Source organism: Hafnia sp. CBA7124 (genome assembly GCF_002355555.1).
Taxonomy (GTDB): Bacteria; Pseudomonadota; Gammaproteobacteria; order Enterobacterales; family Enterobacteriaceae; genus Hafnia; species Hafnia alvei.
On sequence record NZ_AP017469.1, the window covers coordinates 1,727,182 to 1,842,524 of the forward strand.

94 protein-coding genes, 4 tRNA genes, 3 pseudogenes and 1 riboswitch (1 of these 102 running past the window's edge) are annotated in these 115,343 nt (G+C 48.4%); of the genes and pseudogenes, 66 read left to right on the forward strand and 35 right to left on the reverse strand.

Annotated elements, in window-relative coordinates; translation table 11 throughout:
- Positions 1-143: 143 nt before the first annotated feature.
- From tssB to CPY98_RS08020, 24 genes are all read left to right on the forward strand, one after another.
- Positions 144-644, forward strand: a complete 501-nt coding sequence (gene tssB / locus CPY98_RS07905) for a type VI secretion system contractile sheath small subunit (RefSeq protein ID WP_025802730.1) — start codon at positions 144-146, stop codon at positions 642-644.
- Positions 645-669: 25 nt separating this feature from the next.
- Positions 670-2,223, forward strand: a complete 1,554-nt coding sequence (tssC, locus tag CPY98_RS07910) for a type VI secretion system contractile sheath large subunit (protein WP_038502127.1) — start codon at positions 670-672, stop codon at positions 2,221-2,223.
- Positions 2,224-2,241: 18 nt separating this feature from the next.
- Entirely contained in the window at positions 2,242-3,591 is a 1,350-nt protein-coding gene (tssK, locus tag CPY98_RS07915) for a type VI secretion system baseplate subunit TssK (protein ID WP_096387169.1), read from the forward strand.
- Entirely contained in the window at positions 3,588-4,247 is a 660-nt protein-coding gene (tssL, locus tag CPY98_RS07920; RefSeq protein WP_096387171.1) for a type VI secretion system protein TssL, short form, read from the forward strand. The genes tssK and tssL overlap by 4 nt, the downstream gene beginning before the upstream one ends.
- Positions 4,248-4,259: 12 nt before the next feature.
- A complete protein-coding gene (locus CPY98_RS07925; RefSeq protein ID WP_096387174.1) occupies positions 4,260-5,969 on the forward strand; it encodes an OmpA family protein in 1,710 nt (569 codons plus the stop codon).
- Between the two features lie 87 nt (positions 5,970-6,056).
- Positions 6,057-6,548, forward strand: a complete 492-nt coding sequence (locus CPY98_RS07930) for an Hcp family type VI secretion system effector (RefSeq protein WP_025802740.1) — start codon at positions 6,057-6,059, stop codon at positions 6,546-6,548.
- Positions 6,549-6,755: 207 nt separating this feature from the next.
- Positions 6,756-9,506 carry a type VI secretion system ATPase TssH gene (gene tssH / locus CPY98_RS07935; protein WP_096387177.1) on the forward strand — a complete coding sequence of 917 codons (2,751 nt, stop codon included), beginning with the start codon at positions 6,756-6,758 and terminating at the stop codon, positions 9,504-9,506.
- Complete coding sequence (locus tag CPY98_RS07940; protein ID WP_096387180.1) at positions 9,500-12,010, forward strand: type VI secretion system Vgr family protein; 2,511 nt, start codon at positions 9,500-9,502, stop codon at positions 12,008-12,010. The genes tssH and CPY98_RS07940 overlap by 7 nt, the downstream gene beginning before the upstream one ends.
- Before the next feature lie 272 nt (positions 12,011-12,282).
- Positions 12,283-13,017, forward strand: coding sequence for a hypothetical protein (locus CPY98_RS07945; protein ID WP_231899448.1), 735 nt, complete (start codon positions 12,283-12,285; stop codon positions 13,015-13,017).
- Positions 13,018-13,071: 54 nt separating this feature from the next.
- A complete protein-coding gene (locus CPY98_RS07950) occupies positions 13,072-13,875 on the forward strand; it encodes a hypothetical protein (RefSeq protein ID WP_096388729.1) in 804 nt (267 codons plus the stop codon).
- A gap of 123 nt (positions 13,876-13,998) precedes the next feature.
- A complete protein-coding gene (locus tag CPY98_RS07955; protein ID WP_231899449.1) occupies positions 13,999-14,733 on the forward strand; it encodes a hypothetical protein in 735 nt (244 codons plus the stop codon).
- A gap of 126 nt (positions 14,734-14,859) precedes the next feature.
- Positions 14,860-15,567 carry a hypothetical protein gene (locus CPY98_RS07960; RefSeq protein ID WP_231899450.1) on the forward strand — a complete coding sequence of 236 codons (708 nt, stop codon included), beginning with the start codon at positions 14,860-14,862 and terminating at the stop codon, positions 15,565-15,567.
- A gap of 124 nt (positions 15,568-15,691) precedes the next feature.
- Entirely contained in the window at positions 15,692-16,378 is a 687-nt protein-coding gene (locus tag CPY98_RS07965) for a hypothetical protein (RefSeq protein ID WP_231899451.1), read from the forward strand.
- Positions 16,379-16,421: 43 nt separating this feature from the next.
- A complete protein-coding gene (locus tag CPY98_RS07970; RefSeq protein WP_096387192.1) occupies positions 16,422-17,195 on the forward strand; it encodes a hypothetical protein in 774 nt (257 codons plus the stop codon).
- A gap of 154 nt (positions 17,196-17,349) precedes the next feature.
- Entirely contained in the window at positions 17,350-19,335 is a 1,986-nt protein-coding gene (locus CPY98_RS07975; RefSeq protein WP_096387195.1) for a hypothetical protein, read from the forward strand.
- Positions 19,336-19,340: 5 nt separating this feature from the next.
- On the forward strand, positions 19,341-19,601 hold the full coding sequence (locus tag CPY98_RS07980; RefSeq protein WP_096387198.1) for a PAAR domain-containing protein: 261 nt from the start codon (positions 19,341-19,343) through the stop codon (positions 19,599-19,601).
- Positions 19,601-21,049, forward strand: a complete 1,449-nt coding sequence (locus CPY98_RS07985; protein ID WP_096387201.1) for a hypothetical protein — start codon at positions 19,601-19,603, stop codon at positions 21,047-21,049. Before CPY98_RS07980 ends, CPY98_RS07985 begins: the two co-directional genes overlap by 1 nt.
- A gap of 22 nt (positions 21,050-21,071) precedes the next feature.
- On the forward strand, positions 21,072-24,416 hold the full coding sequence (locus CPY98_RS07990; protein ID WP_096387204.1) for an ImcF-related family protein: 3,345 nt from the start codon (positions 21,072-21,074) through the stop codon (positions 24,414-24,416).
- Positions 24,416-26,008 (forward strand): type VI secretion system protein TssA, encoded by a 1,593-nt coding sequence (gene tssA, locus CPY98_RS07995; protein WP_061554280.1) that lies wholly within the window; start codon positions 24,416-24,418, stop codon positions 26,006-26,008. The genes CPY98_RS07990 and tssA overlap by 1 nt, the downstream gene beginning before the upstream one ends.
- A 77-nt stretch (positions 26,009-26,085) precedes the next feature.
- Entirely contained in the window at positions 26,086-27,849 is a 1,764-nt protein-coding gene (gene tssF, locus CPY98_RS08000; RefSeq protein ID WP_096387207.1) for a type VI secretion system baseplate subunit TssF, read from the forward strand.
- Positions 27,813-28,898 carry a type VI secretion system baseplate subunit TssG gene (gene tssG / locus CPY98_RS08005; RefSeq protein ID WP_096387210.1) on the forward strand — a complete coding sequence of 362 codons (1,086 nt, stop codon included), beginning with the start codon at positions 27,813-27,815 and terminating at the stop codon, positions 28,896-28,898. The genes tssF and tssG overlap by 37 nt, the downstream gene beginning before the upstream one ends.
- Positions 28,879-29,427 (forward strand): type VI secretion system lipoprotein TssJ, encoded by a 549-nt coding sequence (tssJ, locus tag CPY98_RS08010; protein WP_096387213.1) that lies wholly within the window; start codon positions 28,879-28,881, stop codon positions 29,425-29,427. The genes tssG and tssJ overlap by 20 nt, the downstream gene beginning before the upstream one ends.
- A 3-nt stretch (positions 29,428-29,430) precedes the next feature.
- Positions 29,431-29,868, forward strand: coding sequence for a type VI secretion system baseplate subunit TssE (gene tssE / locus CPY98_RS08015; protein ID WP_043492680.1), 438 nt, complete (start codon positions 29,431-29,433; stop codon positions 29,866-29,868).
- A gap of 33 nt (positions 29,869-29,901) precedes the next feature.
- The gene (locus CPY98_RS08020) at positions 29,902-31,269 is read left to right on the forward strand and encodes a VasL domain-containing protein (RefSeq protein WP_096387216.1); all 1,368 of its coding nucleotides are present in this window, start codon (positions 29,902-29,904) and stop codon (positions 31,267-31,269) included.
- Positions 31,270-31,306: 37 nt separating this feature from the next.
- On the opposite strand, the gene CPY98_RS08025 is transcribed toward CPY98_RS08020, so the two are convergent.
- Together CPY98_RS08025 and CPY98_RS08030 are read right to left on the reverse strand one after the other, a co-directional pair.
- Positions 31,307-33,688 (reverse strand): DUF3772 domain-containing protein, encoded by a 2,382-nt coding sequence (locus CPY98_RS08025; protein WP_043492689.1) that lies wholly within the window; start codon positions 33,686-33,688, stop codon positions 31,307-31,309.
- Between the two features lie 159 nt (positions 33,689-33,847).
- Complete coding sequence (locus CPY98_RS08030) at positions 33,848-35,338, reverse strand: efflux transporter outer membrane subunit (RefSeq protein ID WP_096387219.1); 1,491 nt, start codon at positions 35,336-35,338, stop codon at positions 33,848-33,850.
- A gap of 373 nt (positions 35,339-35,711) precedes the next feature.
- On the opposite strand from CPY98_RS08030, the gene amyA reads away from it, so the two are divergent.
- On the forward strand, positions 35,712-37,193 hold the full coding sequence (amyA, locus tag CPY98_RS08035; protein WP_043492691.1) for an alpha-amylase: 1,482 nt from the start codon (positions 35,712-35,714) through the stop codon (positions 37,191-37,193).
- A gap of 9 nt (positions 37,194-37,202) precedes the next feature.
- Here the strand turns inward: amyA and CPY98_RS08040 are convergent, their stop codons facing one another.
- From CPY98_RS08040 to CPY98_RS08060, 5 genes are all read right to left on the reverse strand, one after another.
- The gene (locus CPY98_RS08040; protein ID WP_096387222.1) at positions 37,203-38,183 is read right to left on the reverse strand and encodes a spore coat U domain-containing protein; all 981 of its coding nucleotides are present in this window, start codon (positions 38,181-38,183) and stop codon (positions 37,203-37,205) included.
- 1 nt (position 38,184) lies between these two features.
- Complete coding sequence (locus CPY98_RS08045) at positions 38,185-40,545, reverse strand: fimbria/pilus outer membrane usher protein (protein ID WP_043492796.1); 2,361 nt, start codon at positions 40,543-40,545, stop codon at positions 38,185-38,187.
- A gap of 68 nt (positions 40,546-40,613) precedes the next feature.
- Complete coding sequence (locus CPY98_RS08050; RefSeq protein WP_051874119.1) at positions 40,614-41,375, reverse strand: molecular chaperone; 762 nt, start codon at positions 41,373-41,375, stop codon at positions 40,614-40,616.
- Between the two features lie 15 nt (positions 41,376-41,390).
- Complete coding sequence (locus tag CPY98_RS08055) at positions 41,391-41,849, reverse strand: spore coat U domain-containing protein (RefSeq protein ID WP_231899452.1); 459 nt, start codon at positions 41,847-41,849, stop codon at positions 41,391-41,393.
- 84 nt (positions 41,850-41,933) lie between these two features.
- The gene (locus tag CPY98_RS08060; RefSeq protein WP_025801660.1) at positions 41,934-42,503 is read right to left on the reverse strand and encodes a spore coat protein U domain-containing protein; all 570 of its coding nucleotides are present in this window, start codon (positions 42,501-42,503) and stop codon (positions 41,934-41,936) included.
- Positions 42,504-43,116: 613 nt separating this feature from the next.
- Between CPY98_RS08060 and CPY98_RS08065 the strand changes: the two genes are divergently transcribed.
- From CPY98_RS08065 to CPY98_RS20985, 6 genes and pseudogenes are all read left to right on the forward strand, one after another.
- Positions 43,117-43,782: a gamma-glutamylcyclotransferase gene (locus tag CPY98_RS08065; RefSeq protein WP_096387225.1), complete on the forward strand. Its 666-nt coding sequence runs from the start codon at positions 43,117-43,119 to the stop codon at positions 43,780-43,782.
- A 114-nt stretch (positions 43,783-43,896) separates the two neighbouring features.
- Positions 43,897-43,972 (forward strand) — tRNA-Lys (locus CPY98_RS08070).
- A gap of 268 nt (positions 43,973-44,240) precedes the next feature.
- Positions 44,241-44,426: a hypothetical protein gene (locus tag CPY98_RS20840; RefSeq protein ID WP_157743841.1), complete on the forward strand. Its 186-nt coding sequence runs from the start codon at positions 44,241-44,243 to the stop codon at positions 44,424-44,426.
- Between the two features lie 92 nt (positions 44,427-44,518).
- A complete protein-coding gene (locus CPY98_RS08080) occupies positions 44,519-45,727 on the forward strand; it encodes a PAAR domain-containing protein (protein WP_096387230.1) in 1,209 nt (402 codons plus the stop codon).
- Positions 45,724-46,161 (forward strand): hypothetical protein, encoded by a 438-nt coding sequence (locus tag CPY98_RS08085; RefSeq protein ID WP_096387232.1) that lies wholly within the window; start codon positions 45,724-45,726, stop codon positions 46,159-46,161. Before CPY98_RS08080 ends, CPY98_RS08085 begins: the two co-directional genes overlap by 4 nt.
- 33 nt (positions 46,162-46,194) lie before the next feature.
- A pseudogene (locus CPY98_RS20985) lies at positions 46,195-46,436 on the forward strand (hypothetical protein); the annotation flags it as partial.
- Between the two features lie 252 nt (positions 46,437-46,688).
- Here CPY98_RS20985 and CPY98_RS08095 read toward each other — a convergent pair.
- From CPY98_RS08095 to CPY98_RS08110, 4 genes are all read right to left on the reverse strand, one after another.
- Positions 46,689-47,135: a VOC family protein gene (locus CPY98_RS08095; protein WP_096387235.1), complete on the reverse strand. Its 447-nt coding sequence runs from the start codon at positions 47,133-47,135 to the stop codon at positions 46,689-46,691.
- Positions 47,136-47,828: 693 nt separating this feature from the next.
- On the reverse strand, positions 47,829-48,089 hold the full coding sequence (locus CPY98_RS08100) for a DUF2545 family protein (protein ID WP_025801664.1): 261 nt from the start codon (positions 48,087-48,089) through the stop codon (positions 47,829-47,831).
- Between the two features lie 116 nt (positions 48,090-48,205).
- Positions 48,206-48,550 carry a GlpM family protein gene (locus CPY98_RS08105; protein WP_096387238.1) on the reverse strand — a complete coding sequence of 115 codons (345 nt, stop codon included), beginning with the start codon at positions 48,548-48,550 and terminating at the stop codon, positions 48,206-48,208.
- 128 nt (positions 48,551-48,678) lie between these two features.
- Positions 48,679-48,903 carry a DUF2594 family protein gene (locus CPY98_RS08110; protein WP_004094789.1) on the reverse strand — a complete coding sequence of 75 codons (225 nt, stop codon included), beginning with the start codon at positions 48,901-48,903 and terminating at the stop codon, positions 48,679-48,681.
- Between the two features lie 609 nt (positions 48,904-49,512).
- Between CPY98_RS08110 and uvrY the strand changes: the two genes are divergently transcribed.
- The 6 genes from uvrY (at position 49,513) to CPY98_RS08140 (ending at position 53,057) form a co-directional block, all read left to right on the forward strand.
- The gene (gene uvrY, locus CPY98_RS08115; RefSeq protein ID WP_025801666.1) at positions 49,513-50,169 is read left to right on the forward strand and encodes a UvrY/SirA/GacA family response regulator transcription factor; all 657 of its coding nucleotides are present in this window, start codon (positions 49,513-49,515) and stop codon (positions 50,167-50,169) included.
- Positions 50,162-51,994 (forward strand): excinuclease ABC subunit UvrC, encoded by a 1,833-nt coding sequence (gene uvrC, locus CPY98_RS08120; RefSeq protein WP_096387241.1) that lies wholly within the window; start codon positions 50,162-50,164, stop codon positions 51,992-51,994. The genes uvrY and uvrC overlap by 8 nt, the downstream gene beginning before the upstream one ends.
- Before the next feature lie 57 nt (positions 51,995-52,051).
- Positions 52,052-52,600, forward strand: coding sequence for a CDP-diacylglycerol--glycerol-3-phosphate 3-phosphatidyltransferase (pgsA, locus tag CPY98_RS08125; protein ID WP_025801668.1), 549 nt, complete (start codon positions 52,052-52,054; stop codon positions 52,598-52,600).
- Between the two features lie 158 nt (positions 52,601-52,758).
- A tRNA-Gly gene (locus CPY98_RS08130) sits at positions 52,759-52,834 on the forward strand.
- A gap of 52 nt (positions 52,835-52,886) precedes the next feature.
- Positions 52,887-52,960 (forward strand) — tRNA-Cys (locus tag CPY98_RS08135).
- 10 nt (positions 52,961-52,970) lie between these two features.
- Positions 52,971-53,057: transfer RNA gene (locus tag CPY98_RS08140), tRNA-Leu, on the forward strand.
- A gap of 123 nt (positions 53,058-53,180) precedes the next feature.
- Here CPY98_RS08140 and CPY98_RS08145 read toward each other — a convergent pair.
- Positions 53,181-53,666: pseudogene (locus tag CPY98_RS08145) on the reverse strand (integrase); the annotation flags it as partial.
- Positions 53,667-54,946: 1,280 nt separating this feature from the next.
- Entirely contained in the window at positions 54,947-55,228 is a 282-nt protein-coding gene (locus CPY98_RS08155; protein WP_096387246.1) for a DUF1883 domain-containing protein, read from the reverse strand.
- 703 nt (positions 55,229-55,931) lie between these two features.
- Between CPY98_RS08155 and CPY98_RS08160 the strand changes: the two genes are divergently transcribed.
- Positions 55,932-56,444 carry a DUF1440 domain-containing protein gene (locus tag CPY98_RS08160; RefSeq protein ID WP_043492712.1) on the forward strand — a complete coding sequence of 171 codons (513 nt, stop codon included), beginning with the start codon at positions 55,932-55,934 and terminating at the stop codon, positions 56,442-56,444.
- 137 nt (positions 56,445-56,581) lie between these two features.
- Here the strand turns inward: CPY98_RS08160 and CPY98_RS08165 are convergent, their stop codons facing one another.
- The 3 genes and pseudogenes from CPY98_RS08165 to CPY98_RS08175 all read right to left on the reverse strand — a co-directional run bounded on the left by CPY98_RS08165 (position 56,582) and on the right by CPY98_RS08175 (position 58,522).
- Complete coding sequence (locus tag CPY98_RS08165; RefSeq protein ID WP_043492716.1) at positions 56,582-57,052, reverse strand: helix-turn-helix domain-containing protein; 471 nt, start codon at positions 57,050-57,052, stop codon at positions 56,582-56,584.
- Between the two features lie 158 nt (positions 57,053-57,210).
- Positions 57,211-57,509 (reverse strand): annotated as a pseudogene (locus tag CPY98_RS08170) (IS3 family transposase); the annotation flags it as partial.
- A gap of 476 nt (positions 57,510-57,985) precedes the next feature.
- On the reverse strand, positions 57,986-58,522 hold the full coding sequence (locus CPY98_RS08175) for a cytochrome b (RefSeq protein WP_025801672.1): 537 nt from the start codon (positions 58,520-58,522) through the stop codon (positions 57,986-57,988).
- 130 nt (positions 58,523-58,652) lie between these two features.
- On the opposite strand from CPY98_RS08175, the gene CPY98_RS21090 reads away from it, so the two are divergent.
- Both CPY98_RS21090 and CPY98_RS08190 read left to right on the forward strand, forming a co-directional pair.
- Positions 58,653-58,871: a hypothetical protein gene (locus CPY98_RS21090; protein WP_369828317.1), complete on the forward strand. Its 219-nt coding sequence runs from the start codon at positions 58,653-58,655 to the stop codon at positions 58,869-58,871.
- A 606-nt stretch (positions 58,872-59,477) separates the two neighbouring features.
- Positions 59,478-64,238, forward strand: a complete 4,761-nt coding sequence (locus tag CPY98_RS08190) for a DEAD/DEAH box helicase (RefSeq protein ID WP_096387249.1) — start codon at positions 59,478-59,480, stop codon at positions 64,236-64,238.
- Between the two features lie 287 nt (positions 64,239-64,525).
- Here the strand turns inward: CPY98_RS08190 and CPY98_RS08195 are convergent, their stop codons facing one another.
- Entirely contained in the window at positions 64,526-65,545 is a 1,020-nt protein-coding gene (locus CPY98_RS08195) for an SMEK domain-containing protein (RefSeq protein WP_096387252.1), read from the reverse strand.
- Between the two features lie 745 nt (positions 65,546-66,290).
- Here CPY98_RS08195 and CPY98_RS08200 point away from each other — a divergent pair.
- Positions 66,291-66,575 carry a YciI family protein gene (locus tag CPY98_RS08200; protein WP_046360861.1) on the forward strand — a complete coding sequence of 95 codons (285 nt, stop codon included), beginning with the start codon at positions 66,291-66,293 and terminating at the stop codon, positions 66,573-66,575.
- 50 nt (positions 66,576-66,625) lie between these two features.
- Here the strand turns inward: CPY98_RS08200 and rcnR are convergent, their stop codons facing one another.
- Positions 66,626-66,898, reverse strand: coding sequence for a Ni(II)/Co(II)-binding transcriptional repressor RcnR (rcnR, locus tag CPY98_RS08205; RefSeq protein ID WP_040047185.1), 273 nt, complete (start codon positions 66,896-66,898; stop codon positions 66,626-66,628).
- Positions 66,899-67,018: 120 nt separating this feature from the next.
- Here rcnR and CPY98_RS08210 point away from each other — a divergent pair, with 120 nt between their 5' ends.
- The 5 genes from CPY98_RS08210 to brnQ all read left to right on the forward strand — a co-directional run bounded on the left by CPY98_RS08210 (position 67,019) and on the right by brnQ (position 76,362).
- Positions 67,019-67,864 (forward strand): nickel/cobalt efflux protein RcnA, encoded by an 846-nt coding sequence (locus CPY98_RS08210; RefSeq protein WP_096387255.1) that lies wholly within the window; start codon positions 67,019-67,021, stop codon positions 67,862-67,864.
- Positions 67,865-68,387: 523 nt separating this feature from the next.
- Complete coding sequence (gene nrfB / locus CPY98_RS08215; protein ID WP_046449987.1) at positions 68,388-70,610, forward strand: cyclic di-3',5'-guanylate-activated glycosyltransferase NrfB; 2,223 nt, start codon at positions 68,388-68,390, stop codon at positions 70,608-70,610.
- Positions 70,607-73,582: a tetratricopeptide repeat protein gene (locus tag CPY98_RS08220; RefSeq protein ID WP_096387258.1), complete on the forward strand. Its 2,976-nt coding sequence runs from the start codon at positions 70,607-70,609 to the stop codon at positions 73,580-73,582. The genes nrfB and CPY98_RS08220 overlap by 4 nt, the downstream gene beginning before the upstream one ends.
- Positions 73,582-74,481, forward strand: a complete 900-nt coding sequence (locus tag CPY98_RS08225; protein WP_172863838.1) for a DUF4434 domain-containing protein — start codon at positions 73,582-73,584, stop codon at positions 74,479-74,481. Before CPY98_RS08220 ends, CPY98_RS08225 begins: the two co-directional genes overlap by 1 nt.
- A 591-nt stretch (positions 74,482-75,072) precedes the next feature.
- Positions 75,073-76,362: a branched-chain amino acid transport system II carrier protein gene (gene brnQ, locus CPY98_RS08230; RefSeq protein ID WP_046360857.1), complete on the forward strand. Its 1,290-nt coding sequence runs from the start codon at positions 75,073-75,075 to the stop codon at positions 76,360-76,362.
- 61 nt (positions 76,363-76,423) lie between these two features.
- Here brnQ and CPY98_RS08235 read toward each other — a convergent pair whose 3' ends face one another.
- Complete coding sequence (locus tag CPY98_RS08235) at positions 76,424-77,608, reverse strand: multidrug efflux MFS transporter (protein ID WP_096387261.1); 1,185 nt, start codon at positions 77,606-77,608, stop codon at positions 76,424-76,426.
- Between the two features lie 274 nt (positions 77,609-77,882).
- On the opposite strand from CPY98_RS08235, the gene CPY98_RS08240 reads away from it, so the two are divergent.
- Together CPY98_RS08240 and CPY98_RS08245 are read left to right on the forward strand one after the other, a co-directional pair.
- Complete coding sequence (locus tag CPY98_RS08240) at positions 77,883-78,455, forward strand: hydrolase (RefSeq protein WP_043492756.1); 573 nt, start codon at positions 77,883-77,885, stop codon at positions 78,453-78,455.
- 74 nt (positions 78,456-78,529) lie between these two features.
- Positions 78,530-79,234 carry a DUF2461 domain-containing protein gene (locus CPY98_RS08245; RefSeq protein WP_096387264.1) on the forward strand — a complete coding sequence of 235 codons (705 nt, stop codon included), beginning with the start codon at positions 78,530-78,532 and terminating at the stop codon, positions 79,232-79,234.
- A gap of 7 nt (positions 79,235-79,241) precedes the next feature.
- Here the strand turns inward: CPY98_RS08245 and CPY98_RS08250 are convergent, their stop codons facing one another.
- The 3 genes from CPY98_RS08250 to ftsI all read right to left on the reverse strand — a co-directional run bounded on the left by CPY98_RS08250 (position 79,242) and on the right by ftsI (position 84,859).
- Positions 79,242-80,606 (reverse strand): GGDEF domain-containing protein, encoded by a 1,365-nt coding sequence (locus tag CPY98_RS08250; protein WP_051874123.1) that lies wholly within the window; start codon positions 80,604-80,606, stop codon positions 79,242-79,244.
- Between the two features lie 509 nt (positions 80,607-81,115).
- On the reverse strand, positions 81,116-82,723 hold the full coding sequence (locus CPY98_RS08255) for a phosphoethanolamine transferase (RefSeq protein WP_096387268.1): 1,608 nt from the start codon (positions 82,721-82,723) through the stop codon (positions 81,116-81,118).
- A 363-nt stretch (positions 82,724-83,086) separates the two neighbouring features.
- Entirely contained in the window at positions 83,087-84,859 is a 1,773-nt protein-coding gene (gene ftsI / locus CPY98_RS08260) for a peptidoglycan glycosyltransferase FtsI (RefSeq protein WP_096387271.1), read from the reverse strand.
- A 379-nt stretch (positions 84,860-85,238) separates the two neighbouring features.
- Here ftsI and CPY98_RS08265 point away from each other — a divergent pair, with 379 nt between their 5' ends.
- The gene (locus CPY98_RS08265; protein WP_072008163.1) at positions 85,239-85,742 is read left to right on the forward strand and encodes a DUF2501 domain-containing protein; all 504 of its coding nucleotides are present in this window, start codon (positions 85,239-85,241) and stop codon (positions 85,740-85,742) included.
- 59 nt (positions 85,743-85,801) lie between these two features.
- On the opposite strand, the gene CPY98_RS08270 is transcribed toward CPY98_RS08265, so the two are convergent.
- From CPY98_RS08270 to CPY98_RS08285, 4 genes are all read right to left on the reverse strand, one after another.
- On the reverse strand, positions 85,802-86,707 hold the full coding sequence (locus tag CPY98_RS08270; RefSeq protein ID WP_096387274.1) for an alpha/beta hydrolase: 906 nt from the start codon (positions 86,705-86,707) through the stop codon (positions 85,802-85,804).
- 85 nt (positions 86,708-86,792) lie between these two features.
- Positions 86,793-87,065 (reverse strand): GNAT family N-acetyltransferase, encoded by a 273-nt coding sequence (locus CPY98_RS08275; RefSeq protein ID WP_025801688.1) that lies wholly within the window; start codon positions 87,063-87,065, stop codon positions 86,793-86,795.
- A 10-nt stretch (positions 87,066-87,075) separates the two neighbouring features.
- The gene (locus CPY98_RS08280; protein WP_046360852.1) at positions 87,076-87,306 is read right to left on the reverse strand and encodes a (4Fe-4S)-binding protein; all 231 of its coding nucleotides are present in this window, start codon (positions 87,304-87,306) and stop codon (positions 87,076-87,078) included.
- A gap of 160 nt (positions 87,307-87,466) precedes the next feature.
- Positions 87,467-87,886 (reverse strand): universal stress protein, encoded by a 420-nt coding sequence (locus tag CPY98_RS08285; protein ID WP_096387277.1) that lies wholly within the window; start codon positions 87,884-87,886, stop codon positions 87,467-87,469.
- Positions 87,887-88,993: 1,107 nt separating this feature from the next.
- Here CPY98_RS08285 and flhD point away from each other — a divergent pair.
- From flhD to cheZ, 12 genes are all read left to right on the forward strand, one after another.
- Positions 88,994-89,344, forward strand: a complete 351-nt coding sequence (gene flhD, locus CPY98_RS08290) for a flagellar transcriptional regulator FlhD (RefSeq protein WP_025801692.1) — start codon at positions 88,994-88,996, stop codon at positions 89,342-89,344.
- 2 nt (positions 89,345-89,346) lie between these two features.
- Positions 89,347-89,928 carry a flagellar transcriptional regulator FlhC gene (gene flhC / locus CPY98_RS08295; RefSeq protein ID WP_025801693.1) on the forward strand — a complete coding sequence of 194 codons (582 nt, stop codon included), beginning with the start codon at positions 89,347-89,349 and terminating at the stop codon, positions 89,926-89,928.
- 183 nt (positions 89,929-90,111) lie between these two features.
- Complete coding sequence (gene motA, locus CPY98_RS08300; protein ID WP_025801694.1) at positions 90,112-91,005, forward strand: flagellar motor stator protein MotA; 894 nt, start codon at positions 90,112-90,114, stop codon at positions 91,003-91,005.
- Entirely contained in the window at positions 91,002-91,991 is a 990-nt protein-coding gene (gene motB, locus CPY98_RS08305) for a flagellar motor protein MotB (protein WP_025801695.1), read from the forward strand. Before motA ends, motB begins: the two co-directional genes overlap by 4 nt.
- Positions 91,992-92,000: 9 nt before the next feature.
- A complete protein-coding gene (gene cheA, locus CPY98_RS08310) occupies positions 92,001-94,046 on the forward strand; it encodes a chemotaxis protein CheA (protein WP_096387280.1) in 2,046 nt (681 codons plus the stop codon).
- Positions 94,047-94,123: 77 nt separating this feature from the next.
- Positions 94,124-94,618, forward strand: coding sequence for a chemotaxis protein CheW (gene cheW, locus CPY98_RS08315; protein WP_025801697.1), 495 nt, complete (start codon positions 94,124-94,126; stop codon positions 94,616-94,618).
- A 241-nt stretch (positions 94,619-94,859) separates the two neighbouring features.
- Positions 94,860-96,524: a methyl-accepting chemotaxis protein gene (gene tsr / locus CPY98_RS08320; protein ID WP_096387283.1), complete on the forward strand. Its 1,665-nt coding sequence runs from the start codon at positions 94,860-94,862 to the stop codon at positions 96,522-96,524.
- Between the two features lie 253 nt (positions 96,525-96,777).
- Positions 96,778-98,409 (forward strand): methyl-accepting chemotaxis protein, encoded by a 1,632-nt coding sequence (locus CPY98_RS08325; RefSeq protein WP_040046956.1) that lies wholly within the window; start codon positions 96,778-96,780, stop codon positions 98,407-98,409.
- Between the two features lie 67 nt (positions 98,410-98,476).
- Entirely contained in the window at positions 98,477-99,352 is an 876-nt protein-coding gene (gene cheR / locus CPY98_RS08330) for a protein-glutamate O-methyltransferase CheR (protein WP_096387286.1), read from the forward strand.
- Positions 99,349-100,401 carry a chemotaxis response regulator protein-glutamate methylesterase gene (locus CPY98_RS08335; RefSeq protein ID WP_025801701.1) on the forward strand — a complete coding sequence of 351 codons (1,053 nt, stop codon included), beginning with the start codon at positions 99,349-99,351 and terminating at the stop codon, positions 100,399-100,401. Before cheR ends, CPY98_RS08335 begins: the two co-directional genes overlap by 4 nt.
- 35 nt (positions 100,402-100,436) lie before the next feature.
- On the forward strand, positions 100,437-100,826 hold the full coding sequence (cheY, locus tag CPY98_RS08340) for a chemotaxis response regulator CheY (RefSeq protein WP_025801702.1): 390 nt from the start codon (positions 100,437-100,439) through the stop codon (positions 100,824-100,826).
- A gap of 9 nt (positions 100,827-100,835) precedes the next feature.
- Positions 100,836-101,480, forward strand: coding sequence for a protein phosphatase CheZ (gene cheZ, locus CPY98_RS08345; protein WP_025801703.1), 645 nt, complete (start codon positions 100,836-100,838; stop codon positions 101,478-101,480).
- Between the two features lie 89 nt (positions 101,481-101,569).
- Here cheZ and CPY98_RS08350 read toward each other — a convergent pair whose 3' ends face one another.
- Complete coding sequence (locus CPY98_RS08350) at positions 101,570-102,004, reverse strand: Rrf2 family transcriptional regulator (RefSeq protein WP_025801704.1); 435 nt, start codon at positions 102,002-102,004, stop codon at positions 101,570-101,572.
- A gap of 534 nt (positions 102,005-102,538) precedes the next feature.
- Between CPY98_RS08350 and phoH the strand changes: the two genes are divergently transcribed.
- A complete protein-coding gene (phoH, locus tag CPY98_RS08355) occupies positions 102,539-103,327 on the forward strand; it encodes a phosphate starvation-inducible protein PhoH (protein WP_025801705.1) in 789 nt (262 codons plus the stop codon).
- A gap of 152 nt (positions 103,328-103,479) precedes the next feature.
- A complete protein-coding gene (locus tag CPY98_RS08360) occupies positions 103,480-104,322 on the forward strand; it encodes a DMT family transporter (protein ID WP_025801706.1) in 843 nt (280 codons plus the stop codon).
- Between the two features lie 72 nt (positions 104,323-104,394).
- Here the strand turns inward: CPY98_RS08360 and chaA are convergent, their stop codons facing one another.
- Positions 104,395-105,504 (reverse strand): sodium-potassium/proton antiporter ChaA, encoded by a 1,110-nt coding sequence (chaA, locus tag CPY98_RS08365; RefSeq protein ID WP_025801707.1) that lies wholly within the window; start codon positions 105,502-105,504, stop codon positions 104,395-104,397.
- Positions 105,505-105,795: 291 nt separating this feature from the next.
- On the opposite strand from chaA, the gene CPY98_RS08370 reads away from it, so the two are divergent.
- Positions 105,796-106,368: a DedA family protein gene (locus CPY98_RS08370; protein WP_025801708.1), complete on the forward strand. Its 573-nt coding sequence runs from the start codon at positions 105,796-105,798 to the stop codon at positions 106,366-106,368.
- A gap of 47 nt (positions 106,369-106,415) precedes the next feature.
- Here CPY98_RS08370 and CPY98_RS08375 read toward each other — a convergent pair whose 3' ends face one another.
- The 7 genes from CPY98_RS08375 to CPY98_RS08405 form a co-directional block, all read right to left on the reverse strand.
- The gene (locus CPY98_RS08375; protein WP_369828299.1) at positions 106,416-107,417 is read right to left on the reverse strand and encodes a FecCD family ABC transporter permease; all 1,002 of its coding nucleotides are present in this window, start codon (positions 107,415-107,417) and stop codon (positions 106,416-106,418) included.
- A gap of 90 nt (positions 107,418-107,507) precedes the next feature.
- Entirely contained in the window at positions 107,508-108,005 is a 498-nt protein-coding gene (gene hutX / locus CPY98_RS08380; protein ID WP_096387289.1) for a heme utilization cystosolic carrier protein HutX, read from the reverse strand.
- Positions 108,006-108,050: 45 nt separating this feature from the next.
- Complete coding sequence (locus CPY98_RS08385; protein ID WP_046450059.1) at positions 108,051-108,887, reverse strand: hemin ABC transporter substrate-binding protein; 837 nt, start codon at positions 108,885-108,887, stop codon at positions 108,051-108,053.
- Between the two features lie 2 nt (positions 108,888-108,889).
- Complete coding sequence (locus CPY98_RS08390) at positions 108,890-111,043, reverse strand: TonB-dependent siderophore receptor (protein ID WP_096387292.1); 2,154 nt, start codon at positions 111,041-111,043, stop codon at positions 108,890-108,892.
- Positions 111,044-111,342: 299 nt separating this feature from the next.
- Positions 111,343-111,690: a nitrous oxide-stimulated promoter family protein gene (locus tag CPY98_RS08395; protein ID WP_096387295.1), complete on the reverse strand. Its 348-nt coding sequence runs from the start codon at positions 111,688-111,690 to the stop codon at positions 111,343-111,345.
- Between the two features lie 89 nt (positions 111,691-111,779).
- A complete protein-coding gene (locus tag CPY98_RS08400; RefSeq protein ID WP_043492841.1) occupies positions 111,780-112,301 on the reverse strand; it encodes a DedA family protein in 522 nt (173 codons plus the stop codon).
- Positions 112,302-112,323: 22 nt separating this feature from the next.
- Entirely contained in the window at positions 112,324-113,790 is a 1,467-nt protein-coding gene (locus CPY98_RS08405) for an MFS transporter (protein WP_046450058.1), read from the reverse strand.
- A 119-nt stretch (positions 113,791-113,909) separates the two neighbouring features.
- On the opposite strand from CPY98_RS08405, the gene CPY98_RS08410 reads away from it, so the two are divergent.
- The gene (locus CPY98_RS08410) at positions 113,910-114,482 is read left to right on the forward strand and encodes a TetR/AcrR family transcriptional regulator (RefSeq protein WP_046449975.1); all 573 of its coding nucleotides are present in this window, start codon (positions 113,910-113,912) and stop codon (positions 114,480-114,482) included.
- A gap of 200 nt (positions 114,483-114,682) precedes the next feature.
- Positions 114,683-114,867: riboswitch (M-box (ykoK) riboswitch) on the forward strand.
- 57 nt (positions 114,868-114,924) lie between these two features.
- Positions 114,925-115,343: the 5' portion of a magnesium transporter gene (locus CPY98_RS08415; RefSeq protein ID WP_025801717.1), read on the forward strand. It continues 595 nt past the right edge of the window; 419 of the gene's 1,014 nt are visible here — the first part of the coding sequence; the start codon lies at positions 114,925-114,927; its stop codon lies beyond the right edge, outside the window.

Consider the following 115,343-nt stretch of genomic DNA (forward strand, 5'->3'; position numbering starts at 1 on the left):
GCTAAATATCGCCAATCGATGAACGTTTTGACTACGCCGTTTATTCGCAATTAATCCACCTGTTCACGGTGACTTAATTTAAGGCAGGGAATGTTTGTCACGACTGGCAGTTATCCTTAATTTTCAGTTGTAAGGGACAGTAAATGGCTTCATCAAGTTTCCAAAATGAAGTACCCAAGGCTCGCGTCAATATCAAATTGGATTTACATACCGGTGGAGCACAGAAGAAAGTTGAACTGCCGCTGAAATTACTGGTAATGGGCGACTACAGCAACGGTAAAGAACAACGTCCACTTTCCGAACGCAGCAAAATCGATATTAATAAAAATAACTTCAATAGCGTATTGGGTGAATTCCAGCCAAGTATAAAAATGGCAGTGCCAGATACCTTGGCCGGTGATGGTACGGATACTGCGGTATCTCTGACTTTCAACGATATGAAAGATTTCGAACCTGAACAGGTAGCTCGCCAGATCCCTCAGCTACGTGCTCTGCTCGCCATGCGTAACCTACTACGCGATCTCAAATCAAACCTGCTCGACAACGCAACGTTCCGCCGTGAACTCGAAAATATTCTCAAAGACGACGCTTTGAGCGATGAACTGCGCGCGGAATTGGCGGCATTAGCGCCACAAGACTGTTAATCACCGGGTTGGATAAGAGAAGGAAATGCTGATGTCTGTACAGGAAAAAAATGCGCAGGGTAATGCTACCGCTGTGCTTGAAAATGAAGCGCCTATCATGCAGGGCGTTTATGCATCGCTGTTTGAAAAAATTAATCTCAGCCCAGTTTCATCGCTGACCGGCATTGAAATCTTCCAAAATAACGAAGGACTGGCAGAAACCTCCGCCGACGAGCGTGTTACCGCCGCCGTGAGCGTGTTTTTGGATCTGCTGAAGCAGTCGGCGCAAAAAGTCGAAAAACTGGATAAAACCTTGCTAGATGGCCACATTGCCGCATTGGATGCTCAGATTAGCAGCCAGTTAGATGCCGTGATGCACCATCCTGATTTCCAGCGCGTGGAATCCACGTGGCGCGGCGTTAAGTCACTGATTGACCAAACTGATTTCCGCCAAAACGTCCGCATTGAGCTGCTGGACGTGAGCAAAGATCATCTGGCTCAGGATTTTGAAGACGCGCCAGAAATTGCCCAAAGCGGCCTGTATTCCCATACCTACATTCAAGAATACGACACCCCAGGCGGTGAGCCAATTGCAGCCACTATTTCCAACTATGAGTTTGGCCGTGGCCCGCAGGATATTGCTTTGCTGCGTAATATCTCCAAAGTGGCTGCTGCCGCGCATATGCCGTTCATTGGTTCTGTTGGGCCAGCGTTCTTTGGCAAAGACACTATGGAAGAAGTGGCTGCTATCAAAGATATCGGCAACTACTTTGACCGTGCAGAGTACCTGAAGTGGAAATCTTTCCGTGAGAGCGACGATGCACGCTACATCGGTTTAACCATGCCGCGCGTATTAGGCCGCTTGCCATATGGTCCAGACACCATCCCAGTGCGTAGTTTTAACTACGTGGAAGAGGTGAAGGGGCCAGATCACGAGAAATACCTGTGGACCAACGCCTCGTTTGCGTTCGCCGCCAACATGGTGAAAAGCTTCATCAACAACGGTTGGTGTGTGCAAATTCGTGGCCCACAGGCTGGTGGTGCCGTTACCGATCTGCCGATCCATCTCTACGATTTGGGCACCGGTAACCAGGTGAAAATCCCGTCTGAAGTGATGATCCCTGAAACCCGCGAGTTTGAATTCGCTAACTTGGGCTTCATCCCGCTGTCGTACTACAAAAACCGCGACTACGCGTGCTTCTTCTCGGCGAACTCCACCCAGAAACCGGCGCTGTATGAAACCCACGACGCCACGGCGAACAGCCGCATCAACGCCCGTCTGCCGTACATCTTCTTGTTATCGCGTATTGCGCATTATCTGAAACTGATCCAGCGCGAAAATATCGGCACCACCAAAGACCGCCGTTTGCTGGAGCTGGAGCTAAATAACTGGATCCGTGGGCTGGTCACAGAAATGACCGATCCGGCTGATGACTTACAGGCGTCACATCCGCTGCGCGATGCCAAAGTGACCGTTGAAGACATCGAAGATAACCCTGGTTTCTTCCGCGTGAAGCTGTTTGCGGTTCCGCATTTCCAAGTTGAAGGAATGGATGTGAACCTGTCTCTGGTTTCGCAGATGCCGAAAGCCAAAGCCTAATCGGAACCGAGCGCAAAGATGAAAATTGACCGTCCGTTATGGGCTGCTGGGACATTGTTGTCTCCGCAGCAGTTCCAACAGCAGGCGCGCTGGGAGGCTTACACCAATGAGTGTATTGCTCATCTGGCGCTGGTTCACCCTTGGGGGATCTTAGCTGCTGAGTTTGACAAGGACGCATTACGGCTGGGCAAACTGAAAGCGGATCGCATTAGCGTCCGCTTTCAGGACGGTACGTTGCTCGACAGTGAGCGGGCAGATCTGTTGCCACCTGCGCTGGATTTAGCGCAGGTGTTACCTGCTGATGCGCAAAGCGCCACGCTGTTGCTGGCGCTGCCGTTGGAACATGCCAATGGCGGTAACTGCCTACCGACGGATGCCAAAGCCGATCGTCCCATTCGCTATCGTCAGGATTGGGCATCAGTGCAGGACATTTTTGGTAACGATACCGAGTCCATGGCGGTGGCGCGTTATGCGCTTACGCTGCGTCTAGACGGTGATGAAAACGGTGATTACCTAACGTGTCCCGCCGTGCGCTTAGTGCGCGACGTGCAGGGTGTTTGGGGCGTCGATCCGCAGTTCGTTCCGCCGTTGCTTCAGTTCGGTGCGCACGCCGCGCTGGTCAGCTATTTGGATCGTTTATTGACCCAGTTGCATGCCAAACGCACGCGCCTGATGGGGATGCGTCGTGAAAGCAACCAGCGGATGGCCGATTTTGCCGTTGCCGATGTGTCGCTGTTTTGGCTGCTGAATGCGCTGAACAGCTATCAACCGGTGCTGAATGATTTCCTCACCCATCCCGCGTTGCATCCCGAGCTGGTTTATCGCGAATTAGTGAAGCTGGCCGGTGCGTTGCTCACTTTTTCGTTAGAGCACGATATGGATGCCATTCCAGCTTATGACCACGCGCGTTTAAGCTCGGTATTTCCGCCGTTGTTCAGCCTGATTAGCACATTGTTAGAAGCCAGTTTGCCGTCACGCGTGATCGCCCTCGAACTGGAAAAGGTTCGTCCAAACCAGTGGCAGGCCGCATTAAACGACGCTCGCCTGCGCGAAGAGGCGGATTTCTATCTTTCGGTGCGCTCTGCGTTACCGGCTCATCTGCTGCAAACCCAGTTCCCACTGCTGTGCAAAGTGGGCGCGCCGGATGACGTCAATAATCTGATCAACGTTGCCCTCAACGGCGTTCCGCTGATTCCACTCAGCCATGTCCCTGCCGCCATTCCGCTACGTCTGGAAAATCAGTATTTCGCTTTGGATCTCAAACATCCAACGGCGACGGCGATGTTGGCCTCTGGCGTGTGTGCGTTTTACGTTCCGGGAACCTTATCGGATGTGCAACTTGAACTGTATGCGGTGCTGAGAGCATGAGTAAAAAGAGTGTGATTGATATCGACGATCTGCTGCAAGACACGTGGCTGCTGGTGGTCCAACTGCGTCAAGGGGTTCCGGTCGAGCATGGCCAAACCCTTTGGCAGCACTGCACGAAAAATATCGAACGTACCGAACAGACTTTGAAAGAAGCGGGCATGCATCAGAGTGCTATCGATCATATTCGTTACGCCCAGTGTGCTTTGCTGGATGAAACGGTGTTAGGGCGTCCCCAAGACGATGGCTACTCTGCCTGGCACGCGATGCCGTTGCAGGCCCACTTCTTTCAAACCCTACAGGCCGGTGAGCTGCTTTATCAACGCATGCGCGAAGTGCTGCGTGAGCCCGCGCCAAATATGGTCGTGCTGACCTGTTTTCATCGTGTGCTGATGCTGGGGTTTCGCGGCGTCTATGGCGAAAACGATACGCCGGAGCGCCAACAGCTGGTGGCTGAACTTAGCCAGCGCGTAGCGCCGTTGGACGTTGATCAAAGCGCACCGCTGCTGATAAACGCCGCGGCTTCGCGACGTTATCGCTGGCTGCATTCGCGTTGGGTTCATGTTGTCGCTGCGGTAGTGATTCTGGCCGGTGTTTGGTGGGGCTTTCACAGCTATCTCACAACGCTGGTTACCACGCTGCTACCCGCCAAGCCATAAAGGGACGATGACATGAGTACCACCTACAAGCGCGCCCTATGGGCATGGGGCGGATTGCTCGCGCTGTTACTGTGTCTAGTTTGGCTGCCGCTGACGCTGTTGGGGCAAATTATCGCCATCGTGGTGGTTTTGCTGGTGGTGGCTATCGGTTGGCGGCGCGCAGGGCGTGTGAATGCCCATGTGATGGAGGCCACCGCTGATTTACCGCCTGAGCATTTCCGTCATCCGGTGGTGGTGGTGTGCGGCGACGGTGTTGATGCGCTGTTTGGTCCAGCCAACGTAAGAGAAACCCCGCAGGGCTGTTATCTGCGCTTACCGCCAGAGCTTCGCTTGGTGGATTTTGTTGATTCTATGCTGGCGCAGCGCGCCGGTTGGAGTGAGCAAATCAGCATCTTGCGGGTGATTAACCCACAGCAGCAAAGCGATGCCGCCGTGCTCGCTGGGCAAATGCGTGAGTTCTGTTATCAGGTATCACGCGTCAGCAAGTTGTGTGGCCGAGACACGCCGGTGCTGTTCACCAGCTATTTGGCGATCGCCAACACGCATCAGCCCGATGAACTGTGGTTTGAGTGGCTGGCAGGGCAGGCGGAAAGCAGCATTGGCATTGGCCGTTCGGCCCCGCGCGCGCTGGCTGACTGGCTTGCGGCGAATCGTAGCGATGAAGGTGACACGCTGCGCGCTGAACGTTTCCAGTGTGCGGTCACGGTCAAAAGCTGGCGTGAATGGATGGCTGAATTTGTGTTGCCGCACTGTCAGCGTCAGGAGCATTCGGCTCCGGCCTGTCGACCGGTGGCGATTGCACTATCGCCGGTTGCGGCGCTGCCTGCATCGGCGGGTAATCACTCGCTGTGGCAGCAGTGGTTGGCAAGTAAAACCACGCTTGGCGATGGGGCGAATAGCGAAACAGTAAACGCTGAAACGAGCGCTGTGCTGGCTTTTCCCGATCGCTTACTCCGCCTGTTGCCTCAGCAGTCGGGGTTTACGCCACTGCGCCGGACGCAGGCATGGGGCATTGGGCTATTTACGCTGGCAGCGGTTGCGGCGCTAGGCAGCTCCGCGTGGCATAACCGCCAGCTTTTGCGGCAGGTAAGTGACGATATCCAGCGCTACAACGCGATTCGCATGACCGACTACGTGGCGAAAAAACACGCGGTTGACGTGCTGATCCAAGATGAAGTGCTGTTGGATAACAACTATCGACAGGGTGTTCCGCTGCGCATGGGGTTAGGGCTGTATCCGGGGGAGCGTTTGCGCCAGCCGTTATTGGCCACGATTGCGACCTATCTGCCACCGCCGCCGGAAAAGGTACAGGAAAAAGCCAAGGTGGTGATCCCCAAAGCGGTGCGCTTAGACAGCCTGTCGCTGTTTGATACCAACAGCGCGAAGCTAAAAGCCGGCTCCACCAAGGTGTTGGTGAGTGCGCTAGTCGACATCAAAGCGCAGCCGGGCTGGCTGATTGTAATCGCCGGGCATACCGATTCCACCGGCAATCCGCAGCGCAATGTCACGCTCTCCCAAGCACGCGCCGAAGCGGTACGCGATTGGATGCGCAGCATGGGGGATATTCCGATGACCTGTTTCGCGGTGCAGGGATATGGCGCAAGCCAGCCCATCGCCAGCAATGAAACCGACGTTGGCCGAGCGGCCAATCGACGGGTAGATATTCGTCTGGTGCCAGAGGCGGGAGCCTGCAAGCTGCCCGCCAAGGCATCAGATTTTTAACCAGCCGCCAGCGTGGCGGCTTACAACAGCGTACTTATCAGTACCCCAAGTGCCGATAAGTACCTCCCCAGTAACAAGGAGTTTTACATGGCAATTCCAGCATATCTGTGGCTGAAAGACGACGGCGGCGCAGACATTAAAGGTTCAGTAGACGTACAAAAACGTGAAGGCAGCATCGAAATGGTCGCGCTGGAACACTCTCTGTACATCCCTACCGACAACAACACCGGCAAACTGACCGGTACTCGTATCCATACTCCTTTGGTATTCACCAAAGAAGTGGACGCATCTAGCCCTTATCTCTACAAAGCCGTGACTTCTGGCCAGACCCTGAAGTCTGCCGAAATCAAATGGTACAAGATCGATGACGCGGGTCAAGAAGTGGAATACTTCAACACCAAGCTCGAAAACGTCAAAGTCGTGAAAGTCGCGCCAAAAATGTGGGATATCAAAGACCCATCGAAAGAAAAACACAACCATCTGGAAGAGATTGAGTTCCGTTACGAGAAGATCACTTGGACCTTCAAAGACGGCAACATCATTCATTCTGACTCTTGGAATGAGCGCGCTTCAGCGTAATACCTCAGGCAGGCGAGAAATCGTCTGCCTTTTCGTTTTTCTGCTCAGCGCCAAAACGGCCTTGTTCGGACGCTGAGCACAACAACGAACGGATTTAAAACAATTTAATTTGATGACCTTATGGGCCTTGGCTTCCAAGTATGGAAAACGGCTATGGGCGGTAGCGTGCCTAATAAGGCAATGGGCATAAACGGGAGAGAGAATGTAATGGGAAATAATTCAGCAAGCTTACTGCGTCGGTTAAATCCATATTGTGCTCAGGCGCTTGCCGCCGCCGCCACCTTATGCCAAACCCGCGCCCATGCGGAAATCACGGTAGAACACTGGCTGCTCAAGCTGTTAGAGCAGGGAGAAGGTGACATTACGGTGATCGCTCGCCGCTACGAATGGGACATGGACGGCCTATGGCAGGGGTTGCTGAATCATTTAGAAAGTCTTCCGCATACCATTCAGGGAAAACCGCAGCTCTCCGACAAGCTCCAACAACTGATCAAAAATGCGTGGCTAGATGCATCGTTGCAGGAAAACACCGACGCCGTGCGTTCCTCTCATCTGCTCGCCGCGCTGATTAATAAGCCTAATTTACTGGCGACGGACGCCGTTTGGCCGCTGTTAAGTATCAGCACCACGCAGCTTTCCCGTCTGCTACCGCTGCTAGATGCCCAGTCGGAAGAACGCCCTGAGCTGCAAACTGGATTGCAGCACTCGCAGCATCATTCTGAACATTATTCTGAACCGCAGCCGACGCCGAATGCCGAATCAGCCTCGGGTCAACCCAACGCCAGCGGCGTTTCGCCGATGCAGGAAGCGCATCTGGCGGTGCTCAATAAGTTCACCCTCGACGTCACCGAAAAAGCGCGTTCGGGCGGTATAGACCCGGTATTTGGGCGCGATATGGAAATTCGCCAGATGGTTGATATTCTTTCCCGCCGCCGCAAAAATAACCCGATTCTGGTGGGCGAACCCGGCGTGGGTAAAACCGCGCTGGTGGAAGGCTTAGCGCTACGTATTGCCGAAGGCAATGTGCCAGACAGTTTAAAAACCGTAAGCGTACGCACGTTGGATCTCGGTCTGCTACAAGCGGGCGCAGGCGTGAAAGGTGAATTCGAACAACGGCTGAAAAATGTGATTGAAGCGGTACAGCAAGCGCCCGAACCGGTGCTGCTGTTTATTGACGAAGCGCACACCATTATCGGCGCGGGCAATCAGGCCGGTGGCGCAGATGCCGCTAATCTACTGAAACCGGCGCTGGCACGCGGTGAACTGCGCACCATTGCGGCTACCACCTGGTCTGAATACAAACAGTATTTCGAACGCGACGCCGCGCTAGAACGCCGTTTCCAGATGGTCAAAGTGGACGAGCCAGACGATGAGATGGCGTGCCTGATGCTGCGTGGTTTAAAAGAGCGCTACGCCACCCATCACGGCGTGCATATTCAAGATGCGGCGGTGAAAGCGGCGGTCACGCTGTCGCGCCGCTACATCACCGGACGACAACTGCCGGACAAAGGCGTCGATTTACTGGATACCGCCAGCGCCCGCGTACGTATGAGCTTGGATACCGTGCCAGAGCAGCTCACCCAGATTAACGCCCAGTTAGCGTCGCTGGAGATGGAAAAACTGGCTATCGAGCAAGATTTGGTGCTCAGCAGCGGCGCTGATAGCGAACGACTTGGCACGATTGAAAAACTGAGCGCTGAATTGCTCAGCCAACAGGCGCAGCTCGATGCCCAATATCAGCAAGAGCGTGAGCTTACCCAAACGCTGCTGGAAGTACGCCAAGACCTCAGTCGCCAGTCCGAACGCGCTGCTATTCAGCAGCAACTGAGCGAGATTCAGGGCAGTCAGCCGCTGCTTTCTCTCGACGTTGACGTGCGCACCGTGGCGAACGTGATCGCCGACTGGACGGGCGTGCCGCTGGGCAGCCTGTTGAAAGATGAACAAACTAGCCTGCTTCAATTAGAAGATCAGCTGGGCGAACGCGTCATTGGCCAACCGGCCGCGTTAGGCGCGCTGGCGCAGCGGTTGCGCGCCGCTAAAACGGGTTTAACCTCGGAGAACGGCCCTCTCGGCGTATTCCTGCTGGTTGGCCCGAGCGGCGTGGGTAAAACCGAGAGCGCATTGGCGCTGGCCGATGACCTGTTCGGCGGCGAAAAATCGCTGATCACGATTAATATGTCCGAGTATCAAGAGGCGCACACCGTTTCCCAGCTTAAGGGCTCACCTCCGGGCTACGTGGGTTATGGTCAGGGCGGGATTTTGACCGAAGCGGTGCGCAAGCGACCATACAGCGTGGTGCTGCTTGACGAAGTTGAGAAGGCGCATCGCGACGTTTTAAATCTGTTCTATCAGGTATTCGACCGCGGCTTTATGCGCGACGGCGAAGGGCGCGAGATCGACTTCCGTAATACCGTGATTTTAATGACCGCCAACTTGGGCAGCGATGAGCTGATGGCGCTGTTAGAACAACAGCCACAGGCCTCGGACGGCATGCTGCAAGAGCTGCTGCGCCCGATTCTGCGCGATCATTTCCAGCCGGCCTTACTCGCCCGTTTCCAGACTTTGATTTATCGCCCGCTAGACGCCGTGGCGCTCCGCCGCATTGTGGCCATCAAATTAGGGCAGGTGGCGAAGCGTCTTCAGCGTCATTACGGGCTGACTTGCCACATCGAAGAGAGCCTGATGGACACGCTGGTCGAGGCCTGCCTGCTACCGGATACCGGCGCGCGCAACATTGACAGCTTGCTTAACCAGCAGATCTTACCGGTGCTTTCTCAGCAGCTATTACAGCGTTTAGCGAAGCAGCGAAAACCGAACCGCCTGACATTGGGTTATAGCGACGAAGACGGTATTACGCTGGATTTTGGTGATGAAGAGAGCGGTGATGAGCTGGACGATAACGAAAAGAACGCTGAATCAGACGGCGCGATAACCGCCGAAGCGAGGGTGACATGTTAAATACTGCGGCTCAACTGATGTTTGACCACAGCCACCATGTGCTGAAGGTCTGGGACAACACGGCTCCGCTGGACGTGTTGGCGTTTACCGGCGAAGAGCATCTCAGCCAGCCTTATCGCTACACCATTGAATTCACCAGCTCGGCCAAAGACATCCAGCCCGCGCAGATGCTGATGCAGGACGCAACCTTCACTCTGAACGCCACGCCGAATGCGCTGGCCTCTTTAGGTGCCGCGTTGTCGATGACGCCGCCGGTTATGCAGGCGCTGCGCACGGTGCACGGGGTGATCCAGCGCTTCAAGCGCCTGTCTACTTCACGCGATGAAAGCCGCTATGAAGTCACTTTGGTTCCGCGCTTGGCGCTGCTGGCGAAAAGCCATCAGCACGCGATTTACCAAAACCTCTCGGTGCCGGAGATCGTGGAAAAGATCCTGCGCGATCGCCACGGTTTCAAAGGGCAAGATTTTCTGTTCACGCTGGCGCACACCTATCCAAAGCGTGAACTGGTGATGCAGTACGGCGAAAACGATCTGCAATTTATCAGCCGCCTGCTGGCAGAAATTGGTATCTGGTTCCGCTTTACCGCCGACCCTAAACTCAATATCGACGTCGTGGAATTCTATGACGATCAACAGCATTACCAATTTGGCACCAGCCTGCCGCTGCGTAATCCGTCGGGCATGAATGACGTCGGCGTTGAATCGGTGTGGGGCTTAACCAGCGCTCATCAGGTGGTCGAAAACCGCGTCACCACCCGAGACTACAACTATCGCCAAGCCCAATCGTGGATGGACGGCGACGTTGACGTTACCCGAGGCGACAAAACCACCTACGGCGAAGCCTATCACTACGCGGATAATTATCTGGCGGCGGGCGACAAAAATAGCCCACAGTCTGAGTCAGAGAGCGGTGCGTTCTATGCGCGCCTGCGTCATGAACGCTATCTGAATCAGCAAACCTTGCTGCACGGTTTCACCACTTCGGCGGCGCTGTCGCCGGGGCAAGAGCTCAAAGTGGATGGCGATGCCCCCGAGGCGTTCCGCCAAGGTGCGGTGATCGTGGCTATCAGCAGCAAAGCGCGCCGCGACCAAAGCTACGAAGTTGAATTCACCGCCATCCCGTATTCTGAAAATATTTGTTTCCGCCCAGAACCCAGCGCCAAGCCGGTGATGGCGGGCACCATTCCGGCTCGCGTCACCAGCACCGTGGTGAATGACACCTACAGCCACATCGATAAAGATGGCCGCTACCGCGTGTCGTTTGATTTTGACCGCGACGAATGGCAGGCCGGATGTGAAAGCCTATGGGTACGCCAAGCGCGGCCGTATGCCGGTGACACCTACGGCCTACACGCACCGCTGCTGGCGGGCACCGAAGTGGCGATTGCGTTCGAAGAGGGCAACCCCGACCGACCGTACATTGCCTACGCGCTGCACGACTCCAAACACGGCGACCACGTCACGCTGCAAAACTACAAACGCAACGTGTTGCGCACCCCCGCCAACAACAAACTGCGCCTCGACGACGAACGCGGCAAAGAGCACATCAAACTCAGCACCGAATACGGCGGCAAAACCCAGCTCAACCTCGGCCATTTGGTCGACAGCCAAAAACAGCAACGCGGCGAAGGCTTCGAACTGCGCACCGACGACTGGGGCGCGATAAGGGCGGGCAAGGGGATTTTCATCAGCGCCGACGGCCAGCCAAAGGCGGGTGGGAAGGTGTTGGAGATGGGGGCGGCGCAAGCCTTACTTTCAGGGGCGCTCATTGAGATGCAAACGCTATCTGAAAGCGCTCGTCAAGCTCAGGCCTTAGCAGCCAGTATTGAAGAGCAGAAAAAAAGTCTCGAACAAAAATTGGATTCATTGCAGAAAGCGGTATTGTTAGGAAGCGCACCCGATGGCATTGCCTTAGTGAGCAGCAATAATGTTCAGTTGGCATCCGAAAAAAATATTACGCTCACCGCGAGTAAACAGGTGGATATTGGGGCAATTAAAAATTTCACATTAGCTGCTGGAGAAGTGATGAGTTTCTTCTCTCGTCTAGGTGCCAAGTTATTTTCAGCTAAAGGAAACATTGATATTCAAGCCCAAGGCGGAGAAATCACCACGTGGTCTACGCAGGATACCAATATAAGCAGTGGGAAACGGATGGTTCTTTCCGCACAAGATGAATTGATCTTAGTCTGCGGCGGTGGCTACATCAAATTGAAGGGCGGAAACGTTGAGATTGGTGGACCTGGAAAGTTATTGGTGAAAAACAGTGGCATTCAGAAACGGGGATCTGAAAGCATGAAAAGCGTCATGCACTCTTTTTCTCCTGAAAGTTTCAATGAACGATTTGTGGTTACCCATCCCATATCTGGGAAACCATTGGTCGATCAGAATTATGAAATTCATTTGCCTGACGGCAATATTGTCAGTGGAACAACGGATGCTGAAGGTCGTTCCTCAATGCTTGAATCTGAAGCTATTGATGGGCTAAAAATAGTGATTAAAAAATAGCAAAACACTTTATTTTCTAAATATGAATGGCATCAACGAGTGAAATCAAATACGGCTGTAGTTCGTGATGAAAGCCATATGTTTCATATGGCTTTCATGGAAAGGTCGTTTGTGGTCAGATAAACGTAGTCTGTCATTCGTCGCCTGATATAGCCTTTTATTAGTGATTGGGATTGGATGCAAAATAAGGGATGTGATAACAAATGAATATATCCCAGAAAATGATTTTATTGCTGTGCTGCTTCGCCTCTGGAACGCTCTTAAGTGGATGTATGACCAGCGGTGCGGCGTTTGGGTTAGGTGCGGGAGCTGTGCATGAAACTGAAACGGTAGAAAAAGATCCCAATCAGCCGCCGCCGGTGTATGGCCCACCGCAGATTATTTACCGCATTGATAGCGACCGCTATTTTACGCTAGAAAATTATGTGAGCTGTGAAAAAGGAGAGACTTTCTATAATAATAAAAAGAAAGATATTCATGTAAAAATATCCCCAGCCTCAGGATATCTGTTTAAAGGACGTTTGTATTGGGTATCTACACGTGATGATTATCTTGCCTTTCCTACGACTCATAATACTAATGCAGCAGTATGCATGGGGTCAGATAAGGGATGTAAGAATGTGATTACAATTACCACAGATGGCGGAAAAACACTTAATGCGATAATCTATGGGGGTTATACCTCCAATCCGACTGAGGATACTAAAGATTACGATATAATTGTTACTGATAATGGTTTCTATACCCTCTATTACTGGAATGGTGTTCGGCAAAAAAATAATGGATATGTCGATAAATGGAATTTTAGGCCTCAAAATAAAATAGCAGGTGTTTCTGGCCCTTTCGAACAAGGCACGGGTTGGATAGATAACGAAAATGTATTTCGTAATAAAGGCGATGTGAATCCAGAACTTATCAAAGAAATACCGGTTAAAGATATATCATTAATTAAACAACCTACGATGCAATGTAATAGGTCATTAATTCCACAGCAAAAATTAAATTAGAGTAGTGTTAATGTAATGGGGTAATTATCATTAAAAATGAAAGTTGAGATAAAAATGAATATACCCCAGAAAATGATTTTATTGCTGTGCTGCTTCGCCGCTGGAACGCTCTTAAGCGGATGTATGACCGGCGGTGCGGCATTTGGGTTAGGTGCGGGAGCGGTGCATGAAACTGAAACGGTAGAAGATGATCCCAATCAGCCGCCGCCGGTGTATGGCCCACCGCAGATAATTTACCGCATTGATAGCGACCGCTATTTTACGCTAGAAAATTATGTGAGCTGTGAGGATGGGGAAACTTATTACAATAATAAAAAGAAAAATATCCATGTATTAATATCTCACGCGTCAGGGTACCTGTTTAAAGGACGTTTGTATTGGGCCTCTACCCGTGATGATTATCTCGCCTTTCCGACGACGGATGATACTAATAATGCAGCATGCATGGGGGCAGATAAGGGTTGTATGAATGTGATTACCGTTACCACAGATGGTGGGGAAACGCTTAATGCGATAACCTATGGGAGTTATACCTCCGATCCAACAAGAAAGACAAAAAAATATGATCTAATCGTCACAGATAGCGGTTTTTATACTATCTATTATTGGGATGATGTTCGAGAAGAAAACAATGGATATGTCGATAAATGGAATTTTAGGCCTCAAAATAAAATAGCAGGTGTTTCTGGCCCTTTCGGACAAGGCACGGGTTGGATAGATAACAAAAATGTATTTCGTAATAAAGGCGATGTGAACCCAGAACTTATCAAAGAAATACCGGTTAAAGATATATCATTAATTAAACAACCTACGATGCAATGTAATAGGTCATTAATTCCACAGCAAAAATTAAATTAGAGTAGTGTTAATGTAATGGGGTAATTATCACTAAAAATGAAAGTTGAGATAAAAATGAATATATCCCAAAAAATAGTTTTATTACTGTGCTGTTTCGCTTCTGGAGCGCTCTTAAGCGGATGTATGACCGGTGGTGCGGCATTTGGGTTAGGTGCGGGAGCGGTGCATGAAACTGAAACGGTAGAAGATGATCCCAATCAGCCGCCGCCGGTGTATGGCCCACCGCAGATAATTTACCGCATTGATAGCGACCGCTATTTTACGCTAGAAAATTATGTGAGCTGTGAGGATGGGGAAACTTATTACAATAATAAAAAGAAAAATATCCATGTATTAATATCTCACGCGTCAGGGTACCTGTTCAAAGGACGTTTGTATTGGGCCTCTACCCGTGATGATTATCTCCCCTTTCCGACGACAGATGATACTAATAATGCAGCATGTATGGGGTCAGATAAGGGGTGTAAGAATGTGATTACCGTCACTACAGATGGTGGGAAAACACTTAATGCGATAATCTATGGGGGTTATACCTCAAATCCGACTGAGGATACTAAAGATTACGATATAATTGTTACTGATAATGGTTTCTATACCCTCTATTACTGGAATGGTGTTCGGCAAAAAAATAATGGATATGTCGATAAATGGAATTTTAGGCCTCAAAATAAAATAGCAGGTGTTTCTGGCCCTTTCGAACAAGGCACGGGTTGGATAGATAACGAAAATGTATTTCGTAATAAAGGCGATGTGAACCCAGAACTTATCAAAGAAATACCGGTTAAAGATATATCATTAATTAAACAACCTACGATGCAATGTAATAGGTCACTCATCCCACAGCAAAAATTAAATTAAAATAGTGTTTATATAATAATGGGATAATCATAATTAAAAATGAAAGTTGAGATAAAAATGAATATATCCCAAAAAATAGTTTTATTACTGTGCTGTTTCGCCTCTGGAACGCTCTTAAGCGGATGTATGACCGGCGGTGCGGCATTTGGGTTAGGTGCGGGAGCGGTGCATGAAACTGAAACGGTAGAAAAAGATACCAATCAGCCGCCGCCGGTGTATGGCCCACCGCAGATTATCTACCGCATTGATAGCGACCGCTATTTTACGCTAGAAAATTATGTGAGCTGTGAGGATGGGGAAACTTATTACAATAATAAAAAGAAAAATATCCATGTATTAATATCTCACGCGTCAGGGTACCTGTTCAAAGGACGTTTGTATTGGGCCTCTACCCGTGATGATTATCTCGCCTTTCCGACGACGGATGATACTAATAATGCAGCATGCATGGGGTCAGATAAGGGATGTATGAACGTGATTACGCTGACAGTAGACGGTGGTAAAACGTTGGAGGCTGTATCCTATGGCTTTTATTCATCGGATCCAACGGAGATCACTAAAAACTACGATATGATTGTGACGGATAAGGGTTTTTATATGATTAATTATCGGCTGCCAGATAGGAAACGCCCTGATACAGATCGATGGGTATTCGATTTATCCAGTCCTGTTGGTGTCCTAGGGCCTGATGGAAAAAACGATTTAATTGATGCTAATATAAAAGTACCGGAATACGGGGTTTACAGTTTTGATCTCTCTGATTTCATTTCTCCCTCTGGGCAAACAGAGATGCAGTGCAATAGGGCATTAATCTCACAACAAAAGTTAAAATAGAGTAATATTTATTTGATAGGAATGATCATTATTAAACATGGGAGTTGAGGTAAAAATGAATATACCCCAGAAAATGATTTTATTGCTGTGCTGCTTCGCCTCTGGAACGCTCTTAAGCGGATGTATGACCGGCGGTGCGGCATTTGGGTTAGGTGCGGGAGCGGTGCATGAAACTGAAACGGTAGAAGATGATCCCAATCAGCCGCCGCCGGTGTATGGCCCACCGCAGATTATTTACCGCATTGATAGCGACCGCTATTTTACGCTAGAAAATTATGTGAGCTGTGAGGATGGGGAAACTTATTACAATAATAAAAAGAAAAATATCCATGTATTAATATCTCACGCGTCAGGGTACCTGTTCAAAGGACGTTTGTATTGGGCCTCTACCCGTGATGATTATCTCGCCTTTCCGACGACGGATGATACTAATAATGCAGCATGTATGGGGTCAGATAAGGGATGTAAGAATGTGATTACAATTACCACAGATGGCGGAAAAACACTTAATGCTACTACCTATGGAATTTACAGCCAAGACCCGACAGGTATTACAAAAGATTATGATATGTTGGTGACAAATTCTGGATTTTATATAATTGATTTTAGCGGTGAAACAAGATTTGATAACATGGCAACGACTTGGAAGTGGACATTTGACCCAGATGAAGAGTCTACTAAAAAATATGGTTATCCAGGTGCAACGGGCCCAGATTCGCAGGATGGATTGCCTATGGATGATATTTCTAAAGTAAAACAAGTTCGTATGCAATGCAACAAGTCATTAATCCCAAAACAAAAGTTAAATTAGAAGAGTATTTATTTGATAGGGATAATTCAAAGTGAGAGTTGAGATGAATATATCCCAAAAAATGATTTTATTGCTGTGCGGTTTCGCCTCTGGAACGCTCTTAAGTGGATGTATGACCGGTGGTGCGGCGTTTGGGTTAGGTGCGGGAGCGGTGCATGAAACTGAAACGGTAGAAAAAGATCCCAATCAGCCGCCGCCGGTGTATGGCCCACCGCAGATAATTTACCGCATTGATAGCGACCGCTATTTTACGCTAGAAAATTATGTGAGCTGTGAAAAAGGAGAGACTTTCTATAATAATAAAAAGAAAGATATTCATGTAAAAATATCCCCAGCCTCAGGATATCTGTTTAAAGGACGTTTGTATTGGGTCTCTACCCGTGATGATTATCTTGCTTTTCCTACTACTCATAATACTAAAGCAGCAGTATGTATGGGGTCAGATAAGGGATGTAAGAATGTGATTACGCTGACAGTAGACGGTGGTAAAACGTTGGAGGCTGTATCATATGATTTTTATTCATCAGATCCAACAAAGATCACGAAAAACTACGATATGATTGTGACGGATAAAGGTTTTTATATGATCTATTATCGATTAGAGGGGCGAAAATATCCTGTTACTGATCGATGGGTGTTTGATCCTGTTGGACCAGTAAGTGTTTTAGGCCCTGATGGAAAAAATGATTTAATTGATGCTAATATAAAAGTACCGGAATACGGGTTTTACAGTTTTGACCTTTCTGATTTCATTTCTCCTTCTGGGCAAACTGAGATGCAGTGCAATAGAGCATTAATTCCGAAACAACCTAAATAACATGCTGAATCTACTCAGAGAGTTCTCTGGATAGATAGTTAAGACTATATATAATAGCATCTGTAAATACTCTCCTAATCTGATAGTTTCTTAGTAATTAAACTACCATTACACAATTTAATAAATGTCTATTTAATTTTTATAGGAAATAATAATGGCGACGCGTAAAGTTAAAATGAGCACTAATCCTAACGGTGAGCCTTATGCGCATTCAACAACATCCAGCCAAAATATAAATGTTAATGCTGAAGTGCAACCGCCATTGCAGCTTCCGGGGATTATTATCTTTGTACACGGTGTTAACTCTGAGGGGGAATGGTATGAATCTGCAGAAAGATACTTATGTGATGGATTAAATGAGAGGTTAGGGCTAAATGAAAAATCTGAGTATAAACTTAAATCAACTTCAGTTCCCCAAGCTCATTGGGAAACCGAACAATATATAGATATTATTTCTGGAGAGACAAAAACTCGGAGAAAATGGACTGTTCCTTCAAGACAAGTTAAAGAGGGAAATGAAGGCCGTTCTCCTGTGATTCGTTTTTATTGGGGCTACAGTACGGGGCATAAAAACGCGGAAAATAAAGAGGAGTACGCGATTCCGCTCAAAAACAAGCAGGGTGACAACTATTATGATTTAACCGAAGATGAGCGGAAAACGAAGGGGCCTTTTTATTGGGGCGGTGGGCCATTCCAAAATGGTTGCAATCAATTAGTGAGCCTGTGGAGTGATACTGGGTTTGATAACTGGCCTTCGATATTAGGCATTCCTATTCCCTTTAGTACCCAATTATTGAATGGGGAGCGCGACCGTCTGTTAACCAAAGCACCACCGAGAAAATACTACGCACATGCGGCCGGGCGTTTGGCCAAGCTGATTAAGACCATCCGCGATACGCACAAAGAAGACACCGTGACGATAGTGTCCCATAGTCAAGGCACTATGATTGCGCTAGCTGCTTCGGCAATAGAGGCTCCTGATGCGCTGTTTGTTATGAATTCCCCCTATGCCCTTGATAATGTTTTACTCAATTATATTACCTATCCACAAGCTGAAATTATTAGCGCGAAGGCCAGAGAGCAAACGCTGGTCAATATTGTTAATAAAATTGCGAAAAATAAAGACCGTTTAGCGAAGCAAAATAGCGGAAAACTGCTGGCTGGAGCCACCTGCGATCGCAATAGTTGGTCGCCGACGGGGACCACGGTCAATGGTTTTCAAGAACGAGATAATCATGGGAACACGTATATTTATTGTAATCCACACGACAGGGTGATGGGGTCATCGCCGCTGCGCAGCATTGGTTGGCAGGGTGTACCTAACGTTGATGGGAAAGCCCACAGCCTGTTCAAGAATGCCGGAGACACCCTATTTGTTCGCATGCTAGCGCGTAATACGCCCTGCGGGGGGAAACCGAACCCTATGACTCCTTTTAGCCACTTAGATAGTGATCCTTTCTGGGATAGCACCACCACATTTATGCAAAAGAAAACGTGGCCCGACCCAGCCCCGGGACAAACTCTTTGGGTTAATGGTCCAGAAGTTCCCTTCCCGATTAAATCTGACGAGATGAATAAATTTGATGAAGATTATCGAAGTAGGAAAAAACAGACAGGCGAAATTGGCTTCGGCTATGGGCAGATCGATGTAAAAAAAGGAGTGCCGATAGATGCAGATTACCGTTATTACATTTCTCTTTATGGCTATTTCGATCGAAAAATGCAGCGTAAACCGCCTTCAGGCTATTACCAGCCAGGACCTGGGTCTAAAGAAGATCGTGTCTCTTACGAAAAACAGTCATATGAAGAGATGATTGATGATGTGAAGCATTATGTTCTTCGCCCAACCGATCACAGTACCTTGCCGCAGCACGAGAAATTTTTAAAACAGGTCGTGGCCTATGATTTACCCATCGGGTTTTGCTGGCACTCTTGGGATAAACAATCGCTGGCGGCGCTGCGCAAGCAGGCTGACTGGCTAGAGAGTGATGAGTACTTCCAAACTGGAAAGATGGATCTCCCAGATATGCCCAGTATCATCCTAAAAGATATTGCTACCGATCTGGCTGAGAAAAAAACCGAGGCGCTGGCCCAAATTCACGAAATTAATGCAGAAGCCGATAAACTCAGACGCAGCTAGAGGCAATGATGAAAAAAGTGGTGGTAATAGGCGATCCCATTTCTCACGGCGGTAGCGTTATTTCTGCATCGTCGAGTATCGATATTAATGGGAAGAGAGCAGCGTTGCTCGGTGATACGGTTAACTGCGCCAAGCATGGAACAAATCGAATCAAGCAGTGCGATATGTCCTACGACGAAGAGGGTAAAGGCATTGTGGTCGATGGTTGCCAAACGGAATGTGGTGCGCAGGTAATCGCAACATTAAGCGATATGGAGATTGAATAATGGCATGGTCAGTGCCGAATAAACGCCCTCCTGTGCAGGAGAAAATAGCCTCAGCGTGGATTTGCGTATTAATCCTCTTATTATGCTTGTTGGCGACTAGCGGCTGGCTGGTGCTGGCTAAAATGGAAAGCTGGAGTACATTTTTACACAGCGCGCAGGCAATACAGATAAGTGGGATTGGATTTGGCGTAGCGATGCTGGCACTCACGGTATATCTGATGCCGATCGAATGGAATAATGCAATTTATGCCAACTGGATGAACTGGCGTGCTGAGAAGATGCTGCGTTGGCAGGAAAGTAGACGGAAATCGGCTTATTTAGGCGCGTCGGCGATACTCAGTTCAGATACTCAGTTGGTTGATAAAGTCGCCGGATTAGAACTCTCTTCAGCAGAATATGTTATGCCGCCGTTACTCTTTGCTGAACGTAATATCCCGCCTGGTTGTGAACGATTTCAGGCAATATATGAAGCATTGTTAATCATGATGCGCTCAGAACTGTTGAAAAACTCTCTCCCGCTCAATGTGTATATTCAAACTGCGTCACAAAATGAGGCTTTATCTTTATTTGAATTGGCTGAGATTTGGCAACGAATGGGGATCCCAGCCTATAACGATATCTGTTATTGCTCTGGGATGGACTATAACGCGTTGATGAATAAAGTGAGTAAATCAACCGAGGCGTCTTTACTCATAAGTATTTCTTTTTATAGCAAGGACTCATTGCAACCAATTCCAGAGCTGGGTAGTGCGTTACTATTTTCACCTCGCTTCACCGATGATTCATCGGCTTTACGAATATTTGGCGCAATGCCGTGCCATCTGTCAACGTTAAAAACAGACTTTGAACAAATGGCGTGTGTTCAACAACGGCCAGCATCGAGTATTAAAACACTCATTTTCAACGGTATTGAAAAAAGAGCAGCAGCGATGCTCGCCGTACAGCTTGCTGATTCAGGTGTCAGCTTGCATCAAGACAGTAAAAATCTTGGCATGGCTGATTTCGCATCATATTGCGCTGATTACCAAGGTCTAGCCCCAAGCTTCATGCTGGCGTCGGCGCACCAACTCGCTTCCCTTGATTATGGTAATCAGTGGCTGCTATTTAAATCGGATGGGGGAATTTATTTACAAACAGTTGGGAAAAATACCGCCGATAGTTATTCAGACGATAGTTATCCTAATGACAGTTATCCAGACGATAGTGCGCGGGCTTCATATACCTCAATAAATCATTTTCCATTCTCATTTATTTCGTTATCTGCATTTATTGTTAGCGTTGCTGTCTTTATATTAAATTCTGCAAATAATAATTCCACTGATAGCGCGAAGATATTTATTGTATTGGCTATTGTCTTTTCTGGTTTATTCTCTTTGCTTTTATTTGTTCGCCAAATATCCATTGAACGGATTTGGCGGGCGCGTTTTGTTAAGGCATGCCACGAATGATTATTATAGAGCAGAGTTTACAATGAAAAATAAGATGTCTGGGCTGTCAGTTAAAGCGATTTTAATCATACTCATATTAACCGTTGCGATTGCCTTTTCTTGGATGATTTTTAGTAATGAGCATGGCGAAGGTGATAAATATGATTTTATCATTGCTGCTTTAAGCGTTTTTTTGTCCATTATTGTTATTTTATTGGTGTACTCCATATTTCAAAGCAAGACGAAAGTCACAGCCAAACGTTATGAGAAAAATGGCGAAAATAAACACACTGAGGTTAACGGCCTTAGCTCGGTAACCACCCACCTCCGCGCCCGCCACGGCCTCCTATGGCGCAATAAAATTCGCATCCTGCTAGTCGTTGGCGAGAACGCGGCGGCGGAAGCTATCGCGCCGGGGTTAACTACCCAGCAATGGCTGGAGGGGCAGGGCACATTATTGCTGTGGGGCGGTGGTGTGCAGGCGGAGCCGGATGAGGCGTGGCTGTTGGGGCTGCGTAAGCTGCGCCGTCGCCGTCCGTTAGATGGCGTGGTGTGGGTGATGAATGAGCAGCAGAGCACACAGGCTGGCGTTATCGATCAGGGCTGTCGCCAGCTGCAAAAACGGGGGCAGATTTTAAAGCAGCAGGCACCGGTTTATCTGTGGCAGGTGTGTGACAGCGCGTGGCAGCAGGACGACCGTATTACCCAGCCGGTGGGGTGTTTGTTCCCCGAGAAAAACTCGCCGGAGAAATTGGTGGCCAGTTTGCAGAAGCTGGTCGCGCCGCTGCGTCAGCGCGGTATGACGCAGGTATTGTTGAAAAACAGCCATAACTTTTTATTACGTCTGGCAAATCGTTTAGAGCGTAAGGGCATCGCTCATTGGCAGCAGGCGTTAACGCCGATGCTGCGCGAATATGCATCGGCGCTGTCGCTGCGTGGGCTGATGTTTAGTTTGCCGCTGGCGGCCAAATCTGGCGTTGCTCAGCATGGCTGGCTGCCGGATGCGGCGTGGCAGGGCGTGTTGAACGATCGCGCAGTGCGCGGTCGTCGGGTGGGGTTCTCTTGGGAACAGAGCGCTTATTATGCCGTGATGGCGCTGGCGCTGCTGTGGTTCGCGGGCAGTATCCTGTCGTTTTTCACCAACCGTTCACAGATTGCCACGGTGCGCGATCAGGTTGATTTGCTGAATAAATCCAATGCTAAACCGATGGAACAGCTGGTTGCGCTACAGCTGTTTGGTAATACGCTCGGCCAGCTGCAGTATCGGGCCGCGCATACGGTGCCGTGGTATCAACAGTTTGGCTTAAGCCAAAATGACGCGCTAGAAAGCGCGCTGTGGCCGCATTACGACGCGGCGAATCTGCGGTTGATTCGCGGGCAGGCCGCCGACGAGCTACATCGTAACCTCAGTGAAATGGCCGCGCTGCCGCCCGATAGTCCTAAGCGCGCCAAGCTGGCACGCGTCGGATATGACAGCCTGAAAGCCTATCTGATGATGGCGAATCCAGACAAAGCCGATGCCGAATTTCTTACCCGCGTGCTGAGCGCCAATGAGCCAACGCGCACCGGCGTTGCCCCCGGCCTGTGGCAGGGAATGGCGCCAAGCCTGTGGACGTTCTATGCCGAAAATCTGCCCGCTCATCCGGAGTGGCGCATTAAGCCTGATACCGCACTGGTGGCGCAGGTTCGGCAGGTGTTGCTCAATCAGATTGGGCAGCGTAACGCCGAAGCCACGCTGTATCAGAATATGTTGCAGTCCGTCGCGCAAAACTACGCGGATATGGGGCTGGCGCAGATGGTGGGTGATACCGATGCGCAGTCGCTGTTTACCACTGAGCAGGTGGTGCCGGGGATGTTTACCCGTCAGGCGTGGGACGGTCAGGTGCAGAAAGCCATCGATGATGCGGTATCGTCGCGCCGTGAAGAGATCGACTGGGTGCTGAGCGATAACAAACATCCCGCCTCGGCGGATGTGTCTCCTGACGCGCTCAAAGCGCGCCTCACCGAGCGCTATTTCACCGATTTTAGCGGTGCGTGGTTAGATTTCTTAAACAGCCTGCACTGGAAGAAAGCACAGAATTTATCTGATGTGACCGACCAACTTACCCTGATGAGCGATGTGCGCCAGTCGCCTCTGATCGCTTTGTTAAATACGTTGGCCTATCAGGGACAAACCGGACAGCGCGGCGAAGCGCTATCGGATTCGTTAATGAAATCGGCGCAAAATCTGCTGCATAAAGAGAAAGCGCCGGTGATCGATCAGCGCGTCAGCGGGCCGACAGGGCCGCTGGATAGCACCTTCGGGCCTTTGCTCTCGCTGATGGGCAAGGGCGCCACCACGAACGGCGTGATGAATGCCGATAGTTCGCTGAGCCTGCAAACCTTTTTAACTCGCGTCACGCGGGTGCGGTTGAAGCTACAACAGGTGGCGAACGCGTCCGATCCGCAGCAGATGACGCAGCAAATGGCACAGACGGTGTTTCAAGGTAAAACGGTCGATCTGACAGAAACGCAGGATTACGGCAGCCTGATGGCGGCCAGTCTGGGCGAAGAGTGGAGCGGCTTTGGTCGAGAAATGTTTGTGCAGCCGCTGACTCAGGCGTGGCAAACGGTGCTGCAACCTTCTGCCGCCAGCTTAAATACCCAGTGGCAAACCTCGATTGTGGCGAACTGGAACAGCGCTTTTGCTGGGCGCTATCCGTTTGCTAGCAGTGGCAACGACGCTTCGCTGCCGATGCTCGGTCAGTTTATTCGCGCTAATTCAGGGCGAATTGAACAGTTCCTTACGCGCCAGCTAGCGGGCGTACTGCACAAAGAGGGCAATACGTGGGTGCCGGATCAAATCAACAGTCAGGGGCTTCAGTTTAATCCTGAGTTCTTGCGGGCCATCAATCAGCTAAGCCAGCTGGCAGACGTGCTGTTCACCGACGGTAGCCAAGGCGTGCACTTTGAGCTGCGCGCTCAGCCTGCGCGCAACGTGGTAGAAACCAATCTGGCGATCGACGGCCAACGCCTGCGCTATTTCAACCAGATGGAAAGCTGGCAGAGCTTTAACTGGCCGGGTGCTACCTACCAGCCGGGCGTGATGCTGACGTGGACCAGCGTTAACGGCGGCGCTCGCCTGTTCGGCGACTATCAGGGCACTTGGGGGCTAATCCATTGGCTAGAAAAAGCCAAAGTCACCAAGCTGGACGAAAGCAGCTACCGCTTAGCGCTGGATACACCGGACGGCCTCACGCTGTCGTGGATCCTGCGCACCCAACTGGGCAGCGGCCCGCTAGCGCTGCTGAAACTGCGCGGGTTTAGCCTGCCGAGCAAAATTTTTGTGGTGAACGCGGGCGCGTCAGACGCGATGGTCAGTAATAACAGCGCGTTGGGGGATGAATAATGCTACAGGGATTAATCGCAGCCAGCATGAACGGGCGCGATGCTTTGGCATTGGCGGGCGAGCAGGTGGCGCTGTGGGACAAATGGCTGTTACCGATTAGCGCCGATGCGCCAGCGGGGGAAGATCCGGGCTACGACGATGATTTTCAGCGCATGCGTGAAGAGGTTAACCGCCTGTCGGGGGCTGACACCGATCTTATCTGTCAGTTAGCCGAAAAGCTGCTGACCACCGCGTGCAAAGACGTGCGGGTGGCGACCTATTACCTTTGGGCGCGCCTGCATCGCGATGGAGAAACCGGGCTTGCCGATGGCTTAACGCTGCTGGCGGGCGTGGTGTCTCGCTTTAGCGATACGGTGCTGCCGCTGCGTGCGCATAGCCGCAAGGTGGCAATGGAATGGCTGACCAGCAGCAAAGTGCTGGATAGCCTGTCGCGTTATCCCGAAGTGGTGAAAGCCGACGTGGAGCGCACGGTGGCCGCGTTGGCGCTGTTGGACAGCGCAATGCAGGTGTGGCCAGAGGAGGAGCGTCCTTCGCTCGGCGGACTTTATTCGGCGCTGGATGCACGTTTAGCGCAGGCGGGCGGTCTAGATGCGGTGGTGCCGCAGAACAGCGCGCCAGCGGGGCAAAAGGAAGAAGCCGGTTCAACAATGGGCTTACCCACGCTCAAGCAGATCCAATCAGGACGTGATTTGCTCGATCAGGCACGCGAGCTGGCGCGTTACCTGCGCGATCAGCCGCAGGGCTGGCTGTCGAGCAGTCGGCTGATGAAAAGCCTGCGTTGGGATACGGTGCATCAGTTGCCGCCGCAGGATGCCTCGGGCAATACGCGCTTAACGCCGCCGCGGGCGGACAATCGCGCCCAGCTTAAACGCCTGTATATGCAACAAAGTTGGAATGAGCTGCTGGAACAGGTTGAGCGTATGTATGCCGAAGGCGTGAATCATTTTTGGCTCGATTTGCAATGGTATGCCTGCCAAAGCCTGAGCAAGCAAGGCCATCCTTATGACGCGTGGGCCGATATCGTGAAGCGCGACTTGGGCATGTTTTTAGAACGTCTGCCGGGGTTGGAAGAGATGACCTACAACGACGGCACGCCGTTTGCCGACGAGGTGACGCGCGACTGGATTGCTCAGCATGTGAGCGGCAATCAAGAGCAGTGGGCTGCGCCACCGGCGTCGACTCAGCCGCAGGGCGATGACGACGTGCTAGCGCTGGAAGGTGAAGCGCTGGCGCAGGCCGACAGCGATGGCGTTGAAGCCGCGCTGACGTGGCTAAGCACCCGCTCGGGCATTCATACCCCGCGCAATCGCTGGCTGCTGCGGCTGCTGATGGCGCGCATTGCCGAGCAGTACGGCAAAAATGAGATGGCGCTGCATCTGTTGACCGAACTGGATATCAATCCGTCCCAGCTGACGCTGGCGGAGTGGGAGCCTGCGCTGAGTTTCGAAGTAAAAGCTCGCCTGCTGAAACTGCTGCGCTTGAAATCGCAGCGTAACGATAGCGATAAAGCGGCGCTGGCGCGGCGTATGGAAACCTTGTTAGCCGGACTGGTGAACATCGATCCGGTGAGAGCCGCCGTGCTGTGTGGCTGATGCTGCCGCAGATTATTGCCTGATTTTGGTTTTACCTCCCCCGATTTTTTAACCTTTCTCATGAGAACACAATTCGCATGGATGACTTAACTCTGCGCTATTTTGAAGCAGAAATGCGCTATCTGCGTGAAGCAGGTAAAGAATTTGCCGAAGCGCATCCTGACCGCGCGGCCATGCTTAATCTGGATAAGGTGGGCGCACGCGATCCCTACGTGGAACGTCTGTTTGAAGGTTTTGCCTTCTTAATGGGGCGACTGCGTGAAAAGCTGGATGACGATCTGCCTGAGCTCACCGAAGGATTAGTGAGTCTGCTGTGGCCGCATTATTTGCGCACCATCCCGTCGCTTTCCATCGTGGAGCTTTCGCCGGACTGGTCGCAGATGAAACACAGCGAGCGCGTGGCTGGTGGTTTTGAAGTGATGTCTCAGCCGGTGGGACAGCAGAAAACTCGCTGTCGCTATAGCACCACGCAGGATCTCGATCTGCTGCCGTTGAATTTGTCTAAGGTGGGGTTGAGCACTGAGCCGGACGGTCGTTCAGTGATCCGTTTCCGCTTTGAATGCAGCGAGCTGGCCGACTGGGCGCAAATCGACCTTAGCCGCCTGCCGCTGTATTTGAACGCGGATAGTCCGGTGGCGAGCGCCCTGCATCAGGCGTTAACGCTGCAAACGCAGGCCATGTATCTGCGCTTACCAGAACGGCCTGACCGCCAGCGCATAGACGGTTATTTTTCGCCGTTGGGATTTGGCGAGCAGGACGGTCTGTGGCCGAAAGGGGAAAGCGCTTTTAGCGGCTATCAGCTGCTGTTGGAGTTTTTCACCTTCCGGCAGAAATTCATGTTTGTCGGTTTGAACGGGCTGGAGCAGCTTGAACTGCCCGCCGCACTGCCGTGGTTTGAAATTGAGGTGGTGCTGAGCGAGCTGTGGCCATACGACATGCCGTTTGACGCTGAAAATCTGCGTTTGCACTGTGTTCCCGTGATTAATCTTTTCCCGCTCGAGGCCGATCCGTTGCGCCTGTCGCCGTTGGAAACCGACTATCTACTGCGCCCGATGCGCTTGCAGGATGGGCATACCGAGATCTATTCGGTCGACAGCGTGGTCTCTTCGAAACATACCGGACACCAAACCTACGTGCCTTTCAGTAGCTTCCGGCACAAAGGCGGCATGATGCGTTACGACGCGCCGGAACGCTATTTCCATACGCGGGTGAAACGCGGTGCTTCTGGGCTGCACGATACGTGGCTGATCCTCGGCGGCGAAGCGTTCGACAGCGATAAGCTGTTGGACGAAGAAAACTTGTCGCTGAGCCTGACCGGTACTAACGGCCAGCTGCCGCGTAAGGCGCTGCAAAGCACGCTGTTGGATACCGTGGTGCAGTCGACACAAACCAAACTGTCGGTGCGTAATTTATGCGCGCCAACCATGCCGTGCTATCCACCGACGCGTGACCGTTTCCACTGGCGAGTATTAAGCCACCTGGGTTCGAATTTCCTGCCGATGATGGATAACGCCGAAGTGTTGCGCGGTACGCTTTCGCTGTATGACTGGACGGGCGACGAGCTTAACCGCCGTCGCTTAGCGGCGATTGTTGACGTGAAACATCATCTGATCCAGCGTTTTGAGAAGGGCTTTTTGCTGCGCGGCGTGGACATTGAAGTCACGCTGGATAGCAACGGTTTTTCCGGCGAGGGGGATATCAGCCTGTTTGGTGAAATGCTCAGCCGCTTCTTTGCGCTGTATGCCGATATTCATCTGTTTAACCAGCTTACGTTGATACTGCAACCTTCAGGGAAATGTCTGCAATGGAAAGAGAATCACAGTCAGCGCATTCCGGGCTAATAGCGGCGCTGCAAGGGCGCATGTCGGAGGTTAACGTCTATCGCTTTTGCCAACTGCTGGAGCGGGTGGCACCGGAAAGACCGGCATTGGGAAGTACCTCCAGCCCGCATGACGATCCGGTGCGTTTTCGTCCTCATCCCGGTATGGGATTTCCCGTTAGTGAGCTGAAATCACTGGAAAGTGACGAGTTTCACCCAGAGCGCCCACCGACGGTACGCACCACGTTTCTAGGGTTATACGGCGTTGATTCACCGCTGCCGACCTCATACCTCGACGATATTGCACAAAGGCGGGAAGGGCATGAGGCGCTGGAAGCGTTTCTGGATATTTTTAACCACCGTATCTTTACCCAGTTTTATCGTATTTGGCGTAAGTATTCCTATCCGGCCACCTTTCAAAGCGGCGGAACGGATGAAACCTCGCAGTGCTTATTGGGGCTGATTGGTTTAGGGATCCCCGGCACCTCTTCGCATATTGCCACGCCGGTATCACGTTTTTTGGCGTTGCTGAGCGTGATGCGTTTACCCACGCGCACCGCCGAAGGGGTGATGGCGTTAGTGAGGTTGTTGGCACCGAACACCACGGCGGTGGTCACGCCGCACGATCGCCAGCAAATTGTGCTCAAACAGCCTGCCGGACTGGGGCAAACACAGCGGGTTAATTTGTCGCAACGTGCCGTATTGGGGGCGACGGGAACGGATGTGAATACCCAACTGTTGCTCACGCTGCACACCACCGATTTGACCGAGGCAAAAGGCTGGCTGCCGGGTGGCCAACTGCATACCGATCTGATGGTTTTACTGCGCGTTTATCTGGGATGGCGCTGCAATGCGCGGCTAAAACTGGTGCTACCGACCGCCATGTTGCCGCCGCCGGTATTAGGTAAAACGCCGGTTCAGCTCGGTTTAACCGGCCTGCTTGGCCTGCATGCCGCAGCTCCTGCGGCCTTAGCGTTACCCAACGAGATCACGGTTAACTTGGGGCATTATCAAGGATTACAGCCGAATACGGCGAACAGAGAGGTTAAGCATGTCAATTTTCGCTTCTAAGCCCCGTACATTAAAGGCGACAGCGGTGGCGTTGTCCGCGCTGTTGCTGGCGGGCTGTGGCCTGACGCAGAGCGTGGCAGACGGCACGGCATCGGTGACTAAATCGATATTTTATAAGCAGATCAAAACGCTGCATCTGGATTTTAGCGCCCGCGAGGCGCTTAACACCGACGCCAACGACATGAGCGCGCTGTCGGTGCCTACGCTGGTGCGGGTTTATCAACTGCGCGATAGCAAAGCGTTCGAACAGCTGGATTATCAGAGCCTGTTGGTGGACGGCGATGCGAGCCTGAAAGCGGATTTGCTCAGCGAACGCGAAGTGGTGGTGAAACCCGGCACCGGTGCGTCGCTGAATATGCCGATGGAAAAAGAAGCCAAGTTTGTGGCGGTCGTTGGGCTATTCCGTATGCCTGATATGCAGAAAAATAGCTGGCGGTTGGTTATCGAGCGCGAAGATTTGCTGCCCGATGATCCACGAACTATCGAGCTGAGAAATAACGCGCTTAGCCTTAAACCGGTGAAGGACTAGGCCATGACGTCTCAAAATCCTTCATTGTATGAAATGCTGACGCTGAACTTTGGCGGTGAGCTGGATTTGCAGCGGGTGAGTGAGCGCGAACAGGTGATTTTATCGGTGCTCGATAATATGCAGCGCATCCTGAATAGCCGCGCGGGCACCTTGGCGCATCTGCCCGACTATGGCTTGCCCGACATGAGCCAAATCCTGCAAGGCATGCCGGGATCGGCGCATGGGCTGCTGTCGCTGCTTTCGGCGACGTTATTAAAGTATGAACCACGCCTTGAAAGCCTGTCGATTACGTTGCTCCCCCAAACGCGCAGCGGCCATCTGGAATACACCCTTGAGGCTCAGCTCAAAGAGCTGGGTCTGGTGCGCTTCGGCACGGAGTTTGCGCCTGAGGGAAAAGTGTTGGTACGCCATCTTAAACAGCAACAGTTTGTTTCCGCTTAGTTTTTCTTTCTTTTTACGGAGCTTCACCTACGCATGGCTTCTTTCTCCGAACAACATTTACGTACCGGCGGCGATCCGCGCACGCTGAGCGAATTTACCGCCCTGCGCGATGAGCTGAGTAAACTCACGCACCCCGCGCGTCCTGACGTCGATTGGCAAAAAGTGGAACAGCTGTGTTTGGGGCTCTTTCGCCAAAACGGGGTTGAGCTGCAAACTACCGCGTATTACACGCTGGCACGCGCGCATCGTGCAGGATTGGCAGGCATTGAAGAGGGGCTGGTGCTCGTCGATGGTTTGCTGACGCATCAGTGGCCGGTATTTTGGCCTGCGCAAACGCACGCGCGTATGGAAATTCTTGGCTGGCTTGCCACTCGCCTACAGCAGTTGCTGCGCGGCTATGTGTTTAAATACGGTGACTTGCCGATTATTTATCGCACCGAAACGCTGCTGGAGCATTTGGGCGAAGTGCTGGCGCGTCTGGAGCTCAAGCATCTGAGCCAGCTCGATGGTTTGTATCATCTAATGCATAACACCGCGCTTCGGCTGGAAAGTCTGGATGGCGATAATGCGATTCAGGGCGGCAGCACGCTGGCTGCTCGCCCGTCGATGTCGATAGCCGGGCCTGAAATGCAGGATGATTCACCGCTGGTGTATGTGGTTCAAGCCGAAGCAAAGCCGGTGATCATGCGGGTGGAAAACACCACGACCGGCATTCAGAAAAGCCATTGGGTTGGTTTTGCGGCTGGATTAATTTGTATGGCGTTGGTGGGCAGCGCAGGGCTGTGGGGTTGGAATTCGTGGCATCAGGAGCCGGTGCGCAATGTGCTGTTAGCCACGGTAGAACCGTTGCCGCAGCCGTTGTCGTCGGAGCAGATGAATACGCTGCGAATCGAGAAAGCGGACAAGCTACCTTCTTTAACGAATGAGATGGTGGCGGCCACGCAAAAGCAGTTGGAGACTATCAATAGTTTACCCGCACTTTGGTCGCTGAACTACGCCTCTCAGTTGGTTAAGCAGGCGCAAACGCTGTGGCCGCAGACGCCAGCGGTCGATCAGCTGGCCGCCGGTTGGTTGCTCAATTTGAATGCGCAGGCAGCGGCCAGCGATACGTTGGGCGATTGGCATATGGCGCAAAGCCGTCTGCAACTGCTCGCCAATAAGCTCAATGGATTAGACGAGCAGCGCGGGAAATATATGACCGTTTCTGAGCTGAAATCGTCTATTTTTGCCATTCAACAGCCGTTGGTGAAATCACCGCCGCTGGAAGAACTGCTGCGCCAACTGTCTGAACAGCAGAACGCCGGAAAAGTTTCTCCGGCGCTGGTTCGGCAGATCGACAGCCGTTTTAAGCAGCTACAAAGTCGTTATATGCTGCTGATGATGGAACCGAGATCGTTATAAGCTTAACTGGCTACGTCTTCAGACGTAGCCAGTGGTTTTACTCTTCTGCTAGCGCCGCTGGCGCTCTTTCAATCACCATCGTCTGGCTCTGACTCAGACTGATGCCCGCCGCTCTTAGCCTTTTCAAAATCTCATACAGTAAATCACTCTTGGTACCGCTCACCACGCGAGGACTCGCCACATAGCCCGTGACGCTGAGCACAATACCGTTTGGCCCTAACTCCTTGAAACTCACCGACGGTGCAGGAGCGGGCTGTATGGCAACATGCTGGTGATAGGCGTCGAGCAGGAGAGCGCGTGTTTGCTCAGGATCGATATCCAATGGGAAGGTGAGCGCAATCGTCACCACGCCCTGCGCATTGCCCATGGTGGCATTGCGGACGTTTTGCGAAATCAACTGGGAATTGGGCACAATCACGGTGGAACGATCGCTGAGCTGGATTTCAGTCGCACGGACGTTGATGCGGCGAATATCGCCCTCAACGCCGCTGATGCTGATTAAATCGCCAACTTTGACCGGACGCTCGGTCAGCAAAATCAAACCGGAGATAAAGTTTTTCACAATCTCTTGCAGACCAAAACCGATCCCAACCGAGAGGGCGCTGACGATCCACGCCAGCTTGTTCCACTCAATGCCGAGGGTGGAGAGCGTGAGTAAGATAATCAGCACGTAGCCGACGTTGGTGAACAACGTCACCAACGAGGCACGCATGCCGCGATCCATCATGGTTTTTGGTAGGAAGTCGTTATCCAGCCAACGGCGCGCGGTGCGCAGAATGTACCAGCCAATGACCAAACACAGCACGGCATTCAGGGCGTGCGCAGGAATAATGGTGAAGCCGCCTAACCCTTTACCGCGCCAGATTTCGATCACTTTTTGTAGCAGGGCGAGCGGGGTGGTTGAGCCATAGGTTCCGCTCAGCAGCGCGATAACCGCAAACAGCACCAACACAGTTTTGCCCACCGCGGCAAATAGCGTCGCGGCCAAAGAGAGATGCCGGTCGCTGAGGCTGAGCGTGCTTTTGAGTATTTTTCCTGAGTGATTGCTGGGCGTAAATACGCTTTCGCAGAGGTCGGTCATCAGGTGTATCAGTAGATATAAACAGGCTAAAACCAGCCATACCCAGATCAGCTCATAGGTGAGGAAACGCGCCAGCAGAATGTAGCCTGTGAGCAGAGAGATAATAATGGCAAACGAGGTGGCACTGATCGCCAGATGGATAAATCCAGCCAGCGCCGAGCGCGCGCTAACCTGATCGTTATTGGTGTTTCGCCCATGGCGCAGTCGGGTAACGCGCACTGCCATGAAAATCGCAATCAGTGCCACCAACAGTGACAATAACCCGCTGCAAAAAACCGTGGCGGCGATGCTGGCACCGACCAAATTATTGAGCTGTTCAAGAATGCTGAAAATGAAAACGGCGGTGGCAATAAGCGTTGGGAAAGGCGCTAAGGCTTTGGCGGCGTTATCGGAGATGTTTGGCAGTCGCCAAGAAGGATGGCGATTGGAAAGTAATGCATTGCCCAGTCCGGCAATCAGGCTGGAGAACACGGTGAGCCGCCCCAGCGTTTGCGCAAATTCGACCAACATCGGCGAGGTGTCGGGCAGGCGAATGAAGAGATAGCACAGAAAATGGGCGCTGGTGCCGAGCATGACGGCGGTGAGCACGGTGGTGGTGAAGGCGAGAACGCTGCGGCGTAGGCGTCCTTCGGGTAGCCAACGTTGCATCATGGCGCTGACGGGTTTATCTAGCACGATATGGCTGAAGACACCAAAGGCTAGCGCGAGCAAGAGATAAAACACCGATCCGGCTTTCCAACCGGGTTGCCAAGCGTTGTCCCACGCGTCGCTGAGTTGTTGATTAAAATCGTTGAATTTATCCAGATCGTGATTCTGGGAATAGAGTACTGGCGACCAAAAACTTTGTCCCAGAATGGTGCCTGAGTTAAGGGCAATTTGAGATTTTAACGCTGAGCGGCGCAGGTTATTAATTTGGGTCGAGAGATTCGCCGCGTTGGTTTTTACCGCATTAATTTGCTCAATTTGTTTATCTAGCTGGGTTTTGGTGCGGTTCAGCGTAATTCTTTGCTGGGTAACTTCCGGAGTTTCATCGGCGGCTTTGGGGCCGAGTACGTCGAGCTGCGCCTGTATCTGCGCGATTTCTGGCGTGAGTGCGGCGGCCTTGGCATCGGCCTCTTCAGCCAGCTGTAGCGTCTCGCTGTTGAGCTGGCCGAGTAATTTTTCATGCTGGGCGTTGGCGACCTGCTGCTTGATGGTGTCGAGTTTTTTCTGCAACACGCCGCTATCGACTTGCGTACTCGCTGTGACCTGCTGCGTGCTGTTGCTTGCGGCATGGCTCATGAGCGGCGTTGCTAGCAACATAACTAACAGCGCGTAGGTTTTTAGCATTTTCAGCATGTAAAAGAGATCTCGGTTGAGCATTAATCGGCTAAATATTCGTTAATTATAGAAAAAAAGGTAGGCGTTTTGTGAATCATTTTGTGAACTTGGTTACATGCAGGAGAGGTGCGAGGAGAAATATGGGCAGCCAAGAGAAACCATGCCGCCCATATTGACTTATGACTTGCTCGATGTTCCGCTTGCTCGGTATCCACCGCCGAGTGATTTGGTAAGGTTGATATCGGCATCGATCCAACGGCCGTGCAGCTCGATCAGCTTGGATTGTTCCGCTAACAAAGGAAGCTTAGCTTTTGCCACGTTAACGCCGCTGATTAAACCTGCTTGGAAGCGCATTTGGGTGAGCGACCAGATTTTTTGATCGCCGTCCACCACTTCGGTTTGATGCGCGCTTTGATCCGAAATTGTTTGGAGCTGGGTAATGCCTTTCGTGACTTCTGTGACGGCATTCACTACCGCTTTGTTGTAGCTGGCGATATTCAAGTTGCTGTTGCTTTGTACAATGCTGAGATTGGCGTTAAGGCGTCCACCATCAAAAATAGGTAGCGTTAAGCCCAATATGCCGCCCATTTGCTGCGCGGAGCCACGGAACAGATCGCTGAGGTGTAGCGCATCGTTCTGCAAGAATCCCATTAGGTTGATTTCCGGATAGAACGCGGCTTTGGCGGCATCAACTTGGCTCAGTGACGCGTCGATATACCAGTGTGCGGCTTGCAAATCGGGGCGGCGGGCCAGCAATTCATAGCTGAGATTTTGCGGTAGGGTGCTAATGACGTCGGGTAACGGAACCGTTTTGAGCGCAGGTAACGGCGTTTTCAGCCCGACAAGCGCCTGTAAGTTCGCCCGTAACAAGAGCAGATTGCCACGCGATGCGTCGATTTGCTCATCGATTTTGGTGAATTGCGTTTCCGTTTCAGTTTGTTCGAGCGAAGAGATAATGCCTTCGTTGTAAAGTTTGCGATCCGTGTCGGCAATGATCGCCTCTTGAGCTTTGACCTCAATCAGGATGTCCTGCAATGCCTTAACGGTTTGAATATCCCAATAGATTTGGGTTACGGCGGAGGAAACCAGCAGTTCACTTTCAGCCAGTTCCGCCTGTCGTGCTTTGTAAACGCCGAGCGCTGATTCTACCTGCGCGCGGTTTTTTCCCCATAAATCCAGATCGTAGCTGGCCTGCAAACCGAAAGTGCCGTTGGTATACCATGGCCCTGTCGTTCCTGCGGCGGGATCGTCAAGCGCAAACGGCCCCATCACACCTTCAGCCGACATTTTTTGGCGCTCCACGTCGGCACCGAAATTCACAATAGGTAAATCATCGGCGCGCGCCCGATCGGTTTGCGCTTTAGCAATTTCAACGCGTTGGCGAACCACGGCAAGGCTAGGCGAATCGGCAAGTGCTTGCTCAACCAGATGGTTGAGCTGAGGGTTGTGATAATTTTGCCACCAGTGGTTTCCCGGCCATGCGCGGAGTGCGCCTGCGGGGGCATCGTTGATGTGTATTTGGCTAAGATCGGTTTGCGGTAGCGGTGTTTTATCTGAATGAATCATCGCACAGCCGCCGATCGCGAAAGATAACGCGATAAGTAAACTGGAGCGTAATAGTTTTTTGTTAGGAATAATAGAATGATTTTTTTTATTTGTTTTATTCATGTGTTTACTTGAATTGATAATAATGGATGATGATTTCATTACCCATATTGAAATGGAGTCATTAGTCAGCGAACACTAAAGGCTTTTCTTATTTTTGTTTTATGCAGTTGTGCGGATATTGGTTATTTTCTCTAAAAACTAAATGTAGTTTTTATAATTAATTTGAATTAATAATCCATATGATTTTTTTCATATTCATTATGAATGGCTGTTTCTTTTATTTAATGAGTTAACTCCATTGTTAATACATTTATAACGTTGGTAGAACATCACGCCATTAGGCATATAAAATGCGTTTTCTTTGAATATTTTTGGTTGTGTGCTGATTTTTCATCCATGCTTAGAGTTCGGCCTTTTTTAGGGATGACTCACGATGACAAAAACCACACTGTTTCAGTTCTTTCACTGGTATTACCCCGACGGCGGGAAATTGTGGCCAGAAGTGGCTGATAAGGCGGAGTATCTCTCGACGCTGGGAATAAGCCACGTTTGGCTTCCTCCCGCGTACAAAGGAGCCAGCGGCGGCTACTCTGTGGGGTATGACTCTTACGATCTCTTCGATCTCGGGGAGTTCGACCAGAAAGGGAGCGTGCCAACCAAATACGGTGATAGAGCGGGATTAGAACATGCGGCGCAGTGTTTGCAATCGCATGGGCTACAGGTGCTGTTTGACGCGGTGCTAAACCACAAATTGGGTGCGGATGAGAAAGAGCGTGTGCATGTGCGCCGCGTTGAAGAGCACGACCGCAATGATATCGACGATAGCGCTTTTGAAGCATTAGCTTACACCCGCTTCGTGTTTCCGGGACGGCAGGGGAAATACTCTGAGTTTGTTTGGGATTATCGCTGCTTTAGCGGCGTTGATTACATTGAAGAACCGAATGAAAACGGCATTTTTAAAATCATGAATGATTTCGGCGAAGATGGCTGGAACGACGATGTTGATAAAGAAAATGGTAATTATGATTATCTGATGGGCGCCGATATTGAATTTCGTAATGAGGCGGTTAATGAGGAATTAAAATTCTGGGGGCGTTGGTTATTGGATTCCGTGCCCTGCGATGGATTTCGCTTGGATGCGGTGAAGCATATTCCCGCATGGTTTTATTCCCAATGGCTAGATCATCTGCGTGAGCATTCTGGCCGTGAGTTGTTTACCGTGGCGGAATATTGGTCGCCGGAGGTTTCAGCGTTACAGAACTATCTGCATGAAACAGAAAACAAACTGATGCTGTTTGATTCCGTGCTGCATACCAAATTTCATCATGCGTCTAAATCGGGCAGTGATTACGATCTTTCGACGCTGTTTGCTGACACGTTGGTAGCAAGTGCCCCTGAGAATACGGTCACGCTGGTGGCGAACCATGATACTCAGCCGTTGCAGTCGCTGGAAGCGCCGGTGGAACCGTGGTTTAAACCATTGGCTTACGCGTTAATCCTGCTGCGCGAACAGGGCGTGCCCTGCGTTTTCTATCCCGATCTGTTTGGTGCGACCTATACCGATAAAGGTGATGACGGCCAAGACTATGAAATCATCATGCCCGTTATTCCTGAGCTTGAAAAATTGATTGAGGCTCGTCAGCGTTTTGCCAACGGTGCACAGCATGATTATTTTGATGCACCACAGTGTGTGGCCTTTGTGCGTGATGGTACCGAGGAAGCATCGGGCTGCGTGGTGATCATGACCAACGGTGATGTGGCGTCTAAGCACGTACAGCTGGCAGAAGGTTTGGCTGGGCGGCGGTTCTATGATTTCCTCGGTAATCATAGCGATGTAGTGACCACTGGCGATGATGCCAGCGCTGAGTTCCCCGTGTCGGCGGGGAGCGTCAGCGTTTGGGTTCTAGAACAGTAAACGAAAGCCTTAAAAAGCGACGTCGACGACCAGCGTATCGTTGTAAACGCCTGCGGGTGGCGTGTTCTGGGTGGGAAATATTTTAGCCGTATAGCTATAGGTTTTCGTCATGGTGTCAGGGCTGGTGGTGGTGGCAGCAGTGCTGCTCCAGCGCTGGCTGCCGACCGATCCCCAGCGGTTATTGCTGGTTGACTGATAGATATCGTAGCTGAGTAGATTTGCTGCGCCATTAAGCATGTTGCGTACGCCACCGCTGGCATTTTGCCCATCACTGATCCCCACGGTATAGGTTGCGCTCTTGGTGCAAACCAAGGTGATAGTCCCAGATTGAGTGCTAAAGCTACCTGCCACTGGCGCACTGCCGAAGTTGATATCGGGCGCGGTAATGGTGGCGCAGTCGTTTGTCACATTTAGGGTTACTGGAATGACTAAGGTGTCGCTACCGGTGTCGTTATTCAGGCAAAGTACCAACGCTCCGGCGGTACAAATATCCCAAGTGACGGTGAGCGTGATACTCGTTGCATAGGAACCCGCGGCCACGGATTGGGCAACAGTGCTCAGTGTGAAGGGTAATGAGTACTGTTTATTAGTTAATAACCCCAAGAACGTTGAGCTAGGAATAGATTGCGTACCGTTGACGCTAATCTCGGTGGCTGATGTGCAAATTGGGGTAATACACATCAATCTGAGTGGGATTGTATCCGTCGTGCTGCTGGTTAGGATCGCGCGGGAGCCGCTGGTTGTCGTAGCACTGGTATAAGCGACGACGATGGAGCCTGGGGCCGCAATGGCGAGCACGATAGGGCAGCTTATTTGGATATTGAATGTTTGAGACTGGGGTGTGGAGCTCATGACGACAGAGCTGACAGTGCCATAGTTGACGATGATGGGTTTCGTCAGCGTGCAGTCGTGGGTGGTCGCGGCGCTGGCTGAAAATGAGAGAAATCCCCCTCCGAGCAGAATAATAATGACGGCAATAATAGCTCTCATCTTAGTTGTTCTCCGCAGTAGCACTCAGTTGGCAGATAAAGGGACCATAGGTGCTTAACTTTTGTGAATGATTTTCAGGCAGGCTGAAATTGACGATGCAGTTTTGCCCATTGGGCGTGCGTACGTGCAGCGTGTTTTGATGTTCTAAATTTTCCAAATAGGCCAATCCGTCCCAGCCGACGTAGGCATCCGCTTTTCCCTGCTGCGATACGGTGCTCGACAGAGGGATAGCGGCTCCGGTTTGATCGTGCAAGATCACGCTGGCAGCACGGCGTTCGCGCACTGGGAAATGCACCACATAACCACTGTTGCGGCGCACAGAAATACGTTGTTCCGTGGTATCGGCGTAAATATCAGCAGGCAAACTTAGGGTATCAATGCTGAATTTAGACGGATAAAACGAGGAGACACCCGGCACCAGCATGTATCCTTGACGGTTTGTGGTGCCTTTGGGTTGGTTTTCAAAATTAACCCCAATATTGGGGTAGCCATCGGTACTGACGATCACAAAGGAATCGTTGATCTGATTAGCCGTCAGCAGCGTGTTGTCCATATAAACCAACGCTCCCATCATTTCTCCCCACTGGGTATAACGGTCAGATGGGCCGTAAACGCCGCCTTGTAGCTGAATATGCTCATTACGCCAGCCGAGCGTGGCCTGCTGATAGTTACTTTGTTGTGACTGATTGGCGTAGGCCAGATTCCACTTAAACCCGCCGTCGCTTGGCATTGCGTGGTCATAGTTGACGGTTTGTTGATTCTCGCCTGTAGCACTGCGCTGGGTTGTCACACTGACGTTATCGAACGCGTTGAACGGAATTTGAATCGATAGCGCTAATGCCCAATCTTGCTGCGAAGGATCGCGGCTGGCTGACACGTAAACGGTGCTGTTGCCCCACAGGCTTTTATTCCACGACAGGTTGAGCAGTCGGGTACGATCACCCGCGAAGCTTTGGATATCGAAATAGGCCAGACCAAAGCTGCCGAGTTGGTCTAGCGAAACTGCCGCCGAGTATTGGTCGCTACTTTTGCTTAGTGAATAAGAGGACTGGTTGGAATTGCTCTGTGGTACGTCGTACAGCGCGAGGTTACCAAAATTTTTATCGCGGCGGCTGTGCTGGGTGCCAACGTTGAAACGCGAATTGCTGTATTGATATCCCCAGTCATATTGATTTCCGCCTTTGCCATACAGGGTGCTGGTGGTTACCGAGGTATTGAGTACGCCAAAATAACCCAGTTTAATCACAGTACCGAGCCCGCCGAGTGCTAACTCTGGTGCGCCTTCGGCGTGAGATTCCAGCGTGAGGTAATCGTTGATTCCGTAACGATAGGAACCGCTGGCGGCAGCGCTTCCATAGGAGAAATCTTTTTCGCCGTAATCACGGCGTATTGCGCCAAGCGATAGTGTTGCGTCTGAAAGTCCGGGCTTCAGTAAGGTACTGGCGACATAAAAAGGCTGGGTGGTGGAGACGCGACGTCCCAGCGCATCGGTGGTGACTAAAACTGCCTCTCCCGCGCCGTTGACATACGGCAGGTTGGTGAGGGTGAACGGACCCGGCTCAAGGTTCGTGCTGGCCGATTGGTAGCCGTTAATAAAGAGGTCGGCGGTGGTCGGCACTGCCGTTTGTCCATTAAAGGCGGGAAGCGGATAGGTAATGATGTCGGGGCGTACGGAGAAATCGCGACCGACTGTAACGCCGCCTAAACGCACACTGTCACTCCAACTAAGTGCACCGGTGATTAAATCTCCCACTTGCCAACTGAAAGCGTGCGCTTCGTTCACGCCGCTTAGCGTAGTGTCGTAACGCCGAAACCCATCGTTGTTGTCGCCGCTGTTACCGCCAAAGCTTTTGCGCAATATGCCGGTGCTAGAGAGCGTTGCCTCAGGAGTGAAAATACGAAATTCGTTCCACGCTGACGAAAGGGTGGATTCGCCCTGAGTATGGCTGGTGTATACGTCATAGTTAAATAGCGCACCGCGACCGGCAACGGCTTGGGTTTGTTGGTTTGGGGTACCGGTGAATATCGATTGATTAGGCAGCCAGCTCGTCGGAATGTCGAGCAGTAGGCGCTGGCCTTCGCTGTCATAGTGCGTTTCGATTTCTGTATCAGCGGTTAAATCTGTTTCTGGCGAGGAAAACTTATCCGCAGGCAAACCAAGACCAATGAGCTCCGACGATTGGATGTAAAAATGACCGTTGCGTTGGATGACTGGAATGAGTTTGCCAGTATCGAAACGGTTAATGACCAAGGCTAAACGAAAATGTTGATCCTGATTGACAATATTTGCGGTGGGAGGCGGTGGCAGCTCACTGTTGCCCGGTTCGCCAAGTGCGATACCGGGCAAACTTAATGTGACCATAAGCTGCACAGCGTGGCTGCGCCAAATCCTGATGGCTTTCACGGCGGTATCTTAACGGGCTGGGGCGACTATTGCGCTGGGCCTGACTGCCAGATCTTGCTGTCGCTATTCACTTCAGCTTTTAGCGTTTCGCCATGAGTCACACCTGTTGGTAATGCCCAAGTCCGATAGGATCCGGCGAGAACGTAACCTAATAGCCCATCGGCTATCGTTCTGCCGTTAATCGATACTTTGCTCAGGCGTGCATGAACGTTACCACGGTTGGTGACCTCAATGGCTGGATGGCCATTATTAGTGGTCATTTTCCAACTAAGTTGGCTTTGGCTAAGATGCACCGGTTCTGCCGCATTGCGCTGGAAATTAACGCCGTCGCCATAAACAAATAAAGGCAGCGAATAGCGCATTAAAAGTGACACGCCGGCCTGAGACCCCGCGGAATGTTCTGCTGCTGGAACTTCATCTATCAAAATACGGAACGCTTGTTCTTGCCCAGCAGGCGTAGGGGATTGGCGGATTAGCCTGATTAATTGTTTTTTTCCTGCCCCGATATTCACAATGGGAGGGCTTGCAACAACGTCTTGTTGGCTCCGATAATTTTCTTCTCCAGCAACCTGTTTCCAGCCAAGAACTCTAATTTGCATCGTTGCGGCTGTAGAGCCTTTATTTTCTAGCCATAGCTCAGTGGCATTATCGTTGGCACCTAAGGCGGGATCGATCGGCCAGATCAGCATATTTGTGGCAGCGTTGGCATTTATTGTCGCGACGGCGCCTAATAACGTGCTACCTAGAATAATGCAAAGATGACGTGTGGAGCGATGCAGGTTGCTCATTATTATCTCCTTGATTTACCAAGTGAGCGTCACCGTTAATGTATCGGTGTAGCTCCCTGAAGGGCTAAAGCCGTTAAGTTGTAATACGCCGTAAATCGGCAAAATAATGTTGTTATTAGAGCTGGAAATATTGAGCGGAACGTTTTGGTTCACGATGATTTCATTGGTATGCGCCGCATCGGTATAAATACGATAGGGTAGTTGCAGGCTATTTCCGCTTTGCATCACATTGCGCACCGTTGTGAAATTAGAGCCCCCATTAATCGCCATATTTAGCGTTACGCCGGGAGTGCATGCCAGCGTTAGCGAGGTATTTTGGACAAAAGTACCGTTAACACCGCCGGTACCCGTGCCGGGATAGGTACCGAAACTCAGGGTTCCAAACAGGCTTCCTGTGCCTAGAACAGCGCATCCTGCCACGATGGTTGCCTGCGCTTTGAACTGCGCGGTGATGATGGCGTTGGCGCTCCCCACAATGAGCCCCCACAGCAAAACCACCGCTAAAAGCGACTGAAGCGCTACCTTTAATGCGCACCACTCCCGCGTTTTCACGGTAAATTAATAAGTAATGGTAATGTTTAAAGTATCGGCATAAGCACCTGCTAATACGTTAGTACTGTTCGCCACCCCAACGATTTTCCCCCAAAGTGCATAGCTGTTAGTGTTTCCACTCGTGCTTACTGCGGTTAATACTGCGCCGTTGGCTAACGCCGTGGTCATGGCTGATGTGCCATAAACGCTATAGGCGATACCTTGGGTGGTGGCGGTTGGGCTGATCAAATATCGCCCAGGAGTGCCTACGGTGCCATAGACCGTGGTAGGGGCTGCGTTAAGGCTGCTGGTGAGTGCGACGGTATAGCTGGCACCTGCCGTGCATTGCACGTTGAATGTATTGCCGCCGGTGCCTCCACCGGTAAATGTGGCAGACAACGTGTCAAAGGTAGCGACAGATGTTCCAAAGTTCAAAGAGCCGAAGTTAACACCTGTTTGAGCAGGTGAGCCGTTCACTAAACAACCGTTGGTAAGTGTTAACGTTACGGCAACGGTACCTGTTGTGGTAACTGCCATAGCCGGTGCTGAAAATAAGCCAGCGCTAGCTGCGATTGCGAAAATAAACCGTAGCTTCATCGTCCATCCCTCATGGTAAGTAGACAGCTAAACAGCAATTAATTTTCGACTGGTGAAATGCGCAAAGAAAGCAAAAACTTCAATAATTCTTATATTTCAGGCTTATATTACAAATGTAGCCTAAGTGATAAAAAATCACCACTACTATGTGACAAAACATAATTTGCTGTTATTCAGGGATAAATTGGCGGAAATGAGAAGTATTCTTATTTTGTGCTCGTGAGTATCAAAAGCGGAAAAATAAGGAGTAAAGATTCGTTAACGAAAAAGGGAATAAAACTAGCCAGCGAGGATTTTTGTATTATCAATAAAAATTGATAATTTGCAGAAATATTTTCTGGGGAGTAGCATTGTTATACACATTAGTGGTCATGCCTGATGGGCAAATAGATTATGCAATCCTTTCATGCTTTTCTTAAAAACAAATCTCAATTCATGGCAGCGTTTTGGTCGATAATGATTATTATCTGCGAAACCTCCATTGCGCTATACATCATTCGAAATATTTGATTACCGCACAACCGCCATATGGCGCATGATGACAGTTGAGTTAAAACGATCTATAGATTAGTTTAAATTCACTGTCGTTGTTTTCTGCGCGGGGGAGGTTAGCGTGTTAACTCGAAAACTATTAGAGTCGCAAGACTATGCCAAAACCTACTCGGCCTTAGAAAACCTGTTCTGGACACCAGCACAGCTGGATGCGTCTTTGAATCAGGTGCTTGAGACCTGCCCTGAAGGGCAGGGGATTTGGGTTTTTGGCTATGGTTCACTGATTTGGAATCCGTTGCTTGAATTTACCGAAGCGCAGCCCGCATTCTTAAAAGGCTGGCAACGTGATTTCAATATTCGTCTACTCGCCGGGCGTGGTTCTGAATGTACTCCGGGACGTATGCTGGGGTTAAAGCCGGGAGGTGAGACGCGGGGGCTAGCATTTCGCTTATCGGATGAAAATGCGCGTAGCGAACTGCAGTTGCTTTGGACTCGTGAGATGCTCGCGGGAGTTTATACACCGCAGTGGTGTTCGCTGGCTCTTGAGGATGGCCGAGAGATTAAAGGCATTACCTTTATCACCGACCCTGAGCATCCGCTCTATGAGTCTTGTTCGGCGCTAAATACTGTGGCGGCTCTGATCTCTCAGGCGACTGGTGTATTAGGCACCAACGCAGAGTATTTATTCTCTTTAGACTCTGCGCTAGAACAGCATCGTATGCCCGATCACAACATCACACAGCTGGCGCGCTGTGTGCGTCAAATTCAGCAAACAAAGTCACAGTGATCATCGATGTTTATTTCTTAATCGTTTCGTAAACTTAGGCGGACAGGAGATGCCCGCCTAGGGATTGTGTGATAATTGACGCATGCGTCACAGAAGAGAATAATCATTCCCGTTGGGTCGTTAGCTCAGTTGGTAGAGCAGTTGACTCTTAATCAATTGGTCGGCGGTTCGAACCCGCCACGACCCACCAACAAATTCAAAGGCTTGCATAAAAATTGCGAGCCTTTTGTTTTTTCAGGGATACTCTGGGGATACCTTGGCAAAAATCAGCTCTAAAGATTTCTCCATAAAAGCCCACCTTATTCGGTTCGCTTCTAATTGCGTATCTCGCTCGGTTGATGAAATTCCTTTCAATGAAATGCGTTGCAGCACTCAGGTCTATATCGACTTCGGACGACACCGGTGGAATAAAATTGCGCAATATGCGCGAGGTTTCGGATGCTTGGGATTGTTTAGTCATGGGAAAAGGGTGGCGCCAAGGCGCTCCAACGGCAATATGTGATAATTGGCAGGAAAATCATACAACAAATTCATATGTTTTTAATCCTTTATCTAAATTGATTGGCGTTAACACAAAACACGCAATGTTATTAATTATAAAAATAACACACGGTTATTGGTTAATATTTGCTAATAATTTTTAACTAATTGCCTAGGTGATTCTCACTAAGATAGATCTGGTTAGCAAAGTTTTTTGATCATGGAAGAGTTTTACTTAAAATTCAAAGGGTGATTTATGGGAAATAGAACAACTATTAATGGGAAGGGATTGGGGCTAAATGGTGATAAAACATCTACGGGAGCTACCTGTGTTTCTAGTTATATTGGTTTTACAGAAAATGAGAAATTACCATTGCATGTAGGGGATAAAACTTCGCCGTGTCCTAAATGTGGCAAAATTGGTGAAATAGTTACTGGTGATTCTGCCCTGGTTTTTTTTGATTTAATCTCAGCAGTTGATGGCTCGATCATTGCTTGTAATTGCCCCCTTGGGTCAAATTTTTTAATTGTACCAACCGGAGAATTCCTTGAACCTGTTGCGGAAAATGGCTTTTGGAATGGTTATACTATTGGCTTTACAAATAGTAATAGCATTACTCCAGAACAATATGCACAAGCTGCTCACCAGCATACAGAACAAGAAGATAAATCACCAGCAACCTGTGCCTGCAATCGTGATATCACAGCGGATGAATTTAGCAAAATAGCAACGGGTTTGACAGCCGATGAGATGCAAATATATTTAGATTCAATTAATCTTTGGCTACCATGGTTTGGGATAAATACATGTCGAGAAAAAACACATTTTTTAGCACAAGTATGCGGTGAAACGAATGCATTTAGGTATATGTCTGAAATTGGTGGGGTACAAGCCACATATGCTCCATGGTATGGGCGTGGCTTACTTCAGTTGACAGGGAAAAATAATTATCTGGCTTATGATGAGTTTTCAGATGATATGATCATATCTCATGAAAATAAACTTTTAAGTCTTCCTCATTCACTCATATCAGCACTGTGGTATTTTTGTAACAAAACAAGTTGTTTAGGTCACGCTGCAGAAGATGATTATAATACTGTCACATGTATTATAAATGGTGGATGCAATGGATATAATAATAGACTTGGTTATTTTAATAAAATAGCCACAGTATTGAAATCTGAACATCTTAATAAATTATGTGTAGATGGTGAGTTTCTTTTTGAAAATAGCTCTATTTATAATAACAAAACATATACCTTATCTTGGGCATTGTGGCATGATGCAAGCACAAAATTTCAAGGAACAAACAAAGAAAGCAATGAAGCTAAAAAAGGATATGAAAGGGCTAAAGTTCTATGGGGGGATGATTTGTCTCGAAAAAATGAAACAACAAAACTTTATGGGATCTATAGAAATCATATCGGCGCATTCATTAGACATAAATTAGGAGATCCATCATGAAGCTCTCCCTTTCTTTTTTTATGCTTATAATTATTCCAATTAGCTCATTTTCCGCAGACTTTAACCGAGACATCCGTTGCCTCAGTGCTAATGCAAAAAATGGTGGGAAAATAAATTTAATGTATGTTGATGTTTCTTACGATAAGGATAACTGGTCTTCAAACTATGTGAAATATGAAAAATCCAGCAAACCGATAACCCTCATTCCAGTTAATATTAAAGCAGTAGATGATGGAACTAAATCCAATGAAATAACCATCAGATGGAAGGAGTTAGTTGATGGTAAGTATATTGGTGAGTATTCAATGGTTTCTCAGGGTGTATATGTAGAAGCATTTACATACCAAGACCAAAAAGGGAATTTATTTTCATTTCAAGATAATCCCAAGCTACTCTCTGCTGATGGAGAAACGTGTAATTGGAAAAATAAATAGCTAGTAAATGAAAAAAACGAGCCTGTCCTTAATTTTGTAAAAGGCGCACGAGTAACGGCAGAAGATGCAGCACCAGTAGTTCTTTGCCTCTTGGAATCCCAAATGTAAAAACAGCAATAGATAAGGCCATTGAGAAAAAACGTTGTTCTGTTGCACTTTCTGATGTGGTCGTAACACAGTTCAATCATTCATTCTTGATTGGTAAGTTTGGTTTTATTGTTGAAGGCACTGAGATCATTGATCGCGCACAGCCTGGTTGTGAAAACGTCAGCTGATCGTAAAATTAACTTTGGAAGTTTGGTGTAGAACATCGCGTTAAGCATTTTCTGCTGTTATTAGATAATGGGGCTAAGAGCTCAATTAAGCTTAAGCGAGCTGTCGAACAAAAATATCCAGATTAAAAAAATTCAAAGGCTTGCGGTAACTCGCAGGCCTTTTTCATTAGATCGTTCAGAGTGTATTTCTATCTATAGACCCATTCATCCACTATCACATTATAGTGGCGACGATGAGCCAAAGCATGGCTGTTATATCTTTTGCGCAATATCCCAGATAAAGCCAAAGGGATCTTTCACGCGTGCTTTTAAATCACCCCAGAACATTTCAGTTGGCTTACTCAGCACACTGGCGCCAGCTTGTTTCATAGCTTCTACCAACGCCACTGTGTCATCAACGTACATATAGAAAATGAACGGTGTTGGTGAACCTGATGTTTGTGGGCTGCTTAAGTCAGAGTCCCAGCCTTCCTTATTTATCGTAAAGTTGGTTCCACGATAGCGAATGCGTGCGAATAACATTTGTCCATTATCGTCTTCCAGTTCTGCAATAGCCACCATCCCCATCGAATTGGTGTAGAAATCAACTGCAGAACTAACATTGGGAACGTTAAGCGCAGTGGTTAACCAAGTTAGCCCCATGCCTTCCCATGGATGGGTGCGATCTTCAACATTATTGAACCAGGTGAGTTTATCCATTTTTGTTTCCTTCAAAAATTAGTTGTTTAAATATTTATATGTATGAGTTCACATGTAGAAAAGTTATTTTCTGCAGTCGCTGCATTTTATCGGGAATTAAAAACAAATACTGTATATAAAAACATGTTAACGGTTAATTTATGTTGCTAGATTTGTCTGGTTTTTTTTAAAAGTTGTTATGTGAATGCTTGTTAGAAAATAGAGATAAAATTTATATCAATTATTCAGATAATTAAGCTCAATAACTAAGTATAAGAATGCATCAATAGAAATCATCATCCTTTGTTCATAGAGTGTTTAGCCAAGTGTCTATATAGTGCGTTGGCGTTCAAATAAAGAGCTAACGCCGCAAAGTGCGAGTGCCGGAGATAAGCGCCGGAATTGAACGTAATTTATTGATGTTATGGTCATGAGTGCAAGCAGTGAATCCATTAGCGCACTAATTACTAAGTGCGATAGCAATAATTGCTAATTATAACTCACGGTATTATGACATAGTGATTTTGCCCCGTTAAAGAGCTAACACCGCCGAGAGCGAGTGCCGGAGATAAGCGCCGGGATGGGGCATAAGTTCACAAAAGAGGCCACCGCAAGGTGGCCTTGTTATTTGTATCTTCTTCTATGTATTGTCATCACATGTCACAAATCTAAAATCGCCCTTTGCCGAAAGGCTCTTCTAGCTGAGATATCTTTTCATTGCTTCTGCTCGCGTACTGCATAACTGGTGGTGAACACGATAAGTGCGCCTGCAATTGGCGATAATAAGGTGGCTATTCCTGCAGTTAGTTCAGCCCCATCGGAGATATAAAATGCAGCAAAGTAAAGAGCAGCGGCAAGGATCACCATGCCTAAGCAACTGAATATCGCGTATATCCCGCCTCTGCGGGAATATGCAAATAAACTAACGGTAAGAATGGCGAGTGACAGAATGACAAATCCGTAGAGAGGCTCCATCGTCAAGCTCCTTTAGCTAAGTTTAATTAACATAATGGCTCCTAACTCGCATCAAAACATTAACCTTAGTCATAAGATACTTGATTTTATTGACGATAAAAAACTAGTGAAGGTGTTTATCCAACGCCATAAAATTTGTTCCACAACGTTACTAAGGCCCAAGCAGAGGCAACCCAGCAGAATACGGCGATTATGAGAGAGAATGAGAGACGCAGATGTGCTATCAGAAAATAGAGGGACAGAAGGTAGATAAAGTAGGGAATGATGGCCCATATCCCAAAGATGATGGTTGAACGAAGTGCTTCAATAGAACGCTCTGTACCAACAATGTAGTGGGCGATCAGCGCAAAGGTAGGAAAAAGAGGGATCAAGCCAGCAATATAATAGTTTTTACTTCTAGCCAAAATAGCAATCAGCAAAACAACGAATGCACCTAGTAATGCTTTGAACAACAATCCCATTGTTAGTCACGCTCATACTTATATATTTAAGCAGTATCATTGCATAATAAAGCAAGGCGGAGAACTATTCAGGGACAAAACAGTACAAGATTTGGCTTACAGCAGGGTGCAAGCCAAATCTAAGCAGATTATTGACGGTAAGCGTGTTTAATCTGGCAAATAGCGTGCTTGAAAGACTCTGACTGAGAGGCATCTTCGAGCTGAGCCGCAAATTTTTCCATGTTAATAATCACTTTACCCGCATCGGCTTGGCCCATGGCTTTTAACATGAAGGTCAGAGTGGCTTTTAAGCACGCGACTTCATTGGCCAGAGTTTCGATAGTGGATTCGGTTGAGAAATCTACGTTGCTCATATTGTACCTTTAATGGAATGTTTTGCCCTTGATGAAGTTAAATGGATCAATGCATGGGAAGAGCTGCTCATCAAGGACGGATTTTTTTAAGCTGCAGAGTATACCACAGGTTAAAAACTTTGAGGATGCATGAGAGCGATCGCTTTTATCAAAGCGGGGTTTTAACTTTTACTCGCAGGGGAGAGTTAAATAGTTTCAAACGGTTAATGTTTGTTCGGCGTGGGTGAAATATATTCAAATTGTTATTGTTCTTAATAGTTTTCATTATTAAAACGATATTTTCTGTTAGGTCAAAGAGTATGTTTTAGCAAAAAAACTATTAACTTCACGACTTGTTTACGTTTAATTATACAAAGATGTTGTTAATGTTGAGTTATTATTAACTTATTGATTTTAATGGATATCAAAGAGCCGTGTTTTTGTATCTATTCACTGACTAAGCCGCTTTTTGTGCATGACTAGGGTTGAGAAATAGAACCTTGTATCTTTAGGAAGATAAAATCAGTATTAAGTGATTAAACTATTCATTCTTGCTTAAAAAAACAGTATTATCGAAGCTTACTGGCAATAAAAACATGTCATTAATTCCTTCTTTGGGGAGACTTTTCTTTGATCAGCGTTCTTCTTGTTGATGACCACGAACTGGTGCGCGCAGGGATTCGACGCATTCTTGAAGATATCAAAGGGATCAAAGTTGTTGGTGAAGCACAATGTGGCGAAGATGCTGTCAAATGGTGCCGCAGTAACAGCGCAGATATCGTATTAATGGACATGAATATGCCAGGCATTGGCGGACTTGAGGCAACGCGTAAAATATTGCGTTATAACCCTGACGTCAAAGTTATTATGCTGACTATTCATACGGAAAATCCGTTGCCGGCGAAGGTTATGCAGGCTGGCGCATTTGGATACTTAAGCAAAGGTGCCGCGCCGCAAGAGGTGGTGAACGCCATACGAGCCGTTCATTCTGGACAACGTTATATTGCGTCTGATATCGCACAGCAGATGGCGTTGAGCCAATTGACGCCGCAGACAGATTCGCCGTTTGGGTGCTTATCTGAACGCGAACTCCAAATTATGCTGATGCTCACTAAAGGCAGCAAAGTAACGGAGATTTCTGAACAGCTCAATTTGAGCCCGAAAACGGTAAATAGCTACCGCTATCGTATGTTTAGCAAACTCAATATTAACGGTGATGTCGAGTTGACTCATTTAGCAATTCGCCATGGATTGTGCAATGCAGAGAACCTGTTAAACAGTGACTGAACGTTTTGATTCTGTAGAGTTTCTAAAAACGGTGACCAACCAGCCCGGCGTCTATCGTATGTATGACGCCACTGAGACGGTTATCTATGTCGGTAAGGCCAAAGATCTCAAAAAACGTCTATCGAGCTATTTTCGCCAAAACGTGGGAAGTCGCAAGACGGAAACGTTAGTTAAAAATATCGCCCAGATAGATGTTACCGTGACCCATACGGAAACAGAGGCTTTGCTGCTTGAACACAATTATATAAAGCTCTATCAGCCGCGCTATAACGTATTGTTGCGCGATGATAAATCCTATCCCCTTATTTTCCTCAGCGCTGACAATCATCCTCGGTTATCCATTCACCGTGGAGCAAAGCATGCGAAAGGGGAGTATTTCGGCCCGTTCCCGAACTCCTATGCTGTGCGTGAAACTCTCGCACTTTTGCAGAAGCTTTTTCCTATTCGACAGTGCGAAAATAGCGTTTATCGCAACCGTTCGCGTCCTTGCCTGCAATACCAAATTGGTCGTTGCCTTGGCCCATGCGTTAAAGGTTTGGTGAGCGATGAGGAATATGAGCAGCAGGTAAATTACGTTCGCTTATTTTTGTCTGGCAAAGATAGCCAAGTGCTCGATTCACTCGTCGTTCGAATGGAAGAGGCGAGTAAAGCGCTTAAGTTTGAAGAGGCCGCGCGGATCCGGGATCAAATTCAAGCCGTAAGACGCGTTACTGAGAAACAGTTTGTTTCTGGCAACAGTGATGATCTTGATGTTATTGGCGTTGCGTTTGACTCAGGTATGGCATGTGTACACGTACTCTTTATCCGACAGGGTAAAATATTAGGCAGCCGTAGTTATTTCCCTAAAGTGCCTAGAGGGACTGAACTGAGCGAAGTCGTGCAAACCTTCGTGGGGCAGTTTTATTTGCAAGGCAGCCAAATACGTACGCTACCGGGTGAGATTTTGCTTGATTTCACGCTGCCTGAAAAAGATATTTTGTCTGACTCTATTTCAGAACTCGCTGGTCGTAAGGTGAATATTCAAACACGACCACGAGGCGATCGCGCTCGCTACCTAAAATTAGCGAAAACAAATGCGCAGACGGCATTGATCACCAAACTTTCTCAACAGTCGACTATTCATCAGCGGCTAACGGAGCTCGAGAAAGTGCTGCACCTGTCTGACATTCGCCGTATGGAGTGTTTTGATATCAGCCATACCATGGGTGAAGAAACCGTTGCCTCTTGTGTGGTTTTCGATCAACACGGGCCGGTGCGTTCTGAGTATCGACGCTACAATATTACCGGTATTACGCCGGGTGATGACTATGCGGCGATGAATCAGGTGTTGCGCAGACGCTATGGCAAGGCACTTGAAGAAGATAAAATTCCAGACGTTATCTTTATCGACGGCGGTAAAGGTCAGTTAGGGCAGGCGAAAAACGTTTTTGCCGAACTTGATGTGCCTTGGGATAAAAATCGTCCTTTATTGCTGGGTATCGCGAAGGGCAGCGATCGTAAAGCAGGTCTCGAAACGCTGTTTTTACAACCGGAGGGCGAAGGTTTCTCATTGCCTCCCGACTCCCCGGCACTGCACCTGATACAGCATATTCGCGATGATTCTCACAATCATGCGATTACAGGCCATCGTAAGAAACGTGCAAAAGTGCGCAATACCAGCTCTCTCGAAACTATAGAAGGTGTTGGGCCAAAACGTCGTCAAACGCTTTTGAAGTACATGGGTGGTCTACAGCCTTTGATGAATGCAAGCGTGGAAGAAATTGCAAAAGTGCCAGGTATTTCACAGGCTTTGGCAGAAAAGATCCACAATGCATTGAAACACTAGGGGCATTGTAGCAACATACAAATAATATCCACATATGGAAGATAGTTACCTCACGCTATGCGATTAAATATACCGACCTTACTCACTCTGTTTCGCGTTGTCCTGATCCCATTTTTTGTTGTGGCGTTTTACCTTCCGTTTACCTGGGCTTCATTTGCCTGCGCATTGATTTTTGTGTTTGCTGCGGTAACGGATTGGTTTGACGGTTTCCTCGCCCGCCGGTGGAAGCAGACAACGCGCTTTGGTGCATTCCTTGATCCGGTTGCTGATAAAGTGATGGTGGCAACGGCGTTGGTGCTGGTATGCGAGCATTATCACGTCTGGTGGATCACTTTGCCTGCTGCAACGATGATCGCGCGCGAAATCATTATTTCGGCGCTACGTGAGTGGATGGCTGAAATTGGCAAACGCAGCAGCGTAGCAGTTTCTTGGATCGGCAAGGTAAAAACCTCTGCACAAATGCTAGCCTTAGTGGGGCTGTTATGGCGTCCTGATACCTATGTGATCATTGCGGGCGTCATCGCGTTGTACATTGCGGCAGTACTGACATTCTGGTCAATGTTCCAATATTTGAACGCTGCACGGAATGATTTGCTCGAACCGTGATCGAAATGCGTTAAAAATCAGCAAACAGTCGTTGTGAGATAAAAATGATGTTGACGCGGTTCGTGAGATAAGTAGAATGCATCGCATCAGACGGCAACGACGAAAAGCCAGAAGATACAAGCAGCTAAGTTAGTGAGGTTTACTAGCTAAAATGCTAAGCGGGAATAGCTCAGTTGGTAGAGCACGACCTTGCCAAGGTCGGGGTCGCGAGTTCGAGTCTCGTTTCCCGCTCCAAATTTAAAAGCTGGCACGAAAGTGCGGGTTTAGTTAGAAAGCTAAAGATTTTGGCGCGTTAGCAAAGCGGTTATGTAGCGGATTGCAAATCCGTCTAGTCCGGTTCGACTCCGGAACGCGCCTCCAAATTTCCTTAGCCCGGGTGGTGGAATCGGTAGACACAAGGGATTTAAAATCCCTCGGCTGTAAGGCTGTACGAGTTCAAGTCTCGTCCCGGGTACCAAGGAAATTTACTAGAATAATCAAAGCAATAAAGCAGTGTCGTGGCCGCCGAGAGGCGGTTTTTTTGTATCTAAAACCCGCCTTTCACCATTGTTTCGCCATTGGCTTTCGCCATTAACTGCCGTTACTTCTGCCCACCAACGACCGGAACGACTGCTATTTTTCTGTCATAGCGTGCAGTTTGCGTCGCATTTTTATGACCTGAAATCGCCTGCTTATCACTTAACGTTCCCTCCAGATCTGAAATCCCTTTTGCCTTCATCCAATGTGCATTGAAGCTATCCCGGGTATAACGTGAACCAGATTGCTGGTGGAGCACAAAAATACTCACCATGCCTGAGGATAGAGGCAATTTGCCTGCTAGATCGATTGCAGCTCTTAAGCGGTCGGTCCATGCCTTGATTTGTGATACGGCTGTCTTGCTCTGCTGGATTAGAATTCCTCGGTCTATGAGTTGGCCTTTCTTCATTTCTAATATGTCACCTTGCCGTGCACAGCATAGATAAGCTAACTCCATCGCAACCTTGACAATATCTGGAGCCACGCAATAAAGCGCTGCATACTCTTCATCAGTTATGTATCTAGTTCGCGCCTGCTCTTTAAAACGTTCATGGCGTTAGCCAAGCAGCATAGTTGCTCAGATGGCCATGTTGGGAAGCTGCTACAAAAAGATGAAGGTATTGGTGAAGATTTGCTGATGGCATTGGATGTTCGCAAGAAATGGACCGTTAGGTGCGAAATGATAGAGAACCAAAAAGGTTTTTTAATAGCTTTACGTACGTAAAAACGCTGATATTCTGATAAGAGTGGTCAGTTCGTAACACAGCTTACAAAATCAAACTTCGCTCAGGCGGGGTTTTTGATTAATGGAACTTCGGAACGGTTTATTATAGCCAATATCAGAATGAATTTGGCAGGATGTCTGCCAAAGTTCGTAACTAAATTTCTAATGGTTTGAATATATCCTCGATTAAATAATTCCTATTGATGATTCACTATAAAGAATTAAGAGTCTTATTATGGTGGGCCATCGCTTTCAACATAGATAGTTTAAGGCCACCACAAGTGATTTCAAGTTAATCGTGTATTTAAACGGTTTGTGCATATACGCCTTAATGCTCTATTAGCTAGTGGAATTCTATTTTCTAGAATTTTAGTAGCAGAACGACAGCACTTCTTGTGATTCAAAAGGCATAAACCAAAGACAGTAAAGGTAAGCAACGTAAAGCAAATAAGTAACAAAACAGTGATTTTAACTATAAAAAACTTCATTTTAGGTTGAATTATCCTGATATGTTATATTGTATCATATCAATGATATGAGAATAATCCCATCATGTATAGCTTTTACTGCTCTACTTTTTATAATTGTTACAAATCTAGTGTTACAGCAGCATTTTGTAACAAGAATAAAATGATCTCACTATGCATTGTTTAGGAGTTAGTATTTTTTCTATTAGAATCACATAAGTAACGATGAGTTATAGTTCTTGTTTGAAAGTGTTTAGTTTTTAAGTTGTATAATGGGATTCTAAAATTTTCCAGAATACGTTATAGATGAGAAAGATTATCCCAATTATTTTGATGCTAGTAATTTTTTTCTCTGGTATCAGCATGTGGTTTGTTATGCTTGCTCAAATGCCTAATTCACCTATCCAAATTTATTACAATAGCTCGAAGAGTAAGTTACTAAAAAGAGACTATGTTGGCTTACATCAAATAAGAAGAATAATAAGACATGTACAAGAAATAACTTAGATGTGATATTCTTGTGAATAATGTATCTAAATTTCCTAACGTTTTTTCATAATAATATATGTTTATTATCGTTATTCATTTCTGAGTATGAGCTTCCTTATGGAAGCTCTGGTCATGTATTGCTTTCAAATCTCAATCTGAAATTTGATTATCATCACGTGGTATGACAGTCAAACCAATTGTTGGAAGTGATCGCCCAGTTAAATGGGGTTCAATAACGATATTCCAAATTCCTTCATAGGGTACTTCGATTATTGCAGGAAAGTAGGAAAAAAAACCGCCATGGTAATTTGGCCAACTATCCTGGCTAAAGCGATCGTAGTACTTATCATTGATTAGCAGAACCTTAGCTGGTTCTGAACAGACAACTTTCACGTAGCTATTCGAGGTTAGATATAGTTGTTTATGCTTCATCCAATGGGACTCCATGTCCAAAAAAAATCCACTGCTCCGATTTGATGCAGTGGAAGACCTATCAATTAAAGTCTCAAGTTAAGGGAAACTAAGCGACACAAGGTCATATACCTATAAATAGGTATTTCCGTTTGTGCAACACTTAAAATATCAAATTTATTGGACTATTGATCTGCGTCATTAATGGATGTTGAATATTTGTAAAGTATTGTATTTAATTACAATATACTTTCTAAATATCATTGCTACTGCTTAGTTCATTGTCTTTATGCTGAATGTTCAAAGCTGCTTGCACTAACAAAAGAGTTGAGGTTTTTTCATAGATTAGTATTATTTAACAATTAAGTTGTAGTGGCTTTCTGAGTTGGTTTCTTCGTTGCTTGCTCTATCATCAGATTTCAGCATATTACTCAGCGATGAAGGGATAAGCTAGAGCGGGTTGTATGCTGTCCAATCGCATGATCATCTCCATGTAGCATCGGTAACAGGTGGGTATCTTTCAACAACTGGAGATAGCTAAGCTGAATGGGGCTCTCGGGTTAACCGTAATATCTAGGTGGTAGATTTAGCCACCCAGTAGCATTGTAAGCGAAATACATAATAGAAGATTTTTCTTAAAATTAACCTTACTTAACTAAAGTATATGCTTTGTTAATCTTTTCGATGTTAAATAATCATTACAAGGATTAACAGAGGATTTAGTATGTCAATTAAACTTCTTGAGACAACACCAAAACAAAATCGTCATTATTTTATAGCCTTAGCCATAGGGGTTATAACGGGGATCATTTCGGCATTTGTTAAGTCTGGAACGGAGGATATTCTTCCTCCTCGAACCCCCGATCGTATTGCTCCTCCTGTACAGATGCTGACTGATATGGGCATTGATTGGCACTCACTTGTTTATAGTTATTCTGATCAACTGGTGTACTGGGGTGGGAATTTTGTACATATTGTTTTTTCTATTGCCGCGACTGTTTTTTATTGCGTAGTTGCCGAAATATTTCCTAGAATTACGATGCTTCAGGGTATTGTTTTTGGTATTCTTTTTGCTGTTATCTGTCACGGGATTATGCTTCCAATACTTGGGCTATCACCAGCGGTTATTCATCTGCCTGCAGACGAAATCATATCTGAGGTCCTAGGAACCTGCTTATGGATATGGTCTGTTGAATTACTACGCATTGCGCTTAGAGAAAAAATGGTAAAAATCTAAGCCTAAGATTTAAACTTAGATAAGTAGTTTAGCTGGCCACAATCCTATGTGGCCTTTTTCGTATATAGCGCCCACTAAATAGACATCCATATAATGAGGTTTTCTATTTGAGGTAAGTTACAGATGCACACTCTTGATTATCTTTTCAATAGGCGCTGGAGTCGTTTTTGCTTCCACTGAATGATCCAATTTCGCAGTAAAAAAACGCGAATCCCCTTAACCACAATGAATGCCAACCATATGCCTACAGGCCATATAAACCAGAATGTGTTATGTGGAGTGACGAGATTTATAACTACTAACACACCGCAGACGATCAGCGCAGAAACAAGTGAACGGAAAAATTTTTGCTCTTCCTCAACTCGCTCTCTAGCAGCATTGATTTTGTCATCTGCAGCTTGGCTCGTTTCAGTCAACGGCTGAGATTCGTTTGCTAGCTCAGAAATATTAATTTCAAAAGCTGCCGCGAGGGCACTGAGTGTCTCTAAGCTTGCATTATCTCCATTTTCTAATCTCTGAATGGTTCTAACGCTTAATGCGCAGATTTCCGCTAACTGTTCTTGAGACCATCCGCGAGCAAGACGGAACCTTTTAATGCTGTTAGTCATTTTAGCCACCATGATTGTTTTAAACACATATCTAGTTTGACCAATGCTGTTCTTTTTAACACGACTGTGGCCTGACACTCACCTGACAATAACCCGACAGCGCAGATTTAACGATTGGCTCTGTTGTTTGATCCTACCCACGTAATGTGGACACAGCTCTAAGCGAGGTTCTGGTTTTCAAATTGTTCCGGGCTGGGACCGCCACACTCGCTATGGCTGTAATCACACTCGATATAACTAAACACCGTCGTCCGCATTATTTCCCAGCCGGCAAAGCGTTCTCCGTGGATACATTCCACTTTCAGCGAATGAAAGAAGCTTTCCACATAGGCATTATCATTACAGCAACCTTTCGCGTTCATACTTCCCCGCAGATTGTGCCGTTTCAGCAGAGCCTAGTAATCCATCGTCCGCCACGGTCCGTGTGAACAATCACATTTTCCAGACGTTTTCGCCTGCCTGCTCCGCCAGTTGCCGTTTGAGGCGGGCAATCTCAACAGACATTTCCTGCTCACGTTCGGAAGAGGAATGTGCATTTATCAGCTTGCTGCGCTAGGTATAAAGCTGTGATTCATAAAGACAGAGTTCACGGGCAATACGTTCCGCGAGTTTCAGGGCTTACTGGCGGAATTCAGGTGTGTGTTGCTTACGGGGCTTTTTGCTGGTTGATACTGGTTTTGTCATGAATAACCTCTTACTTGAGAGTTTACTCACTTAGTCGCGTGTCCACTATTAGCGGGTAGGATCAATTTTAGGCACCTGTCGGTATGTGTATAAGCCGTGTTAATGATGATACGTTCGTCGCCAGAGAAATGGCGGTTATACAGCGATGATAAAACTCGCCGAGCGGAAGTAACACGATGCAGAAATAGTTGGAAGGGGCACAGCAGTAGATTGAGGTGCTGTGCCACTAATGATAGCTCTTGCCGTTTGTTACTGAGCCTTTTTATTCGGCATCATCCTCAAGAGCGTGTTGTCTTTTTGTATGTAGTGGTGAAATAACGCCGCAGCGGCATGAAATGCTATTAAGAAATAGCCAGCATTGGCGAGTATTTCATGGATATCTTTTATTGTTGTTTTTACTCCGCCATCAGCTGTCACAAAAGGCGAAATGGTAAAACCTAGCAAGCTCCATGATTTGCCACCATAGGCCATTAAAGCAATGCCGAGCATGGGTAAAGCAAGGAAGATTGCATAGAGCGCAATATGCATGAGCTTAGCTGTGTACATTTGCCAACGTGGTGGTTGTGGAACAATATTCGGATCTTTGTATTTATGCTTCAGCCCCAAACGAAAGAACATAAGTAGCCATACGAACACACCTGCGTTGTAATGAGTTGCTCTCATAGCAAGATAGGCATTTGAATCCTTGGGGAACCAGCCACGCAGCTCCATAGCGGCATAAGTAACAGCAATTAAGACTAGTGTGAGCCAGTGGAGTCGTATTTGTAGCTTAGAGAATTTTGTCATTGTCATACCCTTTGAAGCTAAGAGTGCAAAGTTTACAAGTTAAAACTTAACAATTCCTTAATAAGGTTGTGGTTATAGTTATGAGGTGTTGGCAGACGACTATCCAAATCACTTAGATCTACTGGGATTGATGAGGTACTACAGTAACTTAGCATCCTCACAATTAGAAATACCCGCAAATGACACTCGAGACATCGTCAAACACGTATTGTCATGTTTAGATAAGATTTGGCAGACGGCTAATCGGTATCAAAAGGCGGGATCATGCTTGGGGAATTTTGCGATAAGGGCGTGTCACAGCTTAATCTGTATGATGTGTTGGGGCCAAAGCCAAACAGTGAGGCGCTGATGAAGGTTCTCGATGAGATAAACAATAAGGGTAGGGGCAAGATTTTGTTTACAGGGCAAGGGATCATGAGGACTGGCAGATTAAACGAAGTAAGCTTTCGCCAGCCCACACAAAGCGGTTTTCAGAGTTGCCCATAGCGTTTGCTAAGTAAGCGCCCAGTTCTGCATCGGGATACAGAAAGGTGTTAGTCCGCTAAGAGCGAGGTGCGGACATTGGCCTTATAGGATACCTGAACCGTTCACTGAGAATTCTCTAAAAGTGAATGGATTAGTTAAGCGGATACTTACAAAGGGCCAGCCAGTTCCACACAACGCGGTTTTGACTGAGTACGGCAAGTGCGGATGCTGTGCAGGTTTCTAGGATGTTGGAAGCCATACGCTACGCAAGAGCAAGGGGCAGTCCAACTATAGGGCAGGATCGTCTACCGGGGTGGGGTCAGTCCAAAAATGGCTCTGAGGTGTCTGTTAGACCCGTGTCGATTCATGCAACTATATAGGGCATGCTACTAAAAAAAGTAGGATCTATTTCTCCAGTAGTGAATTGAATATCGTCTGAGTTTGTTTTTGAATGAACACAGCACAACTAAACTTTAAGGTTAATTTTTTGATGAAATCGCATGAAGATAGATTGACCGAACAGGAAAATGAATGGTTTTACGCCCTAATGCAAGATCGTGCGGATAATGCTAACACCCTGGAAAAACCATCAATGCGTGGTGTCCAGCGCAGCGTTGTGGACAAGTATTCCGACCAGGCGCATTTCATCTACGAGCTTTTGCAAAACGCAGATGATGTCAGAGCAACATCGGTGCGCTTCCGCCTTGATCAAGATGGGCTTTACTTCATCCATAATGGATCTATTCACTTCTCGGTATCTGATCCGCACTGCGAAGATGAAGACTCTGACAGCGGTGCTTTAGGACATATCAATTCAATCACCTCCATCGCTAACTCAAGTAAGACTGAGGCTTCTATAGGTAAGTTCGGCGTAGGATTTAAAGCTGTCTTTCAATACACGCAAACTCCGCACATATACGACCCTGGGATTCGTTTTAAGATCGAACGTTTCATCGTGCCACAGATGCTGAATGCTGACCTTGATTGGCGCAACGCTTCAGATACCGTTTTTTTCTTTCCGTTTGACCATAAAGAAAAAACGCCTATGGAGAGCTACAACGAAATTTTTGAAAAATTGAAATCGCTTGAATTTCCAGTCTTATTCCTTTCGACGTTAAAATCGGTATCCTTTACCGTAGGTGAAACTACCGGCAGATATACTAAAAAAATTGTAGAGGAGCTGGAGCAGGAAGAAATTCTGGCACAAAAACTGGTGCTGACATTAGAAGTGGGTGACAGTAAGGCTATTCATCAATTACTCCTGTTTACACACAATCACGCGAACAGAAATGCCTGCACCATCGGGTATGCTATTGGAGAAGACGGGAAACTCGAGCCTGTTGAACATCCAGCGTTCTGTTTTTTTCCGACCAAAGAAATAACTCATCTGAAATTTATCCTTCACGCGCCATTTCTGTTAACGGATAGTCGTGAAGGTATCAAAGCAGGGGAAAAGCATAACCAGCAACTGATTCAGCAGCTGGCACAACTTACAGCGCATAGTTTACCCATTATTCGTGATAAAAACCTTCTCGATGATGGTATCTTTGACATTATTCCCTATGACGAAAGTAAGTTCAGTGAACTGGACGACCGGAGAAAAATTTCGTTCAAACCGTTCTATTCTGCTATCAAAGCCAAACTCCAGACCGACACGTTACTCCCCGCAGCCAATGCTAACTACGCGCCAAAACACTGTTCCTATTGGGCAGCAGACAGCGAACTGGTTGAATTATTCTCCGACAGACAACTGGCGCAATTGACGGGTACAGAAAACGCGAGCTGGATTTTTCGTAGTCGTGGCAAGAAAGACGTACAAAATGTAAATAAGACTCTGGCCGATTACATAGACGGCGGCGATGCCAGGGTATGGTCAATAAGAGAACCTAATCTGATTGTATCGAGTCTTGATCCTGAAGCTACCCTTAAGAAAATTACCGCTGACTTCATCGCCAGCCAGTCAACAGAATGGTTGCACAGATTTTATATATACCTTGCTGGACGTGATTCTTACCAAAAATTTGTGAAAGATAAGCCTATCTTCCTTGACCAACAAGGCCAGGCAATCCCGGCCTTTGACGCCAATAATCAACTCATCCTGTTTCTAGCAGACGACGATATTGATGGCTACAAAACCGTCAACACCGAATTACTGTCCGACGAGAGCACTCGTGAGTTCATTGAAAAATTTGGAATCAAGAAGCCAAGCCTGCGCGATGAAATCTACAACAAGATCCTCCCGGCCTACAACAGCACTTGCTGTCCCATTGACTCCAACGCCCATTTCGGCCGATTTTTCCGTTACTTCAAAGAGTGCAAAAATGAAGAAGTTGCAGAATTTATTAAGCTAATTAAGGACAAAGCGTTTCTTCTCTATACAACGGTTGGGACAAATAACTTTTCTCACGGCAAAGCCGATGACATATACATGCCGACTGATGATTTGCAAACCTGGTTCGCGACCAAACCAGAAACACCGTTTCTGTTTTTGGACAAATACCACGAGATGTTTAGCGAAAAAGAATATCCTGCACTCAAGGACTTTTTCAAAAAGCTGGGAATTGCGGAACGCCCTAAAATAATCACCGAAGAGCGCTATATTGAGTGGCAGGTTTTGCGCGATCGACACTTATCCTTAGAGGGGCATTCGCACAAGCTGTATGAAAAAAACCTTGATGGCTGCCAGCAGATCATCGCAAATATTGACTTGCCACGTTCACTCCTGCTGTGGAAATTACTTCCACAATTCATTCACCAGCTTAGCGGCAAGCATGTATGGTTTTATTATACAAATCGAAGCGAATCTTACGAATCCGCAGAGCAAGAACAATTGCGTACAGCCCGATGGATCGTTGATAAGTTTGGAGCATGGGTTTCAGCCAAAGAGATCACGATTCAAACGCTTGCAGAGCAATACGACACAGTCAGTTTAGAAGCAAAGATGCTCATCAACTTTTTGCACATTCGCGATGAGATACATTTAAGCGCCGAGGAAGCCAGAAAGATTAGACTGGCGGATGCAATTGAACACTCCGGTTTGTCAGAGGACGAGATTCGCATAGCGATTGAAGATGCTAAGCGAAAAAAGCAAGATTCATCCCAACCCATAGTGGAGCCCGGTGACAAAGATCAGCCAGCGGCCGACTCACCATTCATCCGTGATATTGCTCGACGCCGTCCATCTGTTCAGGACTCTTATTCGGACGGCCCGCAGAAAGACGATTCTGCGACAGCAGATCGTCAAAGCGATGAGGGCATCGACACAGACGATTACACGCCAAAAACGGTTGACTACGGCAAAAAAATTGACCAAGCCAAAGACCGCTATGCCAGTGAAATTGACCGTCTGGAGCATGAGCAAACGTTATATGACAAGGCTAACGAATTACCTCGTTACAGTTATGGCTGGTTTCTGGCTTTGTTGGAACTTGAATGCTTAGCAACCAGAACAAAGAATGCTGACAGTAAGACTATTTCTATTGGGTTTGGCAAGGTTGAGCACGATGAGCAATCATTCAGAACCATTGTACTGAAAGAACCCAGTCGCTTCATTCCGCAATCTATTGAAGAACTTTCCGGCATACGTGTGGATCTCGATTTTGGTAATGGGCGTACAGGAAAATTACGTATCGAGTCGTTTACGGCCAGAGAATTTTCATTGCTCGGTAAACTGGAATCTGCCGATGATTTACAAGGAACGGTGTTGGACGAGGTGGTGGAAGCACGTATTGAAGTCCAGAATCCATCGTTCCTGCAGCAGGTGTTGCTGGAACGATTCCAGGAATTGAGATTAAACGAAACGTTTGCGATGAAAACGGGCCTGACACCTGACATTGAGTTTGTGTTTGGTCCACCAGGAACAGGTAAGACGACTCATCTCGCAGAAAAAGTGCTGATACCAAGAATGAAGGGTAGCGGGAAGGAAAACGTGCTTGTCCTTGCGCCAACCAACAAGGCTGCAGACGTGTTGACGACCCGTGTCATGGAGGCGATGGTTGAGGATACCTCATATCAGGAGTGGTTGGTGCGTTTCGGATCATCTGTTGATGCGCGTATTGAAAACGCTGGAGTATGGCGGGACAGAACATTCAACATCGGCGCATTGGATCGCTCTATAACGATCACCACCATTGCTCGCTTCGCCTATGATGGATTTACTGGTGAGTATGGTAAAAAACTTTATGAAATGGATTGGGATACAGTCGTCATTGACGAAGCGTCAATGATTTCGTTAGCCAACATCATCTATCCACTTTATTGCACCCGCCCACGAAAGTTCATTATCGCTGGAGATCCTTTCCAGATCGGGCCGATTGTTGCTGTAGAAGAATGGAAAGATGAGAACATTTACACGCTGGTCGGTCTCAATAAGCGAGGTTCTTTTGCGCAGCCGTCGACAGAGCCTCATGATTACCCGATAGTCAATCTGGATACACAGTATCGAAGTATTCCTGCAATTGGTGAAGTTTATAGCCGTTTCACTTATGACGGGATCTTGCAACATCACCGCACAGCAGAATCTCCCTGTTCGTTTAATTTCTGCGGATTTGATGCTATGCCCATAAATCTCATCAAATTTCCGGTCAGTAAATATGAAAGTATTTACCGTGCAAAACGAATGGAGAGCGGAACACCTTATCAGACTTATTCAGCATTGTTCACTTTCGAATTTGTTCGCTGGCTGTCAGGGAAGATACACAGAAAAAATTCAGAGATAATCCGTATAGGAGTCATCGCTCCTTATCGCGCTCAAGCTAATCTACTGAGTAAGTTGAATGATTCATGGCTTACCAAACCTGATACTGTAAATGTTCAAGTCGGTACGATTCACGGCTTCCAGGGGGATGAATGCAATATTATTATTGCGGTGCTTAATCCACCGCCAAACATTTCAAGTGACTCCCGGATGTTCCTGAACAAACAGAATATTCTTAATGTAGCGATCAGCCGCGCACGCGATAACTTGTTCATTGTTATGCCTGATGCTGAAACAGAGAATATTGGAAATTTACGCAAAGTTACTGAGATTGAGAAGCTGGTGAAAGCAAGTGGTGCGTACTACGAATATGGATCGAATGAAATTGAGAAGATGATTTGGGGCAATGCAAGATATCTTGAAGAGAATACATTCTCGACCGGCCATCAGATGGTGAACGTTTATCGGAAGCCTGAACGTTACTACGAGGTACGTAGTGATGATTCTGCGATTGATATTCAGATTCATGAAAAACAAAGCGGAAGTAAGTCATAGATACCTTAATCTGGAAACGTAGCAACCTCACCCGATAATATGATGTTTACCGGGTGAGGAATTTCTATTTCTGACCTTCTAAATAGAGCTGACTCCTAATCATTGACTGAGATTGTATCTTATCTATCCTTTTGTCTTACTGCTTTTTGTCCGCTCATGGCAGGGAGCAGACAGACTTGCTGGACTAGAAGGTCTGCTTTGAGCTAACATCGGTCATTAACGTTGGAGTTAAGTGACGGCTTTGGCGCAAACCAAAGACGTCCCTCTTGAACGACTTGTTAGGAGTTTTACTCAAAATCAGAAAAGTCCAATGTTACTAACACATTCTCGAGATTGATTCCTTTTGCCTCTATAAATTCGCTAAATTCCAATGAGAAATAGTCGCTTTTAGCCTGTCGAGGAAGCCTTATTTGGAAAGTTGCACTTTGCCATTGATCATCGGGCTCCTGCCTCCAGCCCAAGCCAGCCTCATCCAGGAGCCTCAACTCCCCTTCCATGTCGGGGAACGTGCAAATTCTTTCGAGGTAGTCTTGATTAATATACTTTTCTGTATCCTTCCAGTTACCACGAGAATATATGACTGAAAAAAACTGCCGCGTTATTCTTGGTAGTTTCTTGAGAGTATTAATTAGAAGCATAATGTCATTTAAAACTTCTTCTTCTGTGAGATCGAACGGCTCACTCTTTGTTGAGTTAAAATGATAATATGCAGATATGCCATTGAATCGCTCTTTGGGGATTTTCTCAATGAATTTATCTATGCTAGTTTGATACTTTCCGTTTTCGTCAGGTATTTCCAACTCAATAGTGACTCTTGCAACTTCTTTTGAAATGAGCTCGCTTAGTCTTTGGAGCTTGTCAAGTTCTAAGTGCATGACTTTATTCAGAACGTCATTCACATCCCAAATGTCATTCTCTGTAAATTCAAATGGCTTGGATAATTCTGCATCTATGGTGTATGAACCTTGCTTGTTTTGTAGAGTTAGTATCCTTATTTTTTTGTATGATGTGGTGTATGATGATGCTTTCCCAAGCGTTTCATTTACTTTCGCAGAAGTCTTGTCTCCTGTAATTTGAAACGCGATCTCTTTTGCCTTGTCACCCAAGTCAAGCCCGGGACTATTCATTCTTTCTTGGTTTAAATTTTTTAGATTCAAATCTAGTGTGATATTAAGAATATCTTTATAAAAATCTTCGAGATGGATATGAATGTCTGTCAGGCCTAGCTTTGCACGGTTCTTTATTTTATCTGTGATTGATGTCAATTCATCTATTATCTGACCAATGAAGTAACCTCTTGTAATCATAAAATTAATTCCATATTTTAATTTATTTAGGAGAGTCTGTATGGCTCTCGGTGCCTAAAATTTGTATATTGTACTGACACACTTTCTCTGGTTTTACCTGTGCCTGTGCCTGTGCCTGTGCCTGTGCCTGTGGATTTGGACTTGCTGAAAGTGTGTCTATTTCATGATGAAAGAAAATAATACTTTATATTCAACCAGATGTACAAGCAACGTCTGCTTCTGGCACAGGGCTGACCGTCAAGAAAGTGTGTTCAGGGATGCAGCATGCAAAACCTTTTGGGGCTAGCCGAAAGGAAAGGGAAGCAGATGAGTAATATTGGCCATGTGCTACTTTTATTAAATTGATTTTAAAAGATGATTTCTACCAGCCTATTGGTGATAAAAGTATTTATATATATGAAATACTTAAAAATTTAGAGTGATTTAAAAACTGCCGGCTGTAAGGCTGTACGAGCTCAAGTCTCGTCCCTAGTACCAAGAGAATTTACTCGAATAATCAAATCTATAAAGCAGTGGCGTGGCCGCCGAAAGGTGGTTTTTTTGTGTCTAAAATTCGCCTTGCCTGATCACTCCTAATATATTTTTATTGTGCTGTCGCAGAATGATAAAAATGACGCTAGATCTTTGATACCACCAAATAACACCATCAGCTTTCATGACATGTATCAATCCACACTATTACCGGTGCGTTACGCTAGCGACTGCAAGCAATATTGTTCATGTGATTCATTGAGTTGGAGGTAGCGTGTTTATTGTTTCTTTATCGTACGTAAAACCCCTTGTCGACGTGGAAGCGTGTCTGAACGAACATCGACAGTTTTTAGATGCCTGTTATTCGAAAGGGTATTTTATTGCGTCAGGGCCGAAAGAGCCAAGAACGGGCGGAGTGATTCTGGCAAAGGGAATGACTCGAACTGAGTTAGAAACTCTGATCGAGGAGGATCCTTTTCATCGCGCAGGGGTTGCGCTGTATGAGATAACTGAGTTTATGCCAGTCAAACACGCGCAGGGATTTGAGCGTTATATCTGATCATCAAGAGAGCTTTCTTAGAGCGAAGGCTCAATTTATTTGATCTGGCGTTATTTGATATAGGAATCCAGTACTTTTAACACAACGTCGAGATCTTCTTGGCGCTGTCCCTCGTTGTCCTGATGCACAATATGTTCAGTCAGGTGGCCTTTAATCACCTCGCGCATCAATCCATTCACCGCACCGCGAATAGCAGCAATCTGCTGTAATACGGCTGAGCATTCATGGGGTTCGTCGAGCATTTTATTGAGCGCTGCAACTTGCCCTTGAAGCTTGCTGGTTCTGGCTTTCAGCTTTTTTTTATCTCTAATCGTATGTGACACAGCAACACCTTCACAACATTCTTAAGTGCTCAATATAGCACTTCATTTATACTGGGGGGTAGTATTTTATACTGGGGGGTAGTATGCTTTTTTGCACCCGTAATAGTAAGAATTATTATCATGAACGATTTTACGTCACTGTTTCAGCAAGGTAATGCGTGGTTTTTTATCCCTAGCGCGATCCTTTTGGGGGCGTTACACGGATTAGAGCCTGGCCACTCAAAAACGATGATGGCTGCATTTATTATTGCCATTAAAGGTACGGTTCGGCAGGCTGTTATGCTCGGGCTCGCGGCAACGCTCTCTCATACCACTATTGTTTGGTTGATCGCATTTGGTGGGATGTATGTGAGCCAGAAGTTTACCGCGCAGTCTGTTGAACCTTGGCTTCAGTTGATATCAGCCATTATCATTTTAGCCACCGCCGTTTGGATGTTTTGGCGAACGTGGAAAGGTGAAAAAAATTGGTTGGCAAATACAGAGTCTGGCGATCAGCATGACCATGACCATGACCATGACCATGACCATGACCATGACCACGACCACGACCATCAATTTGATGGTTTGCTGCAAGGAAGCAAAGAGTACCAAGATGCTCACGCCTTGGCCCATGCCAATGATATCAAAAAGCGGTTTGCAAATAGCTCGGTGACTAATGGGCAAATTCTGCTATTTGGTCTGACGGGCGGGTTAATTCCATGCCCTGCGGCTATTACCGTACTTCTTATCTGTATCCAACTGAAAGCACTGACGCTGGGCGCCACGATGGTCGTCTGTTTCAGTATTGGCCTTGCACTGACATTAGTTGTCGTTGGTGTCGGCGCTGCAGTGGGGGTGAAACAAGTACAAAAGCGGTGGCATGGATTTAACTCGCTCGCACAAAAGGCGCCTTATTTATCGAGTGCTCTTATTGGCTTAGTTGGCGTGTATATGGCGATACATGGTTGGGTGGGGATCTTAAAATAACCCCCAGATATGCCACGCTGAAGATTACCTCAAGTCTATTATTTTGATTAAGCCCTGATGGAAGTTAGGGCTTTTTGCTGTAGGAAATACGCTCGTTGATATATCTCTGTCGTTCTCTGTTGCAGGGGATAAGTTATTGTGCTGTATTAAAAAACCAATAACTGTGGAAAATTCCTAAATTTACTTTATTGATATTTTATAGTAGTTTGCAGCTAGATATATAGCGGGTAATCGAGACACTGCTATGTGTAGCTCACATCTTTTCCTCCAAATTATTCATCCCTGTTGCAGCGGCTGCGAGTAGACACGTTGTGCAACCAGCAAAGAGTTGGTGGTAATCAGGGGGAGCGCTGCATTGTGCCCGCCATCTGGCGGTTTTTTTATACCTAGGATTTGCCGAATCTAAAAATTTTATCTGTTGAGTGAGCAAAACGCATAAGAACCGCCTATAGATCAACGATACGCCCACGTCACCTGCTCAGTTACGGCTCTGCACCACTTTGAAATCACTTTGGGGTTTTTAATGGATTGGATGGTTGATGCATTTACCACATATCTTTATGGCATAAAGATTATTGCGATAACCTTAGCAATACTGATGCTTATCAGCGGTGTTGATGATCTTTTTATCGACGTTGTTTACTGGTCCAGACGTATTTGGCGAAGCTTAACGACCTACAAAAAGCATAAGCATCTCAGCCACAAAGAACTCTATAAGCCTGACGAAAAACCGCTGGCGATCATGGTCCCCGCGTGGAACGAGACCGGCGTAATAGGCAATATGGCAGAGCTAGCCGCTACAACGCTGGATTATGAGAACTACCATATTTTTGTCGGCACCTATCCAAATGACCCTGACACCCAGCGCGATGTCGACGAAGTTTGCGCCCGTTTTCCCAATATTCATAAAGTTGTCTGTGCAAGGCCAGGCCCAACCAGCAAAGCCGACTGCCTGAACAACGTACTCGATGCAATCCTTCAGTTTGAGCAGAGTGCCAATTTTAAGTTTTCAGGATTTATTCTGCATGATGCTGAAGATGTTATTTCGCCGATGGAGCTAAGGTTGTTCAACTATCTGGTTGAACGCAAAGATTTGATTCAAATCCCTGTTTACCCCTTCGAACGCCCTTGGACCAGTTTTACTAGCCTGACCTATCTGGATGAATTTGCCGAACAGCACGGCAAAGATGTGCCTGTGCGTGAAGTTATCGCCGGGCAGGTGCCGAGCGCTGGCGTTGGAACCTGTTTTAGCCGTCGTGCGGTAATGGCGTTGTTAGCCGATGGTGATGGTATTGCTTTTGATGTGCAGAGTTTGACCGAGGACTATGACATCGGCTTTCGTTTAAAAGAGAAGGGGATGAAGGAGATTTTTGTTCGCTTCCCTGTTTTACCTGACGGGGTTAAGCCGCATTCGACGCCTTTCGGCCAGCGCGCCAGATCGGCAAATGTTATCTGCGTGCGTGAATATTTCCCCGACACATACTCAACGGCAGTCAGGCAAAAATCACGTTGGATTATCGGTATCGTTTTTCAAGGGTTCAAAACGCATCATTGGAGCAGCAGCCCGATGATGAATTACTTCCTGTGGCGCGATAGAAAAGGGGCAATTAATAACTTCCTCAGCTTCTTCGCCATGTTGGTGATGATTCAGCTGACCCTGCTGGCGCTTTATCAACGATTTTGGCCTGATGCGTGGCATTTTTTGTCGATTTTCACCGGCGACGTATGGCTGTACACCCTGCTGTGGATCAACTTTGGCCTGATGGTAAACCGCATGTTCCAACGAGTTGTTTTCGTGACGGTTTATTATGGGCTGCGCCAAGGCTTGATGTCGATTCTGCGGCTGTTCTGGGGCAACTTGATCAACTTCATGGCGAACTGGCGTGCATTAAAACAGGTCATTCAGCATGGCGATCCGCGCCGAGTGGCTTGGGATAAAACAACCCATGACTTCCCCAGCGTGGGGCAAAACCGTGCGTTGCGTCTGTTAGGTTCGATTCTAATTGAGCAGGGTGCTGTTACGCAGGAACAGCTTGAAGACGCGTTGGTCAACCGTATTCCCGGTTTAAAACTGGGTAATACGTTGGTACATCGCGGCATCATCACGCCAATGCAGTTGGCTCAAGCTTTAGCTGTCCAAAATGATGTTACGGCGGAGTCTATCGATGAGCGCAAAATTGATCCGGCCTTGATCGCAAAAGTGCCAGCCTCTGTGGCTTTGCACTATGCGGCGCTACCGATACGCGAAGAAAACGGGAAAATGATCTTCGCCAGCGAAAGTGCCATAGATCCTGTCTCGCTGGCGGCGCTGGCGCGCAAAGTCGGCAAGCGGGTCAGCTACGTTATTGCACCAAGTGGGCAGGTGGTGGTGGGGCTGCGCCATTGGTATGCCCGTCTGCGAGGCAAAGACTATTACGCCATGCTTGAAAGAGCGGTGGCTGAGAAGTGGCTAACTCAGGAACAGAGCGAGTCAATTTGGGCGAGCTTTGTTTCGCGCCAATTGTTGTTTGCGGAAATCTTGGCATCGCTAGGGAGCATTGATGGCGCTTCGCTTAAGGCACTGTTGCTTCGACACGAACGCAGCGTTTTGCCGCTTGGCGAGTTTTTAGTGACCGAAAATGTGGTGAGTCAAGAAACACTAAATCGCGCGCTCGAAATACAAAAAGAATTGCAGCCAACGCTGGCCTCGTTGCTGGCGCAGGCCGGATTAAGTCAGGAACAAATTCAGATGTTGGAGGCCGCATGATTAAGCGTTGTCACCTCAGCGTACTCATCGCCTCAGTTTTGATGAGTACGGTTGCTTTTGCGGCGGCAGAATCAGGGAGTTCAGAGGATCTTGGTATCAGCGATCGCCAATACTTTATGGTTTATCCGCATCTGGAGAAAGCGATGCGGGCGCTCAAAGATGGGCGTGAAAGTGTGGCTATCAGCGAATTCGAACGGGCCCAGAAACAAGCACCGGAAAGTGCGCGCTTAGCCCTTTATCTCTCTGAAGCTTACCGCCACTTTGGGCATGACGATCAGGCGAAAGCAGTATTAGACCGGCAGTTGAAAAGAACTCCAAGTAGTGCACCGGGGTATATCGAGTTAAAAGCGGCACTCGCGGCAGTTCCGGGAAAAACTTGGACAATCAATACGCTGGCTGATTTAAAACGTTATCAAGCTGATTGCGACAGCGCTCCCACTATCTACTGCCGCAGCGATGTTGGGCAGCACGCACTGCGTCTGGGTCAGCTTGATATCGCTAAAGCGCAGCTTAACGATGCAAAATTCAACGCCACGCCAGAAGGGCATACGCTGGCGGATGCCATTATGCAAAGGGCGATCTTCCTGAAAAAATGGGATGACGTGGACGACAGCTTCGAACGATTACGTACGCAAGGTAAGCTGACATACGAACAGTCAAATCAGTGGTTTGGCATTTTGCTGGCACAGCATAGCGACGATAAATTGGTCGCATTGCAGGGGATCAATGTGATGAACGCTCCCTTGCAGCAGCTACATTATGCACAGTCACTGGCGCTGCGTAATGAAAATGCTCGCCTTAGTACCTATCTGCAAACGCGTACGCCGCGTTTTGTACAGCAGGATCAAGAACGCGGCTGGCTCTATTTACTGGCGAAATACAGTCAGAATCCAAGTGAAACATTAGCTAGCTATCCCATTGATTTTGCTGAAAACAAAGCGTATATCGCACAAACGCTGATTCCCGACCGTATTGCTCAGCACGATCTTGCCGGAGCAAAACGTCTATTGGCTGGATATTCCCGCGATCAGCTGTTAGAACAGCGGTTGCAACTGAGCGAAGCGGAAAATGATACCGCGCAAATAGTGCAGCTTGCGCGACAGATGTATCAGCGATCGCCGCAGGATCTCACATTACTCGACCGACTTAGCTATCAACTGGTTAAGACCGGACAGAAGGCAGAAGCTAGCCGCTTGTTACTGGCGCGCTATCCATATCAAAACGCGGGCGCAACGGGACAAAACCTGACTAGCCGCTTGATGGTTCTGTTGAAAGAGGATCCTCGCTTGCTGACGGCAAAAGACATTGAACGATTGTCAGTTCCGTTGCCAACGCCACAGCAGCGTATGCAGCAAGCATCGGTATTCAACACTGAGGAACAGTGCCCGATTGTGCGTCGTTTGTTGGGGGATATGTCACCAGACTATGGCGCTACGGCATGGTATCAGTTAGCGAACTGCTATCGCACTGATTCGCCTGGACTTGCGCTGTTCGCGTATCAACAAGCCGATCGGCGTCAATCGAATACTTTCAGCAAGCGCTCGCTCGCCTACCAAGCCTATGCGGTTCAAGATTTCCAAGCCGCAACGCGCGCTTGGTCTGCGGTTCCGGTCGCTGATATGAGCGCTGAGGACACGATGGCGGCGGCAAATAGTGCGCTGGCAGCCCACGATATTCGTGCGTTAACGGGGTGGCTTAGCGAAGCGAAGAAGCATCAGCAAGATAAAACGGCGGAATATTGGTGGCTGCACTCTCATAGCCAAAATGATCCATCCGGCGCTCTGGCAGACTTGAATCGTTCCATTGAAATTAAACCGATGGCATCAGCGTTGGCCGACCGTGCGGCACTGTATCGTCAGCAAAATCAGCTTAATCTGGCGTTGGCTGATTTGCATCAGGCTATCGCCATAGAGCCTGATAATACGGCTAACCATGCAGCGCTGGGTTATGCGTTATGGGATGCGGATCACATAGCGCTATCCCGCGATGAGCTGAAACTGGCTGAACAACATACGCCAGACGATCCCGCGTTGATTCAGCAACTGGCCTATGTGAATCAACGTTTGGATGACATCCCGCAGGCGCAAAGTTATACCGAACGCGTGGTGGACGATATCGACCGAGGCTATGCACCGCAGGGCCTAAGTGAGCAAGATGCTGAACGCCGGTTTAATTTCCGCCGCATGCATGAAGATACTGGTCGTCGCTGGACATTTAGCGTTGATACGTCGATGGGACTTTCGGGCAAAAATAGCATTCCAAACAGCAGCGTATTAGGCAGCTCGACCCAGCCGTATGCGGCGCGTAGAAGTTACGGGCAGATGGAGGCGGAATACCGCGTCGGGCGCAACCAAATTGTGGATGGTGATTTGCTCTCTGTTTACAGTCGCGTATTTGCCGGTAGCGGAAGTGAGGGCAATTTCTTACCCACCAAGGCACCGATGATGGGGCTTGGGGTTAGATGGAAGCCGCTGCGCGAGCAGGTATTTTATTTAGCCGCGGAACAGCAAATTCCGCTGGATAGGCATGAAAGCGAAGCAGACATGCTGCTGCGTGCCAGCGCATCCTTCCTCAACGGGGGCAAGTACAGTGATGAATGGTACCCTAACGGCAACGGCTGGATAGCACAAAATCTCTATCTGGACGCAGCTCACTACGTGAAACAGGACAGTCAAAGCTACACCGCTGATTACCGGCTGAGCTGGCACCAAAAAATCCCTAATATCCCCAGTGCGCAAACGTTGGAGCCTTACGGGCATCTGCAATATAACGCCACTCAGAATGGTGCTTACTCTGATGCTAAGCTCGGCGGTATCGGCGTGCGTTGGAATATGTGGTCAGGCGAAAATCATTATGATGCCTACCCGCACAAAATCAGCGTTGGCATTGAATTCCAACATTTATTTAGTGGGAAGAACCAATTCGTGGAATCTAAAAATGGTGCCTTTGTGACCTTTGGAGGGCGCTGGTAATGACAATAATTTCTCGCTGGTGCGTCTTGTTACTCTTGATGATGGCACCTTGGGCTCACGCGATGAACGCCATGATTTACCAACCGCAGCTTAGAGATATGAGCGTAGACAAAGCCCAGTGGCAAACGCTGATGGATAAGTTACACGACGCGGGTTTTGATACGCTAGTGCTGCAGTGGAGTGAATATGGTAGCGCCTTTAGCCAAGGGGCAGAGCAGCAGTGGCTGATGGATCGCGCACGCATTGCACACGATCGTGGATTGCAAATCGTGGTGGGCCTGTATGCCGATCCTGAGTTTTTCACTCGTCAAAACCAACCCACGAAGGCATTAGGCAACTATCTAAACCGCCAGCGTACACAGGACGTTGCCGTTGCTCAGCGCTGGGTAGACAAGTTTGGTAGCCAAAACATTGCAGGGTGGTATCTGACCCCAGAACTGGACGATTTACGCTGGCGTGATGAAACAAGCCGCCAGGTTGCCGTGAAATGGCTGACTGAAACGAAGCGGTCGTTGCTTGCTGTCGCCAATAAACCGGTCAGTATTAGTAGTTTCTTTGCCGGTAATATGACGCCAGACACCTACCGCGATACGGTGGCTGATTTTGCAGCGGCTGGGGTGAAAATCTGGGTTCAGGATGGGGCGGGAGTCGATAAGCTCAGCTTACGCGAACGTTCACTGTATCTCAATGCGACGGTGGGGTGTGATGAAACATCGCCAGCGGCGGGGGAAGTTTTTGAAATCTTCCGCCAAATTAAAGGTGATAAAGCCTTTCGTGCACAGCCCGCATCGACGCAAGAAATTAGCTCGGTGTTGCATCAAACTTCAGCGTGTGGGAAAGATAAGCTAATATTCTCGCTGCGCTATTTACCGGCGGCTGAGGGTATTTTGGCTTATTGAGTCAGTAGTTAGCGATGATGTGTTGGCACTTTGCAGATGATTTGCAGGGTGCCAGCATTTTGAAAAGAGTCAGGTGCTTTTTATATTGTGTCAGCGATAGCTGACCCCGCAGCAGTAAACCCCTTTCAACCTATTTTTCATTCTCTTTCGCGAACGCGAAAATATTCACATCAGATTAGATGCCAAAATAATGATGTAGAGCGCCAGCATCACAAGAGTGGTTCCCGCAACAAGATAGCTATCTTGGCGTTGGCTGTTGGATTTTTTTGGGTTAGGCATATCGGGCCTCAAAAGATGAATGAGTCAGCTAAGTCTAGGTCAAACTGCTGTGGCAGGCAGATTGCTGGTATGACAGACGGTAAGGCTATGAACCTTAGCATAAGTTTATTTTTCAACGCAATGTTGATTTTTCAACTTCTCGTTGATAATTTGAATCAGACACATCATCGGGCAGCGATGTGATAAATTATGTATATCTCAGGCTGATATTTCGGCTTGTATCATTTCTGATTACTTTAGATGAGTGCGCACGCCGCGTGGTCGGTAAGGTTTTGCTCAGAGAACACCCAGACACGAAGCGGCTTATAACCTATGAATGTTAGACAAACTATTACACTTGGATTTATGACTTTTGCGCTCTTTGTTGGCGCGGGCAACATCATCTTTCCTCCCTTTATTGGCCTGCGAGCCGGTGAAAATTTTTGGTATGCCACTGGTGGATTTTTAATTACCGGCGTGGGTTTACCGGTGTTGGCATTAATTGCGATGGCACGTAACAACGGCTCATTGGTTGAATTAACTAGGCCTGCGGGCAAGCTGTTTGGTCTGCTTCTTTCACTGATCTGTTATATGGCGCTTGGCCCGCTGTTTGGCGCGCCGCGTACCGCCACAGTTTCTTATGAAATCGGCATTAATCCGCTGTTTTCAGGCCATGTGCCGCTCAGCGCATTTAGCCTATTGTTCTTTATTGCCGTGGTTCTTTGCTCGCTGAACCCGCTAAAGCTGATTGATATCGTGGGCAAGTTCCTCTCACCAATCAAAGTAGCTTCGCTCGGCGCTTTGGGACTGTATGCGTTTTGGCGTCCGGCAGGAAATGAGCTTTTCACGTTTCCTGAATATGTTGAAAATCCGCTCTCTAGCGGCATGATTAACGGCTATCTCACCATGGATACGCTGGCTGCACTGGTGTTTAGTATTATTATCGTGAATGCCATTAAGTCACATGGCGTTGATTCATCGCAGCGGATCACACGTTACATGGTGATCACGGGGTTGATTGCCGCGGTAGGGCTGACCTATGTTTACATCAGCCTGTTTTATTTAGGCGCCTACAGTTTGCCGCTGGCGCGTTCAGCCACTAACGGCGCTGATGTGTTACATGCTTTCATTGTGAATGGGTTTGGCTATCAAGGCAGCGTATTTTTGGCCTTTATCATTACCGTTGCCTGCTTGGTGACGGCGATTGGTTTAACCAGCGCCTGTGCTTCCTATTTCAGTCAGATAACGGGGAAATCCTACAAGATGTTTGTGGTGATTTTGGCCGCCATTTCCATGTTGCTGTCCAATCTTGGGCTGACCGAGATTATTCACTTCTCGCTGCCAGCGTTAACGTCGGTCTACCCGCCATTCATTGTGCTGGTGATCTATGGCGCACTGGCTAAACCGGGAGAGCATTCTGTCGCCCTGTGCATGCCTGCAACGCTGGTCGCGTTCATCATCGGGATTTTACAAAGCGTGGTTCCCGCTGAAGATCTGCCGTGGGTAGCCGGAAACCTACCGTTCTATAAAGAAGGCATGGCGTGGATTATTCCAACGATCGTAGTCTTTATGTTAAGCGCGGTATGTTTGAAATATAAGAAGCCGGTACCGGTAGAGAATTAAGCAACAGCAACGATGACGGCAACATGATGTTGCCGTCATCGTTGTGCGGAGTCGTCAGTATTCAACGTATTTTTTTGAATGCGTGACGAATTTGCAGCATGTTGATTAGCACCAGTACCGCGGTAAAGACAAAAACCCAGCGGAAGCCCAGTACCGCTGAAACGCTGGAGCCAAGCATTGGGCCGATCACGTTGCCTAAGTACATGAACGATTGGTTATAGCCGAAAATTCGCCCCGTCACGCGATCGCTGGAGTACTTCAGCAACAAGGTTTGCACCGCTGGCATTAAGGCTCCATCGGCAAAGCCCAGCATAAAGCGCAGCATCCCAAGCTGTAGCGGCGATCTTACCCAAGCCATCATGGCGAAGAGCACCACCGTGAATCCCAGCGCAAAAATCAAAATACGCCCGGTACCGATTCTGTCGCCCAATCCGCCTAATCGTGGCGCGGATACCAGCGCAGCAATGCCTGGCACGGCGGCGATCATCCCACTGACAAAGGCGATATTATTGGTATCCGCGGCGAGTTGGCGGATAAATAACGTTAGGATGGGACTGATCGAGGCGTTCGCTAATTGGATCATCAGCGTGGTAACAAACAGGGCGATGATAAGCGTTGGATAGGGCAGAGAGCGAAAAACCTCTTTCCCGCTGAGCTGATCTTCTTTACGCACCACCACACGGCGTTCTTTGATTAAGAACAGCGTAACGAAAAAGCTGACGAACATCATGGTCGCCGTGGAGAAGAATACCGTGCGTAGCCCCAGATGGTCGGCCATCAGACCGCCTAATAGCGGGCCGGCAATCACCCCGCATATTTGCCCCGTCGATAGAGTACCTAACGCCCAACCGCTTTTTTCCCGAGGCACCTGAGAGGCGACCAGCGCCATGGCATTAGGAATATAGCCAGAAGTTAGCCCCATCAGCGCACGCAGTGCAAACAGCTGCCAAACGTTGGTCGCTAAGCCTTGTAATGCAATCACCACGCCCATCCCCAATGAAGCACGCAGCAACATGAGTTTGCGCCCCTTGCGGTCGGCTAAACTTCCCCATAGCGGCGCAACGAGTGCTGAAACCATAAAGGTGGCGCTAAAGACCAAACCCGACCACAGGCTGAGTGATTCGTGATTGTGAACCCCTAGCTGTTCAACGTACAGCGGTAGGAATGGCAGGATTTGGCTCATCGCTAAGCCAGTAAAAAAGCAGCCAAACCACACCGAAATGAGGTTTATTTTCCAAGATTCCATGACGTCTCAATATGCGGGGAGAGGGCTAAACGAAAAGAGTTGCGCTGTAATAATATCACTTGTAACGGCTTGCCGGTTACACAAAAAAAGTAAAAAGAAATGACGTTTTATTTTCAATTCATTGAATCAACGCGTTTTTATCACATTTACTAACACTTTCTCGCCGAGGGTGAGGTTTTATTTACACCTTGAGTATCGCCTTGCGCCTAAACTAGAGCCGTACGTAGAATCAAATTTAGCGTGATAATTTATTCAAATGATAACGGGAGTTTGTATGCTGACATTGAATGCCGCTGAAACCGCGCTGGTGCTTATCGATCTGCAAGAGGGCATTTTACCCTTTGCTGGCGGCCCCCATTCAGCCAGCGACGTAGTGGCACGCTCGGCGCGGCTAGCGGAACGTTTTCGTGAACTGAATGCGCCGGTGATTTTGGTGCGTGTTGGTTGGAATGAGTCATTTGACGAAGCGCTTAAGCAGCCAGTTGATGCTCCGTCGCCAGCCCATGCGCTGCCAGAGAATTGGTGGAATTTCCCTGAAGCGCTGAATGCGCAGCCGGAAGACATTGAAGTGATCAAGCATCAATGGGGCGCATTTTACGGTACCGATCTGGATCTCCAGCTTCGCCGCCGTGGTATTCGTAATATTGTCTTGGCAGGGATTTCCACAAATATTGGCGTAGAATCTACCGCTAGAAGTGCGTGGGAGCATGGTTATGCTTTGGTGATAGCCGAAGATGCCTGTAGCGCTTTTGATGATATTCAGCACCAACACAGCTTTAAGTACATTTTCCCGCGGATTTCGCGAGTATCTGATAGCGAAAAAATCATTGCAGCGATGAAGTCTTAATTCTATAACGGCTGTTATTGATAGGCCATTTTCACAGGCGAAATGCCTGTGGAAATATAAGCAGGGAATAGGGTGTGAAAGAGACAAAATTTACCGGTTTTACCCAGCAGGGATTAAACTTTTTACAGCAGGTACGTATTGAGAATAGCAAGGACTGGTTTGAAGAACACCGCCCGATCTACGATCAACATATTCTGACCCCGTTTCGCGCTTTAGTTGATGAACTTGCGAAACCCATGCTAAAGATCGATCCGCTGTTTGAAACACGTCCGGCGATTGGCAAAACGCTATCTCGCATCCATCGCGATACCCGCTTTTCACATGACAAATCTCGCTACCGCAGCCGTATGTGGCTGACGTTTAAGCGCCATTCTAAAGAGTGGACCGATGCACCGGTATTTTTCTTTGAAATAAGCCCCGATATGCTGCGTTACGGTTTGGGCTATTACTCGGCGTCGAGGGGAACGATGGATCGTTTTCGTCATTTGGCACTGCGCCAACCTGAGGAATTTGCCGCAGCACGAGCCTGCTGTAAGGCGCCCTTTGAGCTGGTGGGTGATAGCTATAAGCGGCCTTTAATAAAAGACCAAGACCCTGAAATTGCTGATTGGTACAACCGTAAAACGTTTGCGGTGATGGCAACAGATAATCAAGTCGAGCAGCTTTTCACGCCTGAACTGGCCACTATGCTGGCAAAAAAACTGACTAAGCTGGCGCCGCTATATCATTTTTTGATGAAGGTCGAAGCACTAAAACAGGTACCACTTGAGGATCTCTAAGCGCAGGTTAAAGCTGTTCGCTCATTTGTGGCGTGAACTCGCCTTCGCTGATGGTTTTTGACTGATTGCGCCCCTGCTTTTTGGCCAGATAAAGCATTTTATCAGCAAGATTTATGGTGCCGCTGATGTCGAGGTTGGTTTGGCTGGGATCAACCAAGACTGCCCCAATGCTCATGCTGACGTAGTGATCCCCTTCAGGGTTTCCAACATGGGGGATCTTTAATTCCGCAATGGCTAAACGAATCCGTTCGCAAACCTGCGCTAATTGCTGTTTGTCCGTTGACGGAATAAACATAGCAAACTCTTCGCCACCCATGCGTGCCACCAGATTCCCATCACGATTGCCTGAAAGATCCAGTGCATGCCCAATTTTGGCCAAGCAACGATCGCCGGCTAAATGTCCGTAGTGATCGTTATATTTTTTGAATTTATCGACATCCAGCATGATTAGCCCAATATGCTGTCCGGAGGCTTTATTTTCTTCCCAAAGCGCGGGTGTGTTTTGTGCGAAATAACGGCGGTTATGTAACCCTGTAAGATCGTCGGTGATGGACTGACGATAATGACGGCGATTATTCTCATCAATGAGCTTGTAGTCGTCCATCATGCGCAGCAACACAATCATTAACATAGCCAGCTTTAATAGCATAATCATGATCTTCCACGTATACCAACCGACGGTATAGCGGGCCTGCCACGATAGGCTGAAGGCGTCATCCAGAACCAACAGGAACAATGTGAAAAGAAAACATTGTTCAATGAGTCCTTTGTTTTTTAATTTAAACCACAAAAAGGTCAGGCAGAGAAAATTCACCAAACCAGAGATATAAACTAACCCTGATCTAATCGTGAGTTCACAGTGATAGTGATTGCACGTCTCGGTGAGCAATGGAATAAACCGAGAGATTAATGGCCCAATAAACGAGGCGAGTAGACAGCCTAATAATACAAAGGCAACGGTGCGTCTAAGACTGAGTGATTGAGGCAATGAGATAAGAATCGCTGCGCAAATTGGAGCGCTAATTTCTAACAAAAACCATAACCAAATCGAGTTGCTGTCATAATTAAACGTAGCGCCCACGGCTAATGCCGTCGGATAATCCGCAATAATAAAGGCTGCTAATATTGCGGAAGCTAAATATGCGCCACCAATTGCGTAGGTTTGTCGGTTATTGAAAGCACGCGAGTGGCTAAAGGCAATGGTGGTAATAATAATATCGCACAGCACACACACGGCCAAAAATACCGGCATAAAGTAAAAATTCACAGGCGCACTTTCACTGCGATAACTGCCCGCAAAAATAAACACCGCCAGAGTGAATAAAATGAGAAGCGGTGTATGAAGTCGCTTAGGGGCTAACTTCAAAAACATATCATTACTCCAATAACGCAATGTGTTTACAATATATCAATGCTTAATGACTTTATTTTAACATTATAGTTTTAAGTGAGCGTCTTGCTTCCTGTTTTGCATCGCCCAATTTAGGTAGCGTTACCTTAAAAAAATAATTCATATAAAACAGAATGTTATTTTTTTGGTAGGCAATATTTGCTGAGCGAAGTACGACACTCCTTGCACTAGTTTAACTTATCTGAAGTGGTGTAAGAAATAATTCTCAATAGGAATTTTCTGGGTTAAATTTGGGGCGCTGTAAAAGTAGCGCTACATTTCGTGTTGTCTGAGTGACAGTAATATTGTTATGCAACTGAAATAATATAACTATTTGCTCAGGAAAATGGGGGGGAATATCTCTATATAATGAGGAAATAGTGGGGGCGGTAAATAACTATAATAGGTAAGCGTTAGCGAAAAATAAGATGATATAAAAAAGCCCCACAGCACAGTTGCAATGTAGGGCTGATTAAATCCGGATTGGCGAATTATTTATGCATGGTCGCCGGTGTCGCTTTAGGTGTAAAAGGATCGTTTCCCAAAGAGCTGTAAGGCACCTGCTTTAATGCAAAATTCATTACCGTTGGCGAAGGGCGTTTTTGGTTGGAAATAAACTGATATTTAGCCGCAATTTCTTGGCTTTTAATTCCGGTCCATTCAGAGAACAGCACCAAAAAGTCTTCTGCTGAGCGGCGTGCTTTTATCGCCCGACGACGCGTGTCATCAGAAGATAGCATCATTAACGGTACCTGATAGTTTTGTTGGTATTTATCATCGTGAGATAGGAACTCATTACTGGTGCCTTTCTCGTGGAATGCTAAGCCATGATCAGAGAAATAGATCATCGAGAAGTTTTGTCCGCTACTTTTCAGCTGGTTATACAGCTGGCTGAGAAAACTGTCTGTTTGCGTAATGCTGTAGAGATAGCATGAGGTCTCTTTTGAATGAACAAAGGTCTCATAGCGGTCACCGGTACGATCGCAAGCCTTAGGATGTGAACCGATCAGGTGATATACCACCAGTTTTGGCCCTTCGGTAGTTGCCTGCAAAGCATCATCGGTAAAGCGCAGTAGATCGAAATCAGACGTGGCTTTACCGTCTTCAAAATCACCTTTCTTCAAGAAGCGTACATCGTCTGCGCGCTTGGCAACGCTAGCCACCACGGTGTCATAGCGCCCAATTTGCCCCTGATTAGAAAACCAATAGGTATGAAAGCCCGCAGATTTGGCCAACGTAATAATACTGTTTTGGTACTCAGGTTTTCCGTCACGAACTAGATTCAGCGTTTGGCCGAGTGATTTCTGCGTAGAAGGTGCCGCAGAAAGATAATCGTTGAAGAATACGCCCGGAACTTGGCTCTCGAACGGCGTATTGGCCCATTTACCGCCAAAACTGCCGTGGGCATCACGGCGGGCGCTTTCGCCAATGACGAGCACATAGACTTGGCGATTGGCTTTAACGCTGTCTACATGCCAAGTGGCTGGCACAGAAGATAGCTCTTTCATGCGCGCCATCTCGGCTTCAACTTCTTTCTTCCCGTGCGATACGTCTTCGACAAAACGCACCACCGGATAGCCGGTATCGCTTAATTTGAATTCGCCACCGGCTCGCAGGTTTGTCACTGGCGCTAACAGTAAAGCACCTACGAAAGCAAATAAGAACAAAGATTTAGCCATTGTCCAACGGCGTATTTGCACTGTCTTTCTACGCAAAATAAAAATGCCGAGGATCAGGATAAAGACGGCGATCAAATAGTCCCAATAGGGAAAAATCTGCATCATCTCACCGGCTTCTTCTGGGTTAGTTGAGTAAAGCGAGAGGATCGAGTTGAAGTTTGGCGGGCCGAAAACGCGGCCAAACGGATAGTAAAATGCTGCGGTTAAGGTGCAGACAAACAGCACTGCTTTTTGCAGACGTGGTAAGTAGCTGCCGAGCAGTAAGAAGAAACAGCCGAGACCAACGGCGTAAATAGCGCTAAATTCGTAGCCTAAGCCCAGATTAATCAGCGCGGCGAGAACAAAATAGAGCAGGGTATAAGGGCTCAGTAGTTCACGAGCCTTATTTTTTGGCTCAAAAGGATTTGATGTAAAGTTCATTTTTATTATCTGAAAGGGTGCAGGGCACCAAAGTTAACCGCGGGATACATCTCCACTCGCATGTTGACGGTCACTGTCATCATTGTCTCTGGTGTGTCATGGGGGAGTTTCCATTTTACTTTTTGCGCTATGCCTAACGTCGAGACACAAAGCTGCAAGAAGATATGCCGAGCGAGCTCGAATAGCAACAGAAACTGCGGGTTCTTAGTGTGATTTAGGAGGCAAATTTTATAGTACAGCGAATTGCAGAAATTTTGTCGGGGTTTGCAGTGAAAAGTTTGAGTGCTCAGAGGGTTAACAGAACAAAAAACCACCCTCACCGGATGACACCAACGCGGTTGATGTCATCCGGTGTGAGCTGCGCTAAGCGCCTTTGTGAATGATGTTGGTGCTTTGTGTATTATGTGTCAGTGTTTGGTTATTTAAATTGATGGCCTGCTGGTCTGTTAAGGCATCAGGAGGAATATTCATGTGGCGCAAAACGTCGCCCATGATCTGACCGAACACCGGACCTGCTACTGAACCGCCGAAGTGTTTGCCTGCATTCGGGTGGTTGACCATCACCACCAATGCAACGCGAGGATCGCTGGCGGGTGCGACGCCAGCCGTATAGTTGACGTAGCCGCCGTCGTATTTACCCGTGTCGCCCATTTTCTCGGCGGTACCGGTTTTTATCGCAAGACGATAGCCCGGAACGGCGGCAGTTACGCCGCTACCGCCGGGTAGAGCATCACTTTCCATCATATGAACGACGGTGCGCACGGTTTTTTCATCCATGACCCGTGTACCTAATACCGGCGGGGTGACTTTAGTGATAGATACCGGACGGAAAACGCCGAAAGAACCGATGGTGGCATATTCACGCGCCATCTGCAGCGGCGTGACGCGCAGGCCATAGCCAAAGGAGAAGGTTGCGCGTTCAATATCAGACCAGCGTTCGCGGTGTAACGGGAAATAGCCGCTGCTTTCGCCGCCGATGCCCAGACCGGTGGATACCCCTAAGCCGAAGCTATGATAGAGATTCACTAGTACGTCAGACGGCATCGCCAGCGCAATATGTGACACGCCGATGTCGCTCGATTTTTGCAAGATGCCGGTAATGGTTAAGCGTGACCAGTGACCCACGTCTTTAATCAAGTGCCCATTAACGGGATAAGGCGTTGTGTCGATAACCGAATCAGGACGGATCAAATGACGTTCTAAGCCCGCCATGACCACCAGAGGTTTTACCGTTGAACCTGGTTCGAAACTGTCAGAGATCGCCACGTTGCGCATATCTTTCTGCGGTACGCCCTGATAGTTATTTGGGTTGTAGGAGGGATAGCTCGCCATGCCCAAAATTTCACCGGTGTTCACGTCCACCAGTACCGCTGCACCAGAATCGGCTTTATTGAGCAGCACGCCTTCGCGCAGATGAGAATAAAGCGCGTACTGCAAATAGCGGTCGATACTCAAGCTGAGCGTGGGTGCCTGCTGAGCAGGATCGTCTTCCATCAGGCTCACCACGTTGCCGTAGCGATCTTTGCGATACACACGATGCCCAGGCTTACCTTGCAGCAGGTTATTGAATCCGCTTTCGATGCCATCCAGCCCTTGTTGATCCATTCCGACGATACCAATCAGGTTAGAGGCGGCGTCGCTCATCGGGTAATAACGGCTAGAATCTGCTGGGGTCGTAATGCCGTAGATGTGCAGTTTATTCACATATTCAGCAATATTTGATTCAACCTGACGGCCAAGATAGAGGAAATGCTTGTGGGCGTTTTCTAATATCTTCGCTTTAATGTCATTTTCTGGCATAGAAAGGGCTGTGCTGAGATAAGGCCATTGTGCACTGGTGAGGTTGGGATCGCGTTCAAGCACGTGGATAGGATCGGCAATAATATCGTTTGATGCCACGCTAACGGCCAGCGGTTGGCCTTCACGGTCGGTTATCGTGCCACGCAGTGGCTGAGTAATAAGCGAGCGCAGCGAACGCTGGTCGGCTTCTTTTTCCAGCAGGGGATGGTTCATCAACTGCAGATAGCCCACTCTGCCAAGCAGAAGAACAAGAAAAACGACGATACCAAAACAGATGAGAACAAATCGTCCTTGAAAATAATTGCCACGTGAATTCGATGGGCTTTTTTTGCGCATAGTTCTGCCAGTAGAAAACAAAATATTAAAAGCGAGAAGCTGGAATGCGCTAACTATAAAAGAGACTGGATGGAAAGGCAGGAAAATGAAACATTTATTCGCACTTCAATTATCATTGAAATAAATGTAACAATTGAAAATATGATGCTTAAAAATACTCCATCTCTTATCGCATAGGCGCTCCAGGCCTGAACATGACGGTTTTCTGCGATACCACCAGAAAATGAAAATGAGGATTAGTGAGAATTCTCTGGTGCATTGTACTGATAATGAACCATAGATACAGATTATTCTTTAATAGATGGATTATATTAAACAAATATTGATCTCTCTCAGAGGCAATCCTATTATCCGTCTCACTAAGAGAATGAGGTTAAATATGAACCAAAAATTAAAACAACTGAGCCGTGCGGCCCTGATTTTAGCCGGTGTTATGGGTATGAACGCAGCTCATGCAGATCTCATGGGCTCACTGAAAAGCGCAAGCGAACAGCTTTCGTCTAGCAGTGCGAATACTTCTACTGGCGCAAACAGCACATCGTTGCTGGGCGGCGCGTTGGGTTCATTGATGGGCGGGAACTCGCAGGCATTACAATCTACCAGCAGTGCAAACATTGGTGGCGTGCTGAGCTACTGCGTGCAGAACAACGTGCTGGCAGCGGGTAATCAAAAGATTGAGTCTGTTAAAGATTCTCTGCTGAACAAATTGGGTACGCAAACTGAAAGCCAATCTTACCAGAATGGTTTGAACGGAATTTTGGATCTGCAGGGTAAAGATGACGTTGATCTGAACAACTTAGGTTCTCTGACGACCGACATGAAGGCGAAAATTAAAACTAAAGTGTGCGGCATGGTATTGGATCAGGCGAAAAAATTCGTTTAATCACCGAAGACGACCGCCGTTGTTGAGGGAGTTGGCATACGTAGTAGCCACTCCCTTTTTTATTTAAGCTGTTTACGGCAAAAATCACCAATCTCGGCAATCGCCAATCGAGACTCTTTCATGCGCGGCACCAGATATTGCCAAACATGCCACATCCCCTGCCAACGAGATAAATGCACGTCAGCACCTGCGCTTGCAGCTTTTTGGGCAAAACGTTCGGCATCGCTATACAGAATCTCTTCACTTCCCACCTGAATCAATAACGGCGGAAACGCAGCTAAATCGCCGAATAGTGGAGACACGCCCGGATCGGTCAACGCAGCTGTACCACTGTACGCGTTTACACAGCGCTCAGCTTGATGGAGATGGTGTGCAAAAAAAGGATCGCGCGTGAGGCGTGTTTTTACCGACTCACCGCTCATCGAAAGATCGACCCAAGGGCTTAAAACGGCAACGCCTGCGGGAAGAGGAAGCGCTGAATCTGATTTTATCCGCAGAGTTAGTGCCAAGGCCAATCCGCCACCGGCGGAATCGCCCATCACAAAAATGCGTTTAGGATTAATTTTTGGTTGGGTCAACAACCAACGATAAACGGTTTCTGCATCATTGAGCGCGGCGGGATAAGGCGATTCGGGCGCTAAGCGATAATCGGCCAACAATAAAGGCATTTTAGCGGCATCTGCAATAAATGACGCCATCGATCTGTGGCTGGAACATGATCCCATGTGATAGGCGCCACCGTGCAAATAGAGAATCACGGCATCCGAGTGGGCATTGGATGGCGTGAGCCATTCAGCATAAATGCCAGATGGCTCAACGCTTTCAAGGTGCGTCCCTGGAGCGAGAGGGAGTCGCTCTCCCAATTCATCCATTTGTTTGCGCATAGTGGCCACATCGTCTAGATCGGCCTGAGCAAAATGGCGCTTGATAGCATATTTAAACAGATGACTTTTAAAACTACGCATGTGAATTCCTTTTCTGTCTTGAGCATTTGGTGCTCGCCGAGAGTAAACGGCTCAAGACCTATCATGACGCCAAAGCAAAAAACAATCAGGCACGGATATCTTGATATTCTGGCGTGGTGTCAAACTCATGCTTGGCAAACGGACACAGTGGAATAATTTTGCGATTTTCTTTACGCATTTTCTCAACCACTTTGGCGACTAATTGCTTACCAACGCCTTGGCCTTTCAAACTCTCATCTACGTCGGTGTGGTCGATAATGGCCAGATGTTCGCCTGTCGGCACAAAAACAACCTCAGCAATCAAGTTGCCTTGAGCATCATTCACATAAAAATTGTTGTTACCTTCAAGAATTTCCACCGTAAGCTCCCTATTTTTGACGATATTTCAGTGCGCCGCTGGGGCAGGTATTGATAACGCTCATCACGGTTTTGGCATCGACGTTATCAGGCATAATCCAAGGCTGACGGTTCAGTTTAAATAGGTTGCTATTTCCTCTGACGCAGTTGCCGGAATGTTGGCAAATGCTGAGATTAAAATAGACGTCAATTTCTTTGCCGTGATACAGGCGGTAACCCGCATCTTGTAAATCTTGATCCATGGGTGTTCTCCTACGACATTGCAGTGAGCAGACTGAGTCGATCTGCTTCTTTATGGTGTATAACCCGATCAAGATTAGCCAAAAATGACCCTCACGGCATTAATGTCTTCGCCTTGCTGGTGGATAAGTATCCAAACGAGGCAGAAATTAGGAATCGCCCTTAAAGCGGCACGATTAAAACATCCGTATGCGTTTTGTCGATAATGTGGGTTGCCGAGTTTAAAATGCGCTTTAGGAACCCTTCACAGTGATTACCACAAATCACTAAATCCACTGGGCTCTCGTTACAAGCATAAATCACGCCATCAGCCAACTCGCCGTTACAAACGATAGTGCGGCTAATCGGATAGTCTGCCTGTGAACGTAGCTGCTCTAAAAACAGATTGGCCTCTTCATGAATAAGCTCACGTAAGGAGCCCAGCATCGCCCCCGCAAAACTGGAGCAAAGGTCGGCCTCATTGCACAAGGTCAGTAGTGTAATTTCACCCTGATAGGGGCGAACGATTGCGATGGCTTTTTCAACGAGTTTGATGCTGTCCGGTGCTTGAGCAACGGCAACGAGTACTCTCCTGTAGCTCATATCTGCCTCCATTCCCTATGACAATATAACCATGATAAAGAATAGACCACAGTCAAGCTGTGGGGAAAATCACAACCAGTTTTACCTCATCGGAAAATAGCACTTATGTCTAATCCAGCGACTGCGAAGTATCGTGGGCGAGGAGGGCAAAAAAAAACGGATATAGGGAATGTATTGATACGTGAGCCATGCATTACCACTAACTCTTTATGGTTATTCGTGTTGGAGGGTATTGCCATAAAGAGCTAGGGATAGCGTATTTAATAACAAAAATAGATTACGCAATTACATATAAATATTGAGTCTATAGGTATTAACGAGGCAAAAATAGGCCGAATAAAACATAAATCGAAAGGTATTAAGTTGGTTTTAGTCTGCAATGAAACCGATTACACCGTGACGTATTTCACATTATTCACTGTTATTCTACATAGGGAAAAAGATAGCTTAAAATTATAAAATGATGTTTCGTTTTAATGCTGTAAATGGCAGTGAAAATCTATACTAGCAGCAACATAATTTACATGGGTTATTTATAGAAAACATACTTTCAACATGGATGTAGGGCTAAATATCTACAAAAGCTATATAAGTAGCGTTTTAAGCTTTTAATTTAAGATTTAAGGATTTTTAACTCGAAATACCTGCTTTTTTTATGTGTTTTTTGTATGTGATGTGTTTGAGATTCAATCGCTTAGCGCCTCGATGAAGAGGTCGCAATCTTTGACGCATTAATGAACTATTAAATCATTCGTAATATTTATTTACTGATTTTATGTGATCTGTGTCACGTTTTTCTCAAATTAACCTGAGGCGCTCGTTGTATATATCTCTTAAACGGGGGTAGAGTTGCCACGAATCAGGAATATTCTTATTTGCTTGTAAAATTCCTAGATATTGTAAGTCTGAAAAATTGTACATCTAAGATACAACCTCCAAAGATATTACGGTTGAATTCCCCGCTTTTTAGGGGGGTGACCTCTGATAGGGTCAGGCTTTCATTTGAGTAGATAGTTATCAGGCGCCATTACTTTTTCGCTCCTCTAGAGCGTTACAGGTTAATGGTGCGTTTCATTATGTTGGCAAACAAATTTTACAGGGGGAGTAATGAGTACCTCTGAAATACTCAAGCATATTTATGACATCAATTTGTCATATTTGTTATTAGCACAGCGTCTAATTCACGAAGAGAAGGCTTCAGCGATGTTCAGGCTGGGGATCAACAATGAAATGGCAGATTCATTGGCTCTCTTAACCCTGCCACAGATGGTTAAATTAGCTGAAACTAACCAGTTGGTTTGCCAGTTCCGTTTCAGCGACCATGAAACGATTCAAAAATTGACGCAAGAGTCTCGTGTTGACGATCTCCAGCAGATACATACTGGAATTATGCTTTCCAGCCATTTGCTGAAGCAGCTCTCGCCAACAGATGCCTGCCCCCCTCACAAAAGAGTCTGATAATGAGTGAAAAAAGCATTATTCAGGAAGCACGCGACATTCAGCTAGCGATGGAGCTTATCTCTCTGGGGGCCCGCCTTCAGATGTTAGAAAGTGAAACGCAATTGAGCCGCGGTCGCCTTATTCGGCTCTACAAAGAGCTGCGAGGCAGTCCTCCGCCGAAAGGCATGTTACCGTTTTCAACTGATTGGTTTATGACGTGGGAACAGAATATTCATTCTTCGATGTTCTATAACGTCTATGCCTTCATGATTAACAGTAAATTATGTCGTGGCGTGGAGGCAGTGATACGTGCCTACAAACTCTATCTTGAACAATGCCCTGTCATGCCAGGTGAACAGCCTGTTTTGGCGTTGACACGAGCTTGGACATTGGTTCGCTTTGTGGATAGCGGGATGCTGGAGTCTTCTCCATGCTCTTGCTGCGGTGGCTCGTTTATTGCGCATGCGCATCAACCGCTCAGCACGTTTGTTTGCAGTTTGTGCCAACCACCGTCACGTGCGATAAAAAAACGTAAACTTTCTGACAATCTTGCCGATATGTTCCCACAATTGCTCAATGAGCAAGAGAAACGCGTGGTGTAACTTGATTGAGGCAATCAGTCTTATAGGTCGACGATCGGTGGGGTAGCAAGAAGGCTATTGTTTAGCTAAACCACCGGTTAACTTCCTTTCGAGCCGTCATCTGACGGCTTCTGAATTCTTCTTCTCCGTCCTTCTGGACAGCGCGTTACACCCAATTTCCATTCTAAGCATTAAGGAATTCGCGTGCTTATTCTATTGGGTTATGCCGTTGTAACTATCGCCGTGCTTGGCGGTTACATGATCGTTGGGGGGCATCTTGGTGCTCTGTATCAGCCCGCTGAGCTGCTCATCATTGCCGGTGCTGGTATTGGCGCATTTATCGTTGGCAACAACGGCAAAGCCATCAAAGCGACGTTGCGCACGCTGCCCAAGCTGGGGCGCGGTGCTAAATATAACAAAGCACTGTACATGGATGTCATGGGTTTGATGTACCTCTTACTGGCGAAAGCGCGCCAGCAAGGCATGCTCACACTCGAACGCGATATTGAAAACCCACAAGAAAGTGAACTTTTCTCTAATTATCCCCGAATTCTTGCCGATAAGATCCTCATCGAGTTCATCACGGACTACATGAGATTGATGGTAAGCGGCAACATGAATGCTTTTGAAATTGAAGCGCTGATGGACGAAGAGATTGAAACCTTCGAAAGCGAGGCTGAAGGTCCGGCAGACAGCTTGGCGATGGTCGGGGATTCGCTGCCGGCCTTTGGCATCGTGGCTGCGGTCATGGGCGTTGTTCATGCCTTAGCCTCAGCCGATCGTCCTGCCGCAGAGCTGGGCGCGCTGATTGCTCATGCGATGGTCGGTACGTTCTTGGGGATTCTGCTGGCGTATGGATTTGTCTCTCCGCTGGCGTCTTTGATGCGCCAAAATTGTGCCGAAACCGTCAAGATGATGCAGTGCGTGAAAACCACGTTGCTGTCGAGCCTGCATGGCTACGCGCCACAAATTGCGGTCGAATTCGGACGTAAAACGCTGTACTCCACCGAGCGCCCTTCGTTTATCGAACTTGAAGAGCATGTGCGTCAGGTGAAAGCGCCTGCGGTACAACAGTCGGCGGTGGAAGAGGAAGTATGAAAAATGGCAACCGCCCGATAATTCTGGTTAAAAAACGGAAGTCCTCCCATAAGGGGGGGCATCATGGCGGCTCATGGAAAATTGCCTATGCCGATTTTATGACGGCAATGATGGCGTTCTTTTTGGTGATGTGGCTGCTGGCAATCGCTAGCCCGCAAGAACTGACCAAGATTGCTGAGTACTTTCGAACGCCGCTAGCCGTTGCGTTAACTCACGGCGACCGTTCAAGCGCCAGCACCAGCCCAATTCCTGGCGGTGGTGACGACATGATGCAAAAAGAGGGCGAGGTTGCGAAATCCATGCCGGACCCAGCCACCAAAGCAGACAGCGAACGGCTGAAAAAACTGCGCAAACAGATCGATCAGCTCATCCTGACCGATCCAAGACTAAAAGCATTACAGCCGCATTTGCTGATTAACATGATGGACGAAGGTTTACGTATTCAGATTATTGATAGCCAGAATCGCCCGATGTTTGAAAACGGCAGTGCCAAGGTTGAGCCCTATATGCGCGATATTTTGCATGCCATTGCGCCGATTCTGAATGATGTGCCGAATAAAATTAGCTTGTCGGGACACACGGATGACTTGCCTTACGCCAGCGGCGAACGAGGCTACAGCAACTGGGAGCTGTCTGCAGATCGCGCCAACGCATCGCGCCGCGAGCTGATCGCCGGTGGACTTGCCGAAGGAAAAATTCTGCGCGTGGTCGGTATGGCCGACACCATGAGTTTGAAATCCCAATCGAGTGACGCTGCGATAAACCGTCGTATCAGTATTTTAGTGTTAAACAAAAGCGCCCAGCACAACATTGAACATGAGAATTCAGAAAGTCAGGAGATGGATTTTTCTAATCCTGCGGCAATGAAGCAGTGGAGCGTAGGAGGCGCGGTAAACCTTGCGCCACAGGCGTCGCCGGTGCAAGCCAGTCCATTAGCACCGATGAATGACCACATTATTACAACAACACCGACCGAAAAGAGGTGACCTGTGAGCATGGATATTACTGCGTTTTATCAAACGTTTTTTGATGAAGCCGACGAACTGCTGGCAGATATGGAACAGCACCTGTTGGAGCTGGATCCTGAAGAGCCAGATATTGAACAACTTAATGCGATTTTCCGTGCCGCGCACTCCATCAAAGGGGGCGCGGGGACGTTTGGTTTCAACATTTTGCAAGAAACCACCCATTTGCTGGAAAACTTACTCGATGGTGCACGTCGTCATGAAATGCGGCTGAGCACTGATATCATCAACCTGTTTCTGGAAACCAAAGATATTATGCAGGACCAGCTCGATGCCTATAAATCCACTCAGGATCCCGATCACGCTAGTTTTGAGTATATCTGTCAGGCATTAAGGCAACTGGCGTTAGAAGCTCAAGAAACCAATGAGCCTGAGGCCGCCGAAGGCCAACATCTCAAAGTGGTCGCGCAAGAGAGTGCAACTACCGCAGGCAACAATAACGAAACCGGCGAAATGGCGGTGCCAGAAGGGTGTATTTCTCTTTCCCTATGCGGGCTGAAGTCGCAAGAAGTACCGCTGATGCTGGAAGAACTGGGCAATTTAGGCACTATCCGCCAACACGCTGAAACCGAGCACGGATTAGACGCCATTCTGGAGACCACAGCCAGCGAAGACGATATTGCCGCCGTTCTCTGCTTTGTGTTGGAACCTGAGCAAATTTCGTTTAATCGCGGTGCGGCAGCGCCAGCTAAAAATACCACGGCTCCCGCTCAGCCTGCATCACCCGCCGCAGAAGCGAAACCTGTCGCAGCGCCAGAACTAAAACTGGTTCCTGAGCAGGCTGCGCCACGTCAGACCGAAGCGCCAAAACGTCCAGCCAAAGCGGCTGAAAGTACCAGTATTCGCGTGGCCGTGGAGAAAGTCGATCAGCTGATTAACATGGTTGGCGAGCTGGTAATTACCCAGTCTATGCTCGCGCAGCGTTCAGACATGCTCGATCCGGTAGAGCACGGCGATTTGCTTAACAGCCTTGGTCAGCTAGAGCGCAATGCGCGCGACCTGCAAGAGTCGGTGATGTCGATTCGTATGATGCCGATGGAGTACGTATTCAGCCGCTTCCCACGGCAGGTACGCGATCTAGCCAGCAAGCTCAACAAGCAGGTAGAAATTACCCTGCTCGGAAGCTCAACCGAATTAGATAAGAGCCTGATTGAACGCATTATCGATCCGTTAACGCACTTGGTACGCAACAGCCTCGACCACGGCATTGAAACACCCGAAGTTCGTGTCGCAGCGGGAAAAAGCGCGGTAGGAAATCTGACGCTTTCTGCGGAACATCAGGGCGGCAATATCTACATCGAAGTCCGTGATGACGGTGCTGGGCTGAACCGTGAGCGTATTTTGGCCAAAGCGCGTTCTCAGGGAATGGCGGTGAGCGACAGCATGACCGACGACGAAGTTGGATTGCTGATTTTCGCACCGGGCTTCTCCACCGCAGAACAGGTCACCGATGTGTCTGGACGCGGCGTGGGTATGGACGTTGTGAAGCGAAATATTCAGGAGATGGGCGGCCACGTAGAAATTCAATCGCAGGGTGGGAAGGGCACCACGATCCGCATCGTGTTGCCGTTAACGCTGGCAATTCTCGACGGCATGTCCGTTAAAGTGAATAACGAAGTCTTCATTCTGCCATTAAATGCGGTGATGGAATCCCTTCAGCCCCGTGAAGAAGATCTCTATCCGTTAGCGGGCGGAGAGCGCGTGCTGCAAGTGCGCGGCGAATACTTACCGCTGGTTGAACTGTACAGCGTGTTTGAAGTGCAAGGGGCTAAAACCGATGCCATGCAGGGCATTGTGGTCATTTTGCAAAGTGCGGGACGTCGCTATGCGTTGCTGGTTGATCAGCTCGTTGGGCAGCACCAAGTGGTGGTGAAAAATCTGGAAACCAACTATCGAAAAGTACCAGGGATTTCTGCCGCCACGATCCTCGGCGATGGCAGCGTCGCGTTGATTGTGGACGTCGCCGCGTTGCAGAACATCAACCGTGAAAAACGCGTCGCGGTATCTGCGGCATAGCGTGAACGTTTTATTTTAGCCAGCAGGTGACTGCTGGCTCTTATACCCAAGTAATTTGTGCATAAAGGTGAACTAACATGACAGGACTGGCTTCTGTAACCAAACTGGCGGGAGAAACTGTAGGGCAGGAGTTTCTGGTTTTCACTCTCGGCGATGAAGAGTACGGCATCGATATTTTAAAAGTACAAGAGATCCGTGGCTATGATCAGGTCACGCGTATTGCTAATACGCCTGCGTTTATCAAAGGTGTCACCAATCTACGCGGCGTCATTGTGCCGATCATCGATCTGCGTGTGAAGTTCTTACAAGAAAACGTGACCTACAACGATAATACCGTAGTGATCGTGCTCAACTTTAGTCAGCGCGTGGTTGGGATCGTGGTGGATGGTGTATCTGACGTGCTGTCGTTAACCACCGATCAGATCCGTCCTGCCCCTGAATTTGCCGTCACGTTATCCACCGAATACCTTACTGGTTTAGGTTCACTGGGCGAGCGTATGCTGATTTTGGTTGATATTGAAAAGCTGTTAAGCAGCGAAGAAATGGCGCTGGTGGAAAGTGTTACGGCGTAACTTTGATATTGCCCCATTGAAATGACCCCACCCCAACCCTCCCCTTCGCAGGGGAGGGAGCCGAACTTAGCTCTATTTTATCATCAGCGCTCGGTGTGCCCCTCCCCCTGAGAAGGGGGAGGCTGGGAGGGGGTAGCAAAAACTCCGCAGCAAAAACTCCGAATAAAAAATACTTTCCCCATAAAGTTTTTCTCAGCTACGCCGATATCCCTTCTATCCGACGTACCGAGAATGAGAAACCATGTTAAACCGTATAAAAGTTGTCACCAGTTTGCTGTTGGTGCTGGGGTTGTTTGGTATTTTGCAAATGACATCCGGAGGATTGTTCTTTAACGCCCTGAAAAACGACAAGGAAAACTTCACTGTTTTACAAACCATCCGACAGCAGCAGTCTACGCTGAACGGAAGTTGGGTAGCCTTGCTGCAAACACGAAACACGCTAAACCGTGCTGGCATTCGCTACATGATGGATGTTAACAAAACGGGCAGCGGTGCGACGGTCGATGATTTACTGCAAATTGCCAAAAGTACGCTACAACAGGCGGAAGGGCGCTGGGCCGAATATGAAGCGCTGCCTATCGATCCACGTCAAAGCCAAGATGCGACAGCCGAATTAAAACGTCACTACGATATCCTGCACGGTGCGCTGTCTGAGCTTATTCAGCTGTTGTCTACTGGCAAAATCAATGAGTTCTTTGACCAGCCGACTCAGGGTTATCAAGATGGCTTTGAGAAAAGCTACGTCACCTATTTGACTCAAAACGATCGTCTGTATCAGGAAGCCGTTGATGATAACAACAGCTCTTACAGCATGGCGATGTGGATCTTAGTCGGTGTTCTGGCCTTGGTCGCCGCCGCGATTATTCTGGTTTGGTTTGGTATCCGCAGAACGCTGATCGTGCCTTTGAATCGCTTAATTGGCAGTATCAAGCATATCGCCAACGGCGATCTGGCGCGCAGCATTGATGTTAACGGCACCAATGAAATGGGGCAGCTAGCCGCAAGCCTTAAACATATGCAGGGTGAGTTGGTGCGTACCGTGGGTAACGTGCGCCAAGGTGCTAACGCCATTTATAGCGGGGCGAGTGAAATCTCAGCCGGCAATAACGATCTCTCTTCACGTACCGAACAGCAGGCCGCATCGTTGGAAGAAACCGCTGCCAGCATGGAACAGCTAACGGCAACGGTAAAACAAAACGCCGAAAATGCGCGTCAGGCTAGCCATCTTGCATTGAGTGCCTCTGAAACCGCACAGCGCGGCGGTAAAGTCGTGGCTAACGTGGTGCAAACCATGCACGAAATTGCGGGCAGTTCGCAAAAAATTGCTGACATCACCAGCGTGATCGACGGTATCGCTTTCCAAACCAATATTCTGGCGCTGAATGCGGCCGTTGAAGCTGCGCGTGCCGGTGAACAAGGACGTGGTTTTGCAGTTGTAGCCGGAGAGGTACGAAACTTAGCCCAGCGCAGTGCTCAGGCTGCTAAAGAGATCAAAGGTCTGATTGAAGATTCCGTTAATCGCGTGGATATCGGTTCAACCTTAGTGGAAAGCGCGGGTGAAACCATGGGCGATATCGTCAGTGCGGTGACGCGCGTCACCGACATTATGGGGGAAATTGCCTCTGCGTCGGATGAGCAAAGCCGTGGGATCGATCAGGTCGGTCAGGCGGTGTCTGAAATGGACCGTGTTACCCAGCAAAACGCCGCGTTGGTTGAAGAATCGGCCTCTGCTGCGGCTGCCTTGGAAGAGCAGGCCAGCATGCTAACGCAGGCAGTATCTGTATTCCGTATCCAACAAGACTTCAAAGAAGACATCGGCGAAAGCCGTAGCGTCAAACCGGTTATTTCCACGTCTGCACCGCGTATCGCGGCTGCGGAGACTGGGGACAATTGGGAAACGTTTTAAGTTTTCGCTATGACGATCTAAACAGCAACACGGTGGCGAAGATCACCCTCTGTGTGGCAGCCAAAACTGCCTCACAGAAAAGCTGAAATGTATTTATGTGCTTTATGTTTAAGCGAGCTGCACCTTGAAATTATGAGTATGTCTTCCACGCATTGGCGTTGTCACTGGCAACACGGCGCCAATGGCGTTGGAAATCATTAAACGTGACAGTGCCGGGTACCCTACAAACGAACCGGCCCAAAAGGAAAGCATCGTGTTTAACCGAATCCGAGTATCAACCAGTCTATTCCTGCTGCTGATGGTGTTTTGTCTGCTGCAATTAGGATCTACCGGCTTGTCGTTTATGTCGATTCGTTCCGATAACAACAACTTTTCTAACGTTCAGATCGTTAACGATCAGCGAGAAGCGCTGAATCAGTCATGGGTTGCTTTGCTACAGGCACGTAACACGCTTAACCGTGCTGGCACTAGGGCTGCGTTGAAAGTCCCACAGGAAAAAGTCAACGAGCTGATGGCGGGCACGCGATCATCGCTGCAAAAAGCGGATCTCTATTTTAATCAGTTCTTAGCCATACCGCGCGTAACCAAAGAAGGTATTGAGCTGACCGAAACCACCAAAGTGAGCTACGAGAATCTCCGTACCACGCTACGCGAGCTCATTGCGTTATTAGAGAAAGGCGATCTGCAAGGCTTCATGGATCAGCCTACGCAGAAAGTCCAAGACCTGTTTGAAGTTCAGACACAGGCCTACACCCAGCATGTAGATGATGTGCTGGCAAAATCGGCAACGGAAAATAAAAACTCCTACACCCTCTCAATGCTGATGGTGGTGGGGGCCGTAGCAATGCTGATTATCGTGATTTTATGCTCGCTGTATTGGCTGCGCAAAATGCTGATTGGTCCGCTGAATACCATGCGGGCGCATTTTGATCGTATTGCCGAAGGCGATCTTTCAGCCGAAATTCACGTTTTTGGCCGTAATGAACTGAGCCAGCTGTTTGGCAGCCTGCAAAAAATGCAGCAGTCGCTGGCCAAGACGGTACTAACCGTACGCCAAGGTTCCGACGCGATTTATAACGGTCTGCAAGAGATTGCATCGGGTAACAACGATCTCTCTTCGCGTACCGAACAGCAGGCCGCTTCGCTGGAAGAAACCGCGGCTAGCATGGAACAGTTGACCGCAACGGTGAAACAGAACGCCGATAACGCACGTCAGGCAGCACGCTTGGCGAAAGAAGCCTCGGGAACGGCAACGTCCGGCGGCGAAATTGTGGGTAACGTCGTGCGCACCATGCACGAGATTGCTACCAGCTCACAGAAAATTGGCGATATCACCAGCGTGATCGACGGCATTGCTTTCCAAACCAACATTCTGGCACTGAATGCGGCGGTTGAGGCGGCACGTGCTGGTGAACAAGGTCGTGGTTTTGCCGTGGTCGCCGGAGAGGTTCGTAATTTGGCGCAACGCAGCGCGCAGGCAGCAAAAGAAATTAAAGGGCTGATTGACGATTCGGTCAGCCGTGTGAAGCAGGGATCGGCGCTGGTTGAAAACGCCGGTAACACCATGGATGAAGTGGTGCGTTCGGTGGCTCGCGTCACCGACATTATGGGGGAAATCTCCTCTGCTTCCGATGAACAGAGCCGAGGCATAGAACAAGTTGCCCTGGCGGTAACGCAAATGGATCAGGTGACGCAGCAGAACGCGGCACTGGTCGAAGAGGCTGCATCAGCGACGCAGGCGGTTGAAGAACAAGCAAATGCTCTAACCCGCTCTGTTGCCGCGTTCCATCTGGTATCAGCACCTGCTGCTCGAGTTGTCGATGATCCTATTGCCAACTCAGAGCAGTCGCTGCCCAAGGACAAAGATGTATGGCAACCGATTTAGCACCGGCTAAACGGTAGTTAATCGCGGGGGGAGGCTCTCTGCCCGCGTATTGCAAATTGGGTGAGTGATGGCGAATTTATTTACACAGTCAGGAAACGATGATGCTCAGGTACCTGCATTGATGATGCAGAGAGTGCCTCTGGCAGACGCCCATTTTCGTCGCATCAGCCAACTTATTTACCAACACGCAGGGATTGTGTTGGCCGATCATAAGCGGGAGATGGTTTATAACCGACTAGTGCGGCGTTTACGCGCGCTGAATCTGAATGATTTTGGCGCGTATCTGTCGTTATTGGAAAGCAGCCAGAGCCACGGAGAGTGGCAAACGTTTATTAATTCATTAACCACGAATTTAACCGCTTTTTTTCGCGAAGCGCACCACTTCCCGATTTTAGCGGAGCATGCGCGTAAGCGGCCACACAACTACTGTGTGTGGAGTACGGCGGCTTCTTCGGGAGAAGAACCTTATTCGATCGCGATGACCTTAGCGGAAGCATTAGGCACAACGCCGGTGGGGCCGCAGGTCTGGGCGAGCGATATCGATACACAGGTGTTAGAGAAAGCGGTGCGCGGCGTTTATCGACAAGAAGAAACCAAGCATCTTACGCCTTCGCAGCTGCAACGCTTTTTTCTGCGCGGCACAGGGCCGCAGGAGGGCTTCGTCCGTGTCAGGCCAGAGCTTGCCCAGCGAGTACAGTTTCAAATGCTGAATCTGCTGGCTCCTCAGTGGGATTTGCCTGGGCCGTTTGACGCCATATTTTGTCGCAACGTAATGATTTATTTTGATAAAGAGACTCAGGCACGCATTCTCAATCGCTTTATCAAACTATTGAAACCCGGCGGGTTGCTGTTTGCGGGGCATTCGGAAAACTTTAGCCATATCAGCCAAGAGTTTTATTTGCGCGGACAAACCGTGTATGGGCTGTCCAAGGAGAGTCGATGAGTAAAATTCGGGTGTTGTGCGTTGATGATTCAGCGCTAATGCGTCAATTGATGACCGAGATTATTAATAGCCATCCTGATATGGAAATGGTTGCGGTGGCGCAAGATCCGCTGGTGGCACGCGATCTGATCAAAAAATTTAATCCACAGGTGCTCACGCTCGACGTTGAAATGCCGCGCATGGACGGCATCGATTTTCTTGAAAAGCTGATGCGTTTACGTCCGATGCCGGTGGTGATGGTGTCGTCGTTAACGGGTAAAGGCTCAGAAATTACGCTTAGGGCGCTGGAGCTTGGCGCGGTGGATTTCGTCACCAAACCTCAGCTTGGGATCCGCGAAGGCATGCTGGCCTACAGCGAAATGATTGCCGATAAAGTGCGTGCGGCGGCGAAAGCGCGTCTGCCTGCGCGCGGCACGATGCCGGTAAAACCGGTGACGCTCAGCCATACCCCGTTGCTCAGCAGTGAAAAACTGATTGCGATTGGTGCATCAACGGGCGGAACCGAGGCGATTCGCCATGTGCTACAGCCGCTGCCGTCGTCAAGCCCCGCGCTGCTGATTACCCAGCATATGCCGCCGGGGTTTACGCGTTCGTTTGCCGAGCGCCTGAACAAACTGTGCCAGATCACCGTCAAGGAAGCCGAAGAGGGCGAACGCGTATTGCCAGGGCATGCCTACATTGCGCCGGGGGATATGCATCTGGAGCTGGCGCGCAGCGGTGCCAACTATATTGTACGCCTGCATCAGGGCCCTGCGGTTAACCGTCATCGGCCTTCGGTTGATGTGCTGTTTGACTCGGTGGCGCGCTATGCAGGACGCAACGCGGTGGGCGTGATTTTAACCGGTATGGGTAACGATGGCGCAGCGGGAATGCTCAAAATGCATCAGGCAGGGGCTTATACCATCGCGCAAAATGAAGCCAGTTGTGTGGTGTTTGGCATGCCGAGAGAGGCCATTTTAACGGGCGGCGTCGATGAAGTGGTCGATCTGCAACAAGTCAGTCAGCGAATGCTGACGCAAATTAGCGCCGGACAGGCGCTGCGTATTTAACGTTCCCTGCTGAGGGGGACTTTTGAGGAGTCAGTATGGCGGATAAGAATCTGCGTTTTTTGGTTGTCGATGATTTTGCCACAATGCGCCGCATCGTAAGAAACCTGCTTAAAGAGCTGGGTTTTAACAATGTAGAAGAAGCGGAAGATGGCGCCGATGCGTTAACCAAGCTGCGCACAGGGGCGTTTGATTTTGTGGTTTCCGATTGGAACATGCCCAACATGGATGGTCTGCAACTGTTGCAGGCGATTCGCGCCGACGGCAGTCTGGGAACATTACCGGTATTGATGGTGACCGCGGAAGCGAAAAAAGAAAACATTATTGCAGCAGCGCAGGCAGGTGCCAGCGGCTACGTCGTTAAACCGTTTACGGCAGCAACGCTAGAAGAAAAGCTGAATAAGATTTTTGAAAAGTTGGGGATCTAAGGAGTCACAATGAACGAACATCCTATGCCTGCAACTGATGCGGCGACGGCCAACGATATAATTGCTCGAATTGGGCAATTAACTCGCATGTTACGCGACAGCCTAAAAGAACTTGGGCTGGATCAGGCTATTGCACAGGCGGCAGAAGCGATTCCAGATGCCCGCGATCGTTTAGATTATGTGGTGCAGATGACGGCTCAGGCCGCAGAGCGTGCTTTAAACTGCGTTGAAGCGGCTCAGCCACGTCAAACGACGTTAGAAAAAGGGGCGACAGATTTAAAAGTGCGTTGGGATGAGTGGTTTGAAAATCCTATCGAGCTTTCTGATGCGCGCGTTTTGGTTTCTGACACACGTAGCTATTTGGCTGCGGTGCCAGAACACACGGCGTTCACGCATGCTCAGTTGCTTGAAATTATGATGGCACAGGATTTCCAAGACCTGACGGGTCAGGTTATCAAGCGCATGATGGGCGTGGTGCAAGAAATCGAAAAAGAACTGTTGGCGGTGTTGGTCGAAAACATTCCAGATGTGACGGCAAAACCAAAACGTGACAACGATGGTTTGCTCAATGGTCCGCAGATGAACCAAAACGGCCCAGGCATTGTGGCGAATCAGGAGCAGGTGGATGATTTGCTGGGAAGTTTAGGCTTCTAATCACCTAAGGCTGGCATAGCACTGATGTGTTTGCGACGTTCTGAAGGTATCTAATCAAGGCGGGGAAATGTGTCCCGCCTTGATGCTTTTTACTCTGCGGGAATGCCCAGAATCGCGATAATCTCGCCGCGATTGCTGACCAAATCGGCCAGCGTGAAGTCTTCCATCGCCGTTAAAAATGCTTCCATGCCGACTTTTAGCGCGGCCTGTAGCTTGCAGATTTTTATCAGTTTGCAGCCGGGTGAATTGCAGTCAATGCCGCTGAGATTGCTCTCTAGTGCACGGATCACCTGACCGATATTGATCTCTGCCGCGGGCTTGCCCAGTTCTATGCCGCCGCCTTTGCCGCGTACCGCATGGATATAGCCTAACCCCACTAATTGCGCCACCACTTTGACCATATGATTACGTGAGATATCGTAATGGGTGGCAATTTCGCCCACGCTGGTGCGCTGACCGTAGGGCATTGAGGCCAGATACATCAGAGCGCGTAAGCCAAAATCGGTGTAGGTGGTTAATTTCATGAAGCCGCGTAAAAGAAAGAATATTAGCCATGTTTATAACATAATTATGGCGCTTTTGGCTGGCTGTCAGAGAATTAATAGTAAAGTTAAATCTTTATTAACAATAAGTGGTGAAAATATTAACATTGTCATTATACTGTCATTATACTGTCATTATTAAGCAGTATATTTTCATGAGGCGACGGAAGTATTCACATCAACGCAGGTTATTGAACCAGCAGGTTTGTGAGGAGCGCGGATGAAACAGTCCTTACCTGGGCTAGCACGATGTCAAATCAGTACCATTCAACGGGTTGTCTCTGACAGCCAAAAAGTCGACGCAGCAAAATGGGCGTCACGGCTTTCTTCCCCGAAAAATTTATTTATTCCTCTATCTTCATTTTATCGGTTACGACTGCGCGCCGCAGGGATTGGCTTCGCGCGTGGGTTCGTATTCAGCACGTCTCTATCCTATGAGGAGGTTCTCAGATAAGCGAGTGACAGTTCGTTCATGAAACGTGGAATGACGATTGAAACCAACTGTAAGGTGCCAAAATGGGAAAACAGAAAGCTGTTATCAGAGCGCGTCGTGAGGCTAAACGTGTAGTCAAACGTGATGGTCGTAGTCAACGTCAGCGCGAGGAAGATCAGGCTGCCTCTCTAGTTCAGATGGGCGGTATTGAAACCATTGGCATGGCGCGGGAAAAACGTGATAACGCGCCAGTCACGGCCAGAACGGAAGCACAGGTCGCTTATCTGTCTGCAATTGAATCCAAACAGTTAATCTTCGCAACAGGCGAAGCAGGCTGCGGGAAAACCTTCATCAGCGCAGCGAAAGCGGCCGAAGCGCTGATCCATAAAGAAGTCGACCGTATTATCGTTACGCGCCCCGTATTACAGGCCGATGAAGATCTCGGTTTCTTACCTGGGGATGTGTCCGAGAAATTTGCACCGTATTTCCGCCCGGTCTATGACGTTCTGGTTCGACGTTTAGGGGCTTCATTCCTGCAATATTGCTTACGTCCTGAAATCGGCAAGGTGGAAATTGCACCTTTCGCTTATATGCGTGGCCGCACCTTTGAAAACGCCTTTGTGATCCTCGATGAGGCGCAAAACGTCACGGCTAGCCAAATGAAAATGTTCCTCACCCGTCTGGGGGAAAACGTCACCGTGGTGGTTAACGGCGACATTACCCAATGTGATTTGCCTCGCGGAGTGAAATCCGGCCTCGAAGATGCGCTGCAACGCTTCACCGAGGATGGGATGGTCAGTATTATCCGCTTCGACAGCCAAGACTGCGTTCGCTCGGCGCTTTGCCAGCGCACCTTAAACGCATACCAATAAGCTTTTCCCATCCAATTTTGCTCTCAGGGCCACCTTCGGGTGGCCTTGCTTATTTAATCGCCTAGACATAACACTTCTATGACGTATTTATGACAATCCAGCGTGGAGACTTTATGCTGTTGGTATCTCGATTAATTTAGTGAGAAGTTGGTATGACGACCCCGGTTTTTCTGGCAGTGCTGTGTGCCGCATTGCTGCATGCGAGCTGGAATACCCTTGTTAAAATCGGTGAGGAACGCTTTGTTGGCGTGGCGCTGATTGCGATTTTCTCCGGGGCGGTTTCGCTGTGCGGCTTAGCGTGGGTCGGCTTACCAAACCTCTCATCGTTGCCGTGGCTGTTACTCTCTCTGGTGCTGCACACTGGCTATTGTCTGTTTCTCAGCCGCGCCTATGGACAAGGAGATCTCGGCCAAATTTACCCGTTAGCGCGCGGCAGTGCGCCGCTGTTGGCGATGATGCTCAGCGCGCTTTTTTTGCGTGAATATCCACCTCTGCTTGGCGTTATCGGTGCGCTGGTATTGGTTTCAGGCGTGCTGCTAATGGCGCTACGCGGTGGTGGGCGCAGAAAATTGAATGGTAAAGCCGTGCGCTATGCCTTAGTCACCGCCATGTTTACCGCAGGCTATACGCTGTCAGATGGCGCCGGAGCCCGCGCCGCCGAAGCTCCGCTGACTTACACGCTGTGGCTGTTTACGCTCAACGGGATCATTATGCTGCCGCTGTTATGGCTGCATCAGCGAGGGAAAACCTGGGGGCAGATTAAGCGCAACTGGCGGGTGGGTTTAGCGGGGGGAACGATGTCGCTGCTGGCCTACGGTATTGTGATTTGGGCGTTGACGCAGGCTCCAATCGGCGTTGTTGCCGCGCTGCGTGAAAGTAGCGTGCTATTCGCCATGATATTTTCGGTGTGGTTGTTGAAAGAGCCGATGGGGAAAGCAAGGATTGCCGCCAGTTTGGTGATTGTGACGGGGGTTATGCTGTCGAGGTTGGGATAAGCGTGCAGGGTGAAATTGGCTAGTCATAAAAAAACGGCGCGAGAATGGCGCCGTTTTTTCAGTTTGAATCGGTTACAAGAATATCGTCATCAGGTACGCGGCAAACAGAGCCAAGTGAGCGGCACCGTTCAGAACGTTAGTACGCCCTGTACTAAATGAAACCTGACACAGCATCAATGCGGCAACCATCACCACTACCTGTGGTGCATCCAGCGCAAAGATCAGCGGCTGGCCGGTCAAGGTAGCAATAATCGTGACCGCAGGCACCGTCAGTGAGATGGTGGCTAGCACGGAACCGAAGAACAGGTTCATGGCGCGCTGCACCTGATTGGCCAATACGGCTTTCAATGCCCCCAATCCTTCTGGCGACAAAATCAGCAGAGCAACCAAGAAACCGGTGAACTGCTGCGGCGCATTCAGCGTGCTGAGCAGGCTTTCAAGCGGATTCGCATTGAATTTGGTGACCGCAATAACGGCAATCAAATGCACCACTAACCAACCGGCGTGCCATGCGCTGCTATGAGCCGAAGGTTTACCGTGATGCGGATCGCTCGGATCATCGCCGTCATCTTCATGCTCGTAAACAAATAGACTTTGGTGCGTTTTGGTTTGGATCAGCAAGAACACGCCGTACATCGCGGCGGAAATGGCTGCCACCATAAGCGCTTGACCCGTGGTGAAGTTGCCACCAGGGAAGGTCATTGGTAACACTAAAACGATGATCGCCAGCGGGATCAGCGTAATTAAATACTGTTTGATACCGGCCAGATTGACAAACTGGGTGGCAAATTTACGTCCACCGAGCAGCAATGAAAAACCAACCAAACCCCCGGTGACGATCATCACGATGGAGTAAAGCGTATCGCGCATCAGCGCCGGAGCAGCATCACCGGTGGCCATCAACGCAGAAATCAGACTCACTTCCAGAATAACCACGGACAGGCTCAGAATTAATGAGCCGTACGGTTCACCTAAACGGTGTGCCAGCACGTCAGCATGACGCACTACGCTAAACGCACTGCTCAATATAGCGATCAGTGCGAGGATATTAATGCCAGCGACGGCGGGTAAACTCTGAGTATTGCCCCACAGAGTCAGGACAACTAAGGCGATAACAGGTAGAGCTAACGAGTACTCGCTATGCCGTGTTTTCACGCGGCATGCTTCAGTTTCTGACTTCATTATGATTATTCTCCGTGTAACGATGCGCAGGCGGTCAATCGCAAAATCCAATCAATAGTTCGATAAAACTATATATAGCCTATCAAAAAAATGTGTTTTATCGATTAGTTTTTACCTAGCTTTACTTATTTTATGAATTTTTATCACGGTCTGCTCAATTAAATCATGCTAGTTCGCGATACGTTTAACCTCACGAGAAATGCTGAGAATACATTCATTAGTTTTCTGAAACCAAAGGGAATGACTTTTTTGCGGTATCATTAGAGGGATATACGTGAGAGGAACCTAAATATGACGGATGCAGGCCAGTGGATTTCAGATTACGGCTATGTTGCGGTGGTGCTTGGCAGCATTATTGAGGGTGAAACAATTGCTTTTCTGGCAGGCGCAGCGGCTCACAAACATCTACTGTCCTATCCTCTAGTTTTGTTGATGACTTTCTTGGGAGCAACGGCGGGGGATTTTACGCTGTATCTGGTGGGGCGACGGTTTGGTCGTCAGATCTTGGCGCGTTTTAAGCGACAGCAGAAAAAGATCCAACGTTTCCAACAGCGAGTGCGAGAGCACGAGACGCTGTTAATCCTAGGGATGCGTTTTGCCTACGGTTTCCGCACCATTGGCCCGATTATCATCGGATCTTCGGGCGTTAAGCTACGCAAGTTTGTGCTGCTGAATATTATTGGTGCGGCGATTTGGGCATTTATTATTGTCACGCTCGGCTATGCCGCCAGCGAGGTGCTGTTCCGCCTGTTTGCCCATGAGCATCAACGACGCATCGCCTTTGTGGTGCTGATGGTCGCGTTGCTGGTGGGATTAATCGGTGTGAAGTGGTATCGCTCAAAACAGTCTGACAAGGATGAGTAAAATACAAAGGGCGTCGCGCCCTTTGTATCCGGTTTCATGGCGCTTATTTAAAGCCCGCGGCGGCATCTAAAGATTAGCCATAAAAAATAGGGGCCACCCAGCAGGCTGGTGAGTAATCCCACCGGCATTTCTGCGGGCTGAACCACGGTTCGAGCCAAGGTGTCTGCCAGCAACAACAAACAGGCACCGCACAGCGCAGAGCAGGGGATTAACCAGCGATGGTCTGAGCCGATTGTCATGCGTACCAGATGCGGCACCACTAATCCGACAAACCCAATCACACCGCTGATGGCGACAGATGCGCCCACCAATAATGAACTCAGTACCAACAGCATTTGGCGTTTACGTTTTACATTGACGCCAAGATAGTGTGCCTCTTCATCACCCAGCTGTAGCAGGTTTAACGTTCCCGCATTACGCCAGGTGAAAAATATCGCCGGAAGTGCCAACGAAGCGGATACCAGAAGCGTGGGCCATTGTGCCTGTCCCAAGCTGCCCATCATCCACAGCGTTAACTGGCGTAGCTGCTGATCGTCACCGACATAGCTTAGTATCCCAATCGCGGCGCCGCACAGCGCGTTAATCGCGATACCGGCCAGTAGCAGATGCAGCATGCCACCGTGGCTGGTGCGACCGCTGAGGAAAAAGATGAATGTGCAGATAAGCAGGCTGCCCAGCACGGCAAACAGCATGTGTTCGTACATTAAAAACAGTGCAGGCAGGGAGACAGGAAAAACGATAGCCATACCGACCATCAATGCCGAGCCGCTGCTCACGCCTAACAAACCCGGATCGGCCATCGGGTTACGAAATAAACCCTGCATGATCACGCCTGATGTTGCCAGCGCGGCACCCACCAACACGGCCAGCAAAACGCGTGGCATACGCACGTTGAGCCAAATATCGAGATAATAGTCCTGTAGCTCACGGTTCCACAGCACTGAAAACGGCATGCTGATCGCGCCGAGATTTGCGGCACACAGCACCAAGGCCAGCAGGATAAAAGTCAGTCCCCAGAACATCTGGGGAGATGAGAGTGAGCTATTCATCACTCAGGATCTCCATCGCATCGATAAGTCACTGCGCCAATGCGACGCAGTGATATTGAGCTATTCCGTTATGATTGACGGCAACCATGTTTAAATTGCGTCTGCTTTAAGGCGTAACGCTAAGGCGCGGAAAGCTTCGACCTGTGACGCGAGCAGTTTTCGGTGTTCGTCGCGGCCCAAGAAAATTTTAAACATGGCGCTGCCTTGCTGGTTCAAGAACAGAATAGAGGCGGTGTCCATACCCATAAACTGACGTTCGATCAGCGCAATGTGGTGGCAGTTTTCGGCTTTAATATGTCCGGTAAGGCCCTTTTTTCCGCGCAGATTAAAGTAACCATGGCGGTGAAAACCGGTAGGTAATTCTCCGGTGAACTCCAAAATAACATCGGCGGTATGTGCCAACGTGGTTACGCTGCCCCATTCCACCACGCTATCCCACACCGCATCGAACTTATCGCCAGATACTAAGGTGTGCTCCGGCAAATGCTGGATCACCTCAAGCAGCGTGGTATTGAATTTTTCAGCAATGGCTTCCAGCGTGCCATCAGGACGGGTTTGCATGAATGCATGCAGTTCAGAATGCGTCATTGTTGTTGCTCCTTGTTATAAGTACTTGTTACATCGATGAAAAAACTAAGCAGGATTGGGATAAAGCTGCTGCTGGAGGAATTCAACCGCATCAACGATGCGTGGCCCCATTCCCAAAATAAGCGACTGATCGATTTCAACGATGCGCTGATTTTTCCATGCGGCGGTGCGGGTGACACCGGCGACGTTGCCCAGTTGCTTTTTACCGTCGGCGGAAGCCAAGCTTTGCGTGGTGACCACGATCACGTCGGGATTCGCCGCGATAATCGCTTCGCCGCTGTAGGTTTTATATTCCGCGTGGCTCGCGATATTTTGCCCACCGGCCAACGACAAAATAGTGCCCGCCACGCTTTCGGTTCCGGCAATTTGCGGCACGCCGCCGCCCGGTGATAGCAAGAACATCACGCGCACGGGCTTAGCGATTTGCTGGTTTTTTTGGGCGGCAGCGGCGAGCCGTTGCTGGAGGCTAGCGACTAACTCATCGCCCTGTGCAGTTTTGTTCACGCTGGTCGCCAAGGTATGAATATTGCTGTACATCCGTTCCACGGTGGCAGGCGTGCGCGGCAGCGTCAGCACCTTCACTTTTTGTTGCGCTAATTGGTTAAGCACCAGCTTGGGTTCGGCGTCTTGCCACGTAATAAAGGTGGTCGGCGCCAGCGACAAAATACCCTCGGCGCTCAGCTGTTTCCAATAACCAATGTGCGGAAGCGCTTTAGTTTCAGGCGGATAGGACGTGGTTTCATCTACGCCAACCAGCGTATCACCCGCGCCAAGCGCATAGAGAAGTTCTACCAACGAGCCGCCAGCGACCACTAAGCGCTCTTGAGCCATCGCGCCGCTGGTGAGCAGCAGCGCCAGTGCGGCGATAATCAATTTTTTCATCATCAGAATTTCCAAGCAAAACCAACGGCCGCATTAATGCCCGCCGCAGGAATAGATTCATGCGCGGTTTGATAGCGTTTGTTGGTGAGGTTATTGAGCTCAACGTTGACCTGATACTGATCGTCGGCACCAAATTCACTGTTAAACGCCAGGTTTAGCGTTGCCCAACCGGCGTGGTTTTCCGTTTCGCTACCGGTGCTGTCCGTGGCTTTGGAGGCTGCGCGAATATAAAGATCGGAGGTCAGGTTCATCACATTAAACAACATCGTGTTTTTTACCCCCACACGTCCGGTGACGCTGGGATCGCCGGTATCCCATGTTTTCATGGTTGGGCTGATGAACTGACGGCGCATAATGTTGCCGCTGACATACGGTGAAATCATCCAGGCGTTATATTCGGCGGAGAGTTCCATCCCGTAGGTTTTGGCGCGGTCGACGTTATCGTAGTAGTAATAATCGGTACGTGATGAGTTGCTGTTGCCGTTACAGATTTTCTGCCCTGAGCAGGCAATAGAGGCGATATAGTCTTTGGCTTCGGAGTAGTAAATCGCGCCGTCGATGTACCACATGTTGCCGTTATAGCGCGCCCCAAACTCGAAGTTATTGGAGTGCTCGGCGTCCAGATCCGGATTGCCATAGGTTACGCCGCCACCTGCGGATGTTTGCATAAACTGCTGAGTCAGGGTTGGGAATACATAACCCTGAGCGAAGGCCAAACGAAGTTCGGTATTGGCGATACCGGAATAACGTAGGCTGGTGGCAGTAACAAACGCGCTATCGCTGACGGACTGTGAACCGAGCGTGGTGGTGGTCGTGCCTTGAGAAGAGTGAGAAACCGTTTCGTCACCGTTTAATAGCTGAGATTTCAACCAATATTGGCGTGCGCCGAGGGTCCATTTCCAGTTATCGGCAAACTGCCACTCATTTTGCCCAAAGGCTGACCAGTTAGTTTGCTCCGAGCGGTTGTGCGCCAGCGTATCTTTGGTGTAATTCACGGCGGCAGGGAAGCCGTGTGAGCTACTGGACTGCGTGCTGCCGTTGGAGGTTTGTTTGACACGGTCTTCTTGATATTGAGCGCCGATCACCAGATTGTTGTTAGCGGGCAGCTCGAAGTTAGATTGCAGGGTGAGCCCGCGCGTATTTTGTGTGTCTTCAGACTGCGTTTGGTTAGCCACGCGCAGATCGCCGATCATCGGGCTACCGGTAGGCGTGACAACCGTAACCTTATTCTCGAATTTACGCTCAAGCTTTTGGCTGTAAGCGTCGAGGTGAATATTCTTTAAATATTCTCCGTCTACCGCGTAGTCATAAAACAACCCAATCTTTTCGCGTTCCAGCTTTGGTATTTTAACGCTGAATTCCTGATAAGCCGGATCGTCATAATAGGTCTGGGTAGAGAGCTTGTAGCGGTCTAGCGAAAGGCCAAACTTATGCTTATCCAGCGTGTAGCCGAGCCATAGGCCTTGGCTATTATTGTTGAAGCCAGTATGCGGCAAACGGCCATCTGGCGTGTCTCTATCACCGTGATCGGCATAGCTGCCGTTCAGCCGATAATCTAAATTACCGATGCTGCCCCATGCGCTGGCAGACTCACGCCAGCCGTTGGTGGCGGTATCATAAACCGCTTTGATCGAACCGCTGACCGGCTTATCGCCGCCTTTGCGGGTGATGAAGTTGATCACGCCCCCAATAGCCTGAGAACCATAAAGCACCGAGTAGGGGCCTTTGACCACTTCAATGCGCTCGAGCGAAGATTCATCAATTAAAATACCGGGGCCAAAATCCTGCCCTGCGCGTTGGTAGGTGACTTCCTGACCATCGATCAGCAACAGCACGCGTGAAGATCCTTCACCGCGAATGCGTACCTGTTTACGGCCAGCTAAACCGTTATCGGTGATTTCAACGCCGGGAATATCTTGTAATTCATCGGCGAGCGATAAACGGGTGGAGCGCTCAAGCTGCTCGCTGTCGATAACTTGAATTGTTGCAGGGCTGTCCCACAGGGTTGTTTCGCTACGGCTGGTGGTGGTGACATAAATAGGATCTTCGTCAACGCTGCTGCCGGACTGCTGGGGCGCCGATGCCGCGCTAACCTGTTGTGAAACAAACAGAGATAAAGCTGAAAGTAAAAAGCACGTATTCCTTGTACTGAACATAGTCTTTAACCTTAAAGCGAACAATAATGATTATCATTTGGATTTATAGTTAAACTTGTATCTGACGTCTACAAATAAAGGTGTAAATCAAATGCATAATTGATTTAGGTCAAAAAAGAGAGGGGGGATATTTTCGTGGTGAGAGTTTTTAGTTCTGAAACTTGGTATTTAAATCGAGTAAAAATACAGTAAGTACTTTCAATATAGATTTAATACGAGGTTTATGTTTTCCAAGCCTATCAGTATGAAAGTGATTAGGACAACAATAGCGCGGGTCGAGCACCCACACGCTTCATCGTTTAAGGTTTTTTAGGACGATACTTTTCCGGCAGTTGAGGTACAGGGCGTTTGTCGTCAATCAGATGACGCACGGTAAGAATAGGGTGCCGCCACAGCATTCTCGGACCGGACCAACGCATAATCTGCTTCATTTCTTCACGCTTGGCGGGTTGATAGCAGTGTACAGGACATTGCTTACAGGCCGGTTTTTCAGTGCCAAACACACAGCGGTCGAGGCGTTTGACCGCATAGGCATATAAGTTGGCGTAGTGCTCGTCGTCATGCTGAGCATCGGGACAGCGGCGCTGATAAAGCGAGATCATTTTTCTGATCGTCAGCTTTTCTCTTTGAATTCGGCTATCTGCCATCGCTAAATCTCCCTGCATCATCGCAACATAATATTCATCTATAATACATGTATTGATAAGCCTGATTCTATACCTCTTAACGCTGATGACTAAATGATGGGAGCGGCGAAATAGAGCGCACCTGAAACGATACCGATAAATAGGCACGCCCACACGGCGGCTGAAAATGCGGTGACGCAGTAAACTCGCGTGCGGCTAAATGTCATCATTCCCGCGGCCATAGGCACCATATAGCGCAATACGGCCACAAAACGCGACGTGAACAAAACCAGTAGACCGCCTTTATGCTGTAGCTTTTCGCTGATGTGCTGCAATTTACTGTTATGACGAGAGAAAAAGCGTGGGAAAAGCATTTTCTGGTTAATCAGTTGACCAAAATGAAACGTCAGCACCGAGCCTAAGGTCGCTCCCAGCGTGATCGCGAGCCAAACGAGCGTGATGGAAAGCGACGGCTGGCTGATGGCGATCACCGCCAGCAACATCAATGATGCCGGCGGCAGGATTGAGGAGATCATCACGGTTGATTTACCGAGTGCGATAGCAAATAACAGGGCAAAAATCTGCACTGGATGATCGGCAATCTGTGACAAAAAGGTCTCTAACCACGCCATGATAATCTCCAAAGCAGCGGCATTATTGAGTGCGCTTTAGCGTAACGGCGCTCAATAACAGCAAAAGGGAGGCGGAAATCAAAACGGAAACAAACGCCTGATCAAACGCCATGTGGGCAAGGTGAGTCAGGGTCTGCGCCTGCTCAATATCCATGTTTCCCGCCAGCTTCAACGTTTCGTCGATACTGTCGTAGGCTTCGATATTCTCCTCAAACTCAGCGGGCAGTATCAGGCTGTTGCTATAGATGGCCGTCATCATTCCACCCAATAGGGTAATGCCAAGTACGCTGCCTAATTCATACGCCACGTCTTCAATTGAGGCGGCCATCCCCGATTTTTCATTCGGCGCGTTGAACATAATAGCGGTTGAAGAAGCGGTAAATGCACCGCCGATACCGTAGCCAATCGCAATCAAATAGCCGAAGATCTCGATAATGCTTTCCTGATATCGCAGGGCTAAACCAATGATGCCGAGTCCGGTTATTAGCAGACTTCCCAGTACGATCTTCTGCTCGCCATATTTTGGCAGCAAAAGGCCAGAAAAAGGCCCCGCCAGCGCTGAGGCGAGTGGGATCGGCAGGATGTATAACGCCGCCTGTAACGGTGACAATCCAACCACCAACTGGAGGCGTTGACTGAGTACCAATTCAACGCCGACCATCGCCAGCATGGCGACCAACGCAATACAAACACCGCTGAAAAACATTCGATTGCTAAATAGCGAAAAATCAATCATGGGCGACTCAGATCTGCGTTGGCGTTTATAAAATAGAACTAAAAATACGATGCCAATCAGGGCGGATAGCAGCATTATCGACCATGACGCATCCGGTTTACTGAGTTCTTTAAGCGCGTAGATCGATGCAACCAGTCCTACCATGATCTGAATGGAGCCGAGATAGTCGCAAGGACGATTACTGGTACTGCCGCATTTGGGAATTCGCCGAATCGCCAGTGGAAATACCAGCAAAACCACCGGTACGTTAATCAGGAAAACGGAACCCCACCAGAAATATTCCAGCAAGGCACCGCCAATGACAGGGCCGATAGCCGCGCCGCCGGAGGCGACAGCAGACCAAATACCAATGGCCAACGCGCGCTCTTTAGGATCGGTAAACGTATGGCGAATAATCGAAAGCGTAGGCGGCATCATCATGGCTGCGCCCACGGCCAAAAATACGCGTGAGGCGATGAGCAGCGGAGCACTCGGTGAGAATGCGGCGCACAGCGAGGCGGCGGCAAAAACTGGAAGACCATAGATAAATAATTTTTTGTGGCCGATGCGATCGCTTAGCATGCCCGTGGCAGGCAATAGCCCAGCCACAACCAACGGATAGGCATTAATAATCCACAGTTTTTCTGAAGCATTTGCGTTCAGTGACAGCGTTAGTTTAGGTAGCGCGGTGTACAGTACCGTCATATCAACAACGATTAAAAACAACGCACTGGATACGAGTGTGAGTGTTAGCCAGCGATAGTGTACGTTCATCATCTTGTCTCTAAAATTTGTGGCGCCGCAGGTGGCGACAATCATTCTGTTAACAAAGTTTATGAATGATAATGTATAGTTTCAATCCATACGTACGTATTTAAAACGAGGGTGCTTAAATGGGACGTCAACGCAGTATCGATAGAGAAAAAGTGCTGGATGCAGCGGAAGAGATCATTGCGAACCATGGCGCTGCGGCATTGACTATCGACTCTGTGGCGCGTGCGATGGGGATCTCAAAAGGTGGCGTACAATACTGTTTTGGCAACAAAGACGCGCTGATTGATGCCATGTTCGAACGCTGGGGAAATGCCTACGATCGGGTGTTTGATCTCGTGGCTACGCAGGATGACTCACCGACTCATCGCGTTGCGGCACATGTGGTTGCCACGCATAAATACGATCAGGCTTCCAGCGCCAAAGCTGCGGGGTTACTGGTCAATCTGCTACAGACCAAAGAGCATCTGGAAAATACGCGCAGCTGGTACCGTGAACGCATTGCAAATTTAGACCTCGATTCAGAGCAAGGAAAGCAGGCCAGAATCGCGTTTTTAGCGACCGAGGGCGCATTTATGCTGCGTTATTTTGGTTTAATGGATATAGATCAAACCGAGTGGGAATCTATATTTCAAGACATTGAAACGATTATTTTACCCGCAGATAAAAATACAGAGACAGAGACCAATAAATAACATGATGCGGACGTTATTAGATCGTGATAGATGCTCAAGAAATGATAGGTGAATAACTAAAAAGAAGTAATCACTAGCGAAGGTTTGTTTAAGTTAAATAGATTTCGTTTAACTTGAATGCATTTTTCTAAATATTCAATAAACCAAAATCGGATTATGAAAACGGGTTTATTTTTGCAGTGTAGGATTTCCGTGTTTTATGACGATCTCGTTATGGCGAGGCTCCTATACAAACATAAGTTACCGCCCTGATGGTATCGAGAGAGACCACACAGGGAAATACAGGCATCCATCGAATCAAGGTGTTGCCAAGGTAACTTTCAGTAAAATCAAGATATTGCTGAATACGTTGTATAGTGCTAAACCCAAGACGTAGGGATCTATTTTCCTATCTTAGTCTTGTTCGCCCCTATGAGGTTTTAATTCTATAGGGAATCAAACTATGTCTTACCACGTAAAAAATGCGATCCATAATCATAATGATGAGTTTGAAGATGATGCCATTGCTCAATATATGAGTACTGACTTCATCATGCTATCTCATATTCTTAGCGTGCAAGAAGCACGTAAGGTCTTCCTCTCTCAACTTAAAAGCAACGATATACCGGCACAAGTTTTCGTGGTTGCCGGTGAGCAATTATGCGGGGTATTACCCGTTAAGAAATTGCTTCAGGAAACAAATGATACGCAAGATATTCGGAATTTAATGGAACATCACTTTTTCCATGTAAGCCCCGCAGATGAAAGAACCGAAGTTATTTCCCGTATTTCCAAGGAGGATGTCGATATTGTTCCCGTCGTTGCGGGCGGTAAATTAGTAGGATGCCTTACCGAAAGAGAAATTGCACATTTATTAGAAGA

Coding starts and splice junctions, on each gene's coding strand:
- tssB (WP_025802730.1), top strand. CDS start 144: ATGGCTTCATCAAGTTTCCAAAATGAAGTACCCAAGGCTCGCGTCAAT.
- tssC (WP_038502127.1), top strand. CDS start 670: ATGCTGATGTCTGTACAGGAAAAAAATGCGCAGGGTAATGCTACCGCT.
- tssK (WP_096387169.1), top strand. CDS start 2,242: ATGAAAATTGACCGTCCGTTATGGGCTGCTGGGACATTGTTGTCTCCG.
- tssL (WP_096387171.1), top strand. CDS start 3,588: ATGAGTAAAAAGAGTGTGATTGATATCGACGATCTGCTGCAAGACACG.
- CPY98_RS07925 (WP_096387174.1), top strand. CDS start 4,260: ATGAGTACCACCTACAAGCGCGCCCTATGGGCATGGGGCGGATTGCTC.
- CPY98_RS07930 (WP_025802740.1), top strand. CDS start 6,057: ATGGCAATTCCAGCATATCTGTGGCTGAAAGACGACGGCGGCGCAGAC.
- tssH (WP_096387177.1), top strand. CDS start 6,756: ATGGGAAATAATTCAGCAAGCTTACTGCGTCGGTTAAATCCATATTGT.
- CPY98_RS07940 (WP_096387180.1), top strand. CDS start 9,500: ATGTTAAATACTGCGGCTCAACTGATGTTTGACCACAGCCACCATGTG.
- CPY98_RS07945 (WP_231899448.1), top strand. CDS start 12,283: ATGACCAGCGGTGCGGCGTTTGGGTTAGGTGCGGGAGCTGTGCATGAA.
- CPY98_RS07950 (WP_096388729.1), top strand. CDS start 13,072: ATGAATATACCCCAGAAAATGATTTTATTGCTGTGCTGCTTCGCCGCT.
- CPY98_RS07955 (WP_231899449.1), top strand. CDS start 13,999: ATGACCGGTGGTGCGGCATTTGGGTTAGGTGCGGGAGCGGTGCATGAA.
- CPY98_RS07960 (WP_231899450.1), top strand. CDS start 14,860: ATGACCGGCGGTGCGGCATTTGGGTTAGGTGCGGGAGCGGTGCATGAA.
- CPY98_RS07965 (WP_231899451.1), top strand. CDS start 15,692: ATGACCGGCGGTGCGGCATTTGGGTTAGGTGCGGGAGCGGTGCATGAA.
- CPY98_RS07970 (WP_096387192.1), top strand. CDS start 16,422: ATGAATATATCCCAAAAAATGATTTTATTGCTGTGCGGTTTCGCCTCT.
- CPY98_RS07975 (WP_096387195.1), top strand. CDS start 17,350: ATGGCGACGCGTAAAGTTAAAATGAGCACTAATCCTAACGGTGAGCCT.
- CPY98_RS07980 (WP_096387198.1), top strand. CDS start 19,341: ATGATGAAAAAAGTGGTGGTAATAGGCGATCCCATTTCTCACGGCGGT.
- CPY98_RS07985 (WP_096387201.1), top strand. CDS start 19,601: ATGGCATGGTCAGTGCCGAATAAACGCCCTCCTGTGCAGGAGAAAATA.
- CPY98_RS07990 (WP_096387204.1), top strand. CDS start 21,072: ATGAAAAATAAGATGTCTGGGCTGTCAGTTAAAGCGATTTTAATCATA.
- tssA (WP_061554280.1), top strand. CDS start 24,416: ATGCTACAGGGATTAATCGCAGCCAGCATGAACGGGCGCGATGCTTTG.
- tssF (WP_096387207.1), top strand. CDS start 26,086: ATGGATGACTTAACTCTGCGCTATTTTGAAGCAGAAATGCGCTATCTG.
- tssG (WP_096387210.1), top strand. CDS start 27,813: ATGGAAAGAGAATCACAGTCAGCGCATTCCGGGCTAATAGCGGCGCTG.
- tssJ (WP_096387213.1), top strand. CDS start 28,879: ATGTCAATTTTCGCTTCTAAGCCCCGTACATTAAAGGCGACAGCGGTG.
- tssE (WP_043492680.1), top strand. CDS start 29,431: ATGACGTCTCAAAATCCTTCATTGTATGAAATGCTGACGCTGAACTTT.
- CPY98_RS08020 (WP_096387216.1), top strand. CDS start 29,902: ATGGCTTCTTTCTCCGAACAACATTTACGTACCGGCGGCGATCCGCGC.
- CPY98_RS08025 (WP_043492689.1), bottom strand. CDS start 33,688: ATGCTGAAAATGCTAAAAACCTACGCGCTGTTAGTTATGTTGCTAGCA.
- CPY98_RS08030 (WP_096387219.1), bottom strand. CDS start 35,338: ATGAATAAAACAAATAAAAAAAATCATTCTATTATTCCTAACAAAAAA.
- amyA (WP_043492691.1), top strand. CDS start 35,712: ATGACAAAAACCACACTGTTTCAGTTCTTTCACTGGTATTACCCCGAC.
- CPY98_RS08040 (WP_096387222.1), bottom strand. CDS start 38,183: ATGAGAGCTATTATTGCCGTCATTATTATTCTGCTCGGAGGGGGATTT.
- CPY98_RS08045 (WP_043492796.1), bottom strand. CDS start 40,545: ATGGTCACATTAAGTTTGCCCGGTATCGCACTTGGCGAACCGGGCAAC.
- CPY98_RS08050 (WP_051874119.1), bottom strand. CDS start 41,375: ATGAGCAACCTGCATCGCTCCACACGTCATCTTTGCATTATTCTAGGT.
- CPY98_RS08060 (WP_025801660.1), bottom strand. CDS start 42,503: ATGAAGCTACGGTTTATTTTCGCAATCGCAGCTAGCGCTGGCTTATTT.
- CPY98_RS20840 (WP_157743841.1), top strand. CDS start 44,241: ATGGGAAAAGGGTGGCGCCAAGGCGCTCCAACGGCAATATGTGATAAT.
- CPY98_RS08080 (WP_096387230.1), top strand. CDS start 44,519: ATGGGAAATAGAACAACTATTAATGGGAAGGGATTGGGGCTAAATGGT.
- CPY98_RS08085 (WP_096387232.1), top strand. CDS start 45,724: ATGAAGCTCTCCCTTTCTTTTTTTATGCTTATAATTATTCCAATTAGC.
- CPY98_RS08095 (WP_096387235.1), bottom strand. CDS start 47,135: ATGGATAAACTCACCTGGTTCAATAATGTTGAAGATCGCACCCATCCA.
- CPY98_RS08100 (WP_025801664.1), bottom strand. CDS start 48,089: ATGGAGCCTCTCTACGGATTTGTCATTCTGTCACTCGCCATTCTTACC.
- CPY98_RS08105 (WP_096387238.1), bottom strand. CDS start 48,550: ATGGGATTGTTGTTCAAAGCATTACTAGGTGCATTCGTTGTTTTGCTG.
- CPY98_RS08110 (WP_004094789.1), bottom strand. CDS start 48,903: ATGAGCAACGTAGATTTCTCAACCGAATCCACTATCGAAACTCTGGCC.
- pgsA (WP_025801668.1), top strand. CDS start 52,052: ATGCGATTAAATATACCGACCTTACTCACTCTGTTTCGCGTTGTCCTG.
- CPY98_RS08155 (WP_096387246.1), bottom strand. CDS start 55,228: ATGAAGCATAAACAACTATATCTAACCTCGAATAGCTACGTGAAAGTT.
- CPY98_RS08160 (WP_043492712.1), top strand. CDS start 55,932: ATGTCAATTAAACTTCTTGAGACAACACCAAAACAAAATCGTCATTAT.
- CPY98_RS08165 (WP_043492716.1), bottom strand. CDS start 57,052: ATGACTAACAGCATTAAAAGGTTCCGTCTTGCTCGCGGATGGTCTCAA.
- CPY98_RS08175 (WP_025801672.1), bottom strand. CDS start 58,522: ATGACAAAATTCTCTAAGCTACAAATACGACTCCACTGGCTCACACTA.
- CPY98_RS21090 (WP_369828317.1), top strand. CDS start 58,653: ATGAGGTACTACAGTAACTTAGCATCCTCACAATTAGAAATACCCGCA.
- CPY98_RS08190 (WP_096387249.1), top strand. CDS start 59,478: ATGAAATCGCATGAAGATAGATTGACCGAACAGGAAAATGAATGGTTT.
- CPY98_RS08195 (WP_096387252.1), bottom strand. CDS start 65,545: ATGATTACAAGAGGTTACTTCATTGGTCAGATAATAGATGAATTGACA.
- CPY98_RS08210 (WP_096387255.1), top strand. CDS start 67,019: ATGAACGATTTTACGTCACTGTTTCAGCAAGGTAATGCGTGGTTTTTT.
- nrfB (WP_046449987.1), top strand. CDS start 68,388: ATGGATTGGATGGTTGATGCATTTACCACATATCTTTATGGCATAAAG.
- CPY98_RS08220 (WP_096387258.1), top strand. CDS start 70,607: ATGATTAAGCGTTGTCACCTCAGCGTACTCATCGCCTCAGTTTTGATG.
- CPY98_RS08225 (WP_172863838.1), top strand. CDS start 73,582: ATGACAATAATTTCTCGCTGGTGCGTCTTGTTACTCTTGATGATGGCA.
- brnQ (WP_046360857.1), top strand. CDS start 75,073: ATGAATGTTAGACAAACTATTACACTTGGATTTATGACTTTTGCGCTC.
- CPY98_RS08235 (WP_096387261.1), bottom strand. CDS start 77,608: ATGGAATCTTGGAAAATAAACCTCATTTCGGTGTGGTTTGGCTGCTTT.
- CPY98_RS08240 (WP_043492756.1), top strand. CDS start 77,883: ATGCTGACATTGAATGCCGCTGAAACCGCGCTGGTGCTTATCGATCTG.
- CPY98_RS08250 (WP_051874123.1), bottom strand. CDS start 80,606: ATGTTTTTGAAGTTAGCCCCTAAGCGACTTCATACACCGCTTCTCATT.
- CPY98_RS08255 (WP_096387268.1), bottom strand. CDS start 82,723: ATGAACTTTACATCAAATCCTTTTGAGCCAAAAAATAAGGCTCGTGAA.
- ftsI (WP_096387271.1), bottom strand. CDS start 84,859: ATGCGCAAAAAAAGCCCATCGAATTCACGTGGCAATTATTTTCAAGGA.
- CPY98_RS08265 (WP_072008163.1), top strand. CDS start 85,239: ATGAACCAAAAATTAAAACAACTGAGCCGTGCGGCCCTGATTTTAGCC.
- CPY98_RS08270 (WP_096387274.1), bottom strand. CDS start 86,707: ATGCGTAGTTTTAAAAGTCATCTGTTTAAATATGCTATCAAGCGCCAT.
- CPY98_RS08280 (WP_046360852.1), bottom strand. CDS start 87,306: ATGGATCAAGATTTACAAGATGCGGGTTACCGCCTGTATCACGGCAAA.
- CPY98_RS08285 (WP_096387277.1), bottom strand. CDS start 87,886: ATGAGCTACAGGAGAGTACTCGTTGCCGTTGCTCAAGCACCGGACAGC.
- flhD (WP_025801692.1), top strand. CDS start 88,994: ATGAGTACCTCTGAAATACTCAAGCATATTTATGACATCAATTTGTCA.
- flhC (WP_025801693.1), top strand. CDS start 89,347: ATGAGTGAAAAAAGCATTATTCAGGAAGCACGCGACATTCAGCTAGCG.
- motB (WP_025801695.1), top strand. CDS start 91,002: ATGAAAAATGGCAACCGCCCGATAATTCTGGTTAAAAAACGGAAGTCC.
- cheA (WP_096387280.1), top strand. CDS start 92,001: ATGGATATTACTGCGTTTTATCAAACGTTTTTTGATGAAGCCGACGAA.
- cheW (WP_025801697.1), top strand. CDS start 94,124: ATGACAGGACTGGCTTCTGTAACCAAACTGGCGGGAGAAACTGTAGGG.
- tsr (WP_096387283.1), top strand. CDS start 94,860: ATGTTAAACCGTATAAAAGTTGTCACCAGTTTGCTGTTGGTGCTGGGG.
- cheR (WP_096387286.1), top strand. CDS start 98,477: ATGGCGAATTTATTTACACAGTCAGGAAACGATGATGCTCAGGTACCT.
- CPY98_RS08335 (WP_025801701.1), top strand. CDS start 99,349: ATGAGTAAAATTCGGGTGTTGTGCGTTGATGATTCAGCGCTAATGCGT.
- cheY (WP_025801702.1), top strand. CDS start 100,437: ATGGCGGATAAGAATCTGCGTTTTTTGGTTGTCGATGATTTTGCCACA.
- cheZ (WP_025801703.1), top strand. CDS start 100,836: ATGAACGAACATCCTATGCCTGCAACTGATGCGGCGACGGCCAACGAT.
- CPY98_RS08350 (WP_025801704.1), bottom strand. CDS start 102,004: ATGAAATTAACCACCTACACCGATTTTGGCTTACGCGCTCTGATGTAT.
- phoH (WP_025801705.1), top strand. CDS start 102,539: ATGGGAAAACAGAAAGCTGTTATCAGAGCGCGTCGTGAGGCTAAACGT.
- CPY98_RS08360 (WP_025801706.1), top strand. CDS start 103,480: ATGACGACCCCGGTTTTTCTGGCAGTGCTGTGTGCCGCATTGCTGCAT.
- chaA (WP_025801707.1), bottom strand. CDS start 105,504: ATGAAGTCAGAAACTGAAGCATGCCGCGTGAAAACACGGCATAGCGAG.
- CPY98_RS08370 (WP_025801708.1), top strand. CDS start 105,796: ATGACGGATGCAGGCCAGTGGATTTCAGATTACGGCTATGTTGCGGTG.
- CPY98_RS08375 (WP_369828299.1), bottom strand. CDS start 107,417: ATGAATAGCTCACTCTCATCTCCCCAGATGTTCTGGGGACTGACTTTT.
- hutX (WP_096387289.1), bottom strand. CDS start 108,005: ATGACGCATTCTGAACTGCATGCATTCATGCAAACCCGTCCTGATGGC.
- CPY98_RS08385 (WP_046450059.1), bottom strand. CDS start 108,887: ATGAAAAAATTGATTATCGCCGCACTGGCGCTGCTGCTCACCAGCGGC.
- CPY98_RS08390 (WP_096387292.1), bottom strand. CDS start 111,043: ATGTTCAGTACAAGGAATACGTGCTTTTTACTTTCAGCTTTATCTCTG.
- CPY98_RS08395 (WP_096387295.1), bottom strand. CDS start 111,690: ATGGCAGATAGCCGAATTCAAAGAGAAAAGCTGACGATCAGAAAAATG.
- CPY98_RS08400 (WP_043492841.1), bottom strand. CDS start 112,301: ATGGCGTGGTTAGAGACCTTTTTGTCACAGATTGCCGATCATCCAGTG.
- CPY98_RS08405 (WP_046450058.1), bottom strand. CDS start 113,790: ATGAACGTACACTATCGCTGGCTAACACTCACACTCGTATCCAGTGCG.
- CPY98_RS08410 (WP_046449975.1), top strand. CDS start 113,910: ATGGGACGTCAACGCAGTATCGATAGAGAAAAAGTGCTGGATGCAGCG.